The 112,460-nt window shown below is 60.4% G+C and carries 113 protein-coding genes and 16 pseudogenes (2 of these 129 cut by a window edge); 47 read left to right on the plus strand and 82 right to left on the minus strand.

The features are described 5' to 3' along the window. From NKJ93_RS19365 to NKJ93_RS19390, 6 genes are all read left to right on the plus strand, one after another. Positions 1–83: the final stretch of a hypothetical protein gene (locus tag NKJ93_RS19365; protein ID WP_031194737.1), read on the plus strand. Its footprint begins 181 nt before the window's first position; the window shows 83 of its 264 coding nt (coding positions 182–264); its start codon lies off the left edge, out of view; it ends in the stop codon at positions 81–83. A 361-nt stretch (positions 84–444) separates the two neighbouring features. After that, on the plus strand, positions 445–1,569 hold the full coding sequence (locus NKJ93_RS19370; RefSeq protein ID WP_352466335.1) for an NAD(P)-dependent oxidoreductase: 1,125 nt from the start codon (positions 445–447) through the stop codon (positions 1,567–1,569). A gap of 16 nt (positions 1,570–1,585) precedes the next feature. Beyond that, positions 1,586–3,187, plus strand: coding sequence for a methyltransferase domain-containing protein (locus tag NKJ93_RS19375; protein ID WP_245278700.1), 1,602 nt, complete (start codon positions 1,586–1,588; stop codon positions 3,185–3,187). Between the two features lie 88 nt (positions 3,188–3,275). Next, positions 3,276–3,677 carry an adenosylmethionine decarboxylase gene (gene speD / locus NKJ93_RS19380; protein WP_084642945.1) on the plus strand — a complete coding sequence of 134 codons (402 nt, stop codon included), beginning with the start codon at positions 3,276–3,278 and terminating at the stop codon, positions 3,675–3,677. Between the two features lie 202 nt (positions 3,678–3,879). Further along, positions 3,880–4,404: a hypothetical protein gene (locus NKJ93_RS19385; RefSeq protein WP_023721587.1), complete on the plus strand. Its 525-nt coding sequence runs from the start codon at positions 3,880–3,882 to the stop codon at positions 4,402–4,404. 403 nt (positions 4,405–4,807) lie between these two features. Beyond that, complete coding sequence (locus NKJ93_RS19390) at positions 4,808–5,464, plus strand: hypothetical protein (RefSeq protein ID WP_352491426.1); 657 nt, start codon at positions 4,808–4,810, stop codon at positions 5,462–5,464. On the opposite strand, the pseudogene NKJ93_RS19395 reads toward NKJ93_RS19390, so the two are convergent. Beyond that, a pseudogene (locus NKJ93_RS19395) lies at positions 5,367–6,285 on the minus strand (aminotransferase class III-fold pyridoxal phosphate-dependent enzyme); the annotation flags it as partial. The gene NKJ93_RS19390 and the pseudogene NKJ93_RS19395 sit on opposite strands and share 98 nt — an antisense overlap. Before the next feature lie 52 nt (positions 6,286–6,337). Here NKJ93_RS19395 and NKJ93_RS19400 point away from each other — a divergent pair. Next, positions 6,338–7,414, plus strand: coding sequence for an ROK family protein (locus tag NKJ93_RS19400; protein ID WP_352590761.1), 1,077 nt, complete (start codon positions 6,338–6,340; stop codon positions 7,412–7,414). A gap of 24 nt (positions 7,415–7,438) precedes the next feature. Here NKJ93_RS19400 and NKJ93_RS19405 read toward each other — a convergent pair whose 3' ends face one another. The 12 genes and pseudogenes from NKJ93_RS19405 to NKJ93_RS19460 form a co-directional block, all read right to left on the minus strand. Next, positions 7,439–8,464, minus strand: a complete 1,026-nt coding sequence (locus tag NKJ93_RS19405; protein WP_352491425.1) for an ROK family protein — start codon at positions 8,462–8,464, stop codon at positions 7,439–7,441. Between the two features lie 754 nt (positions 8,465–9,218). Beyond that, positions 9,219–9,623 (minus strand): ester cyclase, encoded by a 405-nt coding sequence (locus NKJ93_RS19410; RefSeq protein ID WP_023721581.1) that lies wholly within the window; start codon positions 9,621–9,623, stop codon positions 9,219–9,221. A gap of 48 nt (positions 9,624–9,671) precedes the next feature. Then, a complete protein-coding gene (locus NKJ93_RS19415; protein WP_023721580.1) occupies positions 9,672–10,265 on the minus strand; it encodes an NADPH-dependent F420 reductase in 594 nt (197 codons plus the stop codon). Between the two features lie 65 nt (positions 10,266–10,330). Then, positions 10,331–10,789 (minus strand): nuclear transport factor 2 family protein, encoded by a 459-nt coding sequence (locus NKJ93_RS19420; protein ID WP_352590741.1) that lies wholly within the window; start codon positions 10,787–10,789, stop codon positions 10,331–10,333. Between the two features lie 42 nt (positions 10,790–10,831). After that, the gene (locus NKJ93_RS19425; protein WP_031194731.1) at positions 10,832–11,701 is read right to left on the minus strand and encodes an SDR family NAD(P)-dependent oxidoreductase; all 870 of its coding nucleotides are present in this window, start codon (positions 11,699–11,701) and stop codon (positions 10,832–10,834) included. Beyond that, on the minus strand, positions 11,685–12,767 hold the full coding sequence (locus NKJ93_RS19430; protein ID WP_023721577.1) for an LLM class flavin-dependent oxidoreductase: 1,083 nt from the start codon (positions 12,765–12,767) through the stop codon (positions 11,685–11,687). The genes NKJ93_RS19425 and NKJ93_RS19430 overlap by 17 nt, the downstream gene beginning before the upstream one ends. 22 nt (positions 12,768–12,789) lie before the next feature. Then, entirely contained in the window at positions 12,790–13,716 is a 927-nt protein-coding gene (locus NKJ93_RS19435) for a pirin family protein (protein WP_023721576.1), read from the minus strand. A 25-nt stretch (positions 13,717–13,741) separates the two neighbouring features. Then, the gene (locus NKJ93_RS19440; protein ID WP_023721575.1) at positions 13,742–14,344 is read right to left on the minus strand and encodes an FMN-dependent NADH-azoreductase; all 603 of its coding nucleotides are present in this window, start codon (positions 14,342–14,344) and stop codon (positions 13,742–13,744) included. A 358-nt stretch (positions 14,345–14,702) separates the two neighbouring features. Further along, a complete protein-coding gene (locus tag NKJ93_RS19445) occupies positions 14,703–15,236 on the minus strand; it encodes a cupin domain-containing protein (protein ID WP_084642941.1) in 534 nt (177 codons plus the stop codon). Between the two features lie 183 nt (positions 15,237–15,419). Continuing rightward, a pseudogene (locus tag NKJ93_RS19450) lies at positions 15,420–16,141 on the minus strand (acetoacetate decarboxylase family protein). 196 nt (positions 16,142–16,337) lie between these two features. Continuing rightward, a pseudogene (locus NKJ93_RS19455) lies at positions 16,338–17,071 on the minus strand (isochorismatase family protein). Beyond that, complete coding sequence (locus NKJ93_RS19460; protein WP_023721570.1) at positions 17,043–17,444, minus strand: DoxX family protein; 402 nt, start codon at positions 17,442–17,444, stop codon at positions 17,043–17,045. The pseudogene NKJ93_RS19455 and the gene NKJ93_RS19460 overlap by 29 nt, the downstream one beginning before the upstream one ends. Before the next feature lie 135 nt (positions 17,445–17,579). Here NKJ93_RS19460 and NKJ93_RS19465 point away from each other — a divergent pair, with 135 nt between their 5' ends. Then, positions 17,580–18,455 (plus strand): LysR family transcriptional regulator, encoded by an 876-nt coding sequence (locus NKJ93_RS19465; protein WP_031194727.1) that lies wholly within the window; start codon positions 17,580–17,582, stop codon positions 18,453–18,455. 378 nt (positions 18,456–18,833) lie between these two features. Here the strand turns inward: NKJ93_RS19465 and NKJ93_RS19470 are convergent. Beyond that, positions 18,834–19,099 (minus strand): annotated as a pseudogene (locus tag NKJ93_RS19470) (ABC transporter permease family protein); the annotation flags it as partial. 727 nt (positions 19,100–19,826) lie between these two features. On the opposite strand from NKJ93_RS19470, the pseudogene NKJ93_RS19475 reads away from it, so the two are divergent. Further along, positions 19,827–20,081, plus strand: a pseudogene (locus NKJ93_RS19475) (IS5/IS1182 family transposase); the annotation flags it as partial. A 690-nt stretch (positions 20,082–20,771) separates the two neighbouring features. Here NKJ93_RS19475 and NKJ93_RS19480 read toward each other — a convergent pair. Further along, positions 20,772–21,628 (minus strand): annotated as a pseudogene (locus NKJ93_RS19480) (MBL fold metallo-hydrolase); the annotation flags it as partial. Beyond that, the gene (locus NKJ93_RS19485) at positions 21,615–23,120 is read right to left on the minus strand and encodes an aminotransferase class V-fold PLP-dependent enzyme (RefSeq protein WP_352491424.1); all 1,506 of its coding nucleotides are present in this window, start codon (positions 23,118–23,120) and stop codon (positions 21,615–21,617) included. The pseudogene NKJ93_RS19480 and the gene NKJ93_RS19485, both read right to left, overlap by 14 nt. Before the next feature lie 94 nt (positions 23,121–23,214). On the opposite strand from NKJ93_RS19485, the gene NKJ93_RS19490 reads away from it, so the two are divergent. Further along, positions 23,215–23,697: an Lrp/AsnC family transcriptional regulator gene (locus NKJ93_RS19490; protein ID WP_352466327.1), complete on the plus strand. Its 483-nt coding sequence runs from the start codon at positions 23,215–23,217 to the stop codon at positions 23,695–23,697. Between the two features lie 185 nt (positions 23,698–23,882). On the opposite strand, the gene NKJ93_RS19495 is transcribed toward NKJ93_RS19490, so the two are convergent. The 8 genes and pseudogenes from NKJ93_RS19495 to NKJ93_RS19530 form a co-directional block, all read right to left on the minus strand. Next, positions 23,883–24,575 (minus strand): amino acid ABC transporter permease, encoded by a 693-nt coding sequence (locus NKJ93_RS19495; RefSeq protein WP_352466326.1) that lies wholly within the window; start codon positions 24,573–24,575, stop codon positions 23,883–23,885. Between the two features lie 18 nt (positions 24,576–24,593). Further along, positions 24,594–25,310 carry an amino acid ABC transporter permease gene (locus NKJ93_RS19500; RefSeq protein WP_031194726.1) on the minus strand — a complete coding sequence of 239 codons (717 nt, stop codon included), beginning with the start codon at positions 25,308–25,310 and terminating at the stop codon, positions 24,594–24,596. 59 nt (positions 25,311–25,369) lie between these two features. After that, positions 25,370–26,196 (minus strand): annotated as a pseudogene (locus tag NKJ93_RS19505) (transporter substrate-binding domain-containing protein). A gap of 16 nt (positions 26,197–26,212) precedes the next feature. Next, positions 26,213–26,953: an amino acid ABC transporter ATP-binding protein gene (locus tag NKJ93_RS19510; RefSeq protein ID WP_352491423.1), complete on the minus strand. Its 741-nt coding sequence runs from the start codon at positions 26,951–26,953 to the stop codon at positions 26,213–26,215. A 56-nt stretch (positions 26,954–27,009) separates the two neighbouring features. Next, a complete protein-coding gene (locus NKJ93_RS19515; RefSeq protein ID WP_352547717.1) occupies positions 27,010–27,573 on the minus strand; it encodes a peroxidase-related enzyme in 564 nt (187 codons plus the stop codon). Continuing rightward, a complete protein-coding gene (locus NKJ93_RS19520; protein WP_352491421.1) occupies positions 27,570–27,809 on the minus strand; it encodes a hypothetical protein in 240 nt (79 codons plus the stop codon). The genes NKJ93_RS19515 and NKJ93_RS19520 overlap by 4 nt, the downstream gene beginning before the upstream one ends. A gap of 94 nt (positions 27,810–27,903) precedes the next feature. Further along, positions 27,904–29,373, minus strand: coding sequence for an NAD(P)-binding domain-containing protein (locus tag NKJ93_RS19525; protein ID WP_352590744.1), 1,470 nt, complete (start codon positions 29,371–29,373; stop codon positions 27,904–27,906). Continuing rightward, entirely contained in the window at positions 29,370–30,341 is a 972-nt protein-coding gene (locus tag NKJ93_RS19530) for a LysR family transcriptional regulator (RefSeq protein ID WP_352466322.1), read from the minus strand. Before NKJ93_RS19530 ends, NKJ93_RS19525 begins: the two co-directional genes overlap by 4 nt. A 209-nt stretch (positions 30,342–30,550) precedes the next feature. On the opposite strand from NKJ93_RS19530, the gene NKJ93_RS19535 reads away from it, so the two are divergent. Both NKJ93_RS19535 and NKJ93_RS19540 read left to right on the plus strand, forming a co-directional pair. Beyond that, positions 30,551–31,621 (plus strand): NAD/NADP octopine/nopaline dehydrogenase family protein, encoded by a 1,071-nt coding sequence (locus NKJ93_RS19535; protein WP_352466321.1) that lies wholly within the window; start codon positions 30,551–30,553, stop codon positions 31,619–31,621. A 359-nt stretch (positions 31,622–31,980) separates the two neighbouring features. After that, the gene (locus NKJ93_RS19540) at positions 31,981–32,523 is read left to right on the plus strand and encodes a hypothetical protein (RefSeq protein WP_352466320.1); all 543 of its coding nucleotides are present in this window, start codon (positions 31,981–31,983) and stop codon (positions 32,521–32,523) included. On the opposite strand, the gene NKJ93_RS19545 is transcribed toward NKJ93_RS19540, so the two are convergent. From NKJ93_RS19545 to NKJ93_RS19555, 3 genes are all read right to left on the minus strand, one after another. Next, complete coding sequence (locus NKJ93_RS19545; protein WP_502896190.1) at positions 32,470–33,771, minus strand: MFS transporter; 1,302 nt, start codon at positions 33,769–33,771, stop codon at positions 32,470–32,472. The genes NKJ93_RS19540 and NKJ93_RS19545 overlap by 54 nt on opposite strands. Before the next feature lie 81 nt (positions 33,772–33,852). Then, positions 33,853–35,262 (minus strand): chromate efflux transporter, encoded by a 1,410-nt coding sequence (gene chrA, locus NKJ93_RS19550; protein WP_352466319.1) that lies wholly within the window; start codon positions 35,260–35,262, stop codon positions 33,853–33,855. Positions 35,263–35,271: 9 nt separating this feature from the next. Continuing rightward, a complete protein-coding gene (locus NKJ93_RS19555) occupies positions 35,272–36,249 on the minus strand; it encodes a chromate resistance protein ChrB domain-containing protein (protein ID WP_023722135.1) in 978 nt (325 codons plus the stop codon). A gap of 125 nt (positions 36,250–36,374) precedes the next feature. On the opposite strand from NKJ93_RS19555, the gene NKJ93_RS19560 reads away from it, so the two are divergent. The 4 genes from NKJ93_RS19560 (at position 36,375) to NKJ93_RS19575 (ending at position 38,761) form a co-directional block, all read left to right on the plus strand. Then, positions 36,375–36,620, plus strand: a complete 246-nt coding sequence (locus NKJ93_RS19560) for a chromate resistance protein ChrB domain-containing protein (RefSeq protein WP_023722134.1) — start codon at positions 36,375–36,377, stop codon at positions 36,618–36,620. Then, positions 36,617–36,844 carry a chromate resistance protein ChrB domain-containing protein gene (locus NKJ93_RS19565; protein ID WP_023722133.1) on the plus strand — a complete coding sequence of 76 codons (228 nt, stop codon included), beginning with the start codon at positions 36,617–36,619 and terminating at the stop codon, positions 36,842–36,844. The genes NKJ93_RS19560 and NKJ93_RS19565 overlap by 4 nt, the downstream gene beginning before the upstream one ends. A 66-nt stretch (positions 36,845–36,910) precedes the next feature. Next, positions 36,911–37,771, plus strand: a complete 861-nt coding sequence (locus NKJ93_RS19570; protein WP_352491419.1) for a DUF1259 domain-containing protein — start codon at positions 36,911–36,913, stop codon at positions 37,769–37,771. A 216-nt stretch (positions 37,772–37,987) separates the two neighbouring features. Next, the gene (locus NKJ93_RS19575) at positions 37,988–38,761 is read left to right on the plus strand and encodes a sulfite exporter TauE/SafE family protein (RefSeq protein ID WP_352452036.1); all 774 of its coding nucleotides are present in this window, start codon (positions 37,988–37,990) and stop codon (positions 38,759–38,761) included. A 213-nt stretch (positions 38,762–38,974) separates the two neighbouring features. Here NKJ93_RS19575 and NKJ93_RS19580 read toward each other — a convergent pair. The 10 genes and pseudogenes from NKJ93_RS19580 to NKJ93_RS19625 all read right to left on the minus strand — a co-directional run. Beyond that, positions 38,975–39,079: pseudogene (locus NKJ93_RS19580) on the minus strand (YqaA family protein); the annotation flags it as partial. A 37-nt stretch (positions 39,080–39,116) separates the two neighbouring features. Next, positions 39,117–40,100, minus strand: a complete 984-nt coding sequence (locus tag NKJ93_RS19585) for an oligopeptide/dipeptide ABC transporter ATP-binding protein (protein WP_023722129.1) — start codon at positions 40,098–40,100, stop codon at positions 39,117–39,119. Next, positions 40,093–41,106 (minus strand): ABC transporter ATP-binding protein, encoded by a 1,014-nt coding sequence (locus tag NKJ93_RS19590; protein ID WP_352491418.1) that lies wholly within the window; start codon positions 41,104–41,106, stop codon positions 40,093–40,095. Before NKJ93_RS19590 ends, NKJ93_RS19585 begins: the two co-directional genes overlap by 8 nt. Further along, positions 41,103–42,014, minus strand: a complete 912-nt coding sequence (locus NKJ93_RS19595; protein ID WP_352515807.1) for an ABC transporter permease — start codon at positions 42,012–42,014, stop codon at positions 41,103–41,105. The genes NKJ93_RS19590 and NKJ93_RS19595 overlap by 4 nt, the downstream gene beginning before the upstream one ends. A gap of 4 nt (positions 42,015–42,018) precedes the next feature. Then, a complete protein-coding gene (locus NKJ93_RS19600; protein WP_352452032.1) occupies positions 42,019–42,960 on the minus strand; it encodes an ABC transporter permease in 942 nt (313 codons plus the stop codon). Between the two features lie 28 nt (positions 42,961–42,988). Beyond that, positions 42,989–44,551: an ABC transporter substrate-binding protein gene (locus tag NKJ93_RS19605; protein ID WP_352515808.1), complete on the minus strand. Its 1,563-nt coding sequence runs from the start codon at positions 44,549–44,551 to the stop codon at positions 42,989–42,991. A 162-nt stretch (positions 44,552–44,713) separates the two neighbouring features. Beyond that, positions 44,714–45,154, minus strand: a complete 441-nt coding sequence (locus tag NKJ93_RS19610) for a YqaA family protein (protein WP_352452030.1) — start codon at positions 45,152–45,154, stop codon at positions 44,714–44,716. A gap of 9 nt (positions 45,155–45,163) precedes the next feature. Beyond that, the gene (locus tag NKJ93_RS19615) at positions 45,164–46,486 is read right to left on the minus strand and encodes an MFS transporter (RefSeq protein ID WP_352515809.1); all 1,323 of its coding nucleotides are present in this window, start codon (positions 46,484–46,486) and stop codon (positions 45,164–45,166) included. Between the two features lie 67 nt (positions 46,487–46,553). Next, positions 46,554–47,891, minus strand: coding sequence for a cation diffusion facilitator family transporter (locus NKJ93_RS19620; protein ID WP_352515810.1), 1,338 nt, complete (start codon positions 47,889–47,891; stop codon positions 46,554–46,556). An 8-nt stretch (positions 47,892–47,899) separates the two neighbouring features. Beyond that, positions 47,900–48,181 carry a metal-sensing transcriptional repressor gene (locus NKJ93_RS19625; RefSeq protein ID WP_352466313.1) on the minus strand — a complete coding sequence of 94 codons (282 nt, stop codon included), beginning with the start codon at positions 48,179–48,181 and terminating at the stop codon, positions 47,900–47,902. Between the two features lie 105 nt (positions 48,182–48,286). Between NKJ93_RS19625 and NKJ93_RS19630 the strand changes: the two genes are divergently transcribed. From NKJ93_RS19630 to NKJ93_RS19640, 3 genes are read left to right on the plus strand one after another with little or no spacing between them, the layout of a single operon-like run. After that, positions 48,287–48,673 (plus strand): hypothetical protein, encoded by a 387-nt coding sequence (locus NKJ93_RS19630; protein ID WP_352491415.1) that lies wholly within the window; start codon positions 48,287–48,289, stop codon positions 48,671–48,673. A gap of 48 nt (positions 48,674–48,721) precedes the next feature. Further along, a complete protein-coding gene (locus tag NKJ93_RS19635; RefSeq protein WP_502896187.1) occupies positions 48,722–49,459 on the plus strand; it encodes a HupE/UreJ family protein in 738 nt (245 codons plus the stop codon). Positions 49,460–49,471: 12 nt separating this feature from the next. Then, positions 49,472–50,260, plus strand: coding sequence for a hypothetical protein (locus NKJ93_RS19640; protein WP_352491413.1), 789 nt, complete (start codon positions 49,472–49,474; stop codon positions 50,258–50,260). Between the two features lie 164 nt (positions 50,261–50,424). On the opposite strand, the gene NKJ93_RS19645 is transcribed toward NKJ93_RS19640, so the two are convergent. Together NKJ93_RS19645 and NKJ93_RS19650 are read right to left on the minus strand one after the other, a co-directional pair. After that, positions 50,425–51,138, minus strand: a complete 714-nt coding sequence (locus NKJ93_RS19645) for a HoxN/HupN/NixA family nickel/cobalt transporter (protein ID WP_352466347.1) — start codon at positions 51,136–51,138, stop codon at positions 50,425–50,427. A gap of 21 nt (positions 51,139–51,159) precedes the next feature. After that, positions 51,160–51,804 carry a DUF1007 family protein gene (locus NKJ93_RS19650; RefSeq protein WP_023722115.1) on the minus strand — a complete coding sequence of 215 codons (645 nt, stop codon included), beginning with the start codon at positions 51,802–51,804 and terminating at the stop codon, positions 51,160–51,162. A 359-nt stretch (positions 51,805–52,163) separates the two neighbouring features. Between NKJ93_RS19650 and NKJ93_RS19655 the strand changes: the two genes are divergently transcribed. Continuing rightward, positions 52,164–52,343: a hypothetical protein gene (locus NKJ93_RS19655; protein ID WP_352466309.1), complete on the plus strand. Its 180-nt coding sequence runs from the start codon at positions 52,164–52,166 to the stop codon at positions 52,341–52,343. Between the two features lie 779 nt (positions 52,344–53,122). Here the strand turns inward: NKJ93_RS19655 and copD are convergent. The 10 genes from copD to NKJ93_RS19705 form a co-directional block, all read right to left on the minus strand. Continuing rightward, complete coding sequence (copD, locus tag NKJ93_RS19660; protein ID WP_352452022.1) at positions 53,123–53,980, minus strand: copper homeostasis membrane protein CopD; 858 nt, start codon at positions 53,978–53,980, stop codon at positions 53,123–53,125. Positions 53,981–53,982: 2 nt separating this feature from the next. Beyond that, positions 53,983–54,324, minus strand: coding sequence for a copper homeostasis periplasmic binding protein CopC (copC, locus tag NKJ93_RS19665; protein ID WP_352590747.1), 342 nt, complete (start codon positions 54,322–54,324; stop codon positions 53,983–53,985). 277 nt (positions 54,325–54,601) lie between these two features. Beyond that, positions 54,602–55,177, minus strand: coding sequence for a hypothetical protein (locus NKJ93_RS19670; RefSeq protein WP_352508359.1), 576 nt, complete (start codon positions 55,175–55,177; stop codon positions 54,602–54,604). Positions 55,178–55,421: 244 nt separating this feature from the next. Continuing rightward, positions 55,422–56,429: an AI-2E family transporter gene (locus NKJ93_RS19675; RefSeq protein WP_352515811.1), complete on the minus strand. Its 1,008-nt coding sequence runs from the start codon at positions 56,427–56,429 to the stop codon at positions 55,422–55,424. Positions 56,430–56,762: 333 nt separating this feature from the next. Continuing rightward, the gene (locus tag NKJ93_RS19680; protein WP_352466307.1) at positions 56,763–57,827 is read right to left on the minus strand and encodes an ABC transporter ATP-binding protein; all 1,065 of its coding nucleotides are present in this window, start codon (positions 57,825–57,827) and stop codon (positions 56,763–56,765) included. Further along, complete coding sequence (locus NKJ93_RS19685) at positions 57,820–59,490, minus strand: ABC transporter permease (protein WP_352452017.1); 1,671 nt, start codon at positions 59,488–59,490, stop codon at positions 57,820–57,822. The genes NKJ93_RS19680 and NKJ93_RS19685 overlap by 8 nt, the downstream gene beginning before the upstream one ends. A gap of 120 nt (positions 59,491–59,610) precedes the next feature. Then, positions 59,611–60,714, minus strand: coding sequence for an ABC transporter substrate-binding protein (locus NKJ93_RS19690; RefSeq protein WP_352452016.1), 1,104 nt, complete (start codon positions 60,712–60,714; stop codon positions 59,611–59,613). Between the two features lie 208 nt (positions 60,715–60,922). Next, positions 60,923–62,026, minus strand: coding sequence for an ABC transporter substrate-binding protein (locus NKJ93_RS19695; RefSeq protein ID WP_352452015.1), 1,104 nt, complete (start codon positions 62,024–62,026; stop codon positions 60,923–60,925). After that, a complete protein-coding gene (locus tag NKJ93_RS19700; RefSeq protein WP_352515813.1) occupies positions 62,023–63,375 on the minus strand; it encodes a sensor histidine kinase in 1,353 nt (450 codons plus the stop codon). The genes NKJ93_RS19695 and NKJ93_RS19700 overlap by 4 nt, the downstream gene beginning before the upstream one ends. Before the next feature lie 40 nt (positions 63,376–63,415). Further along, positions 63,416–64,090 carry a response regulator transcription factor gene (locus tag NKJ93_RS19705; RefSeq protein ID WP_023722098.1) on the minus strand — a complete coding sequence of 225 codons (675 nt, stop codon included), beginning with the start codon at positions 64,088–64,090 and terminating at the stop codon, positions 63,416–63,418. Positions 64,091–64,506: 416 nt separating this feature from the next. Here NKJ93_RS19705 and NKJ93_RS19710 point away from each other — a divergent pair, with 416 nt between their 5' ends. From NKJ93_RS19710 to NKJ93_RS19720, 3 genes are all read left to right on the plus strand, one after another. Continuing rightward, positions 64,507–65,853 carry a hemolysin family protein gene (locus NKJ93_RS19710; protein WP_352452012.1) on the plus strand — a complete coding sequence of 449 codons (1,347 nt, stop codon included), beginning with the start codon at positions 64,507–64,509 and terminating at the stop codon, positions 65,851–65,853. Positions 65,854–66,202: 349 nt separating this feature from the next. After that, a complete protein-coding gene (locus NKJ93_RS19715) occupies positions 66,203–66,409 on the plus strand; it encodes a hypothetical protein (protein WP_352491411.1) in 207 nt (68 codons plus the stop codon). A 48-nt stretch (positions 66,410–66,457) separates the two neighbouring features. Next, complete coding sequence (locus NKJ93_RS19720) at positions 66,458–66,889, plus strand: hypothetical protein (protein WP_352452010.1); 432 nt, start codon at positions 66,458–66,460, stop codon at positions 66,887–66,889. On the opposite strand, the gene NKJ93_RS19725 is transcribed toward NKJ93_RS19720, so the two are convergent. Then, complete coding sequence (locus tag NKJ93_RS19725) at positions 66,827–67,129, minus strand: tetratricopeptide repeat protein (RefSeq protein WP_352452009.1); 303 nt, start codon at positions 67,127–67,129, stop codon at positions 66,827–66,829. The two genes, NKJ93_RS19720 and NKJ93_RS19725, sit on opposite strands and share 63 nt — an antisense overlap. Here NKJ93_RS19725 and NKJ93_RS19730 point away from each other — a divergent pair. Next, on the plus strand, positions 67,103–67,378 hold the full coding sequence (locus NKJ93_RS19730; protein WP_352452076.1) for a hypothetical protein: 276 nt from the start codon (positions 67,103–67,105) through the stop codon (positions 67,376–67,378). The genes NKJ93_RS19725 and NKJ93_RS19730 overlap by 27 nt on opposite strands. 77 nt (positions 67,379–67,455) lie before the next feature. On the opposite strand, the gene NKJ93_RS19735 is transcribed toward NKJ93_RS19730, so the two are convergent. The 3 genes and pseudogenes from NKJ93_RS19735 to NKJ93_RS19745 all read right to left on the minus strand — a co-directional run. Continuing rightward, positions 67,456–67,722 (minus strand): hypothetical protein, encoded by a 267-nt coding sequence (locus tag NKJ93_RS19735; RefSeq protein ID WP_352452008.1) that lies wholly within the window; start codon positions 67,720–67,722, stop codon positions 67,456–67,458. Between the two features lie 187 nt (positions 67,723–67,909). Next, a complete protein-coding gene (locus NKJ93_RS19740) occupies positions 67,910–68,443 on the minus strand; it encodes an IclR family transcriptional regulator (RefSeq protein ID WP_352452075.1) in 534 nt (177 codons plus the stop codon). A gap of 12 nt (positions 68,444–68,455) precedes the next feature. Next, positions 68,456–68,638, minus strand: a pseudogene (locus tag NKJ93_RS19745) (helix-turn-helix domain-containing protein); the annotation flags it as partial. 468 nt (positions 68,639–69,106) lie between these two features. Here NKJ93_RS19745 and NKJ93_RS19750 point away from each other — a divergent pair. Beyond that, positions 69,107–69,937, plus strand: coding sequence for a universal stress protein (locus tag NKJ93_RS19750; RefSeq protein ID WP_352452007.1), 831 nt, complete (start codon positions 69,107–69,109; stop codon positions 69,935–69,937). 241 nt (positions 69,938–70,178) lie between these two features. Here NKJ93_RS19750 and NKJ93_RS19755 read toward each other — a convergent pair whose 3' ends face one another. Then, positions 70,179–70,706: a DedA family protein gene (locus NKJ93_RS19755; protein WP_352452006.1), complete on the minus strand. Its 528-nt coding sequence runs from the start codon at positions 70,704–70,706 to the stop codon at positions 70,179–70,181. A gap of 230 nt (positions 70,707–70,936) precedes the next feature. Between NKJ93_RS19755 and NKJ93_RS19760 the strand changes: the two genes are divergently transcribed. Next, entirely contained in the window at positions 70,937–71,557 is a 621-nt protein-coding gene (locus tag NKJ93_RS19760; protein WP_352452005.1) for a transglutaminase-like cysteine peptidase, read from the plus strand. An 80-nt stretch (positions 71,558–71,637) separates the two neighbouring features. Here the strand turns inward: NKJ93_RS19760 and NKJ93_RS19765 are convergent, their stop codons facing one another. Then, complete coding sequence (locus NKJ93_RS19765) at positions 71,638–71,943, minus strand: hypothetical protein (RefSeq protein ID WP_352452004.1); 306 nt, start codon at positions 71,941–71,943, stop codon at positions 71,638–71,640. Between the two features lie 294 nt (positions 71,944–72,237). Further along, the gene (locus NKJ93_RS19770) at positions 72,238–73,620 is read right to left on the minus strand and encodes a multicopper oxidase family protein (protein ID WP_352466303.1); all 1,383 of its coding nucleotides are present in this window, start codon (positions 73,618–73,620) and stop codon (positions 72,238–72,240) included. Between the two features lie 471 nt (positions 73,621–74,091). On the opposite strand from NKJ93_RS19770, the gene NKJ93_RS19775 reads away from it, so the two are divergent. Beyond that, positions 74,092–74,733, plus strand: a complete 642-nt coding sequence (locus tag NKJ93_RS19775) for an inorganic diphosphatase (protein WP_352452002.1) — start codon at positions 74,092–74,094, stop codon at positions 74,731–74,733. 124 nt (positions 74,734–74,857) lie between these two features. On the opposite strand, the gene NKJ93_RS19780 is transcribed toward NKJ93_RS19775, so the two are convergent. After that, a complete protein-coding gene (locus NKJ93_RS19780; protein ID WP_352452001.1) occupies positions 74,858–75,187 on the minus strand; it encodes a hypothetical protein in 330 nt (109 codons plus the stop codon). A 270-nt stretch (positions 75,188–75,457) separates the two neighbouring features. Continuing rightward, entirely contained in the window at positions 75,458–76,024 is a 567-nt protein-coding gene (locus NKJ93_RS19785; protein WP_352452000.1) for a hypothetical protein, read from the minus strand. A 226-nt stretch (positions 76,025–76,250) separates the two neighbouring features. Here NKJ93_RS19785 and tatB point away from each other — a divergent pair, with 226 nt between their 5' ends. The 3 genes from tatB to NKJ93_RS19800 all read left to right on the plus strand — a co-directional run bounded on the left by tatB (position 76,251) and on the right by NKJ93_RS19800 (position 78,619). Beyond that, positions 76,251–76,619: a Sec-independent protein translocase protein TatB gene (gene tatB / locus NKJ93_RS19790; RefSeq protein ID WP_023680209.1), complete on the plus strand. Its 369-nt coding sequence runs from the start codon at positions 76,251–76,253 to the stop codon at positions 76,617–76,619. Then, complete coding sequence (locus tag NKJ93_RS19795) at positions 76,594–77,526, plus strand: CDP-diacylglycerol diphosphatase (RefSeq protein WP_352451999.1); 933 nt, start codon at positions 76,594–76,596, stop codon at positions 77,524–77,526. Before tatB ends, NKJ93_RS19795 begins: the two co-directional genes overlap by 26 nt. Positions 77,527–77,791: 265 nt before the next feature. Then, positions 77,792–78,619: an undecaprenyl-diphosphate phosphatase gene (locus tag NKJ93_RS19800; RefSeq protein WP_352452071.1), complete on the plus strand. Its 828-nt coding sequence runs from the start codon at positions 77,792–77,794 to the stop codon at positions 78,617–78,619. 2 nt (positions 78,620–78,621) lie between these two features. Here the strand turns inward: NKJ93_RS19800 and NKJ93_RS19805 are convergent, their stop codons facing one another. The 3 genes from NKJ93_RS19805 to NKJ93_RS19815 are packed head-to-tail and all read right to left on the minus strand — an operon-like array spanning position 78,622 to position 79,250. Beyond that, on the minus strand, positions 78,622–78,795 hold the full coding sequence (locus NKJ93_RS19805; RefSeq protein WP_352451998.1) for a transglutaminase-like cysteine peptidase: 174 nt from the start codon (positions 78,793–78,795) through the stop codon (positions 78,622–78,624). Next, positions 78,767–78,955 carry a transglutaminase-like cysteine peptidase gene (locus NKJ93_RS19810; RefSeq protein WP_352452070.1) on the minus strand — a complete coding sequence of 63 codons (189 nt, stop codon included), beginning with the start codon at positions 78,953–78,955 and terminating at the stop codon, positions 78,767–78,769. Before NKJ93_RS19810 ends, NKJ93_RS19805 begins: the two co-directional genes overlap by 29 nt. Continuing rightward, a complete protein-coding gene (locus tag NKJ93_RS19815; protein ID WP_352451997.1) occupies positions 78,939–79,250 on the minus strand; it encodes a transglutaminase-like cysteine peptidase in 312 nt (103 codons plus the stop codon). Before NKJ93_RS19815 ends, NKJ93_RS19810 begins: the two co-directional genes overlap by 17 nt. Between NKJ93_RS19815 and NKJ93_RS19820 the strand changes: the two are divergent. The 5 genes and pseudogenes from NKJ93_RS19820 to NKJ93_RS19840 all read left to right on the plus strand — a co-directional run. Continuing rightward, positions 79,242–79,579: pseudogene (locus NKJ93_RS19820) on the plus strand (transglutaminase-like cysteine peptidase). The gene NKJ93_RS19815 and the pseudogene NKJ93_RS19820 sit on opposite strands and share 9 nt — an antisense overlap. Positions 79,580–79,769: 190 nt before the next feature. Further along, positions 79,770–80,720 carry a DUF1402 family protein gene (locus tag NKJ93_RS19825; RefSeq protein WP_502896191.1) on the plus strand — a complete coding sequence of 317 codons (951 nt, stop codon included), beginning with the start codon at positions 79,770–79,772 and terminating at the stop codon, positions 80,718–80,720. Positions 80,721–81,060: 340 nt separating this feature from the next. Next, positions 81,061–82,185 (plus strand): DUF2333 family protein, encoded by a 1,125-nt coding sequence (locus tag NKJ93_RS19830; protein ID WP_352451995.1) that lies wholly within the window; start codon positions 81,061–81,063, stop codon positions 82,183–82,185. Between the two features lie 135 nt (positions 82,186–82,320). Then, positions 82,321–82,479 (plus strand): hypothetical protein, encoded by a 159-nt coding sequence (locus NKJ93_RS19835; RefSeq protein ID WP_352451994.1) that lies wholly within the window; start codon positions 82,321–82,323, stop codon positions 82,477–82,479. A gap of 177 nt (positions 82,480–82,656) precedes the next feature. Further along, positions 82,657–83,127: pseudogene (locus NKJ93_RS19840) on the plus strand (Tn3 family transposase); the annotation flags it as partial. Between the two features lie 11 nt (positions 83,128–83,138). Here NKJ93_RS19840 and NKJ93_RS19845 read toward each other — a convergent pair. From NKJ93_RS19845 to tnpA, 4 genes are all read right to left on the minus strand, one after another. Next, positions 83,139–83,669, minus strand: a complete 531-nt coding sequence (locus NKJ93_RS19845; RefSeq protein WP_352466299.1) for a UPF0149 family protein — start codon at positions 83,667–83,669, stop codon at positions 83,139–83,141. Between the two features lie 71 nt (positions 83,670–83,740). Then, positions 83,741–85,315 (minus strand): IS66 family transposase, encoded by a 1,575-nt coding sequence (gene tnpC, locus NKJ93_RS19850; protein ID WP_352466298.1) that lies wholly within the window; start codon positions 85,313–85,315, stop codon positions 83,741–83,743. A 48-nt stretch (positions 85,316–85,363) separates the two neighbouring features. Next, the gene (gene tnpB, locus NKJ93_RS19855) at positions 85,364–85,717 is read right to left on the minus strand and encodes an IS66 family insertion sequence element accessory protein TnpB (protein ID WP_352466297.1); all 354 of its coding nucleotides are present in this window, start codon (positions 85,715–85,717) and stop codon (positions 85,364–85,366) included. Next, positions 85,714–86,181, minus strand: coding sequence for an IS66-like element accessory protein TnpA (tnpA, locus tag NKJ93_RS19860; RefSeq protein ID WP_352466296.1), 468 nt, complete (start codon positions 86,179–86,181; stop codon positions 85,714–85,716). Before tnpA ends, tnpB begins: the two co-directional genes overlap by 4 nt. A 138-nt stretch (positions 86,182–86,319) precedes the next feature. Here tnpA and NKJ93_RS19865 point away from each other — a divergent pair. The 4 genes and pseudogenes from NKJ93_RS19865 to NKJ93_RS19880 all read left to right on the plus strand — a co-directional run bounded on the left by NKJ93_RS19865 (position 86,320) and on the right by NKJ93_RS19880 (position 89,534). Next, positions 86,320–86,973: pseudogene (locus NKJ93_RS19865) on the plus strand (Tn3 family transposase). Next, on the plus strand, positions 86,937–87,083 hold the full coding sequence (locus NKJ93_RS19870) for a hypothetical protein (RefSeq protein ID WP_280952151.1): 147 nt from the start codon (positions 86,937–86,939) through the stop codon (positions 87,081–87,083). Before NKJ93_RS19865 ends, NKJ93_RS19870 begins: the two are co-directional and overlap by 37 nt. 58 nt (positions 87,084–87,141) lie before the next feature. After that, a pseudogene (locus NKJ93_RS19875) lies at positions 87,142–87,432 on the plus strand (ABC transporter permease subunit); the annotation flags it as partial. A 206-nt stretch (positions 87,433–87,638) separates the two neighbouring features. Then, a complete protein-coding gene (locus NKJ93_RS19880) occupies positions 87,639–89,534 on the plus strand; it encodes a heavy metal translocating P-type ATPase (RefSeq protein WP_352590751.1) in 1,896 nt (631 codons plus the stop codon). Positions 89,535–89,700: 166 nt separating this feature from the next. Here NKJ93_RS19880 and NKJ93_RS19885 read toward each other — a convergent pair whose 3' ends face one another. From NKJ93_RS19885 to NKJ93_RS19935, 10 genes and pseudogenes are all read right to left on the minus strand, one after another. Beyond that, complete coding sequence (locus tag NKJ93_RS19885) at positions 89,701–90,303, minus strand: sulfotransferase family protein (protein WP_352466294.1); 603 nt, start codon at positions 90,301–90,303, stop codon at positions 89,701–89,703. Between the two features lie 177 nt (positions 90,304–90,480). Next, positions 90,481–90,627 carry a hypothetical protein gene (locus NKJ93_RS19890; protein WP_352453916.1) on the minus strand — a complete coding sequence of 49 codons (147 nt, stop codon included), beginning with the start codon at positions 90,625–90,627 and terminating at the stop codon, positions 90,481–90,483. A 296-nt stretch (positions 90,628–90,923) separates the two neighbouring features. Then, entirely contained in the window at positions 90,924–91,964 is a 1,041-nt protein-coding gene (locus tag NKJ93_RS19900) for a sulfate/molybdate ABC transporter ATP-binding protein (protein WP_352466293.1), read from the minus strand. Positions 91,965–92,095: 131 nt separating this feature from the next. After that, on the minus strand, positions 92,096–92,254 hold the full coding sequence (locus NKJ93_RS19905; RefSeq protein WP_352466292.1) for a hypothetical protein: 159 nt from the start codon (positions 92,252–92,254) through the stop codon (positions 92,096–92,098). A gap of 47 nt (positions 92,255–92,301) precedes the next feature. Next, positions 92,302–93,048 (minus strand): annotated as a pseudogene (gene cysT, locus NKJ93_RS19910) (sulfate ABC transporter permease subunit CysT); the annotation flags it as partial. Next, positions 93,045–94,073 (minus strand): sulfate ABC transporter substrate-binding protein, encoded by a 1,029-nt coding sequence (locus NKJ93_RS19915; RefSeq protein WP_352453290.1) that lies wholly within the window; start codon positions 94,071–94,073, stop codon positions 93,045–93,047. The gene NKJ93_RS19915 and the pseudogene cysT, both read right to left, overlap by 4 nt. Positions 94,074–94,257: 184 nt before the next feature. Continuing rightward, positions 94,258–94,685, minus strand: a pseudogene (locus NKJ93_RS19920) (UbiA family prenyltransferase); the annotation flags it as partial. A 349-nt stretch (positions 94,686–95,034) separates the two neighbouring features. Further along, positions 95,035–95,301 (minus strand): hypothetical protein, encoded by a 267-nt coding sequence (locus NKJ93_RS19925; protein WP_023680946.1) that lies wholly within the window; start codon positions 95,299–95,301, stop codon positions 95,035–95,037. A gap of 1,279 nt (positions 95,302–96,580) precedes the next feature. Continuing rightward, positions 96,581–97,294 (minus strand): annotated as a pseudogene (locus NKJ93_RS19930) (IS6 family transposase). A 362-nt stretch (positions 97,295–97,656) separates the two neighbouring features. After that, positions 97,657–98,553 (minus strand): LysR family transcriptional regulator, encoded by an 897-nt coding sequence (locus NKJ93_RS19935; RefSeq protein WP_352453291.1) that lies wholly within the window; start codon positions 98,551–98,553, stop codon positions 97,657–97,659. 79 nt (positions 98,554–98,632) lie between these two features. Between NKJ93_RS19935 and NKJ93_RS19940 the strand changes: the two genes are divergently transcribed. From NKJ93_RS19940 to NKJ93_RS19960, 5 genes are all read left to right on the plus strand, one after another. Then, positions 98,633–99,847 (plus strand): trans-sulfuration enzyme family protein, encoded by a 1,215-nt coding sequence (locus NKJ93_RS19940; protein ID WP_352453292.1) that lies wholly within the window; start codon positions 98,633–98,635, stop codon positions 99,845–99,847. A 29-nt stretch (positions 99,848–99,876) separates the two neighbouring features. After that, positions 99,877–100,911: a transporter substrate-binding domain-containing protein gene (locus NKJ93_RS19945; RefSeq protein ID WP_352466291.1), complete on the plus strand. Its 1,035-nt coding sequence runs from the start codon at positions 99,877–99,879 to the stop codon at positions 100,909–100,911. Positions 100,912–100,979: 68 nt separating this feature from the next. Further along, positions 100,980–102,095: an amino acid ABC transporter permease gene (locus tag NKJ93_RS19950; RefSeq protein WP_352590754.1), complete on the plus strand. Its 1,116-nt coding sequence runs from the start codon at positions 100,980–100,982 to the stop codon at positions 102,093–102,095. Between the two features lie 3 nt (positions 102,096–102,098). Next, complete coding sequence (locus NKJ93_RS19955) at positions 102,099–103,190, plus strand: amino acid ABC transporter permease (RefSeq protein ID WP_352515815.1); 1,092 nt, start codon at positions 102,099–102,101, stop codon at positions 103,188–103,190. A gap of 44 nt (positions 103,191–103,234) precedes the next feature. Beyond that, positions 103,235–103,984 (plus strand): amino acid ABC transporter ATP-binding protein, encoded by a 750-nt coding sequence (locus NKJ93_RS19960; protein ID WP_352466289.1) that lies wholly within the window; start codon positions 103,235–103,237, stop codon positions 103,982–103,984. A 48-nt stretch (positions 103,985–104,032) separates the two neighbouring features. Here NKJ93_RS19960 and NKJ93_RS19965 read toward each other — a convergent pair whose 3' ends face one another. Continuing rightward, the gene (locus tag NKJ93_RS19965) at positions 104,033–104,371 is read right to left on the minus strand and encodes a hypothetical protein (RefSeq protein WP_352453299.1); all 339 of its coding nucleotides are present in this window, start codon (positions 104,369–104,371) and stop codon (positions 104,033–104,035) included. A gap of 158 nt (positions 104,372–104,529) precedes the next feature. Between NKJ93_RS19965 and NKJ93_RS19970 the strand changes: the two genes are divergently transcribed. Together NKJ93_RS19970 and NKJ93_RS19975 are read left to right on the plus strand one after the other, a co-directional pair. Continuing rightward, the gene (locus tag NKJ93_RS19970; protein ID WP_352547716.1) at positions 104,530–105,360 is read left to right on the plus strand and encodes a hypothetical protein; all 831 of its coding nucleotides are present in this window, start codon (positions 104,530–104,532) and stop codon (positions 105,358–105,360) included. Continuing rightward, complete coding sequence (locus tag NKJ93_RS19975) at positions 105,327–105,959, plus strand: hypothetical protein (protein WP_352590757.1); 633 nt, start codon at positions 105,327–105,329, stop codon at positions 105,957–105,959. Before NKJ93_RS19970 ends, NKJ93_RS19975 begins: the two co-directional genes overlap by 34 nt. A 151-nt stretch (positions 105,960–106,110) precedes the next feature. On the opposite strand, the gene NKJ93_RS19980 is transcribed toward NKJ93_RS19975, so the two are convergent. Then, a complete protein-coding gene (locus tag NKJ93_RS19980; protein WP_352453301.1) occupies positions 106,111–106,701 on the minus strand; it encodes a TetR/AcrR family transcriptional regulator in 591 nt (196 codons plus the stop codon). 139 nt (positions 106,702–106,840) lie between these two features. Here NKJ93_RS19980 and NKJ93_RS19985 point away from each other — a divergent pair, with 139 nt between their 5' ends. Next, the gene (locus NKJ93_RS19985; RefSeq protein WP_352547712.1) at positions 106,841–107,773 is read left to right on the plus strand and encodes a methyltransferase domain-containing protein; all 933 of its coding nucleotides are present in this window, start codon (positions 106,841–106,843) and stop codon (positions 107,771–107,773) included. A 209-nt stretch (positions 107,774–107,982) separates the two neighbouring features. Here the strand turns inward: NKJ93_RS19985 and NKJ93_RS19990 are convergent, their stop codons facing one another. From NKJ93_RS19990 to NKJ93_RS20010, 5 genes are all read right to left on the minus strand, one after another. Beyond that, entirely contained in the window at positions 107,983–108,276 is a 294-nt protein-coding gene (locus NKJ93_RS19990) for an oligopeptide/dipeptide ABC transporter ATP-binding protein (protein ID WP_352453303.1), read from the minus strand. Between the two features lie 448 nt (positions 108,277–108,724). After that, positions 108,725–109,711 (minus strand): ABC transporter ATP-binding protein, encoded by a 987-nt coding sequence (locus NKJ93_RS19995; protein WP_352453304.1) that lies wholly within the window; start codon positions 109,709–109,711, stop codon positions 108,725–108,727. Continuing rightward, positions 109,711–110,709, minus strand: coding sequence for an ABC transporter ATP-binding protein (locus NKJ93_RS20000; RefSeq protein WP_352453305.1), 999 nt, complete (start codon positions 110,707–110,709; stop codon positions 109,711–109,713). The genes NKJ93_RS19995 and NKJ93_RS20000 overlap by 1 nt, the downstream gene beginning before the upstream one ends. After that, positions 110,706–111,599, minus strand: a complete 894-nt coding sequence (locus NKJ93_RS20005) for an ABC transporter permease (protein ID WP_023680719.1) — start codon at positions 111,597–111,599, stop codon at positions 110,706–110,708. The genes NKJ93_RS20000 and NKJ93_RS20005 overlap by 4 nt, the downstream gene beginning before the upstream one ends. A 2-nt stretch (positions 111,600–111,601) precedes the next feature. Beyond that, positions 111,602–112,460 carry the 3' portion of an ABC transporter permease gene (locus NKJ93_RS20010; RefSeq protein WP_352466286.1) on the minus strand. It continues 77 nt past the right edge of the window, so 859 of the gene's 936 nt are visible here — the last part of the coding sequence; its start codon lies off the right edge, out of view — the gene reads right to left on this strand; the stop codon is at positions 111,602–111,604.

Raw genomic sequence — 112,460 nt, forward strand, 5'->3', positions numbered from 1 at the left:
GACTGATTATGTGGCGAGCCGAGTTGAAGCAATTCATTGACGATCGGGCGAAACACAATAGTCGGCATTGTCTCGCCGTCTGAGGTTGGACGTGAAGGGACCGCGGGCGGGAATATCAGGCGAGAGCTCGGGTCAGAGCTTCCCATACCGCAAGCGTCGAGGCGACGGAGATCGGTCAGGAAATGCTGAGCGTTATGAGCGGGCTCGGGAGGAAGAGAATGCGGAAGGTTGAGAAGATCAGACGAAGCGCTGCTGCAGGCTCCTGCCGAATGAAAGCCCTGCATCGTCCGCTAACGCTTTCGCAGCGTTAGGTGGGAATTCTCAGTCTGCTGGTGCGGCTGACGCTATTCCTAAAACGCGACGAAACAGCTCGAATCTAACCAGGACGCAGGTCAGGGGCCTAGCGCGACACTTCTACAAAATCTCGAAATGAAGAGTACCAATATGACGGATAAACCCTCGGTCTCTATCCTGAAAGAAACCCGCGACAACGAGAAGCGGGTTATCATGCTTCCGCAAGGTGTTCGACAGTTTGTCGAGGCCGGTTTTAAGGTTTACGTTGAGCATGATGCCGGAGCCGCCTCGGGAGCGTTTGATGGGGACTACAAGGCGGCAGGGGGCGAAATCGTTTCAACAGACGAGGCTTGGACAGTTTCTCCATTCCTCTTGAAATATAAGTTTCCGAGCGTCGCCGAACGGCGGTACCTGTGCCGCCCGCTGCATATTGGCGCATACTTTTACCCAGGCGAAAACTACGAGCTAACGCACCACCTGCGCGAGCATGGGGTGACAGCCTATAGCTATGAGTACTTTCAGGCCGCAGATGGTTCGTTTCCGCTCATGACGCCCGATAGCGAGATCAGCGGGAAATTGGCTGTGCTCTTTGGGGCCCATCACCTGCTATCGACGCAGGGAGGGCTCGGCATAATGCTGGCTTCCCTACCGGGGATGAAGCCGCCGAAAGTCGTCGTCATCGGGCATGGAAATGTCGGCGCAGCAGCTGCTCGAACAGCCGCAGGTCTCGGAAACGAAGTTGTTGTCTTTGGCTACCGCGAGGAAAGCCTCCGCCGATTTGAGGCGACCGTTCCCTCGAACGTCAAATGCCTGATTGTCTCGCAAGAAGCCCTGGAGCGAGAGATACCCGACGCCGACCTGGTGATCGGAGCGACTTTGATTTCGACCTACGATACACCAGCGATGCTCACAGACGAACTCGTCAAGAAGATGAAGGAAGGCTCGATGATCATCGACGTCACTTGCGGCTATGGAGCAGGATACATCCCGACGGCCCATACATTCACCTGGATGGGCGCGGCACCATATAAGGTGCATGGCGTTTGGCACTACAAGGATCCCGTAATGCCAGCTCACGTGCATCAGACGGCGTCGATCGGGGCAACCACAAACCATACGCGTTATCTTATTAGTCTCGGCAAATCGATTTTCCTTAAGGATTTCCAGGACTCGGTTTCCCAAAAGGGCAAATTTGTTGAAAACGGTGAGATCATCCATCCGCACGTGATTAGCGACTTTGCCTTGATCGAGGCATTGGCCAAGAAATCCGCGTGAGGGGGCGGCCATGGCGATGCGGCATAAGATATCATATAAAGAACGGGCCGCGTACTACGATGTCGAATATACGGACACTGTAGACCATGCTTTTCTCGCCAGTCTTGTTGGTGGTTCTACGCGCTCGGTCCTTGAGATTCCGTGTGGGGTCGGGCGTAACGCGCTTAATTTGGCTCGAAGCGGATGTTCGATAGTCGCTGTCGACAACGAACCGGCTATGGTCGAACGGCTGACAGAAAAGGCTGAAAAACTCGGCTTCAACAATGTGTCAGCACTCGTTCGGGATCTCCGGACGTTGGACCTCGAAGAGCGGTTCGACCTTATCCTCGTGCCCCGAGAGGCATTTCAGCTGTTGGTAGACTTGTCCCAGGCGCGGCAGTCGCTCAAAGCGCTGCGACGGCACCTCTCGGACGATGGGACATTGATGATCGACCTATCGTCTTTCGCAAAGGTCAGGCCAGAACAGGCCTACCTCCAGCCAGACTATTTCGATCCTACTGCCCCTGATGGCAGTTGGCGCTTTGAGTGGACGCGCCCGCTAGCCGCCAGGCTCACGTTGTCTCGTCATCGTATGCAGCAACACAATTGTGACGGCACAGTCGACGTGTCGTTCAGACACATTCGTGACACTGAGACGGCCATCGACGAGACCGAGACGACCATTCGACTTAGGCCTTACTGCGTCGACGAGTTCACGGCGCTCTGCGTCGATGCTGGATTGAAGGTTGAAAAGGTGTTCGGCGACTACGGACGCAACTGGTACCAGCCGAACGACGCCCGAATGATTTTTCTTCTCAGCGCAACTACCGACATTCGGGACGATCAGCTCCCCCCGTCCGGGGTTATGTGGGAACTCGGCCGAGGGTTCCAGAACGACCGTGATGCCTTTCGAACGAAAGACCTGCAGTTGGTTCCAATGCGTCCGTCCGTCCGAGCTTATTTTGAGACCTATCTGACGGAGTATTTCTCCGGCCCCTTCATCAAGGGCCAAGGGGCCGAGGATATTTTGAAGGCGATGGCGGAATGGGGCGTTATGGGAAATGCTCTCGATCTGGGATCTGGAACTTCGACGCTGTTCTGGTATCTCCCAACCAAGGGAGTCAATCGCCTCTCTTGCTGCGACATCGCGCCTGAAGCCCTTAGCGTGCTAGCGAACTTCGTACGGAGCAATCAACCGCTTCCTGAGTGTTACGGTTGGGTAGCCGATCATTTCAAAATATCCAATCACTCGGTCAACCAGCTTCGCGAGCGCTTTGCCGAGTTCTTGATTTTCGACTGCCTGAAGCGGTGGCCAAGTTGGATGGACAGCCACCGATACGACTTGATCACTGCCTTCGGTAATCTAGCGATTTCGGGGACAGCTGACGCGTACGACGATTGCTTCCAGCACATCGCTGATCACCTTGCACCCACGGGCCGAACTATCGGAGCGGATTGGGCAAGGCGGCAGTCATTTGCGCAGAAGGATGGGCACGACAATTCGTATTTGAGCATCGAACTGATAGCCAGCGCGATGAAGAATGCGGGGCTCACCCCGCTGGAATGCCGTCGTATCGAGATACAGCGGGACCCACTTTACGACGCCATTTTCGTTTGGGTCGGCCAGAAAAATAGCTGAGCGATCTCCTTCGATATTTTGGAGCTTTTAGCATGTCGCACAATCGCGAAGGCGGTGCAGGTAGCTTTGTTTCAGTTAACGGCGTGATCTGCGCTGGCGCCCATTATATTGTCGATCTGTTCGGCGGCACAGGTTTGGCAATCCCGCTTTTATCGAAACAGCCATTACGAAAAGCGCACAGTCCGCTGGAGCCACTATACTTTTTTCAAACTTCCATCGGTTTTCACCCGAGGGTGTCTCAGGCGTACTGTTATTGGCGGAATCTCACATCAGTATCCATACTTGGCCAGAGCACAGCTATGCGGCATTAGATGTGGTTATGTGTGGCCGGGCCCGCCCCAAAGAGGCTATTGCCGTTCTGAAGGAAGAGTTCAAGCCGATCCGTGTCGTCGAGTATTTGCTTGCCCGCGGCAGAGCCGACAATGCCGACCAATACTCTCAACCGGATCGGATCGACTCCGAACGTTGGCTCAAGGGGCTTGAGCGCTAATTTTCGATTCATCAATCGCGCGTCGTCGATCTCGTGCGTCAGGCGCCCGTGATTTCGGGCACTGCATCCCGGCGGCCGCCAAGGCGAAGAAAGATCAGAGCTGCTCGATCACCGTAAAAGTGGGGAGTAGACGCTATGGGGCGAGCGGCGAGAGTGGGGCACCTTAGGCGCTGTTGGATCCACCATCAGAAGGAGGCACCCCATGTCGCAGTCTTTTGACGCGAGCCGGTCCCTTACCGCTCTTGAACAGGATAACACGGTCATCGCCGTCATCGAAATGAGCAAGGCGAAGTGGCTCGTCGCCGCGCTCGTACCGGGTCTCAAGCGCCAGCCCCTCAAGAAGATCGATGCTGCCGCACCATCACTGTTGAAGCTGCTGCAGCGCTGGCGCGACGAAGCCGGGCACACGATCAAGCGCATCGCCGTCACCTGTGAGGCGGCCGGCGTCGGCTTTTGGCTGGCGCGTTGGCTGTGGGCGCGCGACATCGAGGCCTATGCCATCCATCCCGCCAGCGTTGCGGTGTCGCGTGAGCACCGGCGCGCCCGTCTCGCCCGTGGTGACAAGGCGCCACAGGTGAGCGGGCTGACTATCTGCTGGAAGCGTTCTCAACGACCCCCCGCCACCACTCTTGCTGGTGTGGCGGGCAAGCTCGACGCTGTATTGCGTAAGGGCGAGGCTGGGAGGAATGCTCCGAATTCCCCTGGCCGCAAATCCGTTCCGCGCTGAACGATCTGGTGCGCTTCGGAAAGCTCGAACAGGGGCTTTCACGGTAAGCGGCGCTCTAGCCGGCAGGGTGGCAGCTGCTGCCGCGCCTGAAATACGACGATGGAGGGGAAGTCCGAGCAGCGCAGCGATTCGCAGGCGGCAATCGCAAAGTTTTGTTCACGCTGCCTAACTCGCTGAGCAGAAGACGATTGACGGGTGCCACTGGTGCCTTTCGAAAATTTCCCTGTGGATATTGCCTCTGTGACGAATTGGCGTCGTACCCGTTTGGTGGATGTTGAGTAGAAATAAGCAACTTGGGCTCGGGGGAATCATGAACAAGTTGCTTGTTGGTGCGGCAATGCTTGCCGCAGGCGTCTTCGGCGCGGATACATCTTTTGTTTCTTATATTAGAAGCTCTGCAGGGATGGCGGCCTTTGCGCAGGAGGCGCAAGGGACTTCGCCAGATGTTGGCGCACCATCGGACGGCGGCTTTGGTAATGGCGGGGCAGCGCTGAGTTCGGGAACAGCCTCCGGTACGGATGATGCTGGTGCAACGCCGGCGGCAAATGCCACGGGAGATGCCGCGCCCGCGGCCGAGGCTCCCGACGCGGCGGCCGAGGTAGGAACGACAGATCAGTCGACCGACAGCCAGGCCGCGCCCGAGGAGCCTGCCGCGACGACGTTGGCGACGACGACGACCTCCGAAAGCGGCGATCCAGAGGCGATCGGCACGCCGAAGGTGGATCTGCCGAAGAACTCTGGCAACGGCAATCTGGGCTATGCCATTGGCATCGACCTTTCGGACTTCCATGGCATCGAGCCGTCGATCGCGCTCACCTACGATTCTTCGCGCCGAAACAAGCTAGGTGCCCTCTACCAGGGCTGGCTGGGCTATGCCTGGGGTCTCGGCGGTTTCGATGTCATCGAGCGGGCAAGCCCGGGCTATGGCATGCCGGCCTTCGATGCCGCCTGTACAGCTCACCTCACCCCTGCCAAGCACCCTCTTTGCGTAGATCATCCATCGTCCGTGAAATGCCTTCGCGCAGGATCGCCACCGTGTCGTCGATCTGCTCTCGGCTGATGATCAGTGGCGGCGACATCACGCACATGTTGATCAGCGGCCGCACCAGGAGGCCGAGCTCATAGCAATGGGCATCGATACGTTTTCCGACATCCTTGTCGAGCTGCAGCGGGTCCTTGCTTTCGCGGTCGGCGACGCATTCGACACAGCCCATCAGTCCCAAGCCCCTCACCTCGCCGACCAGCGGCAACTCTTCCAGCGTCTTCAGCTGCGCCTGGAAATAGGGGGCGACCGCCTGCGTATGCGCAAGCACGCTTTCTTCCAGCAAATCGAGGTTTTTCAGCGCCACCGCACAGCCGACGGGGTGGCTGGTGTAGGTCAGCCCATGACCGAACATCGCATCGGGATGGTTCGAGCGGCGCAGTTGTTCCAGCAGCCGTTCCGAGATGATGACGCCGCCGAGCGGGAAAATAGCCCGAGGTGACGCCCTTGGCGAAAGTGATCATATCGGGATCGATGCCGAAGACCTCGCCCGAGGCGAAGACATGGCCAAGCCGGCCGAAGCCCGTCACCACCTCGTCGGAGACATAGAGGATGTCGTTGTCGCGGCAGATCTCGCGGATGCGCTTGAGATAGCCGTCGGGCGGCACGATGACACCGCCCGAGGCCTGCACGGGCTCACCAACGAAAGCGCCGATTCTGTCGGCGCCGACCCGGGCCACCGTGTCGCGGAACTGCTCGACCAGGAAATCGGTGAAGGCGGCAAGGCTCATGCCTTGCGGCCGGCGGAAAGGATCGGGCGAGGACAGCTTGATCACCAGCTCGTCGGCGCCATCCATCCAATCCCTGTCGCGCGGGCGGCCGTTGAGCGAGGCCTTCATCCTCAATTGTTTACGGCGGGAGGGCGAGCTCAGCCGCATGGAAGTAGCGGCGATGACGGGCCTCAGCCCAGCCGCAGTGTCTGGCGTTGCGGGCGAGTTGATCGAGGAAGGCATCGTTGTTGAAGGCAAGAGCGCGCAAAGCAGTGGCGGCCGTCGCCCGATACCGCTCAGTATCAATTACGCAAGGCATTGGTCCATCGGCTTCAAGCTATCGCAGCACCGGCTAGAGGGTACGCTCACCGACCTCTCCACCCAACCGATCGGCACTTGCGAGTTGCCGCTCGCTGACCATGAGCCGGCCACGGTCGCTGCAGCGGTCCAGAAGGGCGTCTCCACACTCCTGCGGAATAGGCGCGAAGGTCGTCAGAAACTTGTCGGTGTTGGCATGGCGATGCCCGGGCTGATCGACGTGAACAGAGGGATTTGCCTGGTATCGCAGCGCTTCGACTGGAGGGACGTGCCGATAGCGGCACTTATTGCATCACGCATCAGTGTGCCGGTCTGGGTCGACAACGACGTCAATGCATTCGCAATAGCTCAGCAGCTGTTCGGCCACGGGCGTCGGCGCAACTCAGTGCTGGTGCTGATCATTGGAACCGGCGTCGGGGCGGCGTTTATCTTCAACGGTCAGATCCATCGCCGTGCGCGTTTCGCTGCTGGCGAGATCGGATTCCCGGTCAAGGAAGACGCCGGCTCGATCGCCACCGAGGAGCGGCTGAGCTGGGATCGACGCTTGTCGGAACCGGCGATAGTCCGCGCTTGGCAGGAGATCCGCAAGCGCTCCCCCAAGACCCCTGTCGACCTTCAGCAGGCCGCAGCGAAGTGCGACCGGCTCGCATTAGAGTATCTGCGCGAAGTCGGTTGTGACATCGGGCGTCGGGTAACCGCAATGATCGATCTGGTCGATCCGGAAGTTGTCATCGTTGGAGGCGAGGCGGTCCGCTTCGGCCCTGCGCTCGTCGACCCCCTCGTGAACACTGTCAGAGAATCCTCGTTTGAGAAACCGCCAGCGGTCGAAATCGACTGGGACAACAATGTGTGGTCACGCGGGACAGCAGCCCTGGCCATCCAGCAGTTTTTCGACTTTGAGAGCACGGCCGGATTTGAACGAAAAGCCAACGCGAGATGAGCGAGCCTGAGGACCCTCTCATGATCAAGGTAAGGCAGCTAGCCCACGAAGCGCCAAGCCGACGGCACCGAGCACCGCATCATTCTCCGCCAGCTTTCCGATCATGACGCGGGTGCGCATCGGGGAAGGCACATCGCGTGCCTTCATCAGCGTGTGCTTTTCGTAGACCGCAACGAGAGGCTTGAGCAGCATGTCGCCTGCTCGCGTCATACGCCCGCTGACGATGACGAGCGGCGGATTGATGATCGTGCCGATAAGGGCGAGCCCTCGGCCGGCCTGTTCCGCCATGTCCTCGATCATTCGACGCGCGCCCACATCACCCTGGGACGCCATCGCCGACACGTCGTAAATAGTGATGATGCGCCCATAAAGCCTCGACATCTCTTGCAGGGAGCGATCGACGCCAATCTGAACTTCGAGGCATCCACGGTTGCCGCAGCGGCACAATCCGCCATTAGGCTCGATGCTCATGTGACCGAATTCGCCGCCCCCTCCGGCGACCCCAGTGATAACTTTGCCGTTGCGAACGATCGCGCCGCCCACACCGAGATCGAGTTTCAACAGGACGAAGTCTTCATAACCGGCGGCTGCACCCCACATCATTTCGGCCAGCGCCGAGCAGTTGCTCTCGTTGTCCGCGAAGACCGGCTTCTCCAACACGGCGCCGAAAATCTGCGAAATGTTCACTCCCGCCCAGGTTGGCATGCCGTTGGCGCGCTGCACCATGCCCCCAGGGCTGACCGGCCCGCAGACCGAGACGCCGACGCCGAGCAGGGCCGAGATGTCCAGCCCGCAAACCCCGTAAGCCACGGTCACGATGTCCCTCACGACGGCCGCCGCGCATTGGGGCGAATAGCCCGGTTCAACTTCGATACTTTTCTCCAAAATTACTGAATGTGAGACATCGGCGATCGCCAGGCGGATGTCCTGCTGGTTGAGGTGAACGCCCACGCACGTGCCGGCACGCGGATTGAGCGTTAGCGGGGTCGCCGGTCGGCCGATTGCCCTAGGGGTGCTATTGGTCGCAGGTCCCTCAATGACAATTTCCAAGAGCTTCAGCTCCCCCACCGCGGTTGACACGGTAGAGCGAGCAAGTCCGGTGAGCCGGGCAACCTGTGCGGCCGACAGTGGCCCGCGCTCACATAGCGCCCTCACGATTTGGCTGGTGACGAAAGCTGACGTTGCGTTGCCCAGCAACGATCTCAGCGCATTCTCATTCAAAATTTCGCCTCACATCCGGCGCCTCTGCGCAATTCGTTTGTCTCAAAAATTTCCCAGCCAAGCTTAGGCCTCCTGACCGATGATGTGGAGGGAGTGCCCTCACCGTGCTTCACCCTACAACTGGCAAGGTCCGCGACTTCACAATGCTCCGCAAGGTGGCCATTCTGGATACGGCAAAGCTGAGATGCCATCGCGTCGATTCTTCTGTTTGTGGACATATTCCAACGAAATCGCCTCCGTGCCTGCCGGAGAAGGCGTTTAAGGCTGCCACTTGGTCGTCTGCGGCCACGATGGCCGAGATCTGCAAAGTTCAAATCAGCGAAAGCGAATGAGGCCGCCATCCGATGCTTGTAGCCATGTACGCCAACGCCGCCTTGCGGAAGTCCCAATACTCGGCAGCCGCGACCTGTTAACGAAGATGGCGAAGCTCGAAGGACAATCGCGGCTCGCTCTGTTCGCTTCGTAGCTTGCCGTCCGCACCGCGAGCAACACGAGAACTGCCAACACCGCCTGAAACGCCTCGGCCATCATATCAAACAGTCTCGCTAGCAGGTACGCCCGTGCGAACCATTGACATCCGCGATCATCCTTGAAGTTGCTGCATAAGCGTCGAGAAGTCCGCAACTTCCCAATGCTCGGCGAGATGCCCATTTTCAATTCGGTAGAGCCGAAACGCCATTGTATTGATCTCTCTGCCAGTGGCCTTGACACCGGCGAAATCGCCTTTGTGCGTCCCGCGGACGGCATTCAGGACAGCAACCTGGTCGCCTTCGGCGACGATCGCCGAAATCGGTAGCTTCAGATCAGCAAACGCTGAGTGAAGCCCCGCGAAGTACTGCTTGAGCGCCTCGCGCCCCCGACCTTGCCCAGCCAGATGGTCGTCATAATCCTGCGTAACGATCTCGTCGAAGACGCTGAAATTCCCGCTTTCGATGGCGGCGAAGAATCGCCGCCCCAGTGCTTTGTTCCCTTCTAAGTTTGAGGACATACCGCCTTCTCCAATTCAACCTTTCGCTGCCATCGTGGCGCGTGCTGGTCATCCGAGTTGAACGAATTCCTGGCCGGAAACACCACCGCCGAACTGCTGCGCACGGCCGCCTTCAGCGATACCGCCCAGATCGACGGCGGCGAAGCCGAGGCGCTCGACAAGGTCCACGACAGCGAGCCGAGCCGATGGATCGTCACCCGAGACGAACAGCACACGACGGCCGCCGAGCACCGCCGGGTCGGCCCCGAGGATTGCGGCCGGAAGCGTGTTGAAGGCCTTGACCACACGCGCACCCGGGACGGCGTCAGCAACGATCTCCGTCGACAAACGACCCTTGAGGTCGCGCGGCGAGAACGCCGGGAAGTCGATCGCGTTCGTGGCGTCGACCACGATGCGGCTGTCCCATTCAACATCCTTCACTGCATCCTGTACTGCGTCGAAAGGGATAGCCAAAATGACGACGTCGGCCCGGAGAGCTTCGGAGGCAGTCACAGGCTTTACGATGGGCCCAAGTTCACTAACCAAACCAGCCAAGCTCTTTAGGCCCTTCGAGTTGGCGATGGCGATGTCGATTCCGTTGGCAACGAAACGCCGAGCGAGCGCGGTGCCGATCGCTCCCGATCCAACGATGGCGTAGTTCATCTTTTCGCCCTTCCTGATTCGTCAGCTTTCGCGGTCGGAGGCGGCTTTGCGTAACCGTTTCCCTTTCAGAACATTCCATTTGCATTGGCGCGAGGAATGTTTGGCGCGATCAACGGGGCCGAGTTCTGCGGATCGCCGACCACCTGCAAGGTGTCCCAATGCTCGATCGCTTTGCCGTTGGCATCCATTTTGTAGATGTCGACGCCGGCGATCCCGGTGTCATTCGGGTCGTCGTTGAAAAGATTCAGAAAATTCACATGGGCCCAGACGTAGTCGTCGAGGGCGATGATTTTGTGGACCACGACGCGCGCCAGAGCGCGTTCCTTGTTGATCTGGCCAAAAAACTGCGCCAGGGCGACTGGCCCATCTGCGATCAGGGGATTGTGCTGGATGTAACCCGGCGCGATGAACTTGGGCACATATTCTTCCGCCTTCTTCTGGTTGATCACCAGATCATAGAAGCCAAGGATGTTGTCATTATTGCGAACGGCACGGCTGTCGTTGCCGTCTACGAGCTCAAGCATGGGGTATCTCCTTCTTATGAAGTGTGGATTTGCTGGAAGGCCCTAGCTCAGGCCGGCGACTTGAAGCCGGAGCCCATCCAGTTCAGCGTCGGACTTCTCGCGAGCTGCGCGGAGCATTTCGTCGGCGTCCTGTCCCACCGGCGCGCGGCTCGGTGCAGGTACCTGTTCGGCCAGTTCGACGATACGCTTCGCGGCCGCAGCCGACTCGAGCCCACTGCTCTGCATGCCGTTGAGCGTGTTCGCGAAGGTTTCGAATGTTTGACCGTATAACTCGCGCTGTTCAGAGGTCATATCGTCCGCGACCCGCTTTAGAGCGGCAGCCGTTTTCGCCGGTCCCCCAGTCTTCATATTGCCTGCCGCAGCCACCACGACATCGATGCCGAAGCGCTTCAGCTCGGCACGGTAGACGGCCGCAAATACCTCCAGGGCGACCTTCGATGCGCCTGATGGCCCATTGAACGGGAGCGGTACGCTGGCGGTCCAGGTGCTCACCTGGACGATGCGACCGCGCGCCTTCCTCAATGCGGGCAGGAACGCATTCATGACCGAGAGGGCGCCGAACACGTTGACGTCGAATTCGCGCCGGATGGCGTCGAGCGGCAAAATCTCGATCGGGCCGGGGGTAAGGATCCCTGCGTTGTTGATCAGAAGATCGAGGGCGCCATCGCCGAGCGCGTCGGACACGTCGTCAGCCCAGGCTTTCACGGCCTGTTCCTTGGTCATGTCGCAGACGGTCAGGCTGACGCGTCCACCGGAGGCGTCCTTCAGATCCTGGACCTCTGCGGCGGACATGGCCGTGCCGAAAACAGTATAGCCCTTGGCCGCCAGTCCGAGCGCGATGTCGCGGCCAAGGCCACCGCCAGCGCCGGTGACTGCGGCGGAGCGTCTCAAGTGTTCAGAAGAGTTCGGCATTTGAGGTCTCCTTTTCAGTCGGTGCCCCGTGCTTTGACCGCGCCGCGCGGACGATCGGCGCTACTTCGGTTCCGAGCAGCTCGATCGAGCGCTTCATCGCAGCGGTTTCGAGGGATGCCGTGCTCATTTGGAAGGTGATCCTCGATACGCCGCCGAGTGCGCTGTCGGCATCGAGCATCTTGCTGGCGACAGTGTCCGGATCACCGATCAGAAAGGCGCCCTCCGGGCCGCACATCGCCTCGAACTGCTGGCGCGACGGTGCAAACCAACCGCGTTCGCGGCCAATCGTCGTTGTCAGATGCGCCCAGCCGGGGAAGAAGGCATCCTTGGCTTTTGCGATGGTCTCTCCGACGAAGCCCATCGCATGGGCACCGACTGTGAGTTGCTCAAGCGCGTGCCCGGCGCGCAGTCCGCTCTCGCGGTAGAGATCGACGAGCGGGCGGAAGCGCTCAAAGCTGCCGCCGATGATCGCGACCATCAGTGGGAGGCCGAGCGTTCCGGCGCGTGCGAAGGATTGCGGCGTACCTCCGACGCCGAGCCACACCGGCAGGCGCTGCTGATGCGGCCGGAGGAAAACGCCTTGCCCGGTGAGTGCCGGGCGGAAGCGCCCCTCCCACGCGAGGTGGGTCTTCTCGCGAAGCTTGAGGAAGAGCTCGAGTTTCTCCGCAAAAAGATCGTCATAGTCCTCCATCCGAAAGCCGAACAATGGATAGGCCTCACCGAAGGAACCGCGGCCAACGACGATCTCGGCACGCCCCTTCGCGATCAGGTCGAGGGTTGCAAACTCCTGAAACACCCGCACAGGATCGGCGGCGCTCAGGACCGTGACGGCGCTCGTGAGGCGGATACTCTTGGTGCGGGCAGCCGCGGCCGCCAGAATGATCGCGGGTGCGGAATCGAGGAATTCGGCACGGTGGTGCTCGCCGATGCCGAACACGTCGAGGCCGACGTCGTCGGCAACCTCGACCTCCTCGAGGAGATCGGCCATGCGGTCGGTTGCCGAAGGCAGTTTGCCCGTCGCCGGATCAGGGAGGATTGCCGCGAAACTGTCGACACCGATTTCCATAACACCTCCTTGCAATGTGTTGTCAGCCGCGGGGCGCAATGCGCAATGGGTCAGGAGGCAGCGGGATGAACTCGGTCTCGCCAGCGATCTCGGGAAAGCGCCCCTGCCGCCAGTCGTCCTTCGCCTGTTCGATCCGGTGCTTGGAGCTCGAGACGAAGTTCCAGTAGATGTGGCGCGGCTCGGGAAAGGGTTCTCCGCCCACCATCATCAGATGGGCGCCGCTGCGCGCTTGCAGCACGATCTCGGCGCCGGGCTTGAAGACCACGAACTGCGCTTCGCCGAAGCTGCCCGTCTGGCCCGCGACTTCAATCTCGCCCGAGACGACAAACATCGCGCGCTCGATATGCTGGGCTGGGACCTGCAGGCGCGCGCCGGGCTTGAGCACGACATCGACATACATCAGGTCCGAATAAACCGGCACCGGCGAGCGTTCTCCGAAAGCTTCGCCCGCAACGATGGTGAGCGAGACTCCGTCCGCTTCGAGCGCAGGCAAGAAGTCTTCGGCATGATGGGAGAAACCCGGCTCCATCTCTTCCAGGGCCTTGGGCAGGGCGACCCAGATCTGCTGGCCGAACATCGCCCCGCCCTGCGTCTGGAATTTCGCAGGCGAACGCTCCGAATGGACGATGCCCCTGCCCGCCGTCATCCAGTTCACGTCGCCGGGCCGGATTGTCTCGACATTGCCGGCGCTGTCGCGATGAACCATCTCGCCCTCGAGTAGATAGCTCAGCGTCGAAAGGCCGATATGCGGATGCGGCCGGATCTCCGGGCCGGCCCCGGCGCGGAACACGATCGGTCCGAAATGGTCGAGGAAGATGAAGGGACCGACCGTCCGGCGCTGCGCAGACGGCAGCGCGCGACGAACCTTGAAGCCATCACCAAGATCCCGAACAGGTGGAAGCAGAACCTCTTCCACCGCTAGGTCGACCGTCGCACTCGAAATGGTCATTGCCGCCTCCTGTGCGTGGCGTGGGTCAGGCGGCTTTAGCGAGCGCCTGCATTGCACCCGAGAGCGCAGCCTCGCGCGCTTCAGGCCCGAAGCCGATCTTCTCGGCGTGGATGAAAGTGACATCGGTCAGCCCGATGAAGCCCAGAAGGGTCCGCAGATAGGGTTCCTGGAAATCCATCGCCTGAGCGGGACCTTCAGAGTAAAGACCGCCCCGAGACTCGATGACGAAGACGCGCTTGCCGGTCAGCAGCCCCTGCGGACCCGCCTCCGAATAGCTGAACGTCTCGCCAGCACGCAGAACGTAATCGAACCAGGCGCGCAGGCCGGTCGGGATGCTGAAATTGTACATCGGCGCGCCAATCACGACGGCGTCCGCGGAGCGGAGTTCGGCAATCAGTTCGTCCGAAAGAGCTCGGGCGGCGAGTTCCGTGTCGGTCGCGGGCTCGCCGCGGACACCCGCCACATCGGCGGTGGTAAGATGCGGAACCGGCACGGTACCAAGGTCGCGACGAATAACGGTTGCGCCGGGGCTGGCCTCCAGCAAGCGGTGAACAGCTTCCTCGACCAGAATTTTGGAAACGGACCCGTCGCCAAGAACACTGCTGTTGAGGACCAGAATACTTGCCATAACACTCTCCTTGGTACTGACCGATCCAAGATGCTGTTCAAAGGCGCGCGACGGTAGCCTCGCACAGCGCCAAGCTGTGTCGCGAAAACTGGAACGGCTGCGTCGGACGTAAACCTAGATCGAGGCGGCTGCGTATTCACCGCAGCGGCGTGCCGAAGGCTGCATGACTATGCCCGTATAGCCTCGCCTGCCTGTTGCTTCGGTATATCGAGCGCGGTCACCGCTCGCTTTCCGCTTCCCGCCCACGGCCATGATCACCCGCGTGCGGCGCCTCGTATGTCTCCCAACGGCATCGACTGCACTGAAGCCAAGAAGGCCAGAACCGGATCGCATGATCCGTCGTTTCGTCCGCGGCTTTTTACTTCCGCAGCGTATTCCACGGTGCATCGCTGGAGACATCGACCACCTCGTACCCTGTCGGTCTGACGGAGGGTCCGAGGATTGCGGCGATCTTCGCGGGCTGGTCGCCGGTATTGAACGAGGCGTGCACGACATCTGCCGGGATGAAGGCGGAATCGCCGGGACCGAGGATGCGCTTCTCACGATCGATCCACTGCTCGACCTGCCCGGCAAGGACAAGCACCACCTCTTCTTGGTCGGGATGCTTGTGGAAACTGTGTCCTTTGCCCGGATCGAAATTGACCTCGATCACCGTGAGTTGCTTGGCGCCCGTACTGGGCGGATCGCTGAGCCGCCGGGACGATCCAAAGTCATCGACCTTGAGCTGGGCTTCATTCGCGATAACGAATCTACCAGGCATCGGATTGCTCCCCACATTTGTTCTCTGATTTGGCAGCTCTTGAGTTTGACCGAATGCCGCATCAAACGGCAGAGCGGCGCTCAATGCTCCACGCGCGCTAAGCGCAAGGACGTCGCTTCTCGTCTCCGTCATTGCTGCTCCTCCGGTGGAAGCGAGGCGCTTAATGTTGATGGTATCGCTCCGACCGTGCGATGCGGTAGCCCTGCTGTTGGCCAAGCTGTGTCGCGAAACGCGGAACGCTAATGTTGGACCTTGAAGACCTACAAACGGGTGTCGACGGGGCGAGCTTAACAGGTCCTCGCCTTCGGCGCTGCATCACGCGTCGAACGGATATGTTTCGATGGGCCGGCGCAGCCGGAACGCGGAATTGTAAAACGCGGTAGCCTCTACGGCTCCGGCGATCGGCAGTTGATGCACCGCAGAGAACGCCGAAGCTCCGGTAAACATCAGCGAGCCGTCCCCGGACCAGATTTCCCCAGCGTAAAACTCCAGTGCCGACCGCACGAATTCGCACACGGCCAGGGGACCGCCGGGAACCGCCGAGCCGATGACCCGCAATCCGAACGCCTTGACGACCTGCGGATTGTCCGCACTGATTTCGCCGACCAATTGGCTGGGGCGGAAAATCCCTTGCGCCAGCACAACGTCGGCCGGTCGCGACAACCGGGCCGTGACCAGCCCGTACACATTGGACTGGTTCATGTCGAAATCGATCTCGCCCAGCAGCTTCGGATACCCCTCTCTCTCCCGCCCGGCGAGCATTCCTCGTTCGTTGGAAATGAAGATGTGCGGACAAATCCGACATTTTCGCCGCGGAAACGCGCGTGGATGATGTGGATGTATTCCCGGAACGGACCGACGCTGCTGAACCCGTAGGACAGGAACATCACCGACACTTTGGTGTCTTGTTCGATTTCCAGGTCGGGAGGCAGCAACGCCGCCGCCGCCTCCGCATTCGTCCGATAGCTGAACGTCACCTGGTTCACGCCCCTGAACGACGCGTTTGTGAAACTCAGAGGGTCTGCATGTACTGGCATCGTTTGTGCCAGGATCCCGAGTCAGTTTGCCACGCATTGTCACGTGGCTCCTTCCGCCAAGTTTCCGATCCCCAGGTCGAGCCTGCATCGAGAAGCGAGCCCCGGGGGCGTCATTCAGAGAGCCGAGGCTGCCTGCGAGGAGATCACTCGGTGGCGCCCGCAACTCGCCATCAGCAGCCAGTCATGGCGCATCTCGTCAGGGAAAACGCTGCGGCCTTGCGAGCTTCTGAGCCTCGGGCATGTACCACTTGATGACGTCCCGGACCGGGTCGGCGAGCGCCGACTTCCAATCGCGGAACAGCTCGGTGACTAGCGCGAGAGACGTATTCGGGACCGCACCGGCTGCCGTCAGGCGTTCGATCGCGGTGCGGTGGGCGAGCTGTGACATGCCGCCAACCGCGTCGACGACGAACATGGCTTCGTAGCCATCGTCCATTGCGTCGATGACCGGGAATGCCAGACAGATCTCGGTGTAGAGCGCGCCGAAGATCAGCCTCTTCTGCCCGTCTTTTCGACAGCGGCCCGGAATGCGGCATCTTCCCAGGCATCCATCGAGCTTCGGTCGATGACTTCGACGTCGGACAGTTCGTCCCTGATCGAAGCTCGGGTCGGACCGTTCACGCCCATCTCAACGCCGACCGTGCTCAGCACCACAGGGATATTGAAAGCTTTGGCGGCCCTGATCAGAAACCGGACGTTCAGATCGATCTCGTCCGGTGTCGTCTCGGACTTCACCTTCTCGAACATCTCTTTCTGATAGTCGATCAGGATGAGCGCGACCTGTTCCGCAGTCCAGACACCGTGGGCTTCACTCATAACGATTTCCTTTGTCTGGGCGTGAGTAGGACACGCGACCGGGTTTGCTGATGCCCGGTCGTCCCAAATCATCGGCTGGTTTGCTTCAATGCACGGGCTGGGTCCGGCGGGCATCCAGGCTTAACGAGCCCGCGCCGAAGGCAGCGACCTGAAGCAGACCACCGGCAATAGCGATGTTCTTGAGGAAATGGATCAGTTGGTTCTGGTCCGCGAGATCATGGTGAAACGCCAACGCGGCCGCCACGCTAAAGCCCGCCAGGACCAGGGCGATGATCCGTGTCTGATATCCAATCACGAGCAACACCCCGCCTCCGACCTCGACGATGATCGCGATCAGGTAGCCGAGAAGCGGTGCCGGAAGACCCGCCGAGGCGATATAGCCTTGTGTCATCGCGGGGGCCGCGATCTTGCCGAGGCCGCTCAGAAGAAACAGAACGGCGATCAGCACACGGCCGGCAGCCGCAAGTGTCGTGGTTTGATTTTGCATTCGTGATACCTGCGCTGTCTGAAAAGGGTGGTCAGAGGCCCATCGGCCTCCACCAATCCACACACATCGTTCCCGAAGGCGATGTGGTAGTGTTACATCAAGGCAAGCTGTGTCGCGAAAAGTGGAACGCTCATGTTGGACCTTGAGGACCTGCAAACATTTGTCGAAGTGGCCGATGCTGGCGGCGTCTCGCCGGCCGCCCGCCGGCTCGGGGTCTCCAAATCCATCGTCAGCCGGCGACTGTTCCGGCTGGAAGCGGAACTTGGTGTGCAGCTTCTCGCACGGACCACCCGGGGCGCCGCGCTGACCGAAGCCGGCGTCACGTTCCGCGACCACGCGGCCCGGGTCTGCGCCGAAATAGATGTCGCGCGGGAGACCATCCTGCCCGCTGGCGAGCTGCGCGGGCGCCTGCGGATCGCAGCGCCGCTCTCCTTCGGAACAACACATCTGGCGCCGGTGTTTGCAGAACTTGCGAAGCGCCACCCGCTGCTGAGCGTGCATGCGTCTTACAGTGATCGCTTCGTCGATCTTGTCGGAGAGGGTTTCGACTGCGCCATACGTGTCGGCTACCTTCCCGACTCCGACCTGATCGCGCGTCGCATAGGGCCGATCTATGGAAGGCTCGTCGCGAGTCCGGATTACATCAAGGAGCATGGAGCTCCAGAGACGCTTGACGACCTTCCGATGCACCAAGCCGTGTTGCAGGGTACGGAAGCTTGGCAACTTATCGACGCAGACAAGACTGTTACCGCTCACCCGCAGGGACGGTTCAAGGCGGACAACGGCGTCGCGCTCGTCGCCGCGGCAGTGGCGGGCCTAGGGATCGCCGCGCTGCCGGATTTCCTGACCGAGGACCATTTGGCTTCCGGCGCCTTGGTCCCGGTGATGACACGCTATCGGTTTCCTGAGGCCGGCATATATGTCGTCCGACCGCCGGGACAGCACCCGGCGCGGAAAATCCGGGTGCTCACCGAACTGATGATCCAACATTTCGGCTCGGCGCCGGGATAGGGTAAAGGCGAACCAAGGCGCACCCGTGAGCATCGAGATTGATCGCGGCCTCCACCGGCGCGCCGATTACAAGTCAGCTCCCGACAGTATCGCCGGCACTGCAACAGGCGTCTCCAGAGTGTTCAGGACGAAAAGCAGTTGCCGATCTTCCGCTTCATCTAAAGTTCTTGGATGGCAAGAGCTGTCAGGAATCGGGCGACATAGGGGCCAAACGCTACATTTCGCATCGCTCATGCGAGTCCAATGTCACGGCGATGCGGTGATGCCGCCGTAGACGTAGACGTAGAGCGTACGGCCGTTGATAAAACCTTCAGGCATCGGAGGCGAGGAAGACGCCGCCACCGCGCCCTTGCTGCGCGGGTCCTGACGACGCTTCGCTCAGGTCCGTACCCTAAGGGCTTGCTCCAGCCGATCGGCAATCTGTGTGACGATATAGGCAATAACCATATAGATCACGACGGCAATTACGAAGGCTTCGAGGTAGTAGAAGTTCAGCGCGGCGGTCAGCTGGGACTGGGCGAATATATCGACGACCTCGATGGCAAATCCGAGTGAAAGCGCCTTCATGATGACCATCATCGAGGTTGTCAGGTCGGGAATTGCGTGAGAGCCACCTGAGGAAACAGAATCCGTCGGAACATTTGGCCGACGATGGCAGATGCGGCTCCAATTGGTGGAACCTCCTAGTGAGAAATGGAGGTGCCGGATACTGGCCGCTCAAATTTCTATTGTAGCTAGCTTAACTTTAAGTATAGTTGATCATCTAAATTTCTCTGTAACGCCGGCAATTCTCGGATGGGGTTTATGCCTTCCATTCGAGGAAACGCGCGGGCCTTGTTTGCCGATCACGGCAACTCCGTGAGTGCCATCGATGAACTGATATTCCCAGTGCCAAAAAGCTTCTGTTTCTAGCGACGAATTTACTGTCAGGACGATAACATGCGGGTCGTTAGTGCCATTTGGATTTTGCTTCGTCGACTGCCACGGCCCTTGCTGTCCGTCACGCTGCTGGGCTGGGCTTTTATGGTCTGGTCAAAGATGGTTCCCACAACACCTGATCTTTGTTTAAGGGGAACATTCGCGCAGGCGCTTACGGCTAGGGCTGAAGCGGCGGTTGCAGGGGTGACCTGACGCTGGTCGCGTTATCGTGGTGCGCTATGCTGATGGGGATGATGGCCCCGCTGCTGGCGGCGCCGTTGGCCCATGTTTGGCAGCAGACCATTGGGCCTCCGCGGTAGCACGCAAGTTTGCTGTTCATGTTTCCCTACCTCTTGGTCTGGCTGGCAGTCGGCGTCGTCCTGATCCCGATTGTGGACCTGATCCAGGTGTCATTCTTGCCAGCGCTCTTCGGCGGGGCCATCGCTCTGATTCAAAGGCCGCAAGCGCCACATCATTACCGACACCGAGGGACACTTGGTCGGGCTGACGGTGCACACGGCTAACATCCAGGACAGGGATGGGGCAGTCGGCGTCAGCGCCTCCATTCGACGGCTTTATCCCTGGTTACGCCATCTGTTCGCCGACGGCGCCTATGCCGGAGAAAAACTGTCGCAGGCTCTGGCCAATCTCGGCACATGGACCATCGAAATTATCAAGCGCTCCGGCGCGGCCAAGGGCTTTGAGGTGGCTCTTCTCCGCTCGACGATGTGGAAAGGATAGGACTGGCATTCGCGTCGTGTAACTTAGACGTCCGCGCCTTAATGCGGCAAGACCGGTCGCATCTATGTTTGAGGGCATCGCGTTGAAACACCAAGAGCGCTAAGGGAGAACAAGCGGTGATTTTGGTGGGCGATCGCTATGATCGCTGCCCGGGTCGCCCGCAGTCAACTGTGCCGGCCATGGGAACGAGTTAGGAGCGCCAAATCCGGCTATTTAGTTGCGCGCGAGGAACATGAAAGCCGCGATCAGCCTTCGGTAGTTCCGGCCTGTCTGGAGCACCTATCAAATTGCTCTAGTCGACTGGAATCGCGCCAAATCACCAGTACATACATCGGCTACTTGAGCTTCGCCTCAAGCTTTTCGTCCCCAAAAGAATTACCTCCCAGGTGTGGCTCGATATCCGAAGCTTTATGATCCTATCCCACATCCGAGATATCCCCTCCGATCGATAATAGTGTTGCAGACGCGCCACTGCAATTGCTTACCGCGATCACTTCCGAGGATTGCTGATCCCGAGGACGTACATCAATAGGGCGTGGCGAGGATCGACTCGCCTCAGCCAATCGGACCGAGCGTACATCCGATCAGTGATCCTGAAGCGATCGCGCGCAGGAACTGCTGGAGAGAGCCATCCAATTCGTCGCTAATCCGGCGATGCGGCAGCGCGTTGAGCGGGATTTTCAGATAACGCAGGCCATTTTCCTCGACCTGAGGCAGCTCTCCTCCGCGAATATTGACCTGGAGGGCATGCAACATGAGCCTTGGCATCGGCAATGCCCTGTCTCGCGCCTCTCGAAGCCTGATGAACGCACTCCGAGATTGACCGGCGACGTGCTGGTTTTTCTCTTTCTGCTCCGCCACCGAACTCTCCCACAGAGCCTGGCGCCCTCCCGGCCTGTAGTCGTGACCGGTAAAGAGACGGGTCTCGCCGGGTAAGCTCAAAATGTCCTGGATGGACTGCCACAGATCAGCTGCGCTGCCGCCTGGAAAATCTGCACGGGCGGAGCCGCTATCGGGCATGAAAAGTGTGTCGTGAATGAACGCTGCATCGCCGATGACATAGCTTATCGACGCCAAGGTGTGTCCTGGCGAGTGCGTGACGCGCGCTTCCAGCTCGCCGATGTTGAAGGTCTCGCCGTCGCAAAACAGCCGATCCCATTGTGAGCCGTCACACGGGAGATCCGAGAAGTTATAGATCCGTTGCCAGATCCGCTGCACTTGCTTCACGCGCCCGCCGATCGCTGTCGGCACGCCGGTTTTTGCCTTGAGATAACCCGCGGCCGAAAAGTGATCGGCATGCGGATGGGTGTCCAGGATCCACTCGAGCTTCAAATTGTGGCTGTTGATGTAGTCGAGGATCGTGTCGCATTTGTCGTTGCCGTCGAGCCAGACTTTTCGTCGAAATCGAGCACTGGGTCGACGATGGCGCATCTTCGCGAACTCGGGCATGCAACGACATATTGGATGCTGCCCGTCCGTGCATCGTAGAAGCCGACGACTTCAGGCTGCTGCATGGGCGATGCCCTCGACTGCGGCTCGCGGGAAAAAGATCGCCCGGCCAGGGTCGAGGTCGTAGTCACGCTCGAAGTCCGTTGCGTCGGACGCAATCTGCGCCACGGCATCGAGTATGAACTGCACCTTCTCGTCCGGCAGCAGAACGCTGAAATTCAACCGGGTGAATCCCGGCTTTTTCATTTCGTCGCCGGAGAGAATGGCTTGCCTGATTTCCTCGGACTGCTCGTCGTCGATCGACAGCAGTCTGTGAACATACGGGCCGGCACAGGCGCAGCCACCGCGAGCCTGGATCCCGAATCGGTCGCTAAGCATGCGCGTGATCAACTGCTGGTGGACGTAGCCGCCCTTTCCGTTTTTGACCCTAAAGGAATAGATCGGAAGCCGGTCAGGACCCGACAGGCCGAGGAGCTCCAGCCGCGGCACGTCTTTCCATGCGCGAAAAGCACGACGCGCAAGCTCGCGATTGCGCGCTACCGTCGCATCAAGTCCGATCGCATCTTTGACGATGAAGGCCAGCGCGGCTCGTATGTCGCCGATCACGTTCGGCGTGCCGGCTTCCTCGCGTGATTCCAGGCTATCGCTGTAATCGTGTGTTTTGGGTGAGACGAACTTCACCGTCCCGCCACCTGGCCACGACGGCTTTGTCTCTGAAAGTCCATCGCGTCGAACGATCAAGATGCCGGAGGCACCGGGGCCCCCGAGGAACTTGTGAGGCGAAACGACTATCGCGTCGATCTCGGCATCAGGGGCGGGCGACATGGAAATCGGCAGATAAGGACCTGCGCCGGCATAGTCCCAGATCATCTTTGCGCCGGCGGCGTTCGCCATCGCGGTGACGGCCGCGACATCGCTCGTGATGCCCGTTACGTTCGAGGCCGCGGACATGGTGCATATCGTCAGAGTTGGCGACCGGTCCGCAAGCGCGTCCTTGAGGTGAGACAGGTCAGGCCCGCCGGACGGATCCTCGGCGATTTCCACGATTTCTGCTCCGCTCTCGCGCCAGGGCAGAATGTTGGAGTGATGCTCATAGGGACCGATAATGATCCGAGCGCGCTTGCCCGCTGCCACGGCTTCGGCGACGCCGAATAGCTTGACGAGGCGGTTGATCCCCGACGTAGCGCCGGAGCCGGTGAAGATCACAGCATGCCGTTCGGTGGCCCCGCAGAATTGACCGACCAGGGCGCGCGCTTCCCGACGCATGCGGGTCATGAAGCCTCCGCAATAGGAGGCTTCCGTGTGGCTGTTGGCGTAGTACGGCAGGACCTCCTCAAGCACAAAGCGCTCGATCTGACGGAGTGCGCGGCCTGACGCGACATAGTCGGCGTACACCAGGTCCTTTTGCCCGTAGGGACCCACGATTTTCGCCGTCGATCCCACAAGCCCATCCCGGAGGTCGGCGGTGACGTCAGCCTTTTTCTTCAGCCCCTGGCGGAACTTTGACAGAGGGGTCTCGGTCTGCCCTGTCGTCGGGCGAGCTGCTTGCACGGTCATTCTCCCCGGCTCGGATGTTGACTCGGATTGTAGCCTGCTCCACGGTCGAAAAAATTCACCTATTTTCTGCAATTTCTTGCAAAGAGCGTGTCAGATGATCGAAGATCGGGCGAAAATCGATGTATTTGATATGAAGATTTTGACGGCCATGCAGATCGATGCAAGCCTTTCGCAGCGAGATTTGGCGGAGAGGGTCGGCCTGTCCCAGAACGCGTGCTGGCGGCGGATCCAGCGCCTGCAGTCGCTAGGTCTTATCCGGGGGTCGCACAGCAATATCGATCTGCGAGCGCTGGGTCTCGACCTGACGGTTTTCGTAATGGTCCGCACTCGCCACCATTCCAAGGAGTGGAGTGAGGCGTTCCGTGCCCATGTTGAACGGTTGCCGGAGGTGATCGATTTCTATCGGATCGGAGGGGACTGGGACTATCTGATCAAGGTCGTGACGCAAGGCATGTCCGGCTACGATGCGTTCTACCAGAAACTGATCACGAACTTCGACCTGGCTACGGTGACAGGCTTCTTCTCGATGGAAGCGATCATCAACAATCGTCCAGTGGATCTGACCAATCTGCGATAATCCGGCGCGCAATTGGGACGCGCCGCTGGCCGTCGAGCAAGCCTTCGGCCGCAGGCCCCGCCAAGGTGTCTATTACAAGCCCACAGATCTGGCTGCGAGCTGGCCCCGCACGTCGGCTGTTTGCAGGCTCTCAACAGAGCCTTGAGTTCCTCCGCCTTGATGCGCGGGTTCCGACGACGCTTCGCTCAGGTCCGTACCCTAAGGGCTTGCTCCAGCCGATCGGCAATCTGGGTGACGATATAGGCAATCACCATGTAGATCACGACGGCAATCACGAAGGCTTCGAGATAGTAGTAGTTCAGCGCGGCGGTCAGCTGGGACTGGGCGAATATATCGACAACCTCGATGGCAAATCCGAGAGAAAGCGCCTTCATGATGACCATCATCGAGGTTGTCAGGTCGGGAATTGCCGTGAGAGCCACCTGGGGAAACAGAATCCGTCGGAACAATTGGCCGTTCGTATAGCCCAGCGAATAGGCCGCGTCTGACTGACCGGTGTCAAAGGCGTTCAGGGCTCCCTTGATAATCTCCGATTGGAACGCAGCGATACAGCCTGTCACCGCAATAATAAGGATAACCGAGTTGGGTGTTTCGTGGGCGTTGAAGTTGACCCCGAGCAACGAGAGCAGGAACTGGAATGCCGGGGGCAGACCGAAATAGGCGAGGAAAATCACGATGACCATCGGAACGCCCTTGAAGACGATCTTGTAAGCCATGATGAGCTCTCGCAGCACCGGGACTCGTCTATATTCGACGAGTGCGAAAATGCTGCCGACTAGCGTCGACAAGACGAAAATCGTCAGCGCCATTCCAAGCGTTACAGGTACGGCGCCCAGAATTTCCTGGGTGTCCTGGAGCAAAATTTCGGTATCGAACATGGTTTAATACCCTTTAGGTCAGACGCTGGCGATGGCCGCGTTCTTGATCTGAGCTGTTGTCGTGGCCTCAGGCGCCTGCATCGGCGAGCGAAGCTCGAACAAGTGCACGATGAACCAGGCAATCAGGCACATCAGCGCATAGATGACGGCCAGGACGAGGTATGTTTCGAACTGGTACTGGTTATAGTCGCGCTCCATGATCAAGTGCGCGGTCGCCATCACGTCGGCCGCCCCGATGTACATGACCAGCGCAACGTTATGGATCAGGTAGATGATGGAATTTCCATAGCCAGGCAATGCGAAGTGCACCGCTTGCGGGCCCACGATGCGGGTGATCTTCTGGCGAAAGGTATATCCTAGACTGTCGGCCGCATCATGCTGGCCGCGATCGACGGCCAGGTATGCGGGCCGAAGGACTTCCGACAGATAGCCGCCGTGGTAAAAGCTCAGTCCGACCATCGCAGCGATCGTCGGCGAGAAGAAATCTGCGGAGCCGAACAGGGCCACCAATAGGGGGAGCCCGTAGAACGCGACGAACAACTGGAGGACGACGGGAACGCTGCGGGCATAGGACACGTAGAGGTCGGTGAGGTGGCTGACCACTGGTATCCTGCGAATCCGCAATGTTGTCGCAACGAGCGCCAAGCAAAAGCCGACCAACATGGCGGTAAACGTGATAGCGAGCGTCAGCGGCAATGCCGAGAGCAACTCGGGAATCATAGCAGAAACATCCACTTTGAAACACTCCTTCTTGCAATTCAGCCTTGCCGCTGACGATATCTACTCAGATCGCATCATTTCATATACTTGACGATGCCTTCGCCAAACCACTTCTGCGAGAGCTTTTCGATCGTAGCGTCGTCTTTCAACTCCTTCAGAACTTTGTTCACGTCATTGACCAGAACCTTGTTTTCATCTGACTTGTGAATAAGCATATAAGTATTGTGGTGAAGACTGGTTCGGACGCCACGATGTCGAGCTTCTTTTCATCGATGACGGTCTGCTCACCAAGATTTGAAGGCAGGACCAGCGCGTCGAACTTGCCGTTCTGAACTTCGTCCAAACGGTTTGGATACGGGATTCCGGCGCTCGACGCCGTCACGTCAAGCTTGTATTGCGGATTTTCTTTTTGCCAGTTCATGATGAACTTATAGGTTCCGCCGCCAGCCGTGGTCGGAACGATCCTCTTGCCGACCAGATCTTTCATTTCTTTGATGCCGCTGCCCTTTTTGCTATAGATCTTCATCAGGCTGGCGCCCATGGGGTTTTCCGGAATGAAGAACTGCTTGGCGCGCTCGGGTGACTTGTAGTAACCACCGACCGCGATGTCGTACTTCCCGGTGGCAAGGCCGGTTTCCTGCGCGATGTCCGAGACACCTTCCATTTCGAATTTGTACTGCGGCAGCTTTGCGTTGATCGCTTTGAGGAGTTCGGGTTCATATCCTTGTGGTTCGACGCCGATCGCCCCCCACGCCAGCGGCTTGGATTCTGCCGACGTTGCGATCTTGATCGTGCGGACGCCCTCACCAAAGCTGGACCCCGCCCATACGAGGGCGATTGCCATGCCGCCCGCTACTGCTAGAGCGAGGCGACGGGAAGAACTGAATTTGATTGCAGACATTTGTTATGTTCCCTTCTTATTGGAGTGAGTGTTCAGAACTGAGAAACTGGGCAAGCCTTGGGCTGGACGGTGAATCGAAGATCTCAGCCGGGCTGCCATCGGCGGCAACGACGCCCCGATCCATGAAAACGATGCGGTTAGAGATGCTTTTTGCAAATTGCATCTCGTGGGTCACAAGGAGCGAAGTGATGCCAGACGACGTGACGTCTCTAATCACCTTCAGAACTTCGCCAACAAGTTCAGGATCCAGCGATGACGTCGGCTCGTCGAAGAGCATCACATCCGGCCGAACCGCCAGCGCACGTGCGATGCCTGTACGCTGCAACTGGCCGCCCGAGAGCTGGGATGGATAGCTGTCTCGCTTGGAGGAGAGGCCAACTCGTTCAAGCTCCCTGAGCGCGATTTCACGGGCTTCGTCCGTGGATTTGCGCTGCACGACGACTAGCGGATCCATGACGTTCTGGAGGACGGTCATGTTCTTGAAGACGTTGAATTGCTGAAAGACCATCGCTGTCCGGAGCCGGATCGCCTGGATAGCTGCCTTGTCAGCGCGCTGGTAATCCATCCGAATCTGATCGAATGCGATGGTTCCAGATGCCGGCTTAACCAGGTAGTTGATGCACTTCAGCAGGGTGGTCTTGCCGGTGCCGCTTGGGCCGATGATTGACACAACGTCGCCTCGCTTTACCGAGAGATTGACGCCATTCAGGACCTGCGTGCTTCCGTAGGACAGCTTTATATCTTTGAGTTCAAGCATTCTGGTTGGTGCCCTTCACAGTGTGGGACGGAGTGCCTTGACCGCATGCGACATCATCACCCGCTCTCCGCATGGCCGAGAACGTGCATCAGCCGGTTTGCCCAGCCGAAGATCGAGATGGCGTGGATAAGGTCGATGATCTCGGCATCATTCATGCCGACGGATCGCAGCGTGGCGATATCGTCTGCGGTCGCTTCCGAAGGCGCCGCCGACAGGCGGCGGGCAAAGCTGTAGATTGCAGCATCGCGGGGCCCAAGCGCTTCAGGTTTATCGAGATAAAGTGCGGTGACCACTTGGTCGCTCTTGGTCAGCTCTGCATGCCTGCGGGCGTGAACAACGGCACAGAATTTGCAGCCATTGACCATTGATGCGCCCAACGCGCCAAGTTCGCGATCGGGACGGGCGAGCCCGCCCTCGACATACATGATCGCGTTGAACAAAACGGTACGCGCAAGATAGCTCTCTGGGTCATGCGCAAGGGTTCGCACATATTCCGAAACTTTCTTGGCGGAGGGCGTAACCTTCATCGCATCGTGCTGTTCCGGCGTGGCCCCGGACAACTCGACCGGCGCGATGTATGGCTGCCAGTTCAGCGGCTTCAGGCGCACCGAGGAAATCATGCCGACCTCATCAATCGCAAGCCGGTCGCTACCCGCGTCTGGAAGTTGACGAAGGCAATCAGTTCGGAGAGCGCGACGATCTGAGGATTGTTCAATCCAGCCTGGGCGAGCAGGGCGATGTCGCTCGCCTCCGCCTTTTTTGGCGTCAACGTGACCAGGTCGGCGTGCCGGGCGATAGTCGCCAATGGTTCTTCCAGAGCCGTTTCGCCCTGGGCCACGGCCCGGAGATGCGACATTCCTCGGCCCCTTGCACGAATTCCGGCCGAAACCGACGCGCTCTGAAAAGCTCATCGTCCGGCGAAAGACCGGCGGCCTTGTCCATCGCGTCGATCACCACGCGGCCTCCTTCTGCAGCAAGGGTGTTGAATCGACCCATTCGTCGCCCAGAAGTTCGGGCGTGTCGTAAGCGATCAGATTGGCGAAGTGGGTTTCGACATCTTCGGCAAACAGCGATGCGGCAATGCCGCGGACGAGACGGTCGGCCCCGGCGCTGACGGCCGGGATGTCGCCGGAGACCTTGCCATGGGTCAGCATCGCGGCGTCGTTGAAGCAATGGATATGCGCCAGCATCGGGCAGGAGCCGGGGACGCGTTCGCGAAACTCGAAGGCCGGACCGAGATCCGGCGCGTCCGACATGCCTGCACGAGCCGGCCCCATATCCGGCCTATATCGGCCATCCGACCAGGTGCGGATATGTGGGGCGATCGCCGCAAATTCCGGGCGGCCGCTGAAGTCATTTGAAAAGCCGGTTGCCGCGATCAGGAAGTCGTAGCGTATCGGCCCCTGCGTGGTTTCCACCAGCAGGGTCCCTGCCTCTTCCCTCACCGCAACTATGACGCAGTCGAGAAGGAACCGAGCATTCGAGTGGCGAGACACGCGGAGTGTCGAGGAACGCGGCGGCGGTGTCTGGGTCGAGGCGGTATAATCGAAGAATTTCCACTTCCAGGCATCGGGCAAGTGATGCATGCCGAGTACAACACCCGGGCTGCCAATGCCGGTCAGCTTGTTGATGCGCGGCATTTCCTTGCACCGGATCAACATGTCAACAGAGCCGGCTCCCGCCTCGAGTGCCGTTGCGGCATTGTCCATGGACGAGGCACCAGCGCCAATAACCGCGACACGCTTGCCTTTCAGCGCGTCGAAATCGATGTCGTCGGCAGAATGGGCCCAATAGGCGCGATCGACGCCGCTGAGGAAATCGGGCACGGCAAAACCGCCCAACCCGGACCGACCGGTGGCCAGAACGAGGCGACGGGTGAGAACCCGGCCGGTTTCCGCGCCTTCGATATCGATCGCAATCAGATCTCCAAGGGGTGCCAGTCCGGTCATGCGCACGCTGTTGCGCACCGGCAGGCCAAGAACCTTGCGGTACCAGACAAGGTAGTCCATCCACTGGCCCTTGGGGATTTTGTCCAGCGACCGCCAAGCCTCAACGCCCCATTGCGCCGTGAACCAGGCGCGGAACGTCAATTGCGGCAGGCCGAGCGATGGACCGTGCAGTGTTTTCGGCGACCGGAGCGTTTGCATGCGGGCAAAGGTGACCCATGGTCCTTCGAGCCCGGCCGGAGCCGCATCATAGGCCACGACATTGGTTATCCCGGTCAGCACCAGCTTTGCCGTGGCAGCAAGTCCGCACATGCCGGCGCCGATCACCACGACGTCACGGACCGGCACGCCATCGTGCGAACGCGCGGGAACCCATGGCTTGGCGGGCAGTTCGAGAAAGTCGAGATCCTGCGCGAGCTGTGCTTCGAGCGCAGCAAGACCTGTCGGCGTTGGCGCGGCGGGGGTATGCTTCATATTCCTGTTCCGTGATTTGTGCCGGATGCAGGATCGTTCACCAATTGGCCAGCGAGGGTCGGATCCAGTTTTTTGAAGCCGACGATCGACCGTTCAGCCACCGCCTCGACCGCATCCATCAACGCCTGCGCGACTGGACGAAGGGGGCGTTTTTCGGCAGCCATAACGCCCCAATAAAAAAGAACGGTTGCGTCGATCGGGCGGATGACGACATCGGGCAGGGCGACGCCATAAGCGGTGAGGGGATCGATGACGGCCGCCGCACCAGTCTGACGCACGATCTGTAACGCGCCATATGCAGTATTCGTCCGGATCACTGGCCCTGTGTCGATGCCCCTGGCCGCCAAGGCCTTTGAGACATGCAACTGGAAACGTAGGGGGTTGAGCAGTGTGGCGACGCGGCGACCGGCAAAAGCGGAAAGCGGTATGACGTCAAGTTCAGCCAGCGGATCGTCCTCCCGCACGGCAGCAACATCAGGCGCTGAATAAAGCCGCAGGACATCCAGACCAGGCGTATCGAGCGGCAGGCTTGAAAACCCGATCTCGGCACGTCCGCTCCGCACCTCCTGGGCGACGATCGAGGGGAGAAACTGCCCGAGATGCGTCTCGTGCGGAAGTTCGACACCTTTGAGCTCGGCCATGGCCGTCGGGATCAAGCCAGTACCGATCGCGGAAGTGGTAACAATCTGCAGGATCCGCCGTCTGCCGGCGGCAATCATCTTGGCCCGCGCGGCAAGCTCGGTGAAGGACATCAGCAAACGCCGCGCTTCCTCCTCGAAGGCGGCACCTTCTTCAGACAACTGCACCCGCCGACCGACACGGTGCAGCAATTCGAAGCCGAGCTCTGCCTCGAGATCCTGAATGGTGCGTGTCACTGCAGGCTGGGAACACCCGAGCATCTCGGCAGCCTTGGTGATGCTGCCACTGGCGGCAACGGCAAGAAAGGCCTGGAGATCTCGTGTTTCCATTTACGCCTACATGCGTATTATGTATGAATAAGATCGTCTCATTCATTTTTGATATATGTCAAGCGGGAAACGAATATTCGCTGCGGCATGTTGCAATCGCGGGCTCAGGCCGGAATCCCATCGCCAGAAGCCGACGATGGCAGATGCGGCTCCGATTTGTGGAACCTCCTAGTGAGAAATGGAGGCTGCAATGCAACAGGAGGGAATTTATGCGCGTAAGCATTCTTGGCGCCGGAGCGATTGCTTACGGCCTTGCCGCCTATCTGGCCGAAGCGGGACATGACCCTATGCTTTGGTCGCCTTCCGGAGAACGCACCAAGGCGCTGGCCGCCGGTGGATTGCTGAAGGCTACCGGAGCTATCAAGGCAACGACTAAGGTGCGCATCGCCAAGGATTGCGAAGACGCCATTGCCGATGCCGACGTCGTCATAATCGCGTTGCCGGCTTACGGCCACAAGATGGTGATGGACGCTGCCACTCCTTATCTAAGCGACGGAACGCCGGTTATCATCAGCTCGCACAGTTCCTTTGGGGCACTGTATCTCTCCAAGCAGCTTGCGGACCGGAAGGTTAGCCTGCCGATCGTCGTCTGGGGTACCACGCTCGTGACTGGGCAACAGCGCGGGCCAGCCGAAATCGATGTTGCAACCGTTCGCCAGAAACTGGATGTCGCGACGCTGCCTTTCAGTGCTCAGGACCAAGGGTTCGAGCTTTGCACGAGCTTGTTCGGCGATCGTTTCGTCAAGCGCGACGGCATGCTTGCTATCGCGCTCAGCAACCTCAATCCGCAGAACCATCTTGGGATCGCTCTTCTTAATCTCACACGCATGGAGAAGGGAGAACAGTGGAGCCAGGCCGGAAACGTCACCCCGGCTGTCGGCCGCTTTATCGAGGCTCTGGACGCGGAACGATTGGCGATCGCCGCCCGTTTTGGAATTGCCGTGCGCACAGTTGAAGAGCATTTTTCATTGTCGTTTCACGTCCCCATGGCCACCGTTTCGGAAATGAACCAGGAGATGGATCGCCAAGGCCGCGGCGGCTTCGGCCCGTCAACCATCGAAAGCCGCTATATCCTCGAGGACGTTCCGTTCGGGCTGCTGCCGACCGTTTTGTTGGGGAAGATCAGCGGAAATTCAGCGATTCTCCATGAATCTGGAATTGCCATATTCTCGGCGGCTTACGGTCGCGATCTTAAGGGAGATAATGATATTCTTCCCGCGCTGGGCTTCGAGGGAATGGCAAAAGCGGACCTCGAAAACCTTTGCCGTAAGGGATTTTAACAAGTTTCCACAGTGGACTGGGACATAGGCCAAGTGCCCGAAAAACCACCGGGGCTGGTTGCCGGCGAGCACGACATGCAGGTTCCTCGGCGAGCGCCGGGAGATGTCTCCAGGAACTCAGCACGAGATCAAATGGTCCCGCCCGGCGGTGTGAGTGGGTCTGTAGCAGGGTCCGTCATCGAAACCCAGTGCGGCATGGTTCCATCAGTTGCCAGATGCCTGAACATTGCATCAACTGCGCAGGCGCTTCGCGCCTCCATCAAGATACCGGCCATGCAGGCGCCGACAGTCCGGAACAACGAGTGTCGTAGCCCGTTCAGGATAAGTGGTTCGTCCACAATCAGCTACGCGAGATAGACATGTTCCGATTTCTAACGTGGGCAGGGACCATCTTGGGTCTGACGATGTCACCGGCGCAGGCCGCCAGTGATGCGGATCAGGCTGTCGAACAATTTCACCGTACCTGTCTGGCCGAGGGTCCCAATTTCGAGCGCATGATAGAGACCGCGCACGAACGCAGGTGGACACTTATTGCCGAAGCAGGCTTCGCCGAACTCGCGCCAATCGCTAATCCAACCTCATTGGAGGCATGGCTGGTGGCCGAAGCGGAGGAAGGATTGCCAGCAGGAACCATCATCGGCACCACCAAGGCAACGATGAGCGGCAAACCGGTGCAGACGTGTACGCTGGCATTTCCCGATATCGATCAAGAGGCATTTCGGAAGAGTTTCTTCACCCGTACGGATGCCGAGAAGATTGCCGAAGATCGCGATACGGAGGAGTTCTCGCGTCTCTACATCCTCGTTGCCGGCGGACGTAAGCAATTTGTCCGGCTGGTGGTCCTGCCTTCAACGCCACCAGGAAACCCGCGCGTCGTTGCCAGTTCGATCATGGCCGACTGACATGTCATTCCTCCCGCCCCCGTGCTCCTCTGGAGGGCGAACACTGCGAAATGTCGCGAGCAGCAGAAGGTCGTAGATAATTTTCAGCCCACCGGCGATGATCAGGGGCCAGCCAAAGCTGGAGACGGCAAGGAGAGCCCCTGCGAGGACCGGACTGGCGGCCGCCGCGAGGCTGCGGGGGACGGCGGTGATGCTCGCCGCGGCAGCCCGCTCTTCGGGCGTCACCACGGCCATGACGTACGATGTGCGGGTCGGCACGTCCATCTGCGACAGCGCGCTTCTAATCAGCAGAAGAGCGATAGCCGGAGCGACGCTCGGCATGAACGGGATGAGCACCAGACAGAGGCTCGACGGAAGGTGCGTAAACACCATCGTGTTTATGAGTCCGATCTGCTGGGAAATTCGCACAGCGACCAAATAGGACGCAGCCGAAAGGACACCCGTCCAGAAGAAGATTGCGCCGGTCGCGGCCAGCGACAGGCCGAACCGTTGAAAGAGCCAGAGGGCCAACAACGATTGGACGATGAAGCCGCCTGCGAAAGCGTCGAGGCTGAAGAGCGCTGCGAGTGACAGAACGATGGAGCGAGACCTGCGCAATGGCTGTGCCGACACTTTGCCTGCATCAGGCGCGTCACTCGGCAGCCGCCGATAGAGGAGCACCGCCGCCAACCCAAGTGAGGCATAAAATAGAAAAGCTGCCTGGAGGGCCTGCTTCATTTCCAGGCCGATGGCGTCGCGGAGAAAGTCGGGCGCTCCTGCGGCCAGCGCTCCGACGGCGCCGGCGAGAGAGCCGATGAGGCTGTAGCGCGCAAAGAGCGCCGTGCGGTCGCGGTCGGTGACGCTCTGCGCAAGCTGCGCATGTTCGAGCGGTAGAAACACGCTGACGTCCCCTGAAGATGGGTTCAGCGTGCCGACGAACGCGATGAGAAGCAGCGGCCAGAAGTCGTGAACGACAGCGAAGACCACCCCCGTTGCTATCATCAGGACAGCCGCTGCGGTCAGCAGCGCTCGACGGGAGAAGCGGTGCGCGACGATCCCAACAGCCAGGGTGAGGACGGCTGAGCCCGCGAGCGTCGCCGTCGACAGGGTTCCGATCTCGAAGGCGTCGAAGCCGAGCGTGGCCAGATAGGCGGGAAGCAGGATGCTGACCAGACCGTCACCGAACGCCCGCAGTCCCCTTGATATCAGCAGGTTCGCAGCAGTCGGCTCAGCACCGGCAGGAAGGAGCCTGAAGCGCCGCTTCGAAATAGCTTTGCGCAAACCGTGCGCGAGCCACTGTAACGTCAACAATGCCTCCTCACCACTGGTAAGCGGCGCTGGCTGCACGGGTTAGATCGCTCCCGTTGCCATCCCGTAGAGCAGCCCGAGGATCGAACAGCCGACGAGCACCGGGAGCATGCCGATCTTGAAGCGAAACACCGCTAGCAGCGCACCCAATGTCAGGACGAGGGACGGGACGTTGACGGAGCTGAATGCGGGCACATCGACCGTCATGCCGAACCCTTTGACCTCGCGCAGTGCTCCAAACAGAACGTGAAGCGCGAACCACACCGCCAGGTTCAGGATCACGCCCACCACGGCTGCCGTTATGGTCGCCAGCGCGGCGGACAAGGCCTTGTTGCTGCGCAACGTTTCCACGAACGGCGCACCGACAAATATCCAGAGGAAGCAAGGTGTGAAGGTGACCCAGGTGGTGAGCAGGCCGCCCAACGTTCCAGCGAGCAGCGGATTAAGCGATCCCGGCGCTCGATACGCGCCCATGAACCCGACGAACTGCGTCACCATGATCAAGGGGCCAGGCGTCGTCTCCGCCATGCCGAGGCCGTCCAGCATCTCGCCTGGCTTCAGCCAGCCATATGTATCGACAGCCTGCTGCGCCACGTAAGCGAGGACGGCGTAGGCGCCTCCGAAGGTCACGACCGCCATCTTCGAGAAAAAGACCGCGATATCGGCGAAGACATTGCCGGACCCGAACAGCACGAAAAGGCCGAGGACAGGTGCCAGCCATAGCACCAGAAACACACCTCCGATCTTCAACGACCAGCTGACCGGCGGGCGAGCATGGGCAGGAATGCCTTCGCCGAGCGCCGATTCCGCGTCGGCGACCTGCTTGCCGCCGACCTTGCCATGGCCGTTGCCCGCCATGAACGCTGCCAGCCCGGCCCGCCCGCCGACGTACCCGATCACTCCGGCCGTCAGGACAATGAGCGGGAACGGGAGATGGAACAGGAAGAGCCCGATAAAGGCGGCGGCGGCGAGGCCTGTCATGACCTTGTTCTTGAGCGCTCGCTTGCCGACCCGGATAACCGCCTCGAGCACGATGGCGAGGACAGCGGCCTTCAGGCCGAAGAAAAGCGCCTGCACCGCGCCGACATTGCCTAAAATCGCATAGATCCAGCTCAGCGCCATGATGGCGATGACGCCCGGCAGTACGAACAGCGTGCCGGCCACGAGCCCGCCTCGGGTTTTATGCAGGAGCCACCCGATGTAGACGGCGAGCTGCTGGGCCTCCGGTCCTGGCAGCAGCATGCAGTAGTTCAGCGCATGCAGGAACCGCGTCTCGCCGATCCAGCGCTTCTCCTCAACGAGGATGCGATGCATTACCGCGATCTGGCCGGCCGGGCCACCAAAACTCAACGCAGCGACTCGCGCCCAGACCCGCACTGCTTCGCGGAAGGGGATGCAATGCGAAGGTTCATCCCCCAGCGCATTCGGATGGACGGCATGGACGCTGGTCATTGGTTCCCCTCACCCGCGCTTCTGGCGGAAATACTGGTAGAGATTGTCGAAGACCGGGCCGCCCTGCGCGATCCGCTGCTCGTCGCCCTTATTCGTCATGGCGATGCCCGCGATTAGGCTGGCAATGCCCGTCGTCTCGTCGCGCCCGAACTTGCCGTCCTTGAGGTCGATATCATGGACGATCTCGGCGATGGCCTGCAGCGCCGGGTCGTCAAGCCCGGCCCGGGTGAGCAGCACCTCGAAGCTGCAGCGGTCGCCCTCATGGGTGACCTCACCGTCAAACATATCAAAGCGCAGCTCTCTCGGCTTCGCCGCATAGCTCTTGCCCGGGACGAAGCGGATGACGGCGTCTGGATCAATGAAGCGGCGGATCAGCCAGCTGCAGGCAATCCGGTCGATATGCACGTCACGGCGTGTCACCCAGATCCGGCCCTTGAGGTCCGTGATCGGCTCAGCCGCCTTCGACTCCTCGGTCATGGGCTGGTCCTCCACGACATGCGTTTCGAGCTCGGCGAGCAACCCCTCAACCGCGAGGCGACCGGTAGCGCCGAAAAAATCGATCGTGTCCACTTCGGCGACCCGCTTGCGCATTCGGTTGAGCTGCGGCCGCGTCTCCACACGTTTCTCCGGCGCAGCGTTCGCGCCGATCTCGGCGGCGAGACCACGCGCTTCTTTGGCGATCTCCGCATAGTCGGCATCACGCGCCGCATCGAACAGCGCCTGGACCTGGGCATCCGACAGCCCGTCGACGAGACGCGCCTCGCACACCATCGCCTCGCCACCACCCGCGACGATCTCCTTCAGGAGCCACTCGAAATCCTCCTGCGTCTCGGCATTGGCCGGCAGTGCATAGACGGTGCTTTTCACCGCGACCGCGCCGATGCCTTGCAGCCGCCGCCAGATCTTCACCCGGAAATAGGCCGGCTTGCTCGGCAGCCGATGGATAAGGAGCAGCCAGCGCTGTTCCGTCGTTTCCCCCTCACTCATAAGTGAACCGTATCACGTGCACAAATAAATGCAACACTTGTATCATTTCACATTCGGGCGTAGCGTTGACCTCCTTATGGCAGTGGGCCGCCTGGGCTTGTTGCCAAATCAAGGGAGACAAGGCCGTGAAATGGGTTACCCGCGAACGTCCGGTCATCGACCGCATTGCCTGCCCCTGGCTGATCGCCCGCTTCATCGACAAGGAGTCCGAATTCCTGTTCGTGCCACCCGATCAGGTGATCCGGGTTGCACAGGAGACGGGCGCTACGCCGTATGACGTGCCCGGCGTCGAATTCACGCATGTCGGCGACGGCTGCAGTGTCGACACCTTCGTCTCGAAATACGGCCTCGAGCGCACCCGGCGATCGTGACCATTGCCGCGATCGTGCGCGGTGCCGACACCGACCGGCATGACCTGACGCCGCAATCGGCCGGGTTGCTGGCGATCTCCATGGGTCTGCGGGACCTGACGCCCGACGACCATGAGGTGCTGAACCACGGCTTCGTCATCTATGACGCGCTCTACGCGTGGGCTTCGGGCCGCAAAGCGGAAACGCACAGCTGGCCTCCCGCCACGAAGCCAGCAGCCGCATGACGAATTGGGCAATGGGGGCAGATCACAAGGAGAAACCCCATGCATGCAAAACTCGTGACCGGAGCAATGCTGATCGCGATGTCGGCGCTGCTCCAACCGGCATCGGCGGCACCCGATTGGCAAACAATCGCAAAGGCGCTCGGCAAATCCGGAGCAGAGACGCCTGATGGCGTCTATCGAGTGGGCTTGCCACGAACGGACCTGAAGGTGTCGCTCGACGGCGTGGCCCTGAAACCCGGCTTTGCGCTCGGAGGCTGGGTCGCGTTCGAACCCATGGGAAATCAGACTATGGTCATGGGCGACATCGTTCTGACGCAGGACGAGGTGAACCCGGTCATGAAGAAGTTGGAAGAAGGCGGGATCGAGATCACCGCGGTGCACAACCACCTGCTGCGCGCGGAGCCGATGACGCTCTACATGCACGTGTTCGGCCAGGGCGACCCGGTTACGCTCGCCACAGCGCTTCATGCCGGATTGGCGCTGAGCAAAACACCGATGGGAGGCGGCGCCCAGCCGCAAGCCGCTCCGCAGATCGACTTCGACGCAGCCGGTGTCGACCAAACCATCGGTTATAAGGGCAAAGCCAATGGCGCGATCTACCAGTTCACGATCCCGCGCGCTAAGCCGGTCGAGGAAAATGGAATGGAAGTGCCGGCGGCCATGGGCTCGGCAATAGCGATCAACTTCCAATCGACAGGTGGCGGCAAGGCGGCGATCACGGGAGATTTTGTGCTGACCGCAAAGGAGGTCAATCTGGTTATCAAAGCCATGCAGGACAACGGCATCGAGATCACCGCACTGCATAGCCACATGCTCGATGAGCAGCCGCGGCTCTTCTTCATGCATTTCTGGGCGAACGACGATGTGCAGAAGCTGGCGAAAGGCCTGCGCGCAGCCCTCGACAAGGTCGCCGTCAAGAAGAGCTAGATTGGTGGCCCGTCCAACGGCGGAGTTCGGCCGGCTCGGAGCGATCGCCGGCCTTCTTCCCGCCGCCTCGGGAATTGTTCTCTGGCAGGGCGTCTTTCTGCCACCAGCATTCCGCCGGAGATCGCCTTTCCACCGCACACGAGACTCAAAAGGCGGGCCGGGTTTTTGCGAACCGATGCGTTCGGAACGATCGGAGGCCCGCTTCGTTCTGATCCGATGGACTGGATTAGACTAGGCCTCCTGGCGTTGGCGGGGTTCCTCACCTGGACGCTGAACACCCTCTCGGCCGGAGGCGGAGGTCTATTGCTGATCCCCGCCGTGACTTTCATCACAGGGAGCGCGGCGGTTGCGCCGGTCATCACCTTGACCGAGCTCATCGGCAATCCCATCCGCGCCCTGGCCTTCCGGCGCGACATCGATTGGAGCCTCGTCCGTTGGTACCTGCCCGGCGCCATCGCCGGTGCCGCTGCGGGCTCCTGGCTCTTCGCCAACAGTCGGGCGGAATGGCTCCAGATACTCATAGGGATCTATCTGATCAGTGCAGTCTGGGAATTTCGCGGCGGGGCGCGCGAGCGGAGCTACCGAGCCCGCCGCTGGTGGTTCCTCCCGGCCGGCCTGATCGTCGCGCTGTTGTCGGCGCTGATGGGCACGGTGGGACCCGTCTTGAATTCGCTCTATCTGAACTACGGTTCGGAGAAGGAGACGTTGGTCGCCACGAAATCGGTGAACTCGTTTGTGACCGATGTCGTCAAGATCGCGGTATTCACCGGACTCGGCGCGCTCGGTGGTCAGGCGGCCATGTACGGCGCAGCCGCGGGTTTGGGCGCTGCGCTTGCCAATCTGCTGGCCAAGCGCTGGCTCGAACGCCTGAGTGGACGACAATTCCGCGGCCTTGTGGTCGCGCTCATGGCTGTGAGTGGAGCGCTGATGATCTGGAACCAGCACAGCTTCGTTATGCAGGCCTGGCGCGCGGCCACGGGAATGTCTTAACAATGTCGCTGTTGGCTGGAGCGCTGCGCCGTAGCTTGGTTGGCCGGTCCCGCGACGCGCAGCAGCTGGCGAAAGGACTGCGCGCGGCCCCTTGACAAGGTCGCCGTCAAGAAAGGCTAGGCTTCCCGACCGCCTGTATCAGACGTGGCTCTTGGGCTGGCTCCTTCGAACCAGTCGGGCCTAACCCGCTCAGGTTGGAGAAGCTTCGCGAGGTCAGATGACGCTCAGCGTCACGGCGGCAAGAACAAGATAACGGCCAACCTTGGCGGCAGTGACCAGCAAAAAAAGCTCGCGCAGGACACCGGCAATGACGGTCAGCCTCGCGAAACGCGTTGGGGGCAGAAACGCCATCTTTTCAGATAACCGGGCGGCGGCCGCTATCGGCCAGATGACAGGCTGCAACGCCGCCATGCGGCACCGATCGCAGCATCGGTTCCTCGACCCGGCAGACATCGATCGCCACCGGACAGCGCGTGTTGAACCGGCACCCCGGAGGCGGCGCGCTGGGACTTGGCGGATCGCCGGCGAGAATGATCCGGCGGCGCCCGGCTTCGATGCGAGGATCGGGAGAAGGAACAGCCGACAGCAGCGCTTGGCTGTAGGGATGGGCCGGCTCGCGAAATAATGGCCGGGTCACGCCAGCTTCCGAGATGCGGCCGAGATACATCACCGTCACGTCCGAGCAGACCTCGCGCACGATCGCCAGATCATGCGCGACAATGACAATGGTCAGACCAAGCTGCTTCTGCAGCGACGTGAACAGGTTAACGATCTGCGCCCGGATCGAAACGTCGAGCGCGCTGAGCGGTTCGTCGCAGACCAGTATGGACGGCTTCAGCGCAAGCGCGCGCGCAATCGAAACGCGCTGCCGCTGGCCACCCGAGAGCGACCTTGGCAAACGGTCGAGCACCGTCTCAGGCAGCGCAACCAGATCCAGAAGCTCGGCGATGCGGCGCCGGCGCTCGACTGATGAACCGAAGCGATGGATCTGCAGCGGCTCCTCCAGTGTCTGGTAGACGGACTGGCGGCGGCTCATCGACCCCAACGGGTCCTGGAAGACGAACTGGACTTCGCGGCTGAACGACTTCCTGTCCGATTTCAGCCATTCGGCGCGATTCCTTCCTCCAATCAGCACGGTGCCTTCGCTCTCCTTCTGCAAACCGACGATGGTACGGGCCAGCGTGGTCTTGCCGCAGCCGGACTCGCCGACGATGCCGTGGAACGCGCCACGCGCGACCGTCAGGTCTATGCCATCGACCGCCCGCACCGCGCCGGCACCCGAACGGTTGGCGAAATGCACCTTCAATCCCCTGACCTCGATCGCCGCGGCATCAGACATGGACGGCGATCCCCTCTCGTTTCAGCACGACCGGGCAAGCCACACGGTGCGGGCTCGTCGACGCGGATATCGTCTGCAGCGGCGGCCGGTGCTGCCGGCAACCGGCTTCGACCAGTTCGCAGCGCTCGGCAAACCGGCAACCCGGTTCCAGCCTGATCTGGTTTGGCGGCAGGCCAGGTATCTCGCGGGTCGCCGCGCGTTCGTCGGCGCGAAAATCCGGCACCGATGCGAGCAGCCCGCGCGTATAGGGATGGACTGGCCGGGTCAGCACATCCATCGCCGTCCCCTCCTCCGCCACCTGGCCGGCGTAAAGCACGATGACGCGATCGGCGACGGAAGCGACCACGCCGATATCGTGCGTGATCAGCACGACCGCGATGCCATCCTCGCGCTGGATCTGACGGATGAGCTCCAGGATTTGCGCCTGGACCGTGGCGTCCAGCGCCGTGGTCGGCTCGTCTGCGATCAGCACGCGCGGCCGGGCCGCCAGCGCCAGCGCGATCATCGCGCGTTGCAGCATGCCGCCCGACATTTCGTGTGGATAGCGGTTATAGCGATCCTCGGGGTCCGGGATGCCGGAGCGCGCCAGAAGCGAGACCGCTTCCTTGCGCGCTGCCTCATGCGACAGGCCAGCGAAACGGCGCGCTTGGCGTGCCAGCTGCGGGCCGATCTTCAGCATCGGGTTCAACGCGCTCATCGGGTCCTGGAAAATCACGCCGAAATAGCGCCCGCGCAGGTCCGACAATTGCCGGGAACCGATGCTGAGCAGTTCGCTTCCGTCGGCTCGCGCTGACCCTTTCATGTCCACGGTCACGCCCTCGGGCAGCAGGCCGAGCGGACCGAGCGTCATGACGGTCTTTCCCGAACCGCTTTCGCCGACGACCGCGACCGTTTCTCCGGGACGGACATTGAACGACACCCCGTCCACCGCCCGCACCGAGACGGTCGTGGCGTAGAGATCGATGACCAAATTTTCGATCGCATAGAGCGGCTGATTGTCACTCATGCTGAAGTCGTCCCGGTTTCGACGGCGTTGCGTTCCGTCTCTTCACGGGCGCGCGCCAGCTTTCTTTTACGCAGAGTTCTGCCGCGAACCGGCCGTGGCACCTTTTGCAGCGCGAAGGCTTCGCCCAGAAGATTGAAGCTGACCACGACAAGCGTCAGTGCCAGGCCGGGCAGCACGACGAGGCGCGGCACCTCCTCGATGTAGCTCATGCCGTCGACGAGCATCTGGCCCCATTCCGGTGTCGGCGGTGCGACGCCAAGTCCGAGAAAGCTGAGCGTCGCGATGGCCAGCACAAGGGCGCCGGCGTCGGCGCTTGCGTAGACGACGACGAGAGCGAGCACATGCGGCAGGATATGGCGGACAAATATCCACAGATGACCGGCGCCCATGACTCTCGCCGCCTCGATATAGGGCTGTTGCAGCTCGGCGGTGACGACGGCGCGGCTCATGCGGGCATAGTTCGCCCACCACGCCAGGGTGAGCGCCGTGATCATCGACCAATAGCCCGTGCCCAGAATGCCGATCAGCGCCAGCGCGATCACCAGGCTCGGAAGTGCCAGCGCAATGTCGATGATGCTGATCAGGACAAGCTCGACGCGACCGCCGACATAGCCGGCGAAGGAGCCGATCGTGACCCCGATCGCCAGCGCGGCGACAAGCACGATCACCATCGCCACCAGGGAAATGCGGGCGCCACCGACGATGCGGCTGAAGACGTCTCGGCCGAGATAGTCGGTGCCGAGCCAGTGGTTCCAGCTCATGCCCTCCAGTGTCGCCGAATAGTCCTGCCCACTTGGATTGTAAGGCATGATAGCAGGAGCGAAGATGCCGATCAGCACAAAGCCGATTACGGGGAGCAGCACCGGCCACGGCCAGTCCTTGATGTCCCTGATAGCGGAAATGTTCATCGCCTCATGCTCCCCGCGCCCGGCGCATTCGCGGATCCGCGACGATGCAAATCATGTCGACGATGAAATTGACCATGACGAAGAAGACGACAAACAGCAGCAGCACCGACTGCATGCCGATGAAGTCGCGGAAGCGGATCGCCTCGATGAAAAAGGCACCGACGCCGCGCAATGCAAATACCGTCTCGACGACGATCGACCCGATGATCATCAGCGTGAATTGCGCGCCGAATGTCGTCAGGAACGGAATGGCGATGTTGGGCAGCGCCTCGCGCAGCAGCACCTGCGTTCTGGTATAGCCCTTGGCGAAGCCGGTTGTCGCAAACGGCCGCGACATCGCTTCCTGGAGGTTGACCCGAACGACGCGGCTGAGAACGGAGGCCGGGAACAGCGCGATCGTCACCCACGGCAGAAGCCATGAGGTGAAGCCGCTGGTCCCGAAGGTGGGTACCCAGCCGAGCATCACCGAAAACACGATGACCAGCAGCGCCGCCACGAAGAAGTTCGGGGTCGACGCGCCGATCAGCGAAAATGCATGGAGGAACCTGTCCATGAAGCCGCCATTGCTGACGGCGCCGGCAATGCCGAGCGTGATCGAGAGAATGAAGGCGAGAATGCCGCCGCCGGCAAGCAGAGCCGCCGTCATCGGGATGCGGGCGGCAAACTCCGACGAGATCGGCTTTCCCGTTCGCAGTGAGATGCCGAAATCGCCGGCCAACGCGCCGGAAAGCCAGCGTCCGTAGCGGATCGGCAACGGGTCGTAGAGACCGAGCTCGTTGCCGATCTTGGCGATCATTTGCGCGTCAGCGCCGGGACCTGCCGCACGCTCGGCAATGAGCGCCGCAACATTGCCCGGAGCCGCCGCAACCAGGGCGAATGTCAGCGCGGATGCCGCCAGGATCAAAAGGCAGGCAAGCAGCATCCGTCGCAGGATCGTGCTTTTCATCGTCAGGCCTCGCTTGGGCTCGAAGTCTTCAGGCCTTCAGCGTTATCGCCTTGAACGGCAGGTCATAGTCGGTCGCCGGAAGCGAGAAATTCTCCGCGCGCGGATTGTGGGCCCACAGCCGCTGGCTGACGACGAGCGGACAGATGGCGGTGTTGTCGTAGAGCCAGTCGTAGAGGGCCTGCATCTTCAGGTCGCGTTCGGCGCCGCTCGCCTCGAGCGCAGCCTTGACCACGCCGTCGAGCGCGTCCGAGACATAGATCTTGCCGTCAGGCCCGCTGTCCGCCGTCGAGACGAAAGCATTGCCAAGGGTCCCGTGAGGGTCATAGGGAGCGCCATAGGTGGTGAAGAAAGCGAGATCATAGTCGAAGGCGGGGCGTCGTTCATGCATGGTGGCGTTGTCGACAGAAGACACCTGGACCTGGAAACCGACCTCGGACAACTGGCCTTGAATCATTTCGGCGATGCGCCGCGATCCCGGTAGGGACTCTTCGGAAACCAGAAAGTCGATGGTCAGAGGAGAGCCAGCCTTGGTCCAGGCACCGCCGCTGTCGACCCAGCCGCCATCGGCGAGGATCTTCTTGGCCGCCGCCACATCACGCACCGGCACGTCATGCCGCTTGCCCGACGAGGGCACATTCGCTGGGAACAGATCGGCGGCCGGGTCGGCAAAGCCCTCGAACAGGACCTTGGCGATCGCCGCCCGGTCGACCGATGCGTAGACGGCATCGCGAACGGCCTTGTCGGCGATGATCTTCGACTTCGGCGAATAGCCGAGCAGCATCGTCGCGGTGCCCGGCTCGGCAACAACCTTCATGCCGTCGCTTTCCAGCGCGCGAGCGCGGCGCGGCGACAGCGTCGCCACCCAGTCGCCGCCGATGACATCGAGGTCGCCTGAACGAAGGCCATTGGCGCGGGCGAGTTCATCTGGAACCACCTTCAATTCCATGCGGCTGAAGAGCGGCTTTTCGCCCCAGTATTTGTCGTTGCGAACGAGGCTGGTGCCGCTCGAATCATATTTTTCGACGATCCACGGACCGGTTCCGATCGGCGCGGTCTGCTTGCCATCCTTGTCGACTGCCTTGGGCGACAGGAAACGAACTGGGCGGACGATGGTGAGTTCAAGCAATGCGGCCGGCACCGGCCGCTTCAGCTTGACCGTCAGTTTGTTCGGCCCATCGGTGACGATGCTGTCGTACGCATCGGAGACGCCAATCCAGGAGAAGTCGCTCACCCCCATCCATCGCTTGAGGTTCCATTCGGCTGCGGTGGAATCGAACGATGTGCCGTCGCTGAAGGTCACGCCTTCACGCAGATCGAAGGCGATCGAAAGCTGATCGTCGGCAATGGTCCATTTGGTAGCAAGTCCCGGCTCAAGCGCGCCGTTCTGGCCGTAGTGGATCAGCGCATCGAAGACGATGGTGTAGGTGCTCAGCGTTGAAACATTCTGCAGCAGCTCGAGATCACCGGTCTCCGCGGCGATGGCAATCTTCAGCGTGTCGTTGGTTTCGGAAAAGGCGCTGCGCGGAAAGGCGGCAACGAAGGCAAGGCCAGCGGTGGAGGCCAGAAAATTGCGGCGGTCGAGAGTGATCATTTCAGTTCCCCTTTTTTGATTGTTGGTAGCGATTGTACACATGCATTCCCATTTGTATAGACATATGCGACGCAAATCCAAGTTGGCGCGCAGCGTTGCGGCCGGCAAAGGAAAGCGCCGTCTCGCGTAATGTCGCCGTGCCGGCGCGGGTCTCGACAAGCGCTAAATCCAGCTCAGCGTCATCGCCGCCAGCGCGAGGTAGCGGCCGACCTTCGCGATCGTGACGATCGCAAGGAAGCTCCAGAATGGCTCCCGCAGCGCTCCCGCCACAACCGTCAGCGGATCGCCGACGAGAGGCAACCAGCTCAACAGCAGCGACCATCGTCCATAGCGCTGATACCATCGCATCGCGCGCGTCAACGCGGAGGGCTTTACCGGGAACCATTTGCGGTCGCGAAAGCGATCGATCCCCCGGCCGAGCCACCAGTTGACGATCGAACCGAGCACATTGCCTGCGCTTGCGGAGGCGATGAGCAGAGCCGGAGCATAGCTTTCCGTCAGAAGCAGTCCCGCAAGGGCTGCTTCCGATTGCATCGGCAGAATGGTCGCCGCGGCAAACGCGGTCAGGAAAAGACCGCCATAGATGGCGAGCTCGCCAGGCATTTCGAGCTCTCAGCTTGCCCTGGGCCATTTCGGGTGCCGATCATCGACGACATAGCCATGCGAATGCTCATAGCCCGCTTCCGACCATACTGCGTCGCCGATATGCCGGTCGTCCTCAGGCAGATCGACATGCGTATGTACAAGCACGTCGGGATCGTGTTTCGGCCAGAGCCAGATCGCGGCAAGCAGGGCTGCGGCGCCAATGATGCCGAGCAGAATGAAGGTGAAGGGCAATCCCATCGCCGCACCGACGCGGCCGGCAATGGGATAGGTGATCAACCAGCAGGCATGCGAAAGCGCGAATTGGGCAGCAAACAGAGCGGGCCGGTCGACGGCATCGGCGGAACGCCTGATCAATCGGCCCGAAGGCGTCTGCGCTAGCGAATAGCCGAGCCCCAGCACGAACCAGAGCGGCAGCAGCAGATAGTAGCTGCCGGCGAGCGGTCCCACCAGCACGCCCGCGACCAGGATCGCGGCGCCCGAGAGCATCGCAACCCGGTCCGGGACGTTCTCCAGCAGCCGCGGCAGGGCAAGGGCTGCAATCATCGATCCGCCGCCGAAGGCTGCGAGCGCCAGCGCCGTGTCGCTTTGCGAGAGGCCGAACTGCGCCTGCACCAGGACGACCGTGTTGACGATCACCATCGCGCTTGCCGCCGCGACGGCAACGTTAAGGGCCAGCAGCCCGCGCAATCGCGGCGTCGCCAGATAGATGCGGATTCCGCGCGTCGTGCGCTCATAAATGCCGCGCGGCTCCGAGGCTTGCGGGCTGGGCAGCACCACGGAGACGACCAGCGCCGCGGACGCCAGGAAGCCGACAACCGTACCGGCGAACAGGCCGTGGAAGCTGATGACGGAAAGCAGCGCCGCCGCCAGCATGGGACTGACGACGCTTTCCAGGTCGTAGGCCAGTCGCGACAGCGACAGGGCCCGCGTGTAGTCCTTCTCCTCGGGCAGCACGTCAGGAATAGAGGCCTGGAAGGCCGGAGTGAAGCCTGCCGACGCCGACTGCAGGACGAAGATGAGAACATATACCTGCCAGACTTCGGTAACGAAGGGCAGGAACACCGCGACCGCAGCCCGGATGAGGTCGAGCGAAACCAGCATGGTGCGGCGCGGCAGGCGCTCGGCGAACGCAGCGGCGACAGGCGCCACGCCGACATAGGCGATCATCTTGATAGCGAGCGCCGTGCCGAGCACCGCGCCGGCATCGGCGCCGGCAAGATCATAGGCCAGCAGCCCGAGTGCTACGGTGGCAAGGCCAGTGCCGATCAGGGCGATGACCTGGGCCAGGAAGAGATGACGGTAGGTGCGATTGGCCAGGACCTGAAGCATATTTTGCGTTCTTGCAGCGGATTGGGGTTCGTCGAGCCAGGAACGTAGCGCAAACAGCCCGCCTGTCTCAGTGGTGGTGACCTTCGGGTTCGACCATCTTGAACGGCAGCACCTGCTCGCGACCCTTCGCGGCCAGGATCAACCTCGCCTGGAACTCATGCGGCTCGGCAGGGGCGACGGTGCTCTCAAGCCGATGATGGTTGTCAGCGGCGGGCTCGAGGCGAAGCGTCTCTGGCCCTTCGGGTCGGTCGATAACCACCGTCGCTGTCAAATCATCGGCGTGGCGATCGATGGTCAGCCGCATCCGCTCGCCAGCCGGTGTATCGACGATTTCCAATGTCCCTGCAGCCAGATCGCAGACTACCTTGAACGGCTCCGGTGCATGATGATGAGCATGAGAGGTTTCCCCCCGCTTGGCGGTCGAACCGGCTGAGCTTTCGAGGCGGACATTGGCTTCCGCCAACGCCGGCAAGTGGGCGAACAGCTCCTCCTTGAGGGCTTCGGTTACGCCCAGCACGTCCTTTGCCGTCGCCATCTCCGGAACACTGATGGCCACATCGGCATGCAGACGATGTCCGATCCAGCGTGCCTGAACGCTTTCAACGCGCCCGATGCCCGACACGTGTTCGGCAGCATGATGGATTTCATCGACGATGGCGGGCTCGACTCCGTCGAGCATGCGGGTCAACACGGCTTTCGACGACTGCCAGACGATGGCGAAGATCGCCACGGTGATCAGCAGCCCGACGATCGGATCGGCAAGCGGAAAGCCCAGCCACACGCCGATAGCGCCCAGGACAACCGCCAGGCTGGTAAAGCCGTCGGTGCGGGCATGGTAGCCGTCCGCGATCAGCGCCGCGCTGTTGATCTCTCGCCCGACGCGGATACGAAATACGGCGACCGCTTCATTGCCGATGAAGCCTATGAGGCCGGCGATGGCGACCCAGCCAAGAAACGTGATGGGACGCGGATTGATCAACCGGTCGATCGCCTCATAGCCGGCAACGACGGCGCTGAAGAGGATGATGAGAACGATGACGATTCCAGCCAGATCCTCGACCCGGCCCAGCCCGTAGGTGAACGTCTTGCTCGGCTTGCGGCGGGCCAGCACGAACGCGATCCACAGCGGAATGGCAGTGGCCGCGTCGCCGACATTGTGGATCGTATCGGCCAGCAGCGCCACGCTGCCGGAGAGGAACACAACCACAAGCTGGAGCGCTGCCGTGATAGCCAGAACGACGAACGACCATTTGATCGCCCAGATGCCGCGTGTCGTCGTGGCGATAGTAGGATCTATGACACCGTGTGTGTGGCCATGGCCGCCATCACCGTGATCATGTCCGTGGCCGCCCATGCCATGCGTCATCGAGCCAAACCCGAACCAGTCGCGAACTTTGTCCATCATGGCGCTTCTCACAGGTACTTGGTGATATCTTTGAACTCGTCGATCGAGCGGCGCTGCTCGCGCGCCAGCGGTCCGACGACGTCTTCAAGGCAATGGTTGAGATGATCCTGGATCAGAGTCTTCTTGGCTTGCGAAATGGCCTTCTCGACAGCATGAAGCTGCTGGGCGAGGTCGAGGCAGGGCCGGCCCGCTTCGATCATTTCGATGACACCCTTGAGATGTCCGCCAGCCCGTTTCAGGCGCTTGACGATATCGGGATGGGTTTCGTGGATGTGAGGTTGCTCGCTCATATGTTAATACTATCCTCCTGGAGGGGATATGCAAGTCTCAAAGAGGCCTCGATTCTGGTGCATGCAACAACCATTCCTTAGGATTTTGGAGAATAATCGCCGTTCATGCCGAATCGGATCCACAGCTCAGCCTTTTGTCTCGTCATCGCCTTGGCGATGACGTTCGGCATGCTGCGTCCTTTCGGCTATTCGGCCTCGCACGATCCGGTCGCACTTGCCGCCGCCACGATCGAGCGCCAAGTCGAAGCCGCCGCGCAGATCGAAAATCATGACCATGCAAATGATGACGGCGTCGCCGACGAGCAGAGCGCTGGCCATTTTCACGGGCACAATGCGGCCGACCACTCGCACGAAACGGCGAGTACGCCCGCCGACTTCGCGCCGACCGTTCCACAGATCGAGCGGGGCTGGCTAAAGTATCAGCCGACTTTCGTCGATCCGGACACGACATTCCGGCTTGATCGACCGCCGAGACCATTCCTCGCAGCATGATCGCGGCCGCTCACGCGGCCACCCTCAACGACGAAGATTGGAAATCTCATGCAAGGACCCTTCGATCGGGGTCGGTCACGCTCGCGCCGCGCGCGTTGGCGACCCGCCCTGCCCCTGCTTATTGCTCTTATGACCCTGCCGCTGTTGGCCGGAGCAGCCTTTGCCCATGCCGTCGCCGCCGGCGACAAGGGCTATATCCAGGAAATCTCGGGCATTAACGTGCTGCCCTTCATCTATCTCGGCGCCAAGCACATGGTGACCGGATATGACCACATCCTGTTCCTGTTCGGGGTAATCTTTTTCCTCTACCGGATGAAGCATATCGGCATCTATGTCAGCCTGTTCGCGCTCGGCCACTCCACGACCATGCTGCTTGGCGTCTATTTCAACGTCGGCATCAACAGCTACATAATCGACGCCATCATCGGGCTGTCCGTGGTCTACAAGTCGCTCGACAATATGGGCGCTTTCCAGAGATGGCTCGGCTTCCAGCCGAACACCAAGATCACGACGCTGGTCTTCGGCTTCTTCCATGGTTTCGGCCTGTCGACGAAGATCATCGAATACAACATCTCGCCGGACGGCCTGGTGCCCAACCTGCTCGCCTTCAATGTCGGCGTCGAGATCGGCCAGTTGATGGCCCTGGGCGCCATCCTGATCGTCATGGGCTACTGGCGCCGGACACGCAGCTTCTGGCGCCATGCCTACACGGCAAACGTCATCATGATGACGGCCGGATTCCTGCTGATCGGATATCAGCTCACTGGCCTGTTCGTCGCTGCATAAGGAACCGAAACCATGTACAACACCGATCTTCCCGGACGCGCCGATCTGCCGACTTCGGCGCAGCTGAAGCGCTCCACCTTCATTGCCGCGCTGACGGCGCTTGCCCTGCTCGTCACGATCGTCATGCCATCCGAGTATGCGATCGACCCGACCGGAGCAGGCAGATTGCTCGGCCTCACCAATATGGGTGAAATCAAGACGCAACTGGCGGCAGAGGCGGCAGCGGACGAAAAGGCCAGCGCGAAGGCTACGGCCGAGCAGATGACGCAAATAGTCCCTCCGGCCGAGTTGATGGCGCGCATGGACCGAATTGAAAACCTCCTCGTCGCCCTGACCGCCGAACGGCCTGCTTTGCAGCCGTCGCCAACTGGGGAGGCCGTATCCCAAGACAATGTGACAGTTGGAGAGATCGCTCCTGCCGAGGCTCCGGCCATTGCTATAACGCCTGCCGCCGAAGCAACCTCGGAAGCCCCGATCCAGCCAGATGGAAGGCAAGACGAGCTATCCTTCACGTTGGCGCCAGGCCAGGGTGCCGAAGTCAAGCTCGTGATGCGGCAGGGGGCCAAGGCAAACTTTTCCTGGACAGCTGACGGCGGCGTGGTGAACTTCGAGACGCACGGCGATGGCGGCGGTCAGTCCGTCAGCTATGAAAAGGGTCGCAGCGTTCCAGCTGACGAAGGTGCCATTGAAGCCGCCTTCGATGGAAATCATGGTTGGTTCTGGCGCAACCGCGGTGGCAGCGACGTGACCCTGACGATCCAGGCTGAAGGCGACTACATCGACATCAAGCGTATGATCTAGCGCATACAGGGTCGCCCGGCGCCACTTCGAGCCTCGGGCGTCACCTATCCGTCTGTTCCACCGACGAGCGCAGATGCGCGTCGAAGCTTTGCGCCGCGACGAAGACACGGCTGACCTTCAGGTAAACGGGTCTTGATCCATCGCTCGATCTGGTTCACGGCATTTCAGCCCGACGAGATTTGCCAAACGGCTACGCCGGCAAGCGCCAAGCCGGCAGCGCCCTCAATGGCTCGGGAAATGGCATCGAACAGGCGTGGCCGGCTATCGAAAAAATGCACCAGACGTTCACGAAACAGGATCGACAGCACCGCAACGCAAGACAGCGTCAGCGCCACGCCGGCCATCATTGTGATTGCGAAAAGAATGCCGGCGACCGGAACGCCTCTGGATATCGCAAAGGTCATCACGAAAAGCGTCAGCGGGCATGGGATCAGGCCGGCCATGACGCCGACGGCCTCGCCCTCATGCTTGTGGTGATGGCCGTGGCTCAATGCGCGCCAGAGCATCCAAATGCCGATCAGGCCAAGCAGGCCCCGACTGACGTCTTCCAGCAGTGGGGCTCGGCCAACACTGCCCAGGGCAATCGATACCAACGGCAACGAGAGCGCCGCGATCAGCACGGCAATCGTTACATGCGTGAAGGAGAGTGTCAGCGACACCAGAAGCCCACGCCGGACGCTGGCGTCCGATCCTGCCAGATAGGTGGCCAGGACAGCCTTGCTATGGCCCGGCGTCAGCGCATGCGCCGCACCGAACAGAATGCCCATGGGCAGAAAGGCCGTGAACGCCAGCCAACCGCCGCCAGCCGCAAGCAGTTTGATCTGCTCGGCCAACGCCAGGTAGATCGTGCGTTGGAACTCGACCAGCGTCTGGAACATGGCCATCGAACCGGCTCCGGGTCAGCCGCACGTCAATTCGAGGCGCGTCGCGAAAATCTTGCCGAGATCGGTCCCCGTCGGGTCACTGAAGAACGCGTCTGTCAGGCTCTTCTGGTTCTGCGCGATGGCCGTGTCCGGATCTGGACGGACGACGGAACGTGAGCAGCCTTGCGGCAGACCGGCCACCGCAAGCTTTTCGTCCTCGGTAAAATCGATTGCCGTGTAGAAGGTCGGATCGTAGACACCGATACTGACTTTTCCAGCAAGGGCCAACGGGTCCTTCGGCTGCGTTTCGAACTGGACGACGAGTTGATCGTTTTCATAGCTGACGCTGAACTTCGGCGGTGGCGCCATCGTCACGTCCTTGCCGTTCAAGGTCACCATCTGAAAGTAGTTGTACTCGGCCAACGACGCATGGACGGTGAGAGCGACTTCATCGAGTTCCTTCGCATCAAGGACAAGGTCGGAATTCTTGTCGAATTCCATCAGCACAGTGCTGGAAAAGAGGTCGTCGAAACGCCAGAGATGCCGAAGCGACTTGACCGTCCTGTCTGGACCGACGGTCAGGTCCAGCTTCGCTTCGGCAAAGACATGCGGATGGGCGTTCGCTGCCGCGGTGGAAGCGAGCAACAGCGCCGCGCCGGATACCATGCCTGTCAGTTGCATTCTTCGCTCACATTTCGCTCGTCGATTCCGCATCAGGCAGGACACCTGCCATTGCAAGCAGGCCGAAATGGGACGGGCCAAAGCCCATACCAACCTTGATCGATCAGGGCTGTGTTGCTTCATCTAAGGAGGCAGCTACCCAAGGTCGCCCTTCAGCCAATGTTTGAGCATGATCACCGCGATACCAGCAAGGATTGCCAGCACTATCATCCAGATGATCTTTTGCCGATCGCTCAATTTCCTGCTCCTGATCGATTCAGAGCATTCCTATCGCGAGTTCCTTGCAAACGCAAAAAGCCCCGCGTCCCGTGCTGATAACACCAGCTGATCCGCCCTAGTCGTCGGCGATCGAGCTTGCAATGACCGTGTTCGATGTGATCCGGACCTCGGGAACGTCAAATGGACAAGTGCTTGCGATTGCCGACTGTCAATATGCAGAGTTTGGAAACTTGCATTCCGTTTCTGTCCTCGCCGATTGTTTCGGCATCCGTCCGGGCGAAGAAACGCTCCTCGAATGGCGCGCCGTCGACATCGAATAGCTTTATGGAGCAAGGTTGCACGGACTTGCCATTCAAGTGGCTTTTGTCACCGCGATCATGGTTTTGGCCGGGAGGTCGTCACCGGTCGCCTCCCAGTCCTGGAAGGCGCCTACGTCACCGACGGGGGCAAGTGCTGCGTCGCCGGACAACGGAGTCCATCCGCGTCTCCTGGCCGCAGGACGGTTCGTTCGAAGTCAGGTCCATGGGCAAGACAAATACCGTGAAAAGCTTCCAACGCCAGATCGACATTATCGGCACGCACCAGCGGCGATCTCAGGCATATAGCAGCGAGCGCCGGGATAAAGAGGGGCTTCGACATCAGCACACCGCAGGGTCAAAAAATGGACCCTCTGGCACGTTAGTCAAGAGTGCCATTTAGCGGGCCCAGCGGCTGCGACGAGATCGACCTGCATCCGACTGTCGGCGGCTGCGCCGTCGCCCCGTAGTATCATTCGCCAGTTATTCTCCAACGCGGTCCGCATTGAAGACCCGCGATAGCCGTCGAACTTGTGTGTCCATCCCTCGGCCCTCGGGAGGCTTCTCCACCAGGGTGGGGATCAAAGGAGCGATGAACGCTGGCCGGCTGGTGCTGGCAGTTACTCGTTTACGCATGGAATCGTGTCTAGGTCGCAGGCATATATCCGCGCTCCACACGTCCCGACGTTGGTTAAGATCGGCAGCCAGACCGGCCAGCCACTCTGTGCGCCAGGCGGATAGAGGTGAGTGTCGATCGCGAATTGCAGAAACGGTTGCCAGCCGATAATTGCAAAGTCAGCGCGTCACGCGTACGGATCCATAAGCCCCAGCGCGCTTACATCCATAAGCACCCCAAACCCAATGATCTGCTCCAGCGCAACGTTGCGAGACAATGTTCCCAAACTTTTGGCCGGTTCGGACTTCATGCGGCTGACCAGGGCGTATCGATTGTAGACCGCCAAACCGACCATCGCGACGAATAGGCTGATCTTGAACAGGAGAATTCGACCGTAGCTGTTGCGCGGATCGGGGAACGAGCCAAGCATTAGCCAAGTGGTCATAGCGCCCGTAAAAAAAATGAGCGCAACCGCCACCATACCAAAGCGGGAGAAGCGCCACAGGACGGTTTCCACGCCTGCGACTTCGGATGGATGCCGCTGCGCTGCCGCGATTAGCAGGCCGAGGGGCAGGAGGCCACCTATCCACGCCCCGGCACTTGCAACATGGAGAGCTTGAGTCAGTGAGGCTAGAAGGCCCAACGCCGCCGCGTGGCCCTGCCAACCCTCACAGGTCAGTAGCAAGAAAGCCGGCCCGACGACCAATTCGGGCCGCCCCGAGAAGCTGATCACCAGGAGCAGGAGAACGAGCGAAAGGCGAACAAACCAAACAGTTCCGAAGTCGCTTTCCATGAGAACGCCGTGCAAGGTGTCAACCATACCCTCGCGTCCGGAGAGCCCGGCCGTAAAGCACAGCAGCCAAATTGCCGCGAAGATTGCGGCCGCAAGTGCGAGGGCAGGATTGATGTTACGGGGTAGAGGCGCAAGCGCGGGAGCCGCGGTTCTGTCTAGCGCATAGAAAGGGAAGAGTGCCGACCCGAATAGAATCATCACTGAGAGGAAGTAGACCCACCGGGCGAAGGCCAGAGTGCCATCAACGTCCATTTCTACGGTCTGACTTCAAATTTGAAATTGCCCTTCACCTTGTGCCCGTCTGCTGACAGCACGTGCCAATCAACTTGATAAACACCCGGCGCAAGGGACCTTGATACAGGTGCCACCATGTCCTTATCCTGCACCGCGATCTCCGTGGTGATCTTCGCACCATCCGGCCCCGACAGATCGATGCCCGAGAATCGAGCCTCAATGGGTTCGCTAAAGCGCAGTCGAATCTCAGTGGGCGGAGCGGCAATGGTGCTATTGATCTCTGGAGTAGCCTCGACCAATCGAGCATGCGCAAGCGCCTGGCCGGATAATGGCACGCTCCACAGCGCAACTGTGGCGATCATTCGGATAGTTCGGTTCAAGGCGAACTCCTCCCGCGACGACGGTCATCAAAGACTATGCACTTTCTGACGAGTATACGAATTTGTTCGTGTTGCAGGGCCGCCACCGTTCGAGCTGTCACGAAATTTTCCGTTTGCCGGAAAAGTGATGGGAGATCAGGCCAACACGTTACCGACCGCCGAGACTCTCGATTGAAGGTCACGGACGCCGCAAGCGTTTGTAATTATCAGGACAAGCGCGGGCCAAACAAGCGTTTGCGCCCGCGTGACTCCGTTTCAGCTACTTAACCGGGATCATGAGATGTGCGTATGGAGTGCCCGGCCACATCACATAGGGCTTGGATGTGTCAGGCTTGGGGTCCGTCGGATAGCCCTGCATCATGTCCATTGCGTTGACGATCATCACATGCGGGCCGGTCTCTATCCAATTGTTGCCTTCCTCGGGCTTCGTCGCATAGGGATCGGTGTTGCTGCCATCGGTACCGCCGGACAGCATGTACATGAAGCCGACCTTGCCCTTGGGCGGTTCCTTCTTTTCCATCCATGCCATCGCCCATTCCATCGCGTTGGCATCGCCGCACATTGGGTCCGGGCCGGGCGTGGACGGGCTGTCTGGCATGCACCAGAAGCCGTTCTTGCCCTCGCGCAGGGTGCGCATGGCGCCCTTTTCATCCGCGGCGTAGACCGCAGCGCCGCTTGCCACGGCAGGGGGTGCAGCAGATTCAGCGCTCTTGATCATCGCAGCGTCGTCGGCGGCTGCGCCTTGCATCGTAACCAAACTGCCTGCCGCCAAAAGGGCAGCGACCGTCAGAAGCCGTTTCATGGCCGTTCTCCGGTTTGAGTTGATCTTGTGCATGACGTCCGACGCACGGCTTTCCAGAGCCGTTTGTCGGTGATCAAACAGTAGCAGATTACATGCCTCCGGACAATTTACGTTTTAGCGCTGTCTAATGTCTTTGCAGGGGGCGTGCTATTAAACCTTCAAATCGGTCACGAAACTCCTGAGGGTTCACTAACCAAGATGGTGCTGTTCAGCGGCCAAATTTGCGCGGTTTCCCAGCAACCTTGCTTGCGTCGTCAAATCGCCACCTGCCCTAACCCTAGATTAGCCCGCGCATCGTCAGTTCAGCCTTCAGATAGGCATAATAGATCGGCGCGGCGACAAGACCCGGCATACCGAACCAGGCTTCCATGAAAACCATCGCCAGAAGAAGCTCCCAGGCACGCGCATTGATCCGCGAACCGATGATCTTGGCGTTTACGAAGTATTCGAGCTTGTGAATGATGATGAGAAAAGCAAGCGAGCCGAGCGCTGCAAGGAAGGAGATGCTGAGGCTGACAACCACGATCACCGTGTTGGAGATCAGATTGCCGATGACCGGCAGAAGGCCGGCGACGAAAGTCAGCGCTATCATTGTCCTGATGAATGGCAGATCGATGCCGAAGGACGGCAGAACAGCGACGAGATAGACCGCCGTCAGAAACGTATTCAACGCCGAAATCCGGATTTGCGAGAACACGATGTTGCGAAAGGCCTTGCTCAGAATGTTGACACGATCCGCCAGCGCGACCGCCAGGGGGCCGGGCTCGCGCGATGGCGCCGCCGAGCTCACCGCGATCAAGCCGCCGATCACCATGCCGACGACAATGTGGACCACCAGGACGCCAACATCCCGCCCAACGAGTTGAAGCTGGCCGGCATGTTCGCGGAGCCACCGGGCCGCGAAGACTTCCAGTTCCTCGATGTTTGATGGAAAATAGGCCATCGCCCAGGTCGGGAGATGGACGCGCGCGGTATCGATGATCTCGGCCATCTTCTTGAGGAGCGTCACGACGTTCTCCGAACCGCCAGTCAATTGCGACATGCCGCTAAAGATAGCGGCGGCTATCAGGAGCGTGAAGATCAATGCCACCAAGGTCAGCGCAAGGCTTTTCGTCAGGCTGTTGGAGACGCCGATTCGATGGAGCATCGGTGCGGCGAAATGAACGATGTTGAACACGAGAAGGCCCGAAAGCAGTGCCGGAAGCAGTCCGAGTTCGAGAACGGCGACGAGCGCTATAAGCGCAAGCAGGCACGACGCGAGATAGAACCATGAGAAAGTCAGCACTTTTCACCTGCAGAAGCAGCCAAGTCCTCTCCGGGTTTCATTAGCTTTGATACCCGGTGATGCGCAAGCGAACACGCGTTCAACACGTGTGTAAGGCTAACCGCCTCGCAGATCCCATGCTTGCGCGCCAGGTCGCCCGTTTTTGCCCCGCCTCATGCTCACGCAGGACCGCGATGATCAGCTCTTCCGTAAACCGCATTCTCTTCATCAGTCCGCCCTTCAATCGAGGCCGGACTTTAATCTCAGATGGAGGAAATTGCCCGTGGCAGGTCAGCCGCTCGAGGATGTTTATGCCGTTGGCAAGAATGATCCTCTTCGTGGTGAAGCCGAAGTTCATTCCGCCGCGAAGACCATCAGATCCTCGAAGGGGAACTCGACATAGTATTGGCCGGACGGAAGGGCGTCCCGGGAATAGGTCCGGATGGTCAGGTCATTGCTTTCGAAAATGACTTCATGCCGATCGCCAAGGAAAAGGCTCTCGACGCAGGTCATGGCGATACGTCCAGGGCCGTCCTCCCCGGACCACGTCACCCGCTCAAGCCGGACGAGTGCGGTGACTTTGGCGCCGACGGTCAGCTCCTGCTGGGCGCTGCCCACAAGATGGATGCCGTTGGCGACAATTTCCGCACGGTTGCCGTTGATGGCGGTGACCACGCCGTCAAGGCGATTGCTGGCACCCATGAACTCTGCTGCAAACAGGCTCTCCGGCTTGTTGTAGATTTGCTTGGGTGTTCCGTCCTGTTCGATCTGGCCGCCGTTGAGCAGCAGGATGCGGTCGGCGAGCGCCATCGCTTCCACCTGATCATGGGTGACGCACAGCGCCGATAGCCCGAGATTGGTGATGAGGCGGCGCAGCCAGATCCGCGCTTCTTCGCGTAGCTTGGCGTCCAGATTTGAGAGCGGCTCATCGAGCAGAATCACGTTCGGCTCGTAGACCAGCGCACGGGCCAACGCCACGCGCTGCTGCTGTCCGCCGGAGAGCTGATGCGGATAGCGCTCGCCCAGTTTGCCGAGGCCGATGCTGTCCAAAGCCTTCTGGACGCGGCTCGCAACATCTGCCTGGGATACTTTGCGCAGCTTCAGGGGATAACCCACATTCTCGGACACCGTCCGATGCGGCCACAGCGCATAGGACTGGAATACCAGCCCGAGACCGCGCGTTTCCGGCGCCAGATTGATGTTCTGCCCGGCATCGAAAAGCGGCTTGTCACCGAGCAGTATCTTGCCGCTGTTGGGTGTCTCCAGACCGGCGACCGCTCGCAAGAGCGTCGTCTTGCCGGACCCGGACGCGCCGAGCAAGGCGACGATCTGACCCGGTTCGACCGAGAAGGACACACCTTTCAGGATTTCAAGGTTGCCGTAACTGAGGCGCAGGCCGTCTATGACGATGTCAGTCATTGAGGCGGACTCCAAAGCGCATCGCGAGGGCAAGACCGGTCACGATGATGACGGTGTTGATGACGGCGAGAGCCGAGACCAGATCGATCGCGCCGGTGCCCCAAAGGGAAACCATGAGCGAGCCGATCACTTCGGTTCCCGGTCCGAGCAGATAGACGCCCGTCGAATATTCACGGGCGAAGATCAGGAAGATCAACAGCCAGGCCGAGAACATGCCGCCGCGGATGAGCGGCAGGGTGATGTCCCTGGCAACCTGGCCCTCGCTGGCACCAACTGACCGGCCGGCTTCCTCGAGCTCCTTGCCGATCTGCAGGAGCGTTCCGGAAATCAGCCGCATGCCATAGGCGAACCAGACAATGGTATAGGCGAGCCATACCGAGATCATCGTGGCGCGCAGGGGTGCGATCGGCTTGAAGAACAGAAATATCCACAGCATGGCGAGGCCAGCCACAATGCCCGGCATCGCCCGCGGTATCATGGCCACGTAGTCGACGACTTTGGTCAGGGGTGCGCTCGAGCGATGACCGGCGAGTGCCACGGCAGTATAGGCCGCGATCGAAGCCGCGCCGCCGACCACCGCGACGCCGACCGTGTTGACAATGGCGCTGACGACATTCGGATAGTCAGCGAGATCGCGATAGTGATCCAACGTCAGCACCTGGAAGATATTCACCCCGACGCCCCAGCTTGTCACCAGTGAACGAATTGCGACGCCGCCCACCGGTATGATCACGGTGGCCGCGAACCAGGCCACCACAAGCGCGAAGGCCGGCCAGCGAAGAGCGCCCAGCCGGATGGGGTTGTGCCGACTGCCCTTGCCTTTGACGGACACATAGCGGCTGGCGTTGCGCAGCATGTAGCGCTGCAGCACCACCAGCGGCAGCGCGATCATGATGATCGCCACCACCACTACGGCCATCAACTGATAGGAAGGAACACCGAGCTTGTTGGTGAGCTTGTAGAGATAGGTGGCGAGAACCAGCACGCCTTCCGGATCGCCAAGCACCAGCGGTAGGCCGAAAAGTTCGAAACCGAGGAAGAACACCAGAACCGCCGCATAGAGCACCACCGGCATCACCATGGGCAGCGACACACTGGCGGCGACGCGCCAAGGGCCAGCGCCGGCGGTGCGTGCCGCCTCTTCGAGGTCGGCGCCAACGTTGCGGAGCGCCGCCGATGCATAGAGATAGACATGTGGGACATGGGTGAGCCCGGCAATGATCGCGATCGATGTCACCGAATAGACATTCCAGGGCACGTAGCCGATCATCGACTTGACCGCCAGCGAGACGAAGCCGACTGGTCCCAGTGTCATCACATAGCCGAAGGCCAGCACCACCGCCGACATGAAAACCGGGATCAGGATGATCGGCTCCAGCCAGCGCTTGCCCGGCACGTCGGTGCGCACGATGATGAACGCCAGCAGGATTCCCACCGGAACTGCGATCACCGTCATGCCCACCGCGAGCTTGAGCGAAGTCGTCAGCGCTAGCCAGAAATCCGCGTCCGCGAGGATGAAGCTGTAGGCGTTCAGCGACAGATGCGCGGTTTTCTGGAAGAAAGGCGCGGACAGAAAACTCTGATAAATGATCAGGGTGACCGGTGCCAGCACCACCAGGATGGCGAGGAGGTTGGTGCTGACACGAAAGACACGGAAGGGCATGATCGCCTCGAACAAAGCCGGGGGCCGTCCGCTAGCAAGAGCGCAAGCGCGCCGTTCCGATGGTTCTCAATAGCAAGAAGGGTGAGAGAGCCGACTGTGGAGGCACTCCCGATCAAGCGATTACTCGCCCTTCATGGCTTTCTGCCACTCGTTGAGGAACGCCAGCCGTGTCGTCTCGTCGAGACCTTCGAGCAGCTCGTCGTCGAGCGCGATCGGGTGAACGTTTTCACCGGCGGCGGCCTTTATGGACGCCAGCGTGGTTGCCCCTTCAACGTCATCACGAACGGCATAGAGCTTGATGTCGTCGGCGATCAGCTTCTGCGCGCGCGCCGACAGCAGATAGTCTACGAATAGCTTCGCAGCATTGGGATCCTGGGCTTCCGCCGGAATGACGGTGGCGCGGGTGGTCACCAGGACATAGTCCTTCGGGATTATCACACCGAGGTTCTCGTCCTTGGCCTGCTTGGCGAGGCCATATGAGCCGAAGATGCCATAGGCGATGGAATGTTCGCCAGACGTGACCTTCTCGATCATCGAGCCGGCGGAGCTGTAGAGCTTGATATGGGCCTTGCCAAAAGCCTTGTTAAGCGCCCAGGAATCGGTCCAGTTCTTGGCGTCCTGGTTGTAGAAATAGAAGCCGACACCGGATTTTTCCGGATCGTAGGACGCGATCTTGCCATCATATTCTGCGGTTTTCCCGGTCATCAGCTTGAGAAGATCGGCGTGGGTTGCGGGAACATCGCCTTCAGGCACGAGACGCTTGTTGTAGACGAAAGTCACCGGGTCGGCGGTGGTACCATAGACCATGTCCTTGTAGGACGCCCAGGCCGGAAGGTGGGCCGCCTCCACGGATTTGTATTCCTGCGCATAGCCGTCTGAGGCAAGTTTGATCTGCAGATCCGGAGCCGAAGACCATGCGACATCTGCCGTGCCTTGGCCCGAAGCGGTTTCGGCAATGACGCGATTGTAGAGTTCGGTGGAATTGAGGTCGGAATATTCGACGGCGATGCCGGGGAACGCTGCTTCGAAGTCCTTGAGCAAGGGCTGGACCAGCGCCGCATCGGTCGTTGAATAGATGCTTAGGTGTCCTTCCGCGGTGGCGGCGGCCACCAGATCCTTGTAGTCGTCCGGATACCCGGCGGGGATCTCGGCAGCGGCGGCAAGCGTCGCGAAAGCGGCTGACAGCGAAAACGCGGCCATCATCGTCGCAAGACGATTTTTCATTAGGGTCTCCTCCAAGTTCGCCTAAATCGTACTCCTCCAGGCACAAAGGCGAGTATCATCCTGACCTGTCACCAACCTGTCACGGCGATGTCGAGGTTTGCTCAGCCGACTAGGCCCGATGGGTCGTGATCAGATTGTCGACGACAGCCGGATCGGCCACATCGACGTATTGCCGAATTTTTGAAATCTTGGGACGGCATCCTACGCGTCACGGTCGCTGGCCCTGCGCATCGATCATGGACTTGCTCCAATCCTCGATGAAGCGGCGGCGCAACGCCTCGTCCTGTACGGCAAGTAACGCAGGGCCGATGCGTATGGCGCGCGCGATACCAGACTCCCCAAGTTTTTCCGGGCCGTCCGCTCCCTCAGGCAATTGCCCGTTCTCGGCAAAGAAGAAGGCGCTATCCCTGGCAACCTTCTGTCCTCGGGCTGACAGAAGGTAGTCGAGAAATCGTTTGGCAACGCCCATATTCGGCGCCGTCTTCGGAATGAGCGCGCCACGACTGAGTATCAGCGCATAGTCCCGCGGGACAACGACCCTCAAATCGGAATTGCCCCTGGCCGCGGCGTAGGCATATGACCCGATCATATTGTAGCCTATATACAGGCTCCCGTTTGCAACGTCCTGAAGGGTCTCCGCGGTGCAACAACGCACCACAGTTTCCGCTCGGCTCATGCTTTCCAGAAGCCGACCGTAGACCGCCGTCGTCTGCCGCGCATCACTGAACGCCAATAGGTAGCCGATGCCCGAAAGTCGGATGTCGAACGTTCCGACCCGTCCGCGATAAAAATCGATCCGCCGCCTGAGAAGATCGGCGAGTTCGATGTGGGTGCGCGGTACGTCGCCGGACGGCACGAGGCGGGCATTATAGACGAAGACGGCCGGTTCGTAGGTAAAGCCGAATACCTCGTCGCGCCAGTTTGCCCAATTGGCGACATGCGCGGTTTCGGCCGACACGTGCGGCGCCGCGCAGCCGTCATTGGCGAGCTTCACGAGTTGGTCGACCGACGGAGACAACAAGATGTCGCCCAGCACCGCGTCCGTCCGACAGGCTTCACTGGCACTCCTTTGCAAGTCGTTGGTGACATATTCAACATACTCGACGGCCACGTTGGGGAAAACGGACTGAAAATCCCGGATCAGTGGTTCCATAGCCGCCAGATCGGTCGCGGCGTGGATCGACAGTCGGTCCTTCTCCGGCTGAGACGAAGGGAAAAATGCGCTGCTTCCTTCAGCAGCTCTTGCCGCGTGACCGATGCATAGGAGGACGGCAGCCATCAAACCGAATGTCGGCAATGTTCCCGTTATCATCCGGTCTTCTCCGTGGCGATGGGCAACGTCAAGGTGACGGTGAACCCTTGCGTGCCCTTCCCGCCATCCTTGCTTGTCTCGCGAAAGGTCAGCGCGCCACCGTGAGCCGCCGCAACCTCCGACGCGATGGCGAAACCAAGACCTGCGCTGCCGTCATGAGATTTGGACGTTTCGAAGCGCTGCGTGACCCGCTCCCACTCGCCCGGCGGAATGCCCGGTCCGTCATCTTCGACCTCGAGATGGGCACGCGTACCGTCCCTGCGTACTCTGACCTCAAGGCGCGACACCACTCCATGACGCAAGGCATTGTCGATGATATTGACGATCGCTTCGCGAAGGCTGACGGCGTCCGCAAGCACGACCGGCTCGTCGTCAGGCGCCTCGAAGGAGACGATAATGTCCGGATCGATAGTTATCGGAACCGCCGCACGGAAAGCGCGCCGTGCGACATCTGCCAGACCGTGCGGCTGAAGCTGCACGGAATCGGCACGATGGATGACCATGGCGTGGCTGAGCAACTGGTTGGTCAGGCGCGCAAGTTCGCTGGCGCGCTGCTGTACGCGATCGAGATGCTGGCGGCTCGACTTGTCCAGCTTGGCTTGACTCAACAGATCGAGCTGCGCCGTTAGCGCTGTCAGCGGCGTTCTGATCTGGTGCGCCGCGTCGGCGATGAAGCGCTGCAGGAGTTTCACGCGCTCGTCGAGCCGACTCATGAAATAATTGATGGAAGTAACGAAGGGCCGCAATTCTCTCGGTACGACGACCGTTACCGGCGTCAGGTCTTGTGGATCGCGACGGCGGAGCGTCGCTCCGAGATGCTTGACCGGTTGCAGAGAATAGCGAATAGCAATCATCGCTCCAGCCAATGCCAATATGCTCATGACCGCCAGGAGGACGGTCGCCCTGAGAGTCAATTCACCCGCGAGCGCGCGGCGGGCTTCCGTGGTCTGCCCAACGATGACATGCGCCCAACCGGATACGGCTGGATCGGACAGTGCGCGCGCCACCACCGCAATCCGAACCGGTTCGCCGCGATAATGCGCCGATTCCAATACCGGGACATCGTGTATTGCGGCCAGATCAACTTCTGTTTGCAGATCGGCATAACCTGTCAGCGTCGCGCCGGAAGGGCCGATCACGCGATAGAAGATGCGATCGCGGCTGGCGAGGCCCAGAAGTTCAAAAGCTGATACCGGCAGGTTGATGATGAGCGAACCGGATTCAACCGTAAGGCTGTCTGCCATCTGGATGGCCGCACCAAGCAGAAGCCGGTCATAGGCGTCATCGGCGGCGGTACGTGCGTAGTACGACGCCGCACTCACCAGAAGAGCCGCACCCAGGCCCAGCACCAGCGAGATGCGGACCGCCAGGCGCGTGAAAAGGGAAGGCTCAGCCGGTATCATCGGAAGCCAGCTGATATCCCACGCCCCGCACGGTAACGATCTGCGCCTTGGCGCCTTCCAGCTTCTTGCGCAGCCGCCCGACATAAAGTTCGATCGCGTTCTGATTGGCCGGCTCGTCAAACCCGAAAAGCTGATCGATAAGTTCATCTTTGCTGAAGACGCGGCCTGGCCGCGACGCCAGTATCTCAAGCAACGTCATCTCGCGTCGTTTCAATTGCACCTCGCGCCTGCCTACTCGCACTGAGCGGCTGCCGCGGTCGAGCACGACATCGCCACACTGTACGATGTTGGTCGCCTCGCCGCTTTTCCGCCGGAGCAGAACACGGGCGCGCGCTTCCAATTCCCGGAAATCGAACGGTTTGACCAGATAGTCGTCGGCGCCGAGATCAAGCGCGCCAACGCGGTCCTCTATCTCGGAACGGGCCGTCAACATCAGAACCGGGGTCGTATTCCTTGCCTGCCGGAGCCGTCGAACGATTTCGAACCCGTCGAGGCTGGGCAGCATGACGTCGAGGATGACGAGATCGTAGCAGGTGAAATCGAGGATCTCTGCGGCAGCACGGCCGTCCGTCTCCCAATCGACTGCGTGGCCGATCGTTTCGAAGCGGCGGCTGATAGCCTCGCCAACGTCGCGCGTGTCTTCGACGAGGAGAATTCGCATGCCGGAGCATTTGCACGGAAGCAGCCGCCTATCAAGCGTCACCTCTTTGCGGAGAGGCGCTTGACATCATCTGCAGATCACGCGTTGGCTTCAGCCCTGTTACCGTCAGCAGTTCAAGCTATCCAATCATTTGAGCTTTATCGACGGGCTGCGTGATGGCGTCTGCCTTCATGTGATCTGCGCATCCACGCCAAGAACGCGGCGCGTCGGTACATGACCCGCGCTGCAAGCCACGGCTGGACCACGCACTTTGCCGCATTCAACGTATTCGACCGCACCGTGATCAGTCGCTAGTAGATGCACCACCATCGCCATCAGGGGATTATGCTTCTGGCGATCGTGATGCTGACAGCGATTGCGCAATGCCATCATTTGCGCTTCAGAGACGTATCCAATTGCGTCATTAAGAGGATATCATGCCGACAGGCGATGGCAGTTTGAGCGACATTCTTGGTATCTTATCGGTTCTCCTACTCGTGGCCGCAAACGGCTTCTTTGTCGCCGCCGAGTTTTCCCTGGTCGCCGTGCGCCGAAGCCGAGTTGCCGAACTCGCTGCGGCTGGGCGGCTGAACGCGGCAGCGCTCCAGCGGGCCGTCGACAATCTCGATGCCAATCTGGCGGCGACCCAGCTCGGCATCACCATTTCATCGCTCGCGCTCGGCTGGATCGGCGAACCTGCTCTCGCGCATCTCGTCGAGCCTCTCTTGATCGGGCTGCTCGGGTCGTTGGCGACTGCGGGCTCACACACTGTCGCCGTCGCGATCGCTTTCATCATCATCACCGCGCTTCACATCGTGCTTGGCGAGCTCGCACCAAAGAGTCTGGCGCTCCAGCGCAGCGAAGACACTGCGCTCTGGGTCGTGCGTCCGCTCGGTCTGTTCCTCTTTCTGCTCAGGCCGGCGATTCTAATGCTGAATGGTCTCGGCAACCTCGTTCTGCGACTCTGCGGCCTGCGCCCGGGAACCGGTGAGGATTCATTGCACTCGCCAGACGAGCTGAAGCTTCTGATCTCGGCCAGTCAGGAAGGCGGGCTGTTGCAGCAGGCGCAGCGGGAGATGGTCGAGCGGGTCTTCAATATCGGCGAGCGCCGCATCAGTGACATCATGACGCCTCGGCCGGATATCGACTGGATCGACGTGAATGATGACCGAACCGAGATTCTTCGTACGATCCGCGATTGCCGCCATGAGCAGCTCCTTGTCGGCAAGGGCGGTATCGATGAACTGCTCGGCATGGTTCTGAAGAAGGACATGCTCGACCAGGTTCTTGACGGGCAGGTTCTCGATCCGATGGCGATCATCCGTGAGCCGCTCGTCGTTCATGAATCAACGCCGATTTTCAAAGTGCTGGAGCAGTTCAGGAAGGCGCCCGTCCGCATAGCAATGGTCCTCGACGAGTACGGAAGTCTGGAAGGAATTGTTACCCAGACCGATTTGCTCGAAGCCATCGCCGGCGACCTGCCCAACATCGAAGGCGAAGAGCCGGATATCGTCGAGCGTGAAGACGGCTCCCTTCTCGTGGATGGTATGATGTCGGCCCAGGACGCGTTCGATCGCCTTGGTTTTCGAGCACGGCCAACTGAAGGCGACTTCCATACGATCGCAGGATTTGCCCTGTTTCGACTAGGGCATCTGCCTGAGATCGGGGAACATTTTGATTATGGCGGCTGGCACTTCGAGATCGTGGACATGGATGGCCGGCGGATCGACAAACTGCTCGCACGAAGGAACTCTCCCACGGGGCGGCAAGAAACATCGGAGTAAGAATGCCCGGATTCCTGCAAGACAGGCGTCGTCATTTTCATTTTTGCGTGGTTGCTCGGCGGGGCCCTTCCTTTATCCCGCAAACCCGGCAGTCGTGGTGGTGATTCTGCCGTTAGTCATGATGACGCGACAGTTGGTTGCCTGCGTGGCTCCCTTCCCTGATGGCCTTTGGAACGGCTTGGGCTACCGGACGGATGGGTTTCGCCTGTATTAAAAAAACTCGCCAACTTGTCCAAAGTGTCAACGGAGCATTGCCCTTGCCTTATCGCCGCTTGGAGTGTGATCGGCAATCGTGGTATCGCAATGCCGGGAGGCGACGATGCGTGTCATTTTCCGATGTGATCCAATGTTGGTCGAGCATTTGCCACGCCCGATCCTCGCGCGCGGCGCGTTGCCGGATTGGCTGCGCACAATGCCCGCTACTTCCTTTTCGGCGATCCACGGCCGCGACATTCGCACGCTCAAGCAGTGCCCGCCCGTTATCGATGCGATGACCTATGGCTTCATGATCCTCCTGCCGTGCGACGTCATCGCCGACAAAGGGACCTTTTCCTAGGACTGGCAGATTCCGGACCCGGTCACCGGGAACCACCCCCGAGCGCCTTTGAGCTTCCACACGCCGGGGCAACTCGCAGGCAGCCCGTTTGCCACTCCCGGTCAGGCCGCCCTCAAATTCAACAGCTTCTGGACCATACAGGTCGAGGACGGCTGGTCGCTGTTCGCGACGCATCCGGTCAATCGCGACGATCTGCCCTTCAGGCTGGTGACGGGCCTGGTGGATTCCGACCGGTTCAACGATGGAGGCATTAATTTCCCGGCGGTCTGGACTGAGCCCGAGTTTTCTGGCTTGCTCAGGAAAGGAACCCCGGTCGCGCAGTGCTTTGCGGTTCCACGGGTTGAGCCGCAGCTGGAATACGAGGTGTTCGATGAAAAGCGGCAGGCATCGTATGCGCAGACGGTCGCCGATGTCCTGTCAACGCCCGGTGTGTACCGCAAGCGGTTTCGCGCCAGGCGGGGACGCTCCACCAGCGAGTGAGCGACGCAGCGCTTCCTCATCAAGCCATAGCCGGCCGCTGGACGCCGATGTGAGTGCCATGGCGATGACGCCGAACGTGGATGGGCGCAGACTGTAGGCAATCGAATACGCAGCCATGGCCCCGTCGAGGTCGCCGACTTCCTGCAGGACGACACCCAGATTGACGGCAGCTTCCGGGGCGTCCGGGCTCATCTTCAGCACCCGCCGATAGGCTTGAGCGGCGCTGCCGAACTTGCGCATGTCCTGACGCACCAGCCCGAGGTCAAACCACGCAGCCGGATGCCCACCGCCGGCGACAGCGCGTTCGAGGAAGCCCTCCGCTTCGGCAGGCGCACCGCGTTGCCAGGCAAGGCGCCCGAGGCGCGCCGCTGCCTCCTAGGATTTCGGATCCCGCTGCAAGACAAGTGTCCAGCATTCGCGCGCGGCCGGGGCGTCGCCTGCCTGATCAAGGGTACGTGCTCGCTCGATGAGGATTTCCGCCTGCAATGATAGCTTGGCTGCGCGATCCAGCTGTTGCAACGCCGCTTCAAACCTGCCTTCGGCCCGGGCAATCCTGCATGCCAGAATCAAGGCAGGCACATTGTCCGGGCGAACGGCAAGGCTCGCTTCGATGCGCGCGCACGAGCCCCCGGCATGTCTGCCCTTGCGAACAGGAACGCCGCCAGAAGATGGCAAAGCGCTGGATCGCCCGGGTGCTGCCCCAGGCCCAATGCGCACAGATGCATCGCTTGGTCGTGATTACCGGAATTGAAAGCAGCCACCGCCCGGCGGATCAGATCGCCACTATCGCTTTGATTGTGCGCGTTGTTGCTCGGACGCTCACTGGCAGTCATGTCCTCAAGCGCCCGATGTCGATTCCAATCATGTTTGGCGGGGCCGCTTGCCATGAATCGAGCAGAGTAGCCGATTTGGAGCCTCGCTTGTCATCACGCTTAACCGCTTCCAAAGGCAAGAAGGCCACAATCCGCCCCAACTGCTGCTCCCGTGCCCTTGGGCACACACGCTCTAGTGACGACCATTCTATGAGCGCGCTTGTAAATATTGGCTACTCGCAAGGGATGTCCATAGGCGTTCGTCAAATTCCAGCAAAAGCGGTCTCATGTTGACCAGCTTTTCCGGTGTAAATCTGGTCAGCGGTCCAGAAACAGCCAGCGCTCCGGCCAAGCCCTCGCTGCCTGAAAAAACCGGTACGGCCATCGTCGCTGTTTCAGAATCTCCCTCCCCGAGCGATACAAACGGAATCTTCGCCATAAGAGCTATTCGCATTCTAGGCTTAGCGAGACTAAACCGAGCAAGCACTTGGCCAGCTGCATGATGGTCAAGCGAAAGCACATCGCCCTCTCGGATTTGATCCCGGATCAAATGGCGACAGTCTGCACGAAACAGGCAAATGCTGCGATTTCCCTCCTTTCGAAAAAACGATGCGCTTTCATTCGCCCGTTCAACAAGGCTCAAAAGGAGAGGCCGAACGAAGGCCTCCATCTTAAAACGACGACGGTAGAATGAGCCCAATATCATCGGCGTAGGGCCGGCAGCAAAGCGCTTGTCCGCCATGCGAACAATGTAGCCACTCCGGACAAGGGATTCCGTTAACCGAAGGATCGTGCTTTTGTAGAGGCCTGGTCTAGAAGAAATCTCGGCCAAGCTTAAACCTTCGTCGCGCTCTGTGAAGCACCCGAGGATCGAAAGCGCGCGATCGACAGCTTCAACCCCTCCCGCTCTTGTGTCTGCTTGGAGCCTGCCGGACATAATGTAGGGAGCACAACACTGGCGCGTCGGTTGCGGCAGGCTGCGTTACAGCTTCGCTAGGCATCCAGGTTTGGCCGGTATCCGGATTCAGGAAGGATGATCGCAGAACGCGGATCTCCAGATGTCAAACCCCGATGGTCCCCGGCGCGGATCGTGAACAGCGGAGTTTCCGCCACATCCTCGGCTGCCGCTACTGTCAAAACAATGCTTGCGGGCGCCACTGCGCTCATGGCAACAAACGGGCTAATCTTTGTTGACATTTCTCGTCATCGATGCCTGCCATTATAGCCACGACCGTTCAGGACGGAATCGATGCGGCGCAAGATCGCCTTGGAATATCGAGGTAGGCGATAGCGAACCTCGGTCGTCTGAGTATTTTGGCGGGCTGAACTAGGAGGCTTGAGGTGTGTAACACGCGTTGGGCCATTGGTCGCTCGACAGCGGCCGAAATCATGGAGCTGAGGTTTGATGAATAAGATTGCCTTACTTCCTCTGGTGACGTATCCGGAAGCGAATTCCACCAAAATCGCCTTAAACGCAATCGCGGTGGTCAAGCACATTGGCGCGGCGCTTCACGCATTAACGATCAATGTCGATATCCCGGGTATTTCCAACCCGGTGTCGAGATACTTGATCAACCTTCCCGAAATGATCCGGGAGACAGAAGCGACCAGCCGCAAGCACGGGCTCGATTTGCTGGAGGCATTGAAAGCTGAAGCGGCACGTGTCGGATCGTCCCTGACAACCGAGGAGATTGCTGTTCAGCCGGCATCTGTCAGCGATGTTGCGGCAGTGAAGTCACGCTATTTCGATTTTGCTTTGATTGGGTTGGAGCCAAATAACCAGACTGCGCGCATGACCGTTGACGCGGTTCTGTTTGGTTCGGGCCGACCGACCATAATTCTGCCGGAAAGCGCAAATGTTGGTGCAATCGATCATGTTATCATCGCTTGGGATGGGAGTCGCGTTGCGGCCCGGGCCGTTGCCGACGCGTATGAGTTTCTGCAATGTGCGGCAAAGATAACCGTACTGACGGTGACAATCGAAAAGCCGCTGCGCGATATTGGCGAAAGCCTTGCTTTAAGCCTGAGAATGCGTGGCCTTCCCGCTGAGGGAGTCTCAATCGATACGGAAGATCGCCCCATTGGCGTTACGCTTCAGGAGCGCGCTGTCGGCATGGGCGCCGATCTGCTTGTCATGGGTGCGTACGGCCATTCCCGGATGAGAGATTTTGTCGTGGGTGGCGCAACCAAGGGCGTTCTGGGCGATCTGCGCCTGCCTGTCCTTTTGTCGCACTAGAAATCTGCAAATCTGGCCTCGAGTAGCGGCGGCAAGTTGGCTCCTACGGTTGCGCCAGCGGCATCAAAGGAACCAGCTACGAGTTCAAGACGAAACCGTGCCTAATTCTCTTGAGTTGCGGATTGTTTCGCCTTCGAAATTCGAATTCGAACTGAACTGGGGAGCATACCCGTTCGCGCCGCCTACGATTGATTCCTGCCCTTGCCAGAGGCAGACAATGACGGTCCGCCTTTGGTGCCCATCAAATCCACGCCTGCAGCCATTTGAGGCCGAAGGCGCCGGGAGCCAGAATACCTGTGGCCCAGACGAAGGCTGAGGTGATGTTGGCAATCTGAAACGTCAAGGCGGGCATCTTACAGATGCCCGCCGCCAATGGCACGGATGCGCGCAAAGGACCGAAGAAGCGCCCAAAGAACACCCCGGCCACCCCCCATCGCTCGAAGAACAGGTGACCGCGCGGAATGAGGTTTGGATAACGTGACAGGGGCCAATAGTGCGAAACCCCGTTTCCCAACCGCGTGCCGATCCAGAAGGACAGCCAGTCCCCCAATGCCGCCCCAATGGCGGCGGCAAGCCACAGGGGCCAGAATGCGATACCGCTTTCGCCGATGAGAAAACCGACACCGATCAGGATCACGGTTGCAGGCAACAACAGAGAGATGAACGCCAGCGATTCCCCAAAGGCCAGCACGAGCACCAGCGGAACACCCCATGCTTCATGCGTCCGGATAAACGCGATCGTCGCTTGCGTGACCTCATCGAGGCTCATTCATCACTTTCCAATTCGCACCAAGCGTGACCGACGGTTGACATCTCACCATATCGGTCCCTCTGGCAAAGACCTGCCGCGCAGGAAACCGAAATCGTGCAGACGTGTAGCGGCCGAGCAACGCACACGGCGCAAGTAACCATTCAGAAGGATCTTCCTCCCGCTCTGATTGACAGAACCCACGGGATCGACCTTAACTCATTCTTAACAAAGGTGGTTGGGCGGGTCGGATGAGTTCCTCACGAGTGCGGTTGTGCGCACGGTTGGGCGGCGGTGCGGTCGTTGCAATCATTGCGATAATGTCCACGTGGTCGGCGGCGACGGCTTCACAGTCGATGCCGATCGGTGGCTTTACCTCGCAGCCGATCGGTCACTACGATTTCTGCAAATCCCATCGGGCCGAATGTGAGATCCGCTCACGCGACAATGGTCCGGAGCACATGACCGGAAAACTCTGGCGGCAGATTACGAGCGTTAACCTGACGGTCAACAACAACGTCAAGCCGATGAGCGATCTCGACCAGTACGGACAGGACGAATTCTGGGCTTATCCGGACAGTGGTTTCGGCGATTGCGAAGACTATGCGCTGGAAAAGCGTCGCCGTCTGATAAACCGCGGCATTCCTGTGTCGGATCTGCTGATGACGGTTGTTCGCAAGCCCGACGGCGAGGGTCATGCAGTGCTGACTGTTCGTACCGACACGGGCGACTTCATCCTCGACAACCTCACCGACACGGTGCGCCGCTGGGACCAGACCGGCTACCGCTTCCTGAAGAGGCAAACCGGCACCGACACGGGGCGCTGGGTCTCCCTCGATGGCGACAACCCGCTGGTCAGCGCAATCAAGTGACGGTAGTGTAACAGTTCACCCCAAAGTTGACGCCTTGCCGAAAGAGATCTCTGTGGCTGATGCGCAGCCTGCTCTTCGTCTTAGGTCGGAGTGTTCGTCGTTGTTAAGGCTTTGTGTCCGGCTTCGCCTGATTGCTGCTCGCCCCCTTCGACGAGCACACTCAATGGTGCTGTCGCCTCCGGGCAGCCGCTCTGAATTTTTTTCCATGACGAAATGTTGAGAACCATGTCGCATTGCGCGAGTTCCGGTCCAGACGGCAATTGCAGACAGGCGAATTCACCGTGATGGAACGTCCGGCCGTTGGCGAGGCACTGACATTCTGCCCGCGCGGGCGTTGCAACAAGCGCCACGAAAACCAGGATGCAAGAGGCATGGAACGTCCTCATGCGAAATCATAGCACGATCCGGAGCGGGCGCCAGATCGCCCAGCATGAGCTACAGCGCCGTGATGATGACCAACGCAATCGCGACCGCGGTGGCATGGGAACCGGCGTTGGCGAGCGAGCCCGGGAGGCCACTCAGCAGAGGCTCGATCAGATGCACAGATCAGCACCCGTCGCCGGCCGCTCCGGCGCCCGTGAGCAGTAGCGCCATTAGTGCGGCGAGAACTCGGACGCTCCGCCTCGCCCAATTTCGACCCTCTCACGCCCTCGGCAACGCAACCCTGGATGAGGACCGGGTCATTCCACACGCAAATAACCGGTCAGGCCGCTCTTCTGATGTTCAATGACGTGGCAATGGAATGCCCAATTACCCGGATTGTCAGCGACCAACGCCACTTCCATCACTTCTTGCGATTTAAGAAGGGCCGTATCTGTTACAAGCGACGCAATTTTGCGCTTGTCGGAGCGTAGCAGACGGAAAGACATACCGTGCAAATGGATCGGATGATCGTTCGGCGTTTCGTTGCGAAGGCGCAGAACATAGCTTTTGCCTCGTTTTAGAGCCGCGAGCGGATCAACTGGCCCCGGCGCGTCCCCTCGCCAGGCGACGCGGTTGATCGACCAGAAGGTGTAGCCGAGCGTGCCGCAAACACCCGGCGCCGGCGCATCACCATTGGGCGACCAGCCAAAGACGAAGTCCATTGTCTCGGGATCGGCAAGATCCGGCTCCGGTACGCGATTCGGCCGCAGCGGCTTGAGTTCGCCAAGCGTCCGCCCCGCGCTGGCGCCGATAGGCCGGAATCGGACGAGAACGCGAGGTCCCTTGGCTGTTCTGAGATTCAGGCTGACGATCTCGTCTTCGCCATCAGGCACGCGGAGGGCGACATCGGCGCGCTGGCCGGGCGCGATGACAATGCCCCGAGGCGCAACAGGCTGCGGCAGCGGGTTGGCATCAAGAGCGATCACTTTGGCCGTTCCGCCATCGAGGTCATAAGTGCCGATACGGGTGACATCCGTGACTGCCAAACGCAGGCGCACAAGGCTGCCCGCTGGCAGATCGTAAATCGGGGTGACTTCCCAATTTACCGTCGAGACCGTACCCAGCGTGCCGCCGCGCGCAGCGTTGCGTGCCTTGAACAATTCGATGAACTGGCCGTCTTCGCCGAGACGGAAGTCGCGTATATTGAGCGGCAAATCCTGGTCGAAACCGGCATCTTCGTCATCTTCGACAACAAGCATGCCTGTCAGACCGCGGGCCATCTGATCGAGCGTGTTGCAATGCGGATGATACCAATAGGTGCCGGCATCCGGCGGTGTCAGAGTGTAACGGAAGCTTTCGCCCGCCGCGATGGGACGCTGGGTGAGATAAGGCACGCCGTCCATGGCATTGGCGATGCGCAATCCATGCCAGTGCACACTCGTCGCTTCATCGAGATCATTGACCACGTCTATGGAAAACGGCCTACCTCGCAATAAACGCAGAGTGGGCGGCGGCCCGCCCGCACCGAAACTCATCATCCCTTTGGTGACGGTGCCGGGCAAAATCGACCGACTGATCGCTGAAACCCGCAAGGTCAGATCGGCTGCTACGGCCCTGCCGGCAATCAGCCCGCCTGCAGCGCCGACAGCTACTGCTGCCGTGCCGCCCAGCAAGAATCCCCTGCGCGACATTCCCGACATGAAGCAGCCCTTTCAGTGGAGTATAGCGGACGTGGTGTTGTTGTCTCTTCGTTCACGAATTTCGAACCCTGGCAATGATTCAAGGTCAAGGTGGCGTAGTCTCCGAAGGACTTCAACTGAAGTTGGAGTTTCACTTGCTTTTTGATGATTGCCACACAACGTCGCACTGAGCCGCGAGGCGTCTACGTGGCAGCTCTCGCCGAACGGCGTGTTGTGGGTGTAGCGTGCCCGATTGGCAGGAGTTACGACGCAAGCTATCCCCTTGCCGGAAATGGGCTCGCCTGAAATAGCACATTTGAAGCGGCCACCGTCTCTTAAACGCCCATAAACGCAAACGCCCATAGACGCTCATCACTCGTCAGCGCTCTATCTCGGCCCATTTCTGCTCGCCGCAGGATCGGTGCAAATACGGTCATCCAATTTCAATAACGGAACCCTGTAATGCTGCCGTCACATACGGTGGCTAGGCGGATGCAGGGCGCCCTGCCCGTCCAACCTCTGGAGACAACCATGCGCGCTTTGCCGACTGTCATGGCGCTTGCGGCCCTGCTGGGCACGCAGCCCGCTTTCGCCGAATTCGTCACAGCTTTCGATTTTCCGCAGCCGAAAGACACCAGCGAATTTTACACGGTTATCGAGATTCCGGCGGGAAGCATCACCAAATATGAGATCGATGCCGAGACAGGCCATGTCGTCGTCGATCGATATCAGTCCATGCCGGTCGTCTATCCGGCCAACTATGGTTCCGTTACCAGTTCGTTGGGCGGCGACGGCGACCCGTTGGATGCGCTTGTCTTCACCCGGGAACCCGTTGTGCCCGGTGCTCTGATCAAAGTCCGCGCCATCGGCGTGCTCAACATGGTCGACGGCGGCGAAGCGGATGACAAGATCATCGCTGTGCCGGCTACGGATATCGATCCGCAATATGACGGGGTCAAGACCATCGATGATCTTCCGGCCATCGAACGACAGCGCATCGAGGCATTCTTTCGAGTTTACAAGCAGCTACCTGAAGGCCGCAAGGCCGTTGAGCTGAACGGCTTTGGTGGCGCCAACGTCGCCATCGACATGGTTGGCAAAGCCATTGAAAGCTACCGGAACAAGAAGGACTGACAGGAAAGCAGAATCTCAACAGGAAGCTCATCCATAGGGCTGGTTCCTAGCGGTGTTGGAACACCGCTAGGGTATGCGTTGGGCTTGCGTCGCACTGTTGGATGCGCGCAAACTGCGCTTCGCTTTAGCTCCGGGCGTTTGCTGTTGATAAAGCCAAATCGTTGGCTTTATCTCCGCCTTCGCCTGGTTTCTGCTCGTCCCCTTTGACAGGCAAGCCAAACGGCGCCGTCGCCTCGGGGCATCCATCCTGAATTTTTTTCCATGACGAAATGTTGAGAACCATGTCGCACTGCGCGAGTTCAGGACCTGACGGCAATTGCAGACAAGCGATTTCGCCGTGATGGAAAATGTGGCCGTTGGCGAGGCACTGGCATTCGGCCCGCGCGGGCGTTGCAGCGAGCGCCGCGAAAACCAGAATGTAAGAGGCCGGGATCGTCCTCATGCGCAAGATCATAGCACGATCCGGAACTGTCGCTAGTGTGAACGCTTCACAAGTAACTCGGCGGAGAACTCGTACCGCGGGCGCTCACGATCCTCAATCGTCGTTCGCGTCGGGTTTTGCCCTGTTGTCCGTATTTTGTGGCCCGAATCAAAGGCACGGCCAAGCGACCAAAATGACCAGCAAATCCATCGGCATGCCGCGCCCAACGACACCTGCCAAACTGCCGGCATGCATGACGAGCAGCGTTGTTCGAACCGACGGCCGCGATGATGCGCGACACGTTCAGGTTGAGGGAATGCGCGGGTCCTGAACGAGATAGAGCCGCGCAGTCGGCGTGAAATCAGTCACCAGGAATGAGAACGAAACCGTGCTCAGCGGATCGACCTCGCCTTTCCGGAACAGAAGATGGTCATAAGGTTCGAATTCACGACTGAATTCGGCGAAACTATCGGACCGAATTGCATCCGTTTCGCGGCGCGCCTGGTCGAACGAAAGCCCGTCGCTGGAATCGCTTGGCTGGTTGAGAATCTCCTGCAACTCGAACTCGAATTCGACCCAGGCGTGACCGCTGTTGTTGAGGGCAACGATCCTTAGGGAAATGAACCCGGTGGCATAGTTGCCGGAGGCACCGAATGGCTGAACCGGCCGGATGGCGCGTATGGTGAGGGTTACCGGGCTTGCCGACTCGAGTTCCTCGGTGATCACGACGGGATCGGCCCTTGTTCCGGCTCCCGAAGCGGCAATGATCCGGAATCCGCCGAGTTCGTCGGAAAAGGAGTAGGCGCCTGCTTCAAATATTCTGGGCCTTGTGCCATCGGCTCCAGCGAGGAGTCCGCTTGCTGCGAGCACGGTTGCGAATATCCCTACCAGACGTGCGCCTGATATTCGGGTTGACGAGTGGTGCCACATGGCTCGAAGTATGAACGACATTCCCGCGGCCGCATACTGGAATGGCTCAGGCGAGAGGCTATGATGGTTGGATTTGGCGCCGTAGGTCGAGGCATTCAACCGGATCGGTCGCCACAAACCAGCGGAGAGGTTGTCGCTGCCGGCGATTGCGCGAGAGGACGTACCGATGTTCGGACTTGGCATGACCCACCTGTTGGTTATCTTCGTGGTGGCGCTGGTTGTTTTCGGCCCGGAGGAGCTTCCAAAAGTCATGCGATCGGCGGGGGCAATGATGAAGACATTCAATCGGATTGCGGGCGATTTTCGAAAGCAGTTTGACGACGCCGTACGTCAAGCCGAGAAGGAACTCGACCTGCAGGAAACCCGCTCGATGCTTCAGAATGCGATGGAGGACGTGCCGCGAAGCGCTGACAAGGCCATAGTAGGGAAGGACAGCAATCTCGATCCGGCCGCTGAGCGGGGCGCAGAATCTGAACTGACATCGGTCACGGCCAAGGATGCGAGGTTTAATGCCGAAACGTCATCAAACCAGTGATCGGGCAGAAGAGCAGTCGCCCATCGGAACCATCGCGAGGCTCCCAGCCGCTCCACCTTCACCGTTTCGGTTTCGCCGACTGCGCGCCGGGACTCAAAACCTCATCTCGGGCATTCCCCTCGCTGTAAAATCCCTTCACAGGTTACCATTGTTCCACCACTGCCGTGCTGCAGCCGTGCTCTGTTTGACAATCGCGTTGCTGACTGCGGCGGTCACCGACGTCGGCTCCGCTTCAGCGCATCGCAACGCGCTCTGGCAGGTTGTGCAGACCTGCGCTCTTGCCGCAGCGCATCTTGGCAGCGCTTTCCCCTGCGAGGAAGTGATCCTGCCCAGGCAGGGCGTGCCTGGATCAGCTCTCATTAAATCACCCCGATACCGGACCGAGTTTCTGTTGACGCCACTTACGGCTGTTGCCGGCCTTGAAAGCCCGTCTGTCCGTTGGCAGGGCAGTTCCCAACTCTGGAATCGGGCATGGAAAGCACGAAGCAAGGTCTCGGCGAGCCTCGGACGTCACCTTCCACGAACGGCCATCGCCATGGCTGTGAATTCCAGGACTGAGCGATCCCAGGATCAGTTCCACATCCATATCGATTGCGTTGCGGTGTCGGTGGAAAAGAAACTTGTCCTGAAGGGGCCGAAGGTGGAAGGTCCGTGGCAGCTTCTCCCTTTGGCTCTGATGGGGAAACGCTATTGGATCAAGGCAGTCGACAAGCCGGATTTGGAAACGACCAACGTAGTCGGCATCATCGCTTCCGGCCTGCCGCAGGCCCGGGGCGCCATGCATCACGTAAATGTCGTCGTCGTTGGCGCCGAACTCGCCGGCGCAAGACCGGGATTTTACATCCTGACCAATTGGGAAAGCTCAGCGGCCGAGCGCCTTTTGGATCACGACTGCACCTCGCGTTGAGCGCCCACGAGGCAACGGGCGAAGCAATGGCCGCACCCGGACACTCGACGGAAGTCTCAAAGCAGTCTTCGCGGAATGGTATCCGGGCATGGCAAACGACAATCCAAGACCCGATCAGCGCAGCAAAGCTGCGTGACCGCCCCACAGTTCCTCATGCTCTCCTATCTGCAGGCCCGCACCGGCTAACGTCGGCTCTTCGACGATCCGATGAAGCGACAGCCCGAGACGAGCTGCGCACCACGCAAAGGAAGTGCAATTGGCTGAAATCGGGTGGAGCGAGGCGGCGATCCTAGGAGTGGTTCAAGGACTGACGGAATTTCTTCCGATCTCCTCAAGCGCGCATTTGCGGATCGTTGGTGAATTCCTGCCACCGGCCGGCGATCCCGGCGCCGCATTTACCGCCATTACGCAGATCGGGACCGAGATCGCGGCCCTGATCTATTTCCGCCATGACATCATCTGCATCATCGCCACATGGCTGCGTTCCCTGGCCGGCCGCCGTGAACGGCTGGACCCGGATGCCCGCATGGGATGGCTGGTGATCATAGGGACCCTGCCGATCGGCATCCTAGGACTATTGCTGAAGAACCTGATCGAAGGTCCGGCCCGCAACCTCTATCTCACGGCAACCATGTTGATCGTCTTCGCGCTGGTTCTCGCGGCCGCCGACCGGCTGGGCGCCAAGCGCAAGGCTTTGCGCGATCTGGGCTGGCGGGACGGCCTTCTGTTCGGCGCCGCCCAGGCGATGGCCCTCATCCCGGGCGTTTCGCGATCGGGAGACACTATAAGCGCCGGACTGCTGATGGCTTACACGCGAGAGGCCGCCGCCAGGTATTCGTTCCTGCTGGCGATACTTGCCGTGCTCGCCTCAGGCTTCTTCCAGCTCTATGCGAGTTGGGGGGCAGACAGTCCGGTCGGCGCCGGTCCGACCGCGCTGGCCACCCTGCTGTCCTTCGCGGTCGGCTATGTCGCGATCGTGGGTTTTCTGAAGCTAGTCTCGACGCGCAGCTACATACCCTTCGTCTATTATCGGATCGGGCTCGGCGCCTCGATATTTCTGCTTCTTGGCGCCGGTCTCCTGTCAGCGTCCTGAGATTATTTCGTGCCGCTGACGAGAATGTTCTGTTGGGATTCGATCGCTTCCCAATGGCCGGAGTTGGATCGCGACTGGCGCTTCAGGTAGGTATATCCGGTGTCCGACCACAGCAGGACCTTCGGCTCCAGATTGTCGAGAATGAAGTCACCGGCGGTCGTGTTGACGCTCAGCATCGCGTGCCCCTCGCCGCTCGACTGCCTGACCACCGTTATCCAAAAGGTTTTGCGGGGGCACGCCCTGTCTCATCAGTTCGCGACGTTTTTCCAGCACGATGTCGTCGCAGTCGCCAAATCCCTTATAGGGATACTCCCATTTCTCATCGACACCGGGTATCTATGTCCGTCATGGCCATGATCGTCGTGTTGGCCCTGTTGTTGATTTCGATCAGCGTCTCACACAAGGAGCGGGTCAGTTCGACGGGCTTCGGGTCGCGCGTGACGATCGAGCAATCATCGCGATAGTTCCGACAGTATTCGTAATGACCGATCGCTGCGTTGTCCGTCCGTTTGTTCGCATGAATGTGAGCTGCCCTGCATTCGCCGAGCATGACCGATGACTTTTGCGATCGCTCGTAGGCGTCAACGTATCCGTAAACCACCGCGTCAAGCCAGTGAGCGACATGGAACACAATGGAGTTCCAGAATATTGGTCCTATCCTGACGATAATCTGGGTGATTGCGAGGATTATGCACTGGAAAATCGGCGAACGCTGATGCGAAAGGCCTTCGCGTCTCCAGTCTGCTCTTGACGGCAGTGCGCAAGTCCGATGGCGAAGGGCACGCTGTATTGGCGGTTCGAACCGACAAGGGCGATTTCATTCTCGATAATCTGACCAATAGGGTTCGTCCCTGGTACGAGACGAACTATCACTACCTGAAGCGCCAAGCGGAATACAACACGAGACGGTGGGTTTCCATCTTAAGCGAAGACAATCTTCTCGTCGGCGCGCTTAGGTAACGCGATGCCGAACATTTTTTCCAGCGTCCTTGCATCCGAACACCTTGCCGGCTCGCAAAACCTCCGCCTCTCTGTTATAGGCTCGAAAGCACACTGCCATGACCATATGACGGCACACCCTGCATCCCTTCACGGAGCCGGAGGCTGCCAACGGAGCCTCATGCCAACAGCCAAGCTGCAGCCCTTTTTGATGACGGTGACGATCGTTGCACCTTGTGTCGGAACGGCCCCAGCCGTGGCGCAGACTGTCACAGTCGTCCCGACGGGCAATCGTCTTGCCGAGCAACCGGTGATCCCAAGAGCGTCCGCGCTTCGTTCCAAGGCATTCAACACGACGTACGAGGAGAAGTATCGGGCCATAACCGCCTTGATACGGGACGACCGCAAGCTCGTCGGCAAGATCAGGAAGGCGGCGCTCGCCTATGGCATCGATCCGATCCACATCGTCGCGGCTCTCGTCGGAGAGCACACCTACAATATCAGCGTGGTCGACTCGGTTCAGACCTATTACGTCAAGGCGCTCGCCTATGCCGATCTGAAGTTCTCCTTCAGCTACAGGGGCACTCCGGTCCAGTCATTCGTCCAGCGGCCCGAATTCGCATCCTGCGCTTCTCTCGAAAGCAGCGCGCTGATTTGGAGCTGCCGTGACCAGGTCTGGGAAGAGACATTCCGGGGTCGCAAGGTCGATGGCGTCGACTACGAACCCATCACGTTCCAGCGGGCCTTCTTCCAACCCTTCTATGCGGGGCAGACCTTCGGCCTGGGACAGATAAGCCCGCTTGCAGCCCTGCAGGTCACAGACATGGTCAGCCGGGTCAGCAAGCTTCCCCGATTGTCGCCCGATCGCCCGCAGGCGATCTATCGCGACGTCATGGATCCTGATCGCAGTCTTGTTTACATCGCCGCGATCATCCGGGATTCGATCGATGCCTATCGGGAACAGGGGTTCGATATATCCGGTAATCCCGGAATCACCGCCACGCTCTACAATGTTGGCCAGCCGCGCAGACGTGCACGTGAGTTGAGGCAAGCCGTGACCGACAAGACCGGCCGCACCCTGCCCGTCGAGAACTATTACGGCTGGCTCATCAACGACAGGCTCGAAGAACTCAAGGCGCTTCTCACCGATGGCACGAAATGATCGTGGTTGGTGGCCGGACACTCGCGAACCTGCGTCGGATGGCAGGACAGATTTATGCCGGAAAAGCTGGCTGTCATGAGACCAATTCCGCTTGCATTTGGCGAACATCTATCGACATCAGATGGAAGCAAACAGTGCACTCAAGCGAACTCATAAAGCGCGCCGGAATTGCCGGTCGCGTGCAAGATGGCCAAGCGAGGTATCGTGTGTCGATTACCATGCGGCTCCAAACTGAGAATGGCTTACCCAGCGCGACGTTCTGAAAATCACATATTTGAAAGACAAGGTGGCGTTTGGCATGCGCCTCTACGGCTTGACTGACTGAGGGGGTGACATCGCCATGCTTGATCCGATCGTGAATTTCTTCACCCGGATTTTCCAGTGGATCGGCCGCGGCATCGGCTTAGCCATCGGCGTCATCCTGTGGCCGTTCGTGTGGGCCGGGCGTTGGTATACGCAGCGCGGCTGGATCCTGAAGGCAGTGGTCGGCCTGGCGCTGCTGATGCTGATCGGCCTCTACGCCAATTTCTTCTACGCCACCCAGTGGTGGAACAATTTCAACCCGAACTATCCCGACACCTATATATTCGAGAAGCGCAACCTGTCGGCCGGCGAGCAGGTCGCCGCCGGTGCCAGCACCGACGCCGCCAGGACCTGTGGCAATTCGGCGATCGCCCAGTTGGCGGCCGACCTGACCGACTTCAACGTCAACCAGAATGCCTGGGTGTCGTCGATGATCCTCTACAAGCTCGGCCTGTTCGGCATCGACTGGGACCACACGCCGTTCATGGACAACAAGGCGTCGTTCCAGCGCGGCATCAACCAGGCGGTGCGGCGCACGGCGACCGAGCTTGCCGACAATCTCGGCCGCGTGCGCACCACCTCGCAGATCGACGCCGACCTGCAGGACGCGCGCGGCAATCTGCAGTTCGATGAGGAAACCTGGTATTTCGGCCTGAACCCGTTCGGGCCGAAGACGCCGACGCCGAGCTACTATCGCGACGCGGTGCGCAAGCTGCGCGCCTTCAACGCCCGGCTGGAAACCTGCCAGACGGTGTTCGATGCCCGCGCTGACAATCTCAAGCAGTATATCGACCGCATCTCGTCCGACATCGGTTCGACCTCGGCGATCCTCAAGGAGCGCGCTGAGCACTACAACAATGGCTGGTTCGATTTCCGCGCCGACGATCGCTTCTGGTTCGCCTATGGCCAGCTCTATGCCTATTACGGGCTGATGAAAGGCGCCGAGGCCGATTTCGAGGACGTGATCAACGAAAAGCACCTGCAGAGCCTGTGGGACACGATGGACTCGCAGTTCGTCTCGGCGCTGCGCATCCAGCCCTTCATCATCGCCAATGGCCGCGAGGATGGCTGGCTGTTGCCGAATCACCTAACGACAATTGGCTTCTACATGTTGCGCGTGCGCTCGAACCTGGTCGAGATCAGCAACGTTCTTGCGCAGTAACTCGGTGGATGAAGCGCTCGAGGGCATCGAGGCATTGGGACCGGTAACTTCTCTGGGGTGAGCGCGGCCACGATTTGTTAGCGCCGACTGGGCCATCACCGTTACTTTGTTTAAGGCGGCGGCGATGGCGGTGGAATGGACGATCACGATCGAGAGCAGGAACGAATTCGGCGATGTCGAAACGAGGTCCGGATCGACAAAAGCGATGAGCGTCCGCGTGGCGGAGACCTTGACCTGTCGATCAAAGATGGCAAGAAGATCATGGCCGCCCTGCAAACAGTGGTCGCGACCTAGGAGGCGAAAACCTACACCCTGTTTCGACGGGTCTGTCCGGATTGCCACAATTTTCGGCCGGTCAAGGACTATACGACGCGTCGAATTCAAACGGTGTTCGGCACAGTGGAGGTTCGCAATCCCCGCTGGGTGTTGTGCCGGGATTGCCATCCAGGGATGGACGCCGCATCCAATGGTATCGAGGTTCCCGACCTGTTGAGGGAAGTGCATGAATGGACCGGCTTTGCGGATACCTTCACGCATGTTCGCACCGGCGACGTCCCAAGAGATGTCTCGGCCATGCTGGCCGGCGTACTGGCGGATGCGACCAACCTTGGTCCGAAACGGATGGCCAGCGCGTCCAAAGGCATCAGCGCTCACCAGATCAGTTGGATGAGAACCTTCCATGCACGGTCGGAGACCTACCGCGCGGCGCAGGCCTGCGTGACGGACGCCCACACCCGCCATCCGCATTCTCGCCTTTGGGGCAATGGCACGACGTCATCATCTGACGGCCAATTCTTCCGCGCGAGCGACCGAGCCGCAAAGCGCGGCGACATCAATCTGCATTACGGCAGCGAACCCGGCTCAAAGTTCTACAGCCACCTTTCCGATCAGTACGGCTACTTTGTAAGCGTCACGAGCACCGCACGACTGTCCTTGCTTGACAGAGGCAGGATTCAGATGCGGGCCGCTTTGACCCGCTTGGGCATGAAGTACGAGCGGATGGCGACGACCGCCTTTGCAACGGCTGCGACGCCCGCGTCGTCGAGACGGGAGTTCAGCCCCGTTGTATCCCGGATCGGGGCGATGATGTCGCCGGTCTTGGCATGGCCGTGGAGAACGGGGCGCCAGAGCCTTGTGGCGTAGCCGGTGGCAAGCAGGAAGGCGGTCGACCATTCGAAGGCGTCGAATGTGCCGTCCTGCTGTCGCGCAAGGCGCGGACGCCAGGTCTCCGGCGTTTCGCCGAGCCCGACCGAGATCCGGTTATAGTTGGCAACCAGCGTCTGAACGGCGAGCGCCTCGGTTGTACCTTCGAGCGCCATCAACGCTTGCTCGCCTGCAAACAAAGGAATCCATTGGCGCGGGTCGATAAAGCGCGGACCGATGATGAGCGCAGTCAGATAGCCGTCGAGCCCATCCATGCCGAAGACCGGCGGATGCGGCCGCTGCTTGTGCAGGAACGTCTCGAAGGCCGCATCGTCCAGCATCGGGCGCGAAGGCGCAATCGAGGACGCCGCAGCGGGCCGAGCGGCGACGGGCCCCCTTGACCGACGAGCGATCATGCCGCCACACGCTCCAGTTGGCCCCGTGCTTCCCGGTCCGCCTTCCAATTCCACGGCAAGAGCTCGTCGAGCCGATTGACCGGAATGAAACCCGAGACGATCTGCTCGAGCACGTCGGCGAGCCAGGTTTCGGGATCGAGACCATTGAGCCGTGCCGAGTTGACCAGTGATGCCAGCACCGCCCATGTCTCGCCACCGCGAGCGGATCCGGCAAAGAGGCTATTCTTCCTCGTCAGGCAAACTGGTTTGAGCGAACGCTCGACAACGTTGCTGTCGACTTCGATCCGGCCGTCCTCGAGGAAGGCGATCAGCCCATGCCAATGCGCCAGCGTGTAGGCAATGGCCTTGCCGAGCGACGACTTGGCCGAGACCTCATCGATCAGCATCTCCAACTGCTCCTTCAGTGCCGCCATGAGCGGAGCGCTCTCGGCCTTGCGCACCGACAGGCGCTGCTCGGCGCTCATGCCGCGGATGCATTCCTCGATCCGGTAGATCTCGGCAATAGCGGCGACCACCGCCAGCGCCTCGCTCGAGCCCGTCGTCTTGACCACCTCGACGAACTTGCGCCGAGCATGGGCCAGACAAAAGGCAAGCTGCAAGGGTGCGATATTGCTCTTGCGCCGCCGCTTCGCCAGGCTCTTGTAGGCCGCATAGCCATCGACCTGCAGAATGCCGTCGAATGTTGAAAGCTGTGCCTCGATCTCTCCGGTTCCCCGGCTTTCTGCAAACACATAGCCGACTGCCGGCGGTGCCGGTCCCTGCCAGGGACGATCATCGACGGCCTGCGCCCACAACTGGCAGACTTTCGTCCGCTTGCGTCCCGGATCAAGTCGCGGCAGAGGCGTTTCGTCACAAAACACCCGCGGCTGCGAGCGGATGAAGGCAAGCAGGCGATCGTAAAGCGGCCTCAGCCACCAGGCGGCCCGTCCGACCCAGCCGCCGAGCGTGCCACGGTCGAGATTGATGCCGTAACCCGAGAAGATCTGCGACTGGCGATAGAGAGGAAGATGCCAGGCGAACTTGGAGACGACCACATGCGCCATCAGCGCCGTCGTCGCCATGCCCCCGTCCATTACTCGCGCTCGCGCCGGCGCCTGGACGACATGGGCCTCACAGGCCCGGCAGGCGTATTTGGGCCGGATCGTGCGGATCACGCGTAGCAGTGCCGGAACGATATCGAGGGCCTCACTGACATCCTCGCCGATGCGATGGAGGGGAAGTTCGCAACACGAGCAGACCGCGCTCTGCGGCTCGATCACTTCCTCGCAGCGCGGCAGATGCTTCGGCAGGGCACCCATGTTGCGCGACGCCGACCGGTGCTTGCGTCGCGGCCGATCCTTGTCTTCGACGGCATCGTCGTTGGCCGCGGCCGGCACCTCGCAGAGGTCACCGAGATCGAGCGCGATCTGCACCGGATCGAGCACGGCCAGCTTCTCCGATTTTACCCCGAAGATCATCTGCCGAAGCAGATCGGCATAGACGCGCAGCTCCGCGTTCTCGGCTTTAAGAGCCAGAACCATTCTCTGCAATTCGGCAGGATCCGATGGCAACGAATCAGGGCGGGGCGACATGATCAACCCTACCAGGCGACCCCGAATCTTCAAGCAAATCCAGTCACTTCACGCCGCTCTGACCGGTCTTTTGACGTGTTTCTTCGCCACCCTCGTCCAGTCGAGGCCAGCCACCAGAAGGGCGAACTCCTCGCGCGTCAGCCGGACCTGGCCGTCGCGGATCGGCGGCCAGGTGAAGCGCCCCGATTCGAGCCATTTCGAGGCCAGAACCATGCCGCTTCCGTCCCAAAAAAGAAGGCGCAATCTGTCGCCGCGCTTGGGGCGGAAGACAAAGACGTCACCGCAATAGGGATCGGCTGCAAGAGCCGAGGCGACCAGGGCAACAAGGCCATTGATGCCGCGGCGGAAGTCGACCGGCTGCGTCGCCACCACCACCTTCACGTCGCCGGCTAGCGCAATCACTGCGGCACACGCAAGGCACCCACGATGGCGGCCGCCAGGGCCGGATCGACCGAACCCGTCAGGACGAGGCGGCTTTCACCGATCTCGAGCTCGATCCGACCGGTCGACCTGGGCGCCTCCTTATTCCGTGCGTCACTATGCTCGAGCTGTCGCTCCTCGCCCGCGATCGTAATTGGCACAAACTGCAGGGCTGGCGTCGTCTCCGCAGCCGCTTTCGCCTGCACCAGCCCCACGTGCCGTCGCCAGACCGAAAGAAGACCTCGATTGATCCCCCAACGCCGCGCGACAGCCGAGATGTTGGCGCCCGGCTCCGCGCTTTCCGCAACAATCCGCGCCTTCTCCGCCGGCGTCCAGCTGCGCCGTTTCCGCCGGCCTGTGATCACCTCGACCCGGCGATAGTGACCCTCTTCATGCCTGCCTTGATGACTGTCTTGATGACTGGCATCAGGGTCCTCCCACTCCATGCGCCTGCGCTCCTCGCTGCCGCAAATCAGGCGGCAAATCTCCCCAGTGCATAGCCCTCAGGCAAGATGGGGTGCTCGTCACGCTCACGCTACTTTAGCATTCTGCCCATCAGTCCGACCGAAAGTGAGGCTGCTTATGTGCTCGATGGGCTATTCGATCAGGACACGGTCCTCGACATCCAGGAACACTTTACCGATAGGGGTGGCGCGAGTGATCACATCTTCGGTCTGTTCGCCCTCATAGGCAAACGCTTCGCGCCGCGACTGCGCAACCTCAAGGACCGGAAGTTCCACACGTTCGAGAAAGGCGATGCATACCCGGCGCTGTCGAACCACATCGGGGCGCCGATCAACACCACCCTGATCCTCGAGCACTGGGATGATCTCCTCCATCTGGCGGCGTCGATCACCACGCGATCCGTAGTGCCGGCCACGATCCTGAAGAAACTATCCGCATCTCCGAAGGAAAGCCAACTCGCACGAGCGCTACGGGACTCGGCCGGGTCGAGCGATCGCTGTTCATGATCGAATGGTACTCAAGTTCGGCGGCGTTGCCAGGCCGGCCTCAACAAGGGTGAGGCTGCGCATAAGCTGAAGCGCGCCGTTTTCTTCCACGAGCGTGGTGAAATCCGTGACCGGTCCTTCGAAAGCCAGGCGTTCCGCGCCTCCGGCCTCAACCTCGTCGTCAGTGCGATCGTAGGAATGCGGTCTATATCGAACGGGCCCTTACCTACTTACGCAAAACGCATCGCGAGATTCCGGATCATCTGCTCAAGCACGTATCGCGGCTGAGTTGGGAGCACATCAACCTGACCGGCATCTACACCTGGGATGCAGAACATCAGATGCCTGAAGGATTCCGTTCGCTCAGACTTCCGGCTCGGTTACGCCACGCCGCATGACGTTCATGCTCCGTTCGACGTTAGCGTGTCGCTGGGAACGGTTCTTGTTCCGACCCCCTACTCGCTGGGTTACACAAGCAGCCAACTGTTCCGACGGGTCCTATTTCCCCAGGTGGCCCTCACGGCAATTCCCGAGCTGACCACCTCGATGATGGTCATCATGAAGGCGCTTTCACTCGGATTCGCCATCGAGGTCGTCGATATCTTCGCGCAGTCCCAACTGATCGCCGCGCTGAACTTCTACTACCTCGAAGCCTTTGTGATTGCCGTCGTGATCTACATGGTGATCGCCTATGTCGTCATACAGATCGCCGACAGGCTGGAGCAATCCCTCCGGGTGTGGACGTGAGGCATGCATGTGGGACAGGATCGCCAAGCTTCGGGATTACTCTCGTCACGGTAGGGGCCGCCGACCGTCGCGCGCGCTGGGCGCGCTATTTCTCATCGCCGTTGGCCTCTATGTCGGATACCATGGCTGGACAGGACTATCCGCCGCGGGGGCCTGATGCGCTCATGCTTCAACTCAAGACCGCAATCCGAGATAGCGAGCCAATCATGAAATCCGAGACAGCAGCCACCGAAAGCGTTGAGCCGGCGCCTAAGACGGTTCCATCGGGTTGGCGAGTGTTGATGACGCGCGAACGCTGGACCGAAGTCGCGCGCATCATTTTTACCGGCTTGATGGCGTTGCTGTATTGGCAGCAGCTCATTCCAATACAAGCCTTGTGGGTGGCGGTTGCCATCGGCTTGTATCCGCTTGTCAAAACCGGCGCCGTTGATCTCGTAAAAGAGCGCAAGATCGGTACCGAAATATTCGTCACCATTGCCACGGTGGTGGCGCTGAGCGGAGGCGAGACCGTCGCCGGCGCGGTCCTCATGGTGATCATTTTGATCGCGGAGTTCATCGCCGATCTGAATATGGAACGAGCGCGAGCCTCGATCAAAGACCTGATCGGCTCAGTGCCGCAGGTGGCGCTTGTGCGGGACGCAGGTGGCGAACGCATGGTCCCGATCGAGAATTTGCGCGCGGGCGACGTTGTCTTGGTGCGGGCCGGCGAGAAGATCCCGGTCGACGGCACCGTCGTCGGTGGAGCGGCTTCGGTCAACGAAGCATCGATCACAGGAGAGAGCATTCCCAAGGACAAGAGCGATGGCGCCGATGTCTTTGCCGGAACCATCGTCGAATCCGGCGCCCTCGACATCGAGACCGAGAAGGTTGGTGCCGACACCACCTTTGCCCGCATCATCAGTCTGGTCGAGAATGCCGAAGCGGAAAAGGCACCCGTCCAGAAACTGGCGGATAAGGTCGCGTCATGGCTGATCCCGGTCGTGCTGATCTTCCTCGTTGCGGTTTATACCCGCGACGTTCGGATGATCGTCACTCTGCTGATTTTCACATCACCTGCCGAACTCGGATTGGCGACTCCTCTGGTGATTATCGCAGCCATTGCGCGAGCCGCACGCAGTGGAATTCTGGTCAAGGGGGGCGTCTATCTGGAGTCTTTGGCCAAGGTCGACGTCCTGGTGTTCGACAAGACAGGCACCCTGACGGCGAACAAGCCCGAGGTTGTCGGCGTGGAGATGCAGGACGGCACGCTTTCGGAAGCTGATCTGATCAGCCTTGCCGCCGCCGCCGATCGGCGCTCCGCTCACCCCTTGGCGAAAGCGGTCGTCAACTATGCCGCCCGGATGAAAATCGATGTCCCGGAACCGGAGCAGTACGAGCAGTTGCAGGCGCGCGGTGTGAAGGCGACGGTCTCCGGACGCACCGTGCTGGTCGGGAATGCATTGTTGTTGCGCGAGGCCGGCGTGCCGCTTTCCGATGCGATCGAAAAGGGCGGACAGACGCCGGTTCACGTCGCGGTCGATGGGAAATTCGCTGGCGTGATTTTTATTGCCGACACATTGCGACCAGGTGCGCGCGAAGCGCTGGCAAAGCTCCGTGCAACCGGGGTCAAGCGCATGGTGATGGTGACGGGTGACAATGAGGCCACAGCGCGGACCATCGCCAACGAGCTCGGCGTGGATGAAGTGCGTGCCAATCTGATGCCGCAGGACAAGGTCGCCGCCATCGCCGAATTGCAAAAGCAGGGCCATCGCGTGGCGATGGTCGGCGACGGGATCAACGACGCGCCGGCGCTGGCACGCGCCGATGTCGGCATTGCGATGGGGGGCGGCGGCACGCAGGCAGCGCTGGAAGCCGCCGACATCGCATTGATGAAGGATGACCTGGCAAGAATTGTCAGCGCCCGCGCGATTGCGCGACGCGCTTACCGGACAATTCAGGAGAATATCTTCGTCGGCGTTGGTGTTGTGCATGTTTTGGGCATTACCGCAGCGCTGATGGGCTGGATCGGTCCTATCCAGGCAGCGATTTTGCACTTGGGGCCAGATGTCCTGGTGTTCCTGAATTCGGCAAAACTGCTGCGCGTTCGAATCCAAGATGTTTAAGCGCATCTCTTTGAAGCCTAAGGCTTCGAACCGAACTAGCCAAAGCGGTCATTCGATTCGTCCGATCGGATGACTGCTACTGGCGCATGTGGTCGGTTGGCGCGTTCATAGATCAGATTGCCTGATGAGGCTCGGGAAGGTCCGGCCGGGGGTGGAAAACCGCCGTTCAGCGCCCTATGCGAGCACGAAATTCGGCAGTCGAATTGGTGCGTGGAAACGGTTCGGAAGGCAACTGTACATCGAGAAAGGCACAAAGCGGCTCCCATCCTTCGGAGACTTGATACGTGAGAAGGCGTTCAGGCGGCAGCGTTGATTTCACGGAAGCGTTATGTGCTTCATAGACAGCGATTGCGTGATCACGGTTATCAAATCGACCGCCAAAGACAGCGTTTCCAACCACCGCCACACCAAAGGACTGTGGATCATTGGTAGCAGCATCCATCGTGAGCCCTATTGTTTGCGCCATGCTGTCATACCAGGCTTCCGGGTCACGAACTGTCAGGATAACCTTTGCATGAGGGTAGTGGTCACTCACTTGGCGCCAAAAATGCGCCGTTGGCCAATCGACCGCGGAAAGATAGCCGGCATATGCCGCATCCCAGGTCGGGAGTTGTCCCTGGCCGGCGGCGCGCCACAGCGCCTTCTGCTCGGGATTGGCGTGGACATCTGCCATGTGATGACACGGCCCGAACCCAAGATGCTCCAACGCGAGCTTCAGCGAATATGTGCCAGTGCGACCCATGCCTGCACCAATGACATCTAGAGCCATGAGCACCCCAAGGAGATTTCAATCGGTCAAAATACCGCTGTTTTCTTTAATTCGCTATATCTTTGAAGGTCAGCTCCGAATCGCGTCAAGCCGTAGCGCGCGAAGGTCAGTATTGGAGAAGCGCCGGGAATGGTGGCTCCTGGCGCCGCTGTGGCGAAGACGCGTGGATCGACACCACTATCCGCTGACGCAGCGCTTGCTCCGGTCGATGACGTGGATGCCCATCAAAGGATGGGAGACAACCGACAGCGAGTTTCCGCCGGGAACGTGATCGCGGTCCACCAAAGCCATCTTGAACGGCAAGGCCGTGCAGACCTGCTCCATCAGGCTGCTCGACGTATACCGCGCGACATTCGAGCAGCGTGGACACAAGCTGGCAAGGCACGGGTTAGGCGCCGCGCTGTTGCAAGACACCGTTCTGCGCACGCGTTACGCCGCGACGACCTCGGGATTCGCGGCCTTCTTGTTCATGCCATATCGGACGAAGCGAAAGCCTTCTACGAGCACTACGGCTTTGCGGCTTCCCCGAAAAATCCGATGACCCTTGCGCTCTCGCTAAGGCGCGTTGAAAGAGCGGGCCGAAACGTCTTGTTGTGCACAAGTTGGTAATCGCCTCGTAATCAACCAGCCGGAAAAAGCTTCCAGCGCCGCGGCCTAAAAGCCACTCGAGTTTTCTGCGCCGCCGGATGGTCGACGGGCAATTCGATCTCGACCCGCTGGCGTTCGCCGCCGATTTCGAGCTCGACCCGCCTGGTGCCGGCGACGCGGCGGCTGGCGGCGACCGTGCCGGCGATGCAGCCGTTGCATTCGTCCACCAGTTCGACATCGTGCGGGCGAAAGAACAATGTCGCTTCGCCTTGCGGTGCGTGCGGCGCGGAGAGCCCGATCGGGCGGTCGGCGATCCAGACCTGGCCGTCCTCGACCTTGACCGGGATCGAGCTCGATTCGCCGATAAAGCCATAAACGAAGGGCGAGTTCGGGGTATCGTAGATCTCGTCGGCGGTGCCGACCTGCTCGATGCGGCCCTGGCTTATCACCACGACGCGGTCGGCAAGCTCCAGCGCCTCTTCCTGGTCATGGGTGACAAAGACCGTGGTATGGCCGGTGGCGTCGTGGATGTCGCGCAGCCAGCGGCGCAGTTCGCGGCGCACCTGGGCATCGAGCGCGCCGAACGGCTCGTCGAGCAAAAGCACGGCCGGTTCGATCGCCATGGCGCGGGCCAGCGCCACGCGCTGGCGCTGGCCCCCCGAAAGCTGCGCCGGATAGCGTTTTTCCAGACCGGAAAGCTGGACGAGGTTGAGAAGTTCCAAGGCGCGGCGGCGGATTTCCTTCGCCGACGGGCGTGACGGCCCGTGCCGGACCTTGAGTCCGAAGCCGATATTGTCGGCGACCGTCATATGGCGAAACAGCGCGTAGTGCTGGAAGACGAAGCCGACATTGCGCTCCTGAATCGACTTTTGAGAGGCATCCTCTTCGCCGAAGAAGATCTTTCCGCGGGTCGGCCGCTCCAAGCCGGCAATCAGCCTGAGCAGCGTCGTCTTGCCGGAACCGGAAGGTCCCAGCAGGGCGATCAGTTCTCCCGACTTGATGTCGAGCGAAACGTCGCGGAGGGCCGGAAACCGCTCAAACTCCTTGCGCACGTTGGCAACGCGAACTTCCATGCAAATCCCTTTTGTAGTTGATGCATGCCGTTATCCCAAAACCGGTTCCCACTTTTGGGCGACATCAAATCTTTGTTTTATGCATGTCGTTGTCCAAAAACCGCTACACACTTTTGGGCGACATGCATTTGTCAGTGTCCGCGCGTCGCGGCGATCTCGGCGCCGTAGCGCATCTCGAGAAGTGTTTTCAAGACCAGCGTGACGAGCGCCAGGCCGGCAAGCAGCGAAGCGACGGCAAAGGCGGCGGCGGCATTGTACTCGTTATAAAGGATTTCAACATGCAGCGGCATGGTGTTGGTTAGCCCGCGTATGTGGCCCGACACGACCGAGATGGCGCGATGACGATCAGAAGCGGCGCGATCTCGGATTTGAACGGCAGGTTGCCGGCGATGAAGATGACGGAACCGTACTCGCCGACGCCGCGCGCGAAGGCCAGCGCGAAACCGGTGACGATGGCCGGCGCCAGTCCGGGAAGCAGAACGCGGCTGATGATCTGGAAGCGATTGGCGCCGAGCGTTGCGGCCACTTCCTCCACCTCCTTGTCGATCTCCTCCATGATCGGCTGCACGGTACGAACGACGAAAGGCAGGCCGATAAAGATCAACGCGATGACGATGCCAAGCGGCGTATACGCGACCTTGATGCCGAGCGGCATCAGCAGGCTTCCGATCCAGCCGTTCGGTGCGTAAAGCGTGGTCAGTGCGATGCCGGCCACCGCTGTCGGCAGCGCGAAGGGCAGGTCGACCATGGCATCGGCGATGCGGCGGCCTGGAAAGCTGTAGCGCACCAGCACCCACGCGACGATCGTGCCGAAGACGACGTTGACAGCGGCGGCAATGAAGGCGGTGCCGAAGCTGATTTCAAGCGCGTTGATGGTGCGGCGATCGGTGACGATCGCCCAGAAGTCGGTCCAGCCGAGCGCCGCCGAGCGCCAGATCAGCCCGGACAGCGGAATGAGGAGGGTGAGGAAGGCAAGCGAGAAGCCGAGCGTCAATCCGAAACCCGGAATGACGCTCGGCTGTCTGAACCGCCACCCCGCCTTGGCGGGCGTGCTGTGGTCATGTCGTCCTGATCTAAATGCTATTGGGCCGGCTTATAGATCTGGTCAAATATACCACCGTCGCCGAAATGGTAAGGCTGCGCCTTCATCCATCCGCCGAAAATTGGATCGTCGATGCTGATCCGCTTGATTTCCGGCAGTTTGGCGAGATCCTCCGCAGGCACCAGGTCGGGCTTCGCCGGACGGTAGTGGTTCTTGGCGATGATCGTCTGGCCTTCCTTGGAATAGAGATAGCCCAGATAGGCTTCGGCAACTTTCCGTGTGCCCTTGGCATCGACATTGGCGTCGACAACGGCGACCGGCGGCTCGGCCAGGATCGAGGTCGGCGGGATGACGATTTCGAACTGATCGGCGCCGAACTCGTCCAGCGCCAGATAGGCCTCGTTTTCCCAGGCGATCAGCACGTCGCCCAGGCCCTTTTGCGCGAAGGTCACGGTCGAGCCACGCGCGCCGGTGTCAAGCACCGGAACATGGGAATAGAGGTTGCCGACGAATTCCTTGGTCTTGGCTTCATCGCCGCCATCGTTGGTGTTGGCCCAGGCCCAGGCCGCGAGGTAGGCCCACCGGCCACCACCGGAGGTCTTGGGATTGGACGTGATCACCTGGACGCTGTCCTTTGTGAGATCGCCAAAATCGTGAATGCCCTTGGGGTTGCCTTTGCGGACGAGGAGGACAATGGTCGAGGTATAAGGCGCCGAATTGTTCTCGAACTTCGTCCGCCAGTCGGGATTGATCTTCTTCGTTTTCGAGACGATCGCGTCGATGTCGCCTTGCAGCCCCAGCGTCACCACGTCGGCGTCGAGGCCGTCGATTACCGCGCGAGCCTGAGCGCCCGATCCCCCATGCGACTGCTGGACGGCGACGGTCTCGCCGGTCTCGGACTTCCAGTGGGCGGTGAAAGCCTCATCGAATTGCTTGTAGAGCTCACGCGTCGGGTCATAGGACACGTTGAGAATGGTGGTATCGGCAAACGCGAAACCGAGCGTGCCGAACTGGACAGATGTGGCGACCAGTGCGCCGAGCAGTTTCATGAAATGAGGTTTGGTCATTTCCGCCTCCGTTGAACTCGCGTCAAATCTACCGAATTGATAGAATTTAGATCAATGTTGCCTTTTTTGGCCTAGTGAAGCAATTTCTCGCCTATTTCACCCTAAATGAGGAATGTTTTTCCTCACATAACGTGACTCGGGATCCTGGGCTCCCGGACGCGATAACTAGAAACCGCCAGCCCTTCGGCAATACGCAAGTGGCGATCAGGCGCGTGTAGGGCGTCAGGAAGAGCAGGAGCGACGCCGCAAGCGCAAGCGGAATTGCCAGAAAGGCGATTGCTGGGACCATGCCGATCTGGCCGCTTGCCAGAGGGCGAAAGCGGGTCCGCTCAACGTGGCCGTCGAACCTGCGATCGGCAATGTCATTGATCGTGGACCCGGCGCTTCTCATCAGAAACGCGCCAAGGGTGAATAGCGCCAATTGCTGAACGGCGGGGATACCATGTGCCGCTTGGATCAATGCGGCCCAACAGGGAACAACGTCAGCCATATGCCCACTGGCCGATCCAGCCGCGCGAGCCGCGTGTAGGGCCGCCATGCACGCGGCAGCCGGCGATCCACCCAGTCACCTCTATGAATATCACTCAGGTCCGGTCGGCTCGAAGTCGCCATGAAGTAATCTTAATCCCGCGCAGAGAAAGGCATTTTCCTGTTCGGTTGAAGTGCCAAATTCGCAGCGTTGCGTATGCGCGCAATGGCAGCCTCGGGGTGGCAAGCGGAAGTCCAGCGTGAACGCGCGGAATAGTTGCTTTGCGGACCTGAGCCGGCATTAGGTTGCGCAAGCTGTAGCGGCTGATCTTGGCACGACCGAGACCAACGGCGGCGCTCACGCGCAGGACCGGCTCTTGAAGCCAGTGCCCAGCGGGCTCTACGCCAATAATGGGCGCTTTCCAGAATGACCGGAACCGCACGGCAATCGCTGAGCAAACCCTTCTAACCTTGGCCAGCGGAGCAATCACCTTTACGATTCGACCAGGATCACCAAGGACTCTGGCACCACTCCATCGAAGGCCATCGCATCCGCGGCTTCCTTGCTCTGCATAGCTTTCATCATGGCGTCCATGTCCGGAACGTCCATAAGAACGGCCACCCGGGTCGGATTTTGTGGATCTACAAATGTTCGTATGTTGGTCACGCCGAGCGGACCAAAAAGCTCTTTGCGCTTCGGCGAGTCGAGCCAGTGCTTCGCTCCTTTTGTGATGTTATGGTGGCCAATGACTGTCGGCATTGCATCCTCCCTATCGTGACGGCGAAGTCCGGCATCGCCAAGAGTGCCAAGATCCATCCCCGTCGAACCACGGAGCGCCGTTTTGGTTGGACTGTCAATTATTTCGTTAAGGACGCGGAAGAACGATTCGGAGAGGGCGTTTCTTCCGGACGGTTCGACCTCAATGAACCAGGATCGCGGTCACGCGGCTGTGGCTATTGACATGTGACATGCGCAAACAGCCGGACAACAACTGCAAGGGCCCGCGTGGCAGATATGGGGATCCAGCGCGGGGGTCGGAAAGGGCAGTTGCGGGAGTAGGGCTGCCATTCATGACCCGGCGGGCCAAGGTCGTCTTCGGGTCGACTCCGGCCGTAGAGCGAAGGTCCGCTGTTGAGAGCGGCGGTGAGGGTCCGGTAATGGCGCTACTTACTCGTTCAGGTGGCCGCTACAGTTGATTGCTAGAGTTAGTCTAGCGTGTCCAAGCGCCATGAAGCGAGCTTACAGCCAAAAGGAAAGTCGGCGGCCCATTTTTCAATGAGCGTTGCCCGAACCCGCCGACCTGCGGATTGCCATTGGCCCCGCGATTCGCAGCTTTGCCGGAACGGAGGCGTGCCGTCTAGCAATGTAAGCGTGTACCATTTCAGCTGCGGAAGTTTTCAAGATCTCTGCCTTAAATCTTTCGGCCATCGCTCGCGCAATCTGTGCTGCCTATAAAGTCGCGCAGCACGAGGTGATCTAGGTTGCAGGGTTGGCGCGGCAAGCGTTCCTCGGCCAGGAATCAGGCGCCAGCGCTGAACAACGCAGCCGGGACGAGTTTCCGGATTCGTTACCGCCATCGGCGATTTGCTCACGGGCTTCGCAAGTCCACGGTGCACTCGTGAGACTCCTAATTGCGCTCCGCCGCGCCGAATGATTACGGAGTACTAGCCTGCCCAATCCCAGCGCGCCCAGAGTTCTGGCTCGCGTGTGAACCATTAGGCCGGCGGGACGTTGCTCTGCGGATCCAACAGCTGACGGCACGACCGTGGAGGAATCCAAGCATCATTCTACGCCTCAGAAACAAGACACGCCCGGTGCCTTGGCGAACTTTCCTTATGACCGAATGACCGTCGAGCGATTTCGGGGGCGTTTCCGCGAGCGAGGTGGAACGACGAGCGCAGGAGCTGGTTTGTGCCGGGAAAGACGGCGCCGCTACCTCTTTGGCGACCTCTATTCGACCCGCGGGAGCATCATCAACCCCAAGAGGTGATGTCACATAAACGGAGATGGGCTGTCGTTGTGACTTTTGGGAATGATTTCAGGCGATCACGCCGGCAGCAGCTTTCCATTGCGCCATGGCATTCAAGCGGTGAAGATGGATTTGAAAGGCGGAGCGTTTTGAACGGGGCGGGACGAAGAGATTGCGGACTGCAGAGAACGTCGAGACGAAACGCTGGAGGCTCCCCGGTGATCGAAAATCTTGTATCATCCGCTCTCGTTTTCGCAGTGGCACATGCGAATTCTCCGCTCTGTTGTTCAAGCCCTTGTGCGACCGGTGCTCGATGTCCGTCATGACTAGACGCCGCGCTGCTCCATAGGAGCCGAGCTTGTCGGTGATCATGCGCTTCGGCACCTGGCCCTGCTTCTTCAACAGCCGTGTCAGCACGCGCTTGGCGGCCTTAGTGTTGCGCCGGGTCTAGCCGATCTCGTCGAGCACATAGCCGTCCTGGTTGACGGCCCGCCATAACCAATGCTTCTTGCCGGCGATCATGATGGCGACTTCGTCGAGGTGCCAGATATCATTTCGACTGGGCTGCTTGCGGCGCAGGCGCCGGGCGTAGTCCAGCCCGAACTTCTTTCCCCACCGACGGATCGTCTCGTAGGAAACGACAATGCCGCGCTCCAGCAGCATTTCTTCGACACGACGCAGGCTCAGCGGAAATCGATAATCCAGCCACACCGCGTGGGCGATGATCTCGGGTGGGAACCGATGCCGTTTGTAGCTGATCTGCGAAGTGTTCGTCCCCAGCATCTATCGCAGCGATCCCTGACACGCGGTTACCGTGACAACGCCCCTGGGAGCGCCTGGACCAAATCGGGTGCCCAGTTCTAATATGTGGCGGGTGGTACGACGGGATCGCTCTACCGTCATCTCAGGAATGCATGGTGGGAAGACTCCCGAGGGCGACCTTGCGCATGTTCGAAGGTGGCCATCTATTTCTCTGGCAGGATAGCTCCGCGTTCGCCGAGATCGTCCGGTTTCTTGCAAACGAGGAAGCCGGCTAAAGGGCGAACACGAATTTGCGCCGTGCGAGGCTGCGTGAGGCCATGGACGTCCGCGCCTTACTGAGGCAAGACCGGTCGCGTCTATGTTTAGGCGGCGAGCCACATTGCCTATGCCTCGCTCGATAGCATATTGCGGGCGGCATAGAGTTCGCCAATGAAGTCGGTGATCAAGGTCGAATTGATGCCGTCCGGCGGGCGCAGGAGTAGCGCGCGGAAATTGACGGCCGGCTCGAATGGCCTGGCCAAAATACCGCCGATCATGCCGTCCGCAATGACGGAGGGATTGACCAAGCCGATTCCCATGCCCTTCGCTGCAAGGATAGCGATGGTCAGGCCGTAGGGCGTTTCGATCAGGATGCGCGGCCGTACCCCATGCGCGGCCAGGATCTTGTCCATCGCGAGCCGAGCCGTATCTTCCGGCGACAATGCCAGGAAGGCCTCGTCGGCGAGATCGGCCGGCGTGATTATCTGCTTCCGCGCCAGCCGGTGGTTCTTCGGCATTACACAGACGGCGCGCGGCGTGGTGAAGATGCTGTGCAGCACGCCGCTGGTATCGACCTCGTCGGCCGCGAGCCCGATATCGAAACTGCCAGAGGCGACCAGGTCGCGCACGATATTGGAGGTGCGGACCTGATAGCTGATTCGCACCTGCGGATGCCGGTGCGAGAACGCTACGATGGCGCGCGGCACCAGCCCATGCCCGAGTGCCGACAGGGAGGCGACGCGGATGGTACCGGTGCCGACCTCCTTGATCTGGGCCGCCCGCAGCTTGAGCCGGTCGAGCCCGACCAGGTTGGCTTTCACCTCGGCATGGAACAACTCCCCTTCGCGTGTCGGCACCAGCCTGCCACGAATGCGGTCGAAAAGCCTGAAGCCGAGTTCGGCCTCTAGCTTGGCTAGCGAACGGCTGATGGCCGGCTGCGAGGTATCCAGCAGCGCGGCCGCCGCGCCGGCGCCGCGCGTGATCATGATCGCGTTGAAGACATCGATGTCGCGCAGGTTCATAGTCAGCCCATATCAAAAGCGAATTAACTTTATCGCTGCGGTCATAGATGGCAATGGATGAGCCCGCTAAGTTTCGCCCATGAACCGACGCGACGACACTTCACATGTCCATCCTCCCAAGCGCTCCGAGGAACCGTTTCAGGCGGTGGCGATGCCGGTCGAGCGAGCCTCGACCGTGGTCTTTGACGATCTGGAATCGTTCGAGCGTCGCGTCGAGCGTCTGTACGACGGGTTCAGCTACGGACTTTACGGCACACCGACCAGCCGGCAGCTCGAGGATCATATCGCCGTGCTGGAAGGCGGATTGCGGGCCCTCGTCGTCCCGTCGGGCATGGCGGCCATGACGCTGGCGACCATGGCTGTCTGCCGTGGCGGCGAAAGGGTTCTGATCCCGGAGACGCTCTATGGCCCGGCGCGCGACATGGCAGAGCGTTTTCTTGGCCCCCTCGGGATCGAGGCGGTTTCCTACAATGCAAGGCTGGACGCAAGCATCGCGGCCATGATCGACGGCAGAACGCGGCTGGTTTGGGTAGAATCGCCTGGCTCGGCCACCTTCGAAGTCCAGGATGTGCCCGCCATCACAGCCGCGGCCCACAAGGCCGGCGTGCTCGTCGCGGCCGACAACACCTGGGCCTCGCATCTGCTGTTCAAGCCGCTCGCTCATGGCGTCGACATCTCCATGCAGGCGCTTTCCAAGCACGCCGGCGGCCATGGCGATCTCCTGATGGGTTCAGTCTCAGTGCGCGACGAGGCGCTGTTCCGACGCCTGAAGGACACGGCGCGCTTCCTCGGCTACGGGGTCTCGCCGGAGGATTGCGCGCTGTGCGAGCGTGGCCTGATGACCATGCCGGTGCGCGTGCGTCATGCCGACGCCACCGCGCGCAAGATCCTCGCCTGGCTATCGGAACGCCCGGAAGTCGCGCAGATCTTGCATCCCGCGGAGCCTGGCCATCCCGGCCACGCGGTCTGGAAGCGTGACTTCGCCGGATCGGCGGGCGTGTTCTCCTTCGTGCTGCGGCCGGAACTGGCGCCACTGCAATCCGATGTCCTGCGCAGCCTGCGGCTGTTCAGGCTCGGCGCAAGCTGGGGCGGCGTGCATTCGCTGATTGCCGTCAGCGATCCGCGCAAAGGGCGCGCCAGCCTCGATTGGCTGAAGCCCGGCCCGGTCTGGCGCCTGTCGATCGGCCTTGAGGCGCTCGAAGATCTTCTGGCCGACCTTTCCCAGGCCTTCGAACTCTTTGATGAAGCCCGGCGCAACGGAACCGCAGCAGCCGACGCCAAGGCCGCCGAATGATTAGAACCTCAACGAGAAGGGGAATGACTATGAAACATCAAGTTCTGAAATGGCTCACGGGTCTGGCGATAGGATTGGCCAGCCTGACTTCGGGCGCCGTGGACGCCAGCGCGCAGGCGGTTATCAACAAGATCAAGGAACGCGGCTATGTCAGCTGCGGCGCCAGCCAGGGCGTGCCTGGTCTCTCCCGGCCCGACGAGAAGGGGTATTATCGCGGCTTCGATTCCGATATCTGCCGCACTTTCGCGGTCGCCATCCTCGGCGACAAGGAGAAGATCCGTTACGTGCCGCTTAACGCAGGCCAACGTTTTCCTGCGCTGCAGACCGGAGAGATCGACGTTCTGTCGCGCACATCCACCATCACCTACAGTCGCGATACGGTTGTCCGCTTCGTCTGGATCAATCTCTACGACACGGACGGCATGCTCGTGCGCAAGGCCGACAATATTACCGAGCCCAAACTGCTGGACGGAAAGACCGTCTGCCTGCAAGGCGGTGGTAGCCTGACCGAGAAAGCGATCGAGGAAACCGAGGAAGAGTTCGGGATCGCGATGGAGAAAGTCTATTACGACTCGACCATTCAGGCGCGCGACGCCTTCTTTGGCGGCCGCTGCGATTCCTACGTCACCGACGGCACCGCGGCAGCAGGACAGCGTGCCGCGGTGGCCAAGAACCCGGACGACTACGACATCATCAAGGTCGGCAAAGCCGCCGAACCCAATGGCGTCGCGGTCGCCCGCGGCGACGATCAACTCTTCGACGTCGTGCGTTGGACATTGAATGCCCTGTTCTGGGCCGAGGCCAACGGCATCACCTCGCAAAACGTCGATGAAAAGCTTGCCTCGGGCAGTCCGGAAGTCAAAGGCGTGCTGGGTGAGGAGCCCGGTTTCGGCAAGCCGCTCGGATTGGACGACAAGTGGGCCTACAACGTCATCAAACAAATGGGCAACTACGCCGAGATCTGGGATCGCAATCTCGGCAAGGACAGCCCGCTGAAGGTCGAGCGCGGCCTGAACGCGTTGTGGAAGGACGGCGGCCTCAACTATCCTTTCCCTTGGGATTGAGCTGCACATGAAGGGGACGCGCCCGCCGTTCCCTTTCCCTGCCAACGCCGCGAACCGTCGAGGTCGAAATGCTGAGCGATGCCAAGACCAGATCGATCATCATCCAGTGTGCCCTGGTGGCCGTGGCTGCCGCCTTCGCTGCCCTGCTCGTCAGCACGACTTTCGCCAATCTCAGGGCACGCGGCATCCCGATCGGCTTCGATTTCCTGACGATGCCGTCAAGGATCGTCATCTCCGAAGCAATCCTCACTTACAAGTCGCGGGACCCCTATTACTGGGCGATCGCGACCGGGCTCGCCAATACGGTCTTCATCTCCGCGGTCGTCATCGTCTTTTCATCCGCGCTCGGCCTCGTCGTCGGCATCACCCGGCTGAGCAGCAATCCCCTGGCGGCGGGCACCTGCCGCGTATGGGTGGAGGTTGCACGCAATTCACCGCCGATCGTGCTTCTGATCTTTCTCTACTCGCTGTGGTGGAAGGTGCTGCCGCCGGTCGGCGAAGCGCTCAATCCCCTGCCCGGTGTTTACGCCTCCATGCGCGGCTTTGTGGTGCCGGCCGTCAGCATGGACGTCGCCACCCAGGGATTGCTCGTCATTGCTCTCGCCCTGGCACTGGCGGCCGCCGGCGGGGGGGCGGCGCGACGAGGATGGTTGCCGCCGCTGGCCGCGCCGGCGATCCTCACGGTGGGCGTTGCCGGACTATGGCTTGCCGACGCGAAGTTCTCCGTCGACTGGCCGACCTTCACCGGGTCGAATTTCAAGGGTGGCCGGGAACTGACGCCCGAACTCAGTACCATCCTCATCGGGCTGACCATCTACACCACCGGCTTCGTCGCCGAGATCGTGCGCGGCGGCGTGCTTTCGGTCGGCCGCGGTCAGTGGGACGCAGGTCATTCGCTCGGCCTGCCGCGCGGCAAAATATTGCGCCTGATCATCATCCCGCAGATGCTGCGGGTGATCGTCCCGCCGCTCAACAGCCAATACATCAACGTCGTCAAGAATTCGACGCTGGCGATCGCGGTCGGCTATCCGGACTTCCTTGCGGTGATGAACACCATCATCAGCAAGTCCAGCCATTCGATCGAGGGCGTCTTCATCATCCTCGGCGTCTATCTCGCCCTCAACCTGAGCCTGTCAAGCGCGGCCAATTGGTACAACCGTCGCATCGCCATCGTGGAGCGCTGAACTATGAAGGCCGTGTCTCTTTCCCTTCCGGCCGAGCCAATGCCAGGACAGATCCGCTTCGGCGCCTTGCGGCGGTCAGCCAAGCTCCTGTTCGGCACGCCGCTCAATGCCGCCCTGACGCTGTTGTTCGGCGTTCTGCTCGTCGCCACGGTACCGCCGATGCTGCGCTGGCTAATAATCGACGCCGTGCTGTTCGACCCCAATCCAGGCGCCTGCCGGGTTGCCACCGGAGCCTGCTGGAGCTTCATCTACGCCAAGTCCGGGCAGTTGCTGTTCGGCATCTATCCGCTCGACGAACGCTGGCGCCCGGCGATCGTCTGCCTGCTCATCCTGGCGCTGCTTGCCTGGTCGGTGCGGCCCGCCAGTTGGGCCCTGCGGCTGCTGGCGCTCTGGGTGGCAGCGTTCGTGCTGATCTTCTGGCTGATGGGCGGCGGCATCGGCCTGACCGAGGTTCCGACCTCGTCCTGGGGCGGCCTGCCGGTGACGCTCATCCTCACCGTCGTTGCCATCGGCGTCGCCTTCCCGGTCGGCATTCTCTTGGCGCTGGCCAGGCGCTCGACCATGCCAGCGATACGCATCGGCGCCGTGGTCCTGATAGAATCGGTGCGCGGACTACCGCTGCTGTCCATCCTGTTCGTGGCGTCGATCATGATGCCGCTGTTCCTGCCCGAGGCCCTGTTGCCCGACAAATTCGTGCGCGCGCTGGTCGCGCTCACCATCTTCGCCGCGGCTTATCTCGCCGAGGTGATCCGCGGCGGCCTGCAGGCCATACCGAATGGCCAGTACGAGGCTGCGGCAGCGCTCGGCCTGCCCTTCTGGCGCACGCAATATCTCGTCATCCTGCCGCAGGCGATCCGGGTGGCGATCCCGGCGCTGGCCAACACCATCATCGTCATGATCAAGAACACCAGCCTTGTCCTGGTGGTCGGCCTGTTCGACCTGATCAGCTCCGGTAAAGCGGCGCTGGCTGACCCGGACTGGCCGTCGCCGGCGGCCGAGACATTCCTGTTCATCGGCGCGATCTTCTTCGCGCTCTCCTTCTCGTTCGCCCGCTTCGCCGACTTCCTGGAGCGGCGCGGCCCGACCGCTCACTAGGAAATGCCTTGATGTTATCGTCCGCCCCAACGCGCGCTCCGTCCATGACCGATCCCAGCGCTCCGCCCGCTATCCAAATGACCGGCATGAATAAGTGGTACGGAAACTTCCATGTGCTGAAGAATATCAACCTGACCGTCCATCGCGGCGAGAAGCTGGTGATCTGCGGTCCGTCCGGCTCGGGCAAGTCGACGATGATCCGCTGCATCAACCGGCTGGAGGAGCATCAGCAGGGGCAGATCGTCGTCGAAGGCGTCGAACTCAGCAACGATTTGAAGCAGATCGACGTAATCCGCAGTGACATCGGCATGGTGTTCCAGCACTTCAACCTGTTCCCGCATTTGACCATTCTGGAAAACCTGACACTGGCGCCGATCTGGGTGCGCAGGATGCGGCGCGGGCAAGCCGAGCAGACCGCCATGCACTATCTGGAGCGGGTGAAGATCCCGGACCAGGCGCATAAATATCCCGGCCAGTTGTCCGGCGGCCAGCAGCAGCGCGTCGCCATCGCCCGTGCGCTCTGTATGAGCCCGAAGATCATGCTCTTTGACGAACCGACCTCCGCCCTCGATCCTGAAATGGTCAAGGAAGTGCTCGACACCATGGTCGCGCTGGCCGACGATGGCATGACGATGCTGTGCGTCACGCACGAGATGGGATTTGCCCGCCAGGTCGCCGACCGCGTCGTCTTCATGGACCAGGGCGAGATCGTCGAGATGAACACGCCCTCCGAATTCTTCTCGCATCCGCGTCACCAGCGCAGCAAACTGTTTCTTGCCCAGATCCTGAACTAGCGAACCTCTCCCGCCAGCCCATGCGCCGGCCGGATGGGCAGACGCAAATCAGAAATCCATCCGGGGCCTGGTCAGCGCGCAGCGACCTGCCAGACCGCGACGCCGGCCCAGGATCAGGCCGGCGACGCCTTCGATGCTGCGCGAGATAATGTCGAACAAGCGCGGCCGACTCTCGAAGGAATACACCAGGCGTTCGCGAAACAGGATCGACAGCGCCGCGAGTTCCGGCCATTGGTAGATGTTCGGCCCACAACTTCTGCACGTCGACGATCCGGGCGCCTGGCGGTGGGCGCTCCGGTCCTGTTTCGACGATAATGCGCCGCCGGCCGGCGCAGGCACAGCTGCCACGTATTGCAGCAGACGGCAGAGGACGAGAACGTCGTCCACAACGCAACTCTCGACTCGAAGTCGTAGCTGCATCATATGGCCTGTTCACCAAGCGGGCTTTGGGGGCTAGCACGAAGTCGGGCACCCACTTTGGCACCTCCACTTGCGCGAGCAGTAGTCCGCTTTCCTTCGCAAATGCCATGTGGCAAGACGGATGGATGGCGGCGGACAGCGAACATAAAAGCATCTCTGCGAGAGCGTTGGGCATCGCATTATCAGCTGCTGCCCTCGTGCCGCATTTCACAACCCCAGCCTTTGCCCATGCTTCCGAGCGCGGCTATGTCATGCTCCTGCCGACCGGATATTATGTCGTGGGCGGGGCGGTGGCCGTAGCCGCGAGTTTTCTGGTTCTGGCTGTCCTCCCGCCCAGGCTGCTCGAACGCATTTCGGCATCCCGCCTGCCAATTGGTCAATTCGGCGACGCCGCGCGCATTTGGATCAGCACGCTCGCCTTCGCGGTTCTCGCCATACTCGTGGCGGCGGGAATTCTCGGCAGCCGAGATCCGCTGTCGAATCCACTTCCGCTAACGGTGTGGACGCTGGTCTGGGTCGGACTGACATTGCTTCAGGGCGTATTCGGCAATGTTTGGTCGTGGACAAACCCGTGGTACGGGCCGTGGCGCATTTTCTCCAGCGTCTTCCCGGCATTCCGCGATCGCACAATGCCACAAGGACTGGCTTACTGGCCGGCGTTGATTTTGTTTGCAAGCTTCGCCTGGTTCGAGCTGATCTATCCGGCGCCCGAAGATCCGGCGCGGCTTGCGTTCGCTCTCATGGCCTACTGGCTCTCGACCTTCGTCTGCATGATCATCTTCGGCTACGAAGGCTGGAGCCGGCGCGGCGAGTTTCTGTCCGCGTTCTTCCGCATGGTGTCACGCTTCGCCATCGTCGAAACGACGCCGGACCACCCAAGCGGGGGGCGTGGCCTGGAGCGAAATTGTGGAGCGCGCAAGCCTTGCCGGCGAGCGGTATGCTCTTTCTGTTGCTGACGTTGAGCTCGGTGTCCTTCGACGGTCTGTCGAAGACCTTCTCTTGGCTGGGCGCGAATGGTGTCAATCCGCTCGAATTTCCGGGGCGCTCGGCATTAGTCGGAATCAACAGCGCCGGTCTTGTGCTGATGTTTATCGCACTTGTCGCCGTGTTCTTCGCCGCAGTGTTTGTCGGTGAGCGGTTGGCCGGGAGCATCTCTTTCGGAAAAGCGGTCGGGCTCCTTGTCTGGTCGATCGTCCCGATCGCGCTCGCCTATCATTTTTCCCACTATCTGACGGCCCTCCTGGTGAACGGCCAGAATGCGCTCGTCGCTATTTCGGATCCGTTTGATCGGGGATGGAACCTATTCGGCACGGCGCACATGAATGTCGGGGCGGGAGTGATCATGGGCTCCGATGCAGCGTGGATCATCTGGAACTTTCAGGCGGCGGCGATCATCGGCGGCCATATACTTGCCGTTCTGGTCGCGCATGGGCTGGCGTTCCGTTTGCATCCGGCGCGCAGCCGCGCGGCGCTCAGCCAATTTCCGCTGACCGTTTTTATGGTCGGATATACGGTTTTCGGGCTGTGGCTGCTGTCCACGCCGACGGCCGTCTGACGGCCGCAAGCCACGTATCGGAGGCGTTGGTCGACAGACCTCACGGCGGTGTATCGCGACCTCAAGGACATGCGTCGAACAAAGCCGGTGGTTGGTGAATTGGCAACGCCGGCACTGCAACTGACTGCTTCACAGTTCTTCGGCCTGATATCTAAGCCGACGGGACGCCCTCGGTGGCCAGACGCCGGAAGATCTGGTCGACTTGTTGCGGCGGCAATTTGGCGCCGCCGTCGAGCCACCAGATCAGCACCGACAGAAAGGCACCCACGACGAACTGGACGATCAGTTCGTTCGGCACGACATCGGGGAGCTTCCTGTCCTTCTTTGCGGCAAGCTCCGCGCGCACGAGATCGCATAGAATCTCGCGGATGCTGCCGAGCACAATAGTCCCACCGCGGCCCCCGGCCAGAGCTCGGTAGAGATCTATATGTTCACGCGCGTGCTCGAACATACCGAGCACGAACCCCAAGCTGCGATCTTTCAGCTCGCCTGGCGCTGCAAGCGCATGCCGCTGGCGTTCGACCAGCATGGCGCGCAGATGATCGTCCAGGCCGCTGCGCTTGAGGTCGTCCTTGCTGGTGAAGTGCGCGTAAAAGGTCGATCGGCCGATGTTTGCCTCATTGCAGATGTCCTCGACGGTAATTGCTTCATATCCCTTTCTCAGGATCAAAGTGATCAGCGCATGGTGAAGAGTCGACCGGGTCCGGGCGACACGGCGGTCTATCGTCTTTTCCGTTACCATGAGCTTTTCCGGTCAGATGGCAGAGGACCGTGCGGTACCGGACATTCTGCCGCGAATGGTCGTTGACGCGTTCCCGGATATCATGTCAGTTTCCGAACATGATGTCCATCAACCGGCGAGAGTGGCCAAGGAGTCTCTGATGAGAAAACATGGGCATAACAACAGCGGAGCCGGCGCGCCCGGCCGCATCATACATTGGGCAGCACGCTACGATCTGATGACTTGGCTGTTCACCTTAGGCCGCGAACGCGCCTTTCGCGAAAAGATCCTCCGGTTGACGCAGCTCGAACCTGGAGAGTCCGTCCTCGATATAGGGTGCGGGACGGGAACGCTCGCTATACTTGCCAAGCAGCAGGTCGGGCCGACGGGCACCGTGCACGGGATCGATGCGTCACCGGAAATGATCACCAGGGCGGGTGCGAAGGCTCGAAGAGTCGGTCTGAAGGTCACCTTTGAAAAGGCCGCCGCCCAGGCATTACCGTTCCGGGATGCCGAATTCGATGTCGTAACGACGACGCTGATGCTCCATCATCTTTCTGCCGATGGACGTAATCAGATGGCTCATGAGATACACAGAGTCCTGAAGCCATCCGGTCGCGTACTCGCCGTCGACTTCGTGCAAGCGCCACAGGATGGAGGCTTCATCGATCGCTTCCACCATCACGGCGTCAGCACAGTCGACGACATCATAACGGAATTCCGGGACTCGGGTCTCAACATCGTCGCTAGCGGCGCGGTTGGCACGAAGAACCTGCAGTTCGTGCTAGCCACGGCGGCCGCCGACGTTGCCCGTATTCGCGATAGGTTTGTCGCTCTCGGCACGGAAGAACCCTCAGGCCCGGCACGGCCTGCAGCCATGAGCCACCTGCACACCATAGGCCTGGTGCTAGGCATCGTCGCGCTGATCGCCATGCACGCAGGCGCGCCCTGGTGGCTATCGTGGCGCGGTCTAAGCGACGCCTCAAATCCGATCTCTTACACAGTGATTGCACTCGTGGCCCTTTTCGTAATCTTCAAGATCGGATTGCTCGGTGGCCTGCATCGGTGGAGCAGAGGCCGCCGCCAGCGTTGAGGCCGCTTGCTATTACGACATCGCGTCTCGCTACGGCTTGTTGGACACGCAGGAGTTCACCTTTCACACCCGGACGCGAATCGCGCGTCCGCTCCGGTCTCCCCGCCTTGCGAGGGTGGTGGTAGGCCAATCTAATCCCGTCGCAGCGAGATCAGACGCTGGCAGACGGCGCTTAACGTTATTCTCGGAAGACCAACTGCCATTCGTTGTCAGATCACCGGGCGGTGATCACTCTCAGCCAGATGGCAGGCGGCGACGCCGCCATGAGGAACGGGACGCAGTTGGGGCTCGTCCAGCCGGCAGATATCCATCGCCACCGGACAGCGCGTGTTGAACCGGCAGCCCGGCGGTGGATTGCTCGGGCTCGGCGGGTCGCCTGCGAGGATGATGCGGCGGCGGTCGGCCTCAATGCGCTTTCCCAGCGATAGAGGGTCGAACGCGGCACTCCGACGGCCCGCGCTGCCTGCCCGGCATCCAGTCCGTCCCGCATCGCGCGCCGCCATCGCGCCACCGCGTCGCGTCTTCTCTCTGCTTCGATAGTTGGGGTCTTCGCGCCGAGAAGCCGCGACGCCCGGCCGGCGTTGCGTATAATATACCGGGCAGGCCAAAAACCTGCATGGGGTTCTCCTATGATTCGAGCTTCGCAACCCGAGTTACGGAGAACCCCTCCTCAACTGCAAGAATCTCATATCTGTCTGAGCGCGGTCACCAGTTTGACCTGCCAACCATGTCTCACGAGCAATGGCAGGCACTTAAGCCAACGCTACAAGAAGCGGAATAATAACCGGCAAGAGGTTCCTCTCGGCCCGCCTGAGTAACCAGGGCTGCCGACAGAGCGCTTTCCCACTCACTGCCGGCCCGGTACCGGAAGGAAGGAGCGCAAATCTCTGCTTCGCCACCAGAATGCGCAACGCATCAGGTCCCGCACGCTCAGCTAGATCTGACGTTTAATCATGCGGCCGAGACCCGCTTCGCGAATAGGTCGCCGGCGAACCTGCACGCCGCCTTGTGCATTGAGCTTACTTCTTGCGACACAGGCTCAGCCTCCGCACAAGCTTCCACTGAAAGGGGACACCGCGTCCTGAAGAAACAGCCGGAGGGCGGATTCGTCGGACTTGGGATTTCGCCCGTGATCAACGGAGGGTTGCGCCGACGTTCGGTGGCAGGATCAGCCTCGGGGACAGACGCGAGAAGGAGTTGGGTGTAGGGATGGCTCGGATTCCGGTAGACCTCTTCCGAGCTACCGCTTTCCACCACCTTGCCGAGATACATCACGTAGACCCGGCTCGCCGCCTGCCGGACAAGCGCGAGGTCATGCGCGATGAAGAGGCAGGACACGCCGAGCTTCTCTCTGAGGTCGAGGAATAGGTTCATGACCTGCGCCCGTATAGACAAGTCTAGCGCGCTGACCGGTTCGTCGCAGATTAAAACCCGCGGCTCTACGGCCAGCGAGCGCGCGATCGCGATGCGTTGCCTCTGGCCGCCTGAGAGTTCACGGGTGAATCTGTCCCGGACCGTCGTCGCCAGACCGACTTGGTTGAGGAGCTCAGCGATCCTCCCCTCGCGTTCCGTTTGCGAACGCAAACCTGCAATTATGAGGGCTTCGTTTATGGCTTCGCCCACAGTTTGGCGATCATTCAGCGATGCATAGGGGTCCTGGAACACGTACTGAACTGCCCGACGCGCTTCCCGCAGACGGCGTCCACTCAAGGAGCCGAGGTCGATGCCATCAAAAACGACACGTCCGGATTGGGGTTTTTCCAAGCCGACGATCGAACGGCCGAGCGTGGACTTGCCGCAGCCAGACTCCCCCACCAAGCCGACGATCTCGCCTTGATTGAGGTGGATTGAGACGTCGTTTACCGCTTTGATCGTTTGGCCACGTTTGGCGCTTGGAAAGCTGGTGACCAGATGCTCGACTTCGAGTACCGCGCTCATTATGCGCACTCCTTCGCCCGAATATTCAGAACGGGACAGGCGGCTGACACACCCGGAACTGCCGTCGGCAAGAACGGCGGTCGCCGCTCGCCGCAGGCATCCACAGCGTATCCGCAGCGGGGCATGAAAGCGCACCCTGTGATCGGCGCGCCAAGGATGGGCGGAACGCCCGGCAATCCACGGAAACGCGATCCGATTGCGTCCTGTTTCCTCGGAATTGCGTCGATGAGGCCCATCGTATAGGGATGCTGCGGCTGGGAGAGTACACGCTCGGTCGGTCCGGTTTCGACGTGGCGCCCCGCGTACATCACCATTACGCGGTCGGCCGAGCCCGCCACGACACCCATGTCATGCGTGATCAAGATCATGGCCATGTCCATTCTGGACTGGATTTCCTTCAGCAGTCGGAGGATTTGCGCCTGGACCGTCACGTCGAGCGCGGTGGTCGGCTCGTCGGCTACGAGAAGTGTCGGCTCGGCGGCAATGGCGATTGCGATCATGACACGCTGTCGGAGACCGCCCGAAAGCTCATGGGGATACTGCTTGAGGCGTATTTCGGGGTCGGACATCCCGACCATCTTGATAAGTTCAAGCGCCCGGGTTTCCGCAGCTCTTGCGGTCATGCCGAGGTGAAGCTCGGCTACTTCGGCTATCTGCCGTCCGACCCGGCGGGCGGGATTGAGCGCGCTCATCGGGTCCTGGAAAATGAAGCCAATGGATTTTCCGCGCAGGCTGCGAAGCGTTTCATTGTCCGATCCGACGAGCTGGCGGCTGTCGAACAAAATGGTGCCCGATATATCCGCCTGGACGCCCACGGGCATCAGGCCGAGAGGCGCAAAGCAGGTGACCGTTTTGCCGCTACCGCTTTCTCCCACAATCGCGAGGGTCTCTCGGCGGCTCAGTTCATAGGCTACTCCGTCGACTGGGCGGACCACGGTATGCGCCGTCAGCAGGTCTATGGTCAGATCTTTGACGCGGAGTATCGGTTCAGAACTCATGGCCGTGCCTCCTTGGCCCAGAATGCGGTTACCCGGCGGCGGGCCGCGAGCATCCGGGAGGTCAGCGGCTTCGGAACTCTGTTGAGGGCGACCGCTTCACCGAGGATGTTGAATCCGATGACAGCTAAAGTCAGGGTCAGTCCCGGCAGGATGACCTGGCGCGGATCGGACTCGAGATATGGAAGCGCGTCGACCAACATCTGTCCCCATTCAGGCGTCGGCGGCTGGATGCCCAGCCCGAGGAAGCTCAACGTTGCGATTGCGAGCGCGACTGCTCCGGCGTCGGCCGTGGCATATACGAGCACCGCCCCGATCGTCGTGGGAAGAAGATGGACAAAGTAAATGCGAACGGGACTTGCGCCCAATACTCTTAGGGCCTCCATGTGGGGCTTGTTCATGGTGTTGACAGCCACGGCCCGGCTAATGCGGGCGCTACCCGGCCACCAGGCGAGCGCGAGCGCGAGGATCATGTTCCAGTAGCTGACTCCGGCAATGCCGATCACCGCAAGTGAGACGATGAGGCTGGGGATTGCCTGGCCGACGTCAACGATGCGCATCAGCAGTTCGTCCGTCCAGCCCCGCCGGTATCCGGCAATCGTGCCGATGGCGATGCCGATGGCGTGCGCGCACACAAGGACGAGACAGACTCCGACCAGCGACGTCCGAGCCGCCACAATCAACCTGCTCAATGTATCGCGCCCGAGATGGTCGACTCCGAAGGGATGGGCGAGCGTCGGGCCCTGGCCAGCGATCAGCAGGTCTTGCGCATTGGGATCATGTGGCGCGATGTAGGGTGCGAGCAGTCCCAACAGAACGAACGCGCCGATAGTAAATACCGCCGAGCGCGGGAAGGCGCCAATGGCCTTCAGGAGTGGTCTGACTGGCTGCATGTTCAGCTCCTTTGAAGTCTAAGGCGCGGATCGGTCAGCGTAATGCAGATGTCGACCACGACGTTCAGGATGATGAAGAACGTGATGAAGACCAGAAGGCAGGCCTGCACGACCATGAAGTCGCGGAATCTCACCCCGGTCAGGAAGAGGTCGCCGATGCCCTGCCAAGCGAACAGAGGTTCGACAACGACCGCGCCCACGACCATCGTCCCGATCTGCGTTCCCAAGGCGTTCAAGTACGTCGGCGCGATGTTCGGGATCGCGTCGCGAACCAGAATACTCGTCCTTGACAGTCCTTTGCTCATGGCCGTTAGGACATAGGGTTTGGCCATCGCCTCCTCGAAGCCAACTCGGACGACGCGGCTCAGAACTGCTGCGGGAAGAAATCCCAGAGTGAGCCATGGAAGCACCCAACTGACGGGTCCGGCAAACCCGAAGGTCGGAAAGACGTGCCACGTGACCGAAAAGGCGTAGACCAGCAGTGCTCCGACGAAGAAGGACGGAGTCGAAGCGCCCAGAAGAGCGCTCCCTCGGGTGACCACGTCTGGCGCCCTATGTGCCCAGAGCGCGCCTACGAAGCCGACGAACAGGCTCAGCAAGAAAGCCACGACCGCTCCGCCCGCAACGAGGGTGGCGGTCGCGGCAAGGCGGCTCTTGAGGGACGCGCCGACCGCCTCGCCCGTCTTGTAGGAAATGCCGAAGTCGCCGTGGATCGCTCCGTTCAGCCAGAAGCCGTAGCGTTCGAGAAGCGGCTTGTTGAGCCCCAATTCCTCCTCGACCTTGGCGATATCGGCTTTGGTGGCCGTCGGCGTCCGCAGCTCGGCGATGAGTATCGCCACGTTGCCCGGAGCGGATACCACG

This window comes from Mesorhizobium sp. M0028, from assembly GCF_040323855.1.
GTDB lineage: Bacteria > Pseudomonadota > Alphaproteobacteria > Rhizobiales > Rhizobiaceae > Mesorhizobium.

Coding starts and splice junctions, on each gene's coding strand:
- NKJ93_RS19370 (WP_352466335.1), top strand. CDS start 445: ATGACGGATAAACCCTCGGTCTCTATCCTGAAAGAAACCCGCGACAAC.
- NKJ93_RS19375 (WP_245278700.1), top strand. CDS start 1,586: ATGCGGCATAAGATATCATATAAAGAACGGGCCGCGTACTACGATGTC.
- NKJ93_RS19385 (WP_023721587.1), top strand. CDS start 3,880: ATGTCGCAGTCTTTTGACGCGAGCCGGTCCCTTACCGCTCTTGAACAG.
- NKJ93_RS19390 (WP_352491426.1), top strand. CDS start 4,808: ATGGCGGCCTTTGCGCAGGAGGCGCAAGGGACTTCGCCAGATGTTGGC.
- NKJ93_RS19400 (WP_352590761.1), top strand. CDS start 6,338: ATGACGGGCCTCAGCCCAGCCGCAGTGTCTGGCGTTGCGGGCGAGTTG.
- NKJ93_RS19410 (WP_023721581.1), bottom strand. CDS start 9,623: ATGTCCTCAAACTTAGAAGGGAACAAAGCACTGGGGCGGCGATTCTTC.
- NKJ93_RS19415 (WP_023721580.1), bottom strand. CDS start 10,265: ATGAACTACGCCATCGTTGGATCGGGAGCGATCGGCACCGCGCTCGCT.
- NKJ93_RS19420 (WP_352590741.1), bottom strand. CDS start 10,789: ATGCTTGAGCTCGTAGACGGCAACGACAGCCGTGCCGTTCGCAATAAT.
- NKJ93_RS19425 (WP_031194731.1), bottom strand. CDS start 11,701: ATGCCGAACTCTTCTGAACACTTGAGACGCTCCGCCGCAGTCACCGGC.
- NKJ93_RS19430 (WP_023721577.1), bottom strand. CDS start 12,767: ATGGAAATCGGTGTCGACAGTTTCGCGGCAATCCTCCCTGATCCGGCG.
- NKJ93_RS19435 (WP_023721576.1), bottom strand. CDS start 13,716: ATGACCATTTCGAGTGCGACGGTCGACCTAGCGGTGGAAGAGGTTCTG.
- NKJ93_RS19440 (WP_023721575.1), bottom strand. CDS start 14,344: ATGGCAAGTATTCTGGTCCTCAACAGCAGTGTTCTTGGCGACGGGTCC.
- NKJ93_RS19445 (WP_084642941.1), bottom strand. CDS start 15,236: ATGACGGAGACGAGAAGCGACGTCCTTGCGCTTAGCGCGCGTGGAGCA.
- NKJ93_RS19460 (WP_023721570.1), bottom strand. CDS start 17,444: ATGCAAAATCAAACCACGACACTTGCGGCTGCCGGCCGTGTGCTGATC.
- NKJ93_RS19485 (WP_352491424.1), bottom strand. CDS start 23,120: ATGACCGTGCAAGCAGCTCGCCCGACGACAGGGCAGACCGAGACCCCT.
- NKJ93_RS19490 (WP_352466327.1), top strand. CDS start 23,215: ATGATCGAAGATCGGGCGAAAATCGATGTATTTGATATGAAGATTTTG.
- NKJ93_RS19495 (WP_352466326.1), bottom strand. CDS start 24,575: ATGTTCGATACCGAAATTTTGCTCCAGGACACCCAGGAAATTCTGGGC.
- NKJ93_RS19510 (WP_352491423.1), bottom strand. CDS start 26,953: ATGCTTGAACTCAAAGATATAAAGCTGTCCTACGGAAGCACGCAGGTC.
- NKJ93_RS19515 (WP_352547717.1), bottom strand. CDS start 27,573: ATGATTTCCTCGGTGCGCCTGAAGCCGCTGAACTGGCAGCCATACATC.
- NKJ93_RS19520 (WP_352491421.1), bottom strand. CDS start 27,809: ATGTCGCATCTCCGGGCCGTGGCCCAGGGCGAAACGGCTCTGGAAGAA.
- NKJ93_RS19525 (WP_352590744.1), bottom strand. CDS start 29,373: ATGAAGCATACCCCCGCCGCGCCAACGCCGACAGGTCTTGCTGCGCTC.
- NKJ93_RS19530 (WP_352466322.1), bottom strand. CDS start 30,341: ATGGAAACACGAGATCTCCAGGCCTTTCTTGCCGTTGCCGCCAGTGGC.
- NKJ93_RS19535 (WP_352466321.1), top strand. CDS start 30,551: ATGCGCGTAAGCATTCTTGGCGCCGGAGCGATTGCTTACGGCCTTGCC.
- NKJ93_RS19540 (WP_352466320.1), top strand. CDS start 31,981: ATGTTCCGATTTCTAACGTGGGCAGGGACCATCTTGGGTCTGACGATG.
- chrA (WP_352466319.1), bottom strand. CDS start 35,262: ATGACCAGCGTCCATGCCGTCCATCCGAATGCGCTGGGGGATGAACCT.
- NKJ93_RS19555 (WP_023722135.1), bottom strand. CDS start 36,249: ATGAGTGAGGGGGAAACGACGGAACAGCGCTGGCTGCTCCTTATCCAT.
- NKJ93_RS19570 (WP_352491419.1), top strand. CDS start 36,911: ATGCTGATCGCGATGTCGGCGCTGCTCCAACCGGCATCGGCGGCACCC.
- NKJ93_RS19575 (WP_352452036.1), top strand. CDS start 37,988: ATGGACTGGATTAGACTAGGCCTCCTGGCGTTGGCGGGGTTCCTCACC.
- NKJ93_RS19585 (WP_023722129.1), bottom strand. CDS start 40,100: ATGTCTGATGCCGCGGCGATCGAGGTCAGGGGATTGAAGGTGCATTTC.
- NKJ93_RS19590 (WP_352491418.1), bottom strand. CDS start 41,106: ATGAGTGACAATCAGCCGCTCTATGCGATCGAAAATTTGGTCATCGAT.
- NKJ93_RS19595 (WP_352515807.1), bottom strand. CDS start 42,014: ATGAACATTTCCGCTATCAGGGACATCAAGGACTGGCCGTGGCCGGTG.
- NKJ93_RS19600 (WP_352452032.1), bottom strand. CDS start 42,960: ATGAAAAGCACGATCCTGCGACGGATGCTGCTTGCCTGCCTTTTGATC.
- NKJ93_RS19605 (WP_352515808.1), bottom strand. CDS start 44,551: ATGATCACTCTCGACCGCCGCAATTTTCTGGCCTCCACCGCTGGCCTT.
- NKJ93_RS19610 (WP_352452030.1), bottom strand. CDS start 45,154: ATGCCTGGCGAGCTCGCCATCTATGGCGGTCTTTTCCTGACCGCGTTT.
- NKJ93_RS19615 (WP_352515809.1), bottom strand. CDS start 46,486: ATGCTTCAGGTCCTGGCCAATCGCACCTACCGTCATCTCTTCCTGGCC.
- NKJ93_RS19620 (WP_352515810.1), bottom strand. CDS start 47,891: ATGATGGACAAAGTTCGCGACTGGTTCGGGTTTGGCTCGATGACGCAT.
- NKJ93_RS19625 (WP_352466313.1), bottom strand. CDS start 48,181: ATGAGCGAGCAACCTCACATCCACGAAACCCATCCCGATATCGTCAAG.
- NKJ93_RS19630 (WP_352491415.1), top strand. CDS start 48,287: ATGCCGAATCGGATCCACAGCTCAGCCTTTTGTCTCGTCATCGCCTTG.
- NKJ93_RS19635 (WP_502896187.1), top strand. CDS start 48,722: ATGCAAGGACCCTTCGATCGGGGTCGGTCACGCTCGCGCCGCGCGCGT.
- NKJ93_RS19640 (WP_352491413.1), top strand. CDS start 49,472: ATGTACAACACCGATCTTCCCGGACGCGCCGATCTGCCGACTTCGGCG.
- NKJ93_RS19645 (WP_352466347.1), bottom strand. CDS start 51,138: ATGTTCCAGACGCTGGTCGAGTTCCAACGCACGATCTACCTGGCGTTG.
- NKJ93_RS19650 (WP_023722115.1), bottom strand. CDS start 51,804: ATGCAACTGACAGGCATGGTATCCGGCGCGGCGCTGTTGCTCGCTTCC.
- NKJ93_RS19655 (WP_352466309.1), top strand. CDS start 52,164: ATGACCGTGTTCGATGTGATCCGGACCTCGGGAACGTCAAATGGACAA.
- copD (WP_352452022.1), bottom strand. CDS start 53,980: ATGGACGTTGATGGCACTCTGGCCTTCGCCCGGTGGGTCTACTTCCTC.
- copC (WP_352590747.1), bottom strand. CDS start 54,324: ATGATCGCCACAGTTGCGCTGTGGAGCGTGCCATTATCCGGCCAGGCG.
- NKJ93_RS19670 (WP_352508359.1), bottom strand. CDS start 55,177: ATGCACAAGATCAACTCAAACCGGAGAACGGCCATGAAACGGCTTCTG.
- NKJ93_RS19680 (WP_352466307.1), bottom strand. CDS start 57,827: ATGACTGACATCGTCATAGACGGCCTGCGCCTCAGTTACGGCAACCTT.
- NKJ93_RS19685 (WP_352452017.1), bottom strand. CDS start 59,490: ATGCCCTTCCGTGTCTTTCGTGTCAGCACCAACCTCCTCGCCATCCTG.
- NKJ93_RS19690 (WP_352452016.1), bottom strand. CDS start 60,714: ATGAAAAATCGTCTTGCGACGATGATGGCCGCGTTTTCGCTGTCAGCC.
- NKJ93_RS19695 (WP_352452015.1), bottom strand. CDS start 62,026: ATGATAACGGGAACATTGCCGACATTCGGTTTGATGGCTGCCGTCCTC.
- NKJ93_RS19705 (WP_023722098.1), bottom strand. CDS start 64,090: ATGCGAATTCTCCTCGTCGAAGACACGCGCGACGTTGGCGAGGCTATC.
- NKJ93_RS19710 (WP_352452012.1), top strand. CDS start 64,507: ATGCCGACAGGCGATGGCAGTTTGAGCGACATTCTTGGTATCTTATCG.
- NKJ93_RS19725 (WP_352452009.1), bottom strand. CDS start 67,129: ATGCGCAAGTTCGGCAGCGCCGCTCAAGCCTATCGGCGGGTGCTGAAG.
- NKJ93_RS19735 (WP_352452008.1), bottom strand. CDS start 67,722: ATGACTGCCAGTGAGCGTCCGAGCAACAACGCGCACAATCAAAGCGAT.
- NKJ93_RS19740 (WP_352452075.1), bottom strand. CDS start 68,443: ATGGCGGACAAGCGCTTTGCTGCCGGCCCTACGCCGATGATATTGGGC.
- NKJ93_RS19750 (WP_352452007.1), top strand. CDS start 69,107: ATGAATAAGATTGCCTTACTTCCTCTGGTGACGTATCCGGAAGCGAAT.
- NKJ93_RS19755 (WP_352452006.1), bottom strand. CDS start 70,706: ATGAGCCTCGATGAGGTCACGCAAGCGACGATCGCGTTTATCCGGACG.
- NKJ93_RS19760 (WP_352452005.1), top strand. CDS start 70,937: ATGAGTTCCTCACGAGTGCGGTTGTGCGCACGGTTGGGCGGCGGTGCG.
- NKJ93_RS19765 (WP_352452004.1), bottom strand. CDS start 71,943: ATGAGGACGTTCCATGCCTCTTGCATCCTGGTTTTCGTGGCGCTTGTT.
- NKJ93_RS19770 (WP_352466303.1), bottom strand. CDS start 73,620: ATGTCGGGAATGTCGCGCAGGGGATTCTTGCTGGGCGGCACGGCAGCA.
- NKJ93_RS19775 (WP_352452002.1), top strand. CDS start 74,092: ATGCAGGGCGCCCTGCCCGTCCAACCTCTGGAGACAACCATGCGCGCT.
- NKJ93_RS19780 (WP_352452001.1), bottom strand. CDS start 75,187: ATGATCTTGCGCATGAGGACGATCCCGGCCTCTTACATTCTGGTTTTC.
- tatB (WP_023680209.1), top strand. CDS start 76,251: ATGTTCGGACTTGGCATGACCCACCTGTTGGTTATCTTCGTGGTGGCG.
- NKJ93_RS19795 (WP_352451999.1), top strand. CDS start 76,594: ATGCCGAAACGTCATCAAACCAGTGATCGGGCAGAAGAGCAGTCGCCC.
- NKJ93_RS19805 (WP_352451998.1), bottom strand. CDS start 78,795: ATGCTGAGCGTCAACACGACCGCCGGTGACTTCATTCTCGACAATCTG.
- NKJ93_RS19825 (WP_502896191.1), top strand. CDS start 79,770: ATGACGGTGACGATCGTTGCACCTTGTGTCGGAACGGCCCCAGCCGTG.
- NKJ93_RS19830 (WP_352451995.1), top strand. CDS start 81,061: ATGCTTGATCCGATCGTGAATTTCTTCACCCGGATTTTCCAGTGGATC.
- NKJ93_RS19835 (WP_352451994.1), top strand. CDS start 82,321: ATGGACGATCACGATCGAGAGCAGGAACGAATTCGGCGATGTCGAAAC.
- NKJ93_RS19845 (WP_352466299.1), bottom strand. CDS start 83,669: ATGCTGGACGATGCGGCCTTCGAGACGTTCCTGCACAAGCAGCGGCCG.
- tnpC (WP_352466298.1), bottom strand. CDS start 85,315: ATGTCGCCCCGCCCTGATTCGTTGCCATCGGATCCTGCCGAATTGCAG.
- tnpA (WP_352466296.1), bottom strand. CDS start 86,181: ATGGAGTGGGAGGACCCTGATGCCAGTCATCAAGACAGTCATCAAGGC.
- NKJ93_RS19880 (WP_352590751.1), top strand. CDS start 87,639: ATGAAATCCGAGACAGCAGCCACCGAAAGCGTTGAGCCGGCGCCTAAG.
- NKJ93_RS19885 (WP_352466294.1), bottom strand. CDS start 90,303: ATGGCTCTAGATGTCATTGGTGCAGGCATGGGTCGCACTGGCACATAT.
- NKJ93_RS19890 (WP_352453916.1), bottom strand. CDS start 90,627: ATGGAGCAGGTCTGCACGGCCTTGCCGTTCAAGATGGCTTTGGTGGAC.
- NKJ93_RS19900 (WP_352466293.1), bottom strand. CDS start 91,964: ATGGAAGTTCGCGTTGCCAACGTGCGCAAGGAGTTTGAGCGGTTTCCG.
- NKJ93_RS19905 (WP_352466292.1), bottom strand. CDS start 92,254: ATGCCGCTGCATGTTGAAATCCTTTATAACGAGTACAATGCCGCCGCC.
- NKJ93_RS19915 (WP_352453290.1), bottom strand. CDS start 94,073: ATGACCAAACCTCATTTCATGAAACTGCTCGGCGCACTGGTCGCCACA.
- NKJ93_RS19925 (WP_023680946.1), bottom strand. CDS start 95,301: ATGCCGACAGTCATTGGCCACCATAACATCACAAAAGGAGCGAAGCAC.
- NKJ93_RS19935 (WP_352453291.1), bottom strand. CDS start 98,553: ATGAACCTGCGCGACATCGATGTCTTCAACGCGATCATGATCACGCGC.
- NKJ93_RS19940 (WP_352453292.1), top strand. CDS start 98,633: ATGAACCGACGCGACGACACTTCACATGTCCATCCTCCCAAGCGCTCC.
- NKJ93_RS19945 (WP_352466291.1), top strand. CDS start 99,877: ATGAAACATCAAGTTCTGAAATGGCTCACGGGTCTGGCGATAGGATTG.
- NKJ93_RS19950 (WP_352590754.1), top strand. CDS start 100,980: ATGCTGAGCGATGCCAAGACCAGATCGATCATCATCCAGTGTGCCCTG.
- NKJ93_RS19955 (WP_352515815.1), top strand. CDS start 102,099: ATGAAGGCCGTGTCTCTTTCCCTTCCGGCCGAGCCAATGCCAGGACAG.
- NKJ93_RS19960 (WP_352466289.1), top strand. CDS start 103,235: ATGACCGATCCCAGCGCTCCGCCCGCTATCCAAATGACCGGCATGAAT.
- NKJ93_RS19970 (WP_352547716.1), top strand. CDS start 104,530: ATGGCGGCGGACAGCGAACATAAAAGCATCTCTGCGAGAGCGTTGGGC.
- NKJ93_RS19980 (WP_352453301.1), bottom strand. CDS start 106,701: ATGGTAACGGAAAAGACGATAGACCGCCGTGTCGCCCGGACCCGGTCG.
- NKJ93_RS19985 (WP_352547712.1), top strand. CDS start 106,841: ATGAGAAAACATGGGCATAACAACAGCGGAGCCGGCGCGCCCGGCCGC.
- NKJ93_RS19990 (WP_352453303.1), bottom strand. CDS start 108,276: ATGGCGGCGCGCGATGCGGGACGGACTGGATGCCGGGCAGGCAGCGCG.
- NKJ93_RS19995 (WP_352453304.1), bottom strand. CDS start 109,711: ATGAGCGCGGTACTCGAAGTCGAGCATCTGGTCACCAGCTTTCCAAGC.
- NKJ93_RS20000 (WP_352453305.1), bottom strand. CDS start 110,709: ATGAGTTCTGAACCGATACTCCGCGTCAAAGATCTGACCATAGACCTG.
- NKJ93_RS20005 (WP_023680719.1), bottom strand. CDS start 111,599: ATGCAGCCAGTCAGACCACTCCTGAAGGCCATTGGCGCCTTCCCGCGC.